Origin of the sequence: Paenibacillus amylolyticus (assembly GCF_050990605.1) — a bacterium.
In the GTDB taxonomy this organism is placed as follows: Bacteria; Bacillota; Bacilli; order Paenibacillales; family Paenibacillaceae; genus Paenibacillus; species Paenibacillus amylolyticus_H.
The window spans coordinates 4,897,831-5,013,173 of the sequence record NZ_CP158832.1 but is presented as its reverse complement, the minus strand read 5'-3'; the positions used below and the strand labels follow the sequence as shown (position 1 = coordinate 5,013,173).

94 protein-coding genes, 9 tRNA genes, 3 rRNA genes, 1 pseudogene and 2 riboswitches (2 of these 109 only partly in view) are annotated in these 115,343 nt (G+C 47.1%); of the genes and pseudogenes, 93 read left to right on the top strand and 14 right to left on the bottom strand.

The genetic code is table 11. The features are described 5' to 3' along the window. From ABTV53_RS22070 to yajC, 31 genes are all read left to right on the top strand, one after another. On the top strand, positions 1-43 hold the final stretch of the coding sequence (locus ABTV53_RS22070) for a ribosomal-processing cysteine protease Prp (protein ID WP_342570893.1). Its footprint begins 287 nt before the window's first position; the window shows 43 of its 330 coding nt (coding positions 288-330); the start codon falls outside the window, past its left edge; it ends in the stop codon at positions 41-43. Between the two features lie 23 nt (positions 44-66). Beyond that, positions 67-378 carry a 50S ribosomal protein L27 gene (rpmA, locus tag ABTV53_RS22065; protein WP_017692622.1) on the top strand — a complete coding sequence of 104 codons (312 nt, stop codon included), beginning with the start codon at positions 67-69 and terminating at the stop codon, positions 376-378. A 90-nt stretch (positions 379-468) separates the two neighbouring features. Beyond that, on the top strand, positions 469-1,266 hold the full coding sequence (locus ABTV53_RS22060; protein ID WP_433746486.1) for a Spo0B domain-containing protein: 798 nt from the start codon (positions 469-471) through the stop codon (positions 1,264-1,266). A gap of 17 nt (positions 1,267-1,283) precedes the next feature. Beyond that, positions 1,284-2,594, top strand: coding sequence for a GTPase ObgE (gene obgE / locus ABTV53_RS22055; protein ID WP_278298514.1), 1,311 nt, complete (start codon positions 1,284-1,286; stop codon positions 2,592-2,594). 228 nt (positions 2,595-2,822) lie between these two features. After that, positions 2,823-3,260, top strand: a complete 438-nt coding sequence (locus ABTV53_RS22050) for an ACT domain-containing protein (protein ID WP_017692625.1) — start codon at positions 2,823-2,825, stop codon at positions 3,258-3,260. A gap of 58 nt (positions 3,261-3,318) precedes the next feature. Continuing rightward, positions 3,319-4,605 (top strand): homoserine dehydrogenase, encoded by a 1,287-nt coding sequence (locus tag ABTV53_RS22045; RefSeq protein ID WP_133387123.1) that lies wholly within the window; start codon positions 3,319-3,321, stop codon positions 4,603-4,605. 116 nt (positions 4,606-4,721) lie between these two features. Beyond that, entirely contained in the window at positions 4,722-5,792 is a 1,071-nt protein-coding gene (gene thrC, locus ABTV53_RS22040; RefSeq protein ID WP_036673546.1) for a threonine synthase, read from the top strand. Next, positions 5,789-6,757: a homoserine kinase gene (thrB, locus tag ABTV53_RS22035; RefSeq protein ID WP_433746482.1), complete on the top strand. Its 969-nt coding sequence runs from the start codon at positions 5,789-5,791 to the stop codon at positions 6,755-6,757. Before thrC ends, thrB begins: the two co-directional genes overlap by 4 nt. Then, entirely contained in the window at positions 6,754-7,626 is an 873-nt protein-coding gene (gene pheA, locus ABTV53_RS22030) for a prephenate dehydratase (protein WP_433746479.1), read from the top strand. Before thrB ends, pheA begins: the two co-directional genes overlap by 4 nt. Positions 7,627-7,775: 149 nt before the next feature. Further along, positions 7,776-8,660 carry a branched-chain-amino-acid transaminase gene (gene ilvE / locus ABTV53_RS22025; RefSeq protein ID WP_433746476.1) on the top strand — a complete coding sequence of 295 codons (885 nt, stop codon included), beginning with the start codon at positions 7,776-7,778 and terminating at the stop codon, positions 8,658-8,660. Between the two features lie 195 nt (positions 8,661-8,855). Beyond that, the gene (locus tag ABTV53_RS22020; protein WP_433746473.1) at positions 8,856-10,484 is read left to right on the top strand and encodes a LysM peptidoglycan-binding domain-containing protein; all 1,629 of its coding nucleotides are present in this window, start codon (positions 8,856-8,858) and stop codon (positions 10,482-10,484) included. 550 nt (positions 10,485-11,034) lie between these two features. Next, positions 11,035-12,587, top strand: a 16S ribosomal RNA gene (locus ABTV53_RS22015). Positions 12,588-12,933: 346 nt separating this feature from the next. Next, a 23S ribosomal RNA gene (locus ABTV53_RS22010) occupies positions 12,934-15,983 on the top strand. A gap of 143 nt (positions 15,984-16,126) precedes the next feature. Continuing rightward, a 5S ribosomal RNA gene (rrf, locus tag ABTV53_RS22005) occupies positions 16,127-16,243 on the top strand. Together the 16S, 23S and 5S rRNA genes with 9 tRNA genes alongside form the textbook arrangement of a ribosomal RNA operon. Positions 16,244-16,327: 84 nt before the next feature. Continuing rightward, positions 16,328-16,403 (top strand) — tRNA-Asn (locus ABTV53_RS22000). Between the two features lie 4 nt (positions 16,404-16,407). Continuing rightward, a tRNA-Glu gene (locus ABTV53_RS21995) sits at positions 16,408-16,479 on the top strand. 121 nt (positions 16,480-16,600) lie between these two features. Next, positions 16,601-16,676: transfer RNA gene (locus ABTV53_RS21990), tRNA-Val, on the top strand. Positions 16,677-16,694: 18 nt separating this feature from the next. Further along, a tRNA-Met gene (locus tag ABTV53_RS21985) sits at positions 16,695-16,768 on the top strand. 25 nt (positions 16,769-16,793) lie between these two features. Further along, positions 16,794-16,871, top strand: a tRNA-Asp gene (locus ABTV53_RS21980). 20 nt (positions 16,872-16,891) lie between these two features. After that, positions 16,892-16,966 (top strand) — tRNA-Gly (locus tag ABTV53_RS21975). 6 nt (positions 16,967-16,972) lie between these two features. After that, a tRNA-Arg gene (locus ABTV53_RS21970) sits at positions 16,973-17,049 on the top strand. A 16-nt stretch (positions 17,050-17,065) separates the two neighbouring features. Next, positions 17,066-17,144: transfer RNA gene (locus tag ABTV53_RS21965), tRNA-Leu, on the top strand. Positions 17,145-17,151: 7 nt separating this feature from the next. After that, positions 17,152-17,225: transfer RNA gene (locus ABTV53_RS21960), tRNA-Pro, on the top strand. Positions 17,226-17,427: 202 nt separating this feature from the next. Next, complete coding sequence (locus ABTV53_RS21955; protein ID WP_433746470.1) at positions 17,428-18,120, top strand: BofC C-terminal domain-containing protein; 693 nt, start codon at positions 17,428-17,430, stop codon at positions 18,118-18,120. Positions 18,121-18,427: 307 nt separating this feature from the next. Continuing rightward, positions 18,428-18,931 (top strand): crossover junction endodeoxyribonuclease RuvC, encoded by a 504-nt coding sequence (gene ruvC, locus ABTV53_RS21950; RefSeq protein ID WP_017686765.1) that lies wholly within the window; start codon positions 18,428-18,430, stop codon positions 18,929-18,931. Beyond that, a complete protein-coding gene (ruvA, locus tag ABTV53_RS21945; protein ID WP_433746467.1) occupies positions 18,928-19,542 on the top strand; it encodes a Holliday junction branch migration protein RuvA in 615 nt (204 codons plus the stop codon). The genes ruvC and ruvA overlap by 4 nt, the downstream gene beginning before the upstream one ends. Before the next feature lie 55 nt (positions 19,543-19,597). Then, entirely contained in the window at positions 19,598-20,608 is a 1,011-nt protein-coding gene (gene ruvB / locus ABTV53_RS21940) for a Holliday junction branch migration DNA helicase RuvB (RefSeq protein ID WP_421891918.1), read from the top strand. A 103-nt stretch (positions 20,609-20,711) separates the two neighbouring features. Further along, complete coding sequence (locus tag ABTV53_RS21935) at positions 20,712-22,814, top strand: SpoIID/LytB domain-containing protein (protein ID WP_433746464.1); 2,103 nt, start codon at positions 20,712-20,714, stop codon at positions 22,812-22,814. Positions 22,815-22,821: 7 nt separating this feature from the next. Beyond that, positions 22,822-23,850 (top strand): tRNA preQ1(34) S-adenosylmethionine ribosyltransferase-isomerase QueA, encoded by a 1,029-nt coding sequence (queA, locus tag ABTV53_RS21930; protein WP_433746461.1) that lies wholly within the window; start codon positions 22,822-22,824, stop codon positions 23,848-23,850. A 43-nt stretch (positions 23,851-23,893) separates the two neighbouring features. After that, entirely contained in the window at positions 23,894-25,030 is a 1,137-nt protein-coding gene (gene tgt, locus ABTV53_RS21925) for a tRNA guanosine(34) transglycosylase Tgt (RefSeq protein WP_036616872.1), read from the top strand. 67 nt (positions 25,031-25,097) lie between these two features. Next, the gene (yajC, locus tag ABTV53_RS21920; RefSeq protein WP_433746458.1) at positions 25,098-25,412 is read left to right on the top strand and encodes a preprotein translocase subunit YajC; all 315 of its coding nucleotides are present in this window, start codon (positions 25,098-25,100) and stop codon (positions 25,410-25,412) included. A gap of 128 nt (positions 25,413-25,540) precedes the next feature. On the opposite strand, the gene ABTV53_RS21915 is transcribed toward yajC, so the two are convergent. Beyond that, positions 25,541-25,930, bottom strand: coding sequence for a TIGR04086 family membrane protein (locus tag ABTV53_RS21915; RefSeq protein WP_433746455.1), 390 nt, complete (start codon positions 25,928-25,930; stop codon positions 25,541-25,543). A gap of 226 nt (positions 25,931-26,156) precedes the next feature. On the opposite strand from ABTV53_RS21915, the gene ABTV53_RS21910 reads away from it, so the two are divergent. Beyond that, positions 26,157-26,870 carry a YetF domain-containing protein gene (locus ABTV53_RS21910; RefSeq protein ID WP_433754317.1) on the top strand — a complete coding sequence of 238 codons (714 nt, stop codon included), beginning with the start codon at positions 26,157-26,159 and terminating at the stop codon, positions 26,868-26,870. A gap of 3 nt (positions 26,871-26,873) precedes the next feature. Here the strand turns inward: ABTV53_RS21910 and spoVB are convergent, their stop codons facing one another. Further along, positions 26,874-28,508, bottom strand: coding sequence for a stage V sporulation protein B (gene spoVB, locus ABTV53_RS21905; RefSeq protein WP_433746452.1), 1,635 nt, complete (start codon positions 28,506-28,508; stop codon positions 26,874-26,876). Between the two features lie 227 nt (positions 28,509-28,735). On the opposite strand from spoVB, the gene ABTV53_RS21900 reads away from it, so the two are divergent. The 6 genes from ABTV53_RS21900 to ABTV53_RS21875 all read left to right on the top strand — a co-directional run bounded on the left by ABTV53_RS21900 (position 28,736) and on the right by ABTV53_RS21875 (position 35,246). Then, positions 28,736-28,975 carry a post-transcriptional regulator gene (locus tag ABTV53_RS21900; RefSeq protein WP_036617497.1) on the top strand — a complete coding sequence of 80 codons (240 nt, stop codon included), beginning with the start codon at positions 28,736-28,738 and terminating at the stop codon, positions 28,973-28,975. Between the two features lie 91 nt (positions 28,976-29,066). Further along, entirely contained in the window at positions 29,067-30,317 is a 1,251-nt protein-coding gene (gene secD / locus ABTV53_RS21895; RefSeq protein ID WP_051447453.1) for a protein translocase subunit SecD, read from the top strand. Continuing rightward, positions 30,307-31,215, top strand: coding sequence for a protein translocase subunit SecF (gene secF / locus ABTV53_RS21890; protein ID WP_433746450.1), 909 nt, complete (start codon positions 30,307-30,309; stop codon positions 31,213-31,215). Before secD ends, secF begins: the two co-directional genes overlap by 11 nt. A gap of 72 nt (positions 31,216-31,287) precedes the next feature. After that, the gene (locus ABTV53_RS21885) at positions 31,288-32,247 is read left to right on the top strand and encodes a cation diffusion facilitator family transporter (protein WP_433746447.1); all 960 of its coding nucleotides are present in this window, start codon (positions 31,288-31,290) and stop codon (positions 32,245-32,247) included. A 40-nt stretch (positions 32,248-32,287) separates the two neighbouring features. Then, positions 32,288-34,696, top strand: a complete 2,409-nt coding sequence (gene recJ / locus ABTV53_RS21880; protein WP_433746444.1) for a single-stranded-DNA-specific exonuclease RecJ — start codon at positions 32,288-32,290, stop codon at positions 34,694-34,696. Positions 34,697-34,733: 37 nt separating this feature from the next. After that, positions 34,734-35,246, top strand: a complete 513-nt coding sequence (locus tag ABTV53_RS21875; protein WP_215074543.1) for an adenine phosphoribosyltransferase — start codon at positions 34,734-34,736, stop codon at positions 35,244-35,246. Positions 35,247-35,400: 154 nt separating this feature from the next. Here ABTV53_RS21875 and uraA read toward each other — a convergent pair whose 3' ends face one another. Next, positions 35,401-36,717, bottom strand: a complete 1,317-nt coding sequence (uraA, locus tag ABTV53_RS21870) for a uracil permease (protein ID WP_433746441.1) — start codon at positions 36,715-36,717, stop codon at positions 35,401-35,403. Between the two features lie 373 nt (positions 36,718-37,090). Here uraA and ABTV53_RS21865 point away from each other — a divergent pair, with 373 nt between their 5' ends. The 15 genes from ABTV53_RS21865 to ABTV53_RS21795 all read left to right on the top strand — a co-directional run bounded on the left by ABTV53_RS21865 (position 37,091) and on the right by ABTV53_RS21795 (position 55,881). After that, entirely contained in the window at positions 37,091-39,268 is a 2,178-nt protein-coding gene (locus ABTV53_RS21865; protein ID WP_433746438.1) for a RelA/SpoT family protein, read from the top strand. 12 nt (positions 39,269-39,280) lie between these two features. Then, positions 39,281-39,742: a D-aminoacyl-tRNA deacylase gene (gene dtd, locus ABTV53_RS21860; RefSeq protein ID WP_127551050.1), complete on the top strand. Its 462-nt coding sequence runs from the start codon at positions 39,281-39,283 to the stop codon at positions 39,740-39,742. A 76-nt stretch (positions 39,743-39,818) separates the two neighbouring features. Further along, complete coding sequence (locus tag ABTV53_RS21855; protein ID WP_433746435.1) at positions 39,819-39,986, top strand: hypothetical protein; 168 nt, start codon at positions 39,819-39,821, stop codon at positions 39,984-39,986. Positions 39,987-40,251: 265 nt separating this feature from the next. After that, positions 40,252-40,758, top strand: coding sequence for a type 1 glutamine amidotransferase domain-containing protein (locus ABTV53_RS21850; RefSeq protein WP_433746432.1), 507 nt, complete (start codon positions 40,252-40,254; stop codon positions 40,756-40,758). 104 nt (positions 40,759-40,862) lie between these two features. Then, positions 40,863-41,309: a hypothetical protein gene (locus ABTV53_RS21845; protein WP_215074538.1), complete on the top strand. Its 447-nt coding sequence runs from the start codon at positions 40,863-40,865 to the stop codon at positions 41,307-41,309. 617 nt (positions 41,310-41,926) lie between these two features. After that, positions 41,927-43,195, top strand: coding sequence for an SEC-C metal-binding domain-containing protein (locus tag ABTV53_RS21840; protein ID WP_433746429.1), 1,269 nt, complete (start codon positions 41,927-41,929; stop codon positions 43,193-43,195). Positions 43,196-44,015: 820 nt separating this feature from the next. Next, the gene (gene hisS / locus ABTV53_RS21835) at positions 44,016-45,269 is read left to right on the top strand and encodes a histidine--tRNA ligase (protein ID WP_433746426.1); all 1,254 of its coding nucleotides are present in this window, start codon (positions 44,016-44,018) and stop codon (positions 45,267-45,269) included. Between the two features lie 210 nt (positions 45,270-45,479). Next, on the top strand, positions 45,480-47,258 hold the full coding sequence (aspS, locus tag ABTV53_RS21830; protein WP_433746423.1) for an aspartate--tRNA ligase: 1,779 nt from the start codon (positions 45,480-45,482) through the stop codon (positions 47,256-47,258). 18 nt (positions 47,259-47,276) lie between these two features. Then, positions 47,277-48,035, top strand: a complete 759-nt coding sequence (locus ABTV53_RS21825) for a tRNA threonylcarbamoyladenosine dehydratase (RefSeq protein ID WP_091020457.1) — start codon at positions 47,277-47,279, stop codon at positions 48,033-48,035. A 470-nt stretch (positions 48,036-48,505) separates the two neighbouring features. Continuing rightward, positions 48,506-49,804, top strand: coding sequence for an NCS2 family permease (locus ABTV53_RS21820; protein WP_433746419.1), 1,299 nt, complete (start codon positions 48,506-48,508; stop codon positions 49,802-49,804). Positions 49,805-49,888: 84 nt separating this feature from the next. Then, complete coding sequence (locus ABTV53_RS21815) at positions 49,889-51,703, top strand: ABC transporter ATP-binding protein (RefSeq protein ID WP_433746416.1); 1,815 nt, start codon at positions 49,889-49,891, stop codon at positions 51,701-51,703. Between the two features lie 155 nt (positions 51,704-51,858). Next, positions 51,859-52,524, top strand: a complete 666-nt coding sequence (locus ABTV53_RS21810) for a TetR/AcrR family transcriptional regulator (RefSeq protein WP_433746413.1) — start codon at positions 51,859-51,861, stop codon at positions 52,522-52,524. A 21-nt stretch (positions 52,525-52,545) separates the two neighbouring features. Next, positions 52,546-53,373: a DUF4097 family beta strand repeat-containing protein gene (locus ABTV53_RS21805; protein ID WP_433746411.1), complete on the top strand. Its 828-nt coding sequence runs from the start codon at positions 52,546-52,548 to the stop codon at positions 53,371-53,373. Between the two features lie 20 nt (positions 53,374-53,393). Continuing rightward, the gene (locus tag ABTV53_RS21800) at positions 53,394-53,564 is read left to right on the top strand and encodes a hypothetical protein (RefSeq protein ID WP_433746408.1); all 171 of its coding nucleotides are present in this window, start codon (positions 53,394-53,396) and stop codon (positions 53,562-53,564) included. Between the two features lie 136 nt (positions 53,565-53,700). Then, on the top strand, positions 53,701-55,881 hold the full coding sequence (locus tag ABTV53_RS21795) for a HelD family protein (RefSeq protein ID WP_433746405.1): 2,181 nt from the start codon (positions 53,701-53,703) through the stop codon (positions 55,879-55,881). 122 nt (positions 55,882-56,003) lie between these two features. Here the strand turns inward: ABTV53_RS21795 and ABTV53_RS21790 are convergent, their stop codons facing one another. Further along, complete coding sequence (locus ABTV53_RS21790; protein WP_433746403.1) at positions 56,004-56,921, bottom strand: DMT family transporter; 918 nt, start codon at positions 56,919-56,921, stop codon at positions 56,004-56,006. 134 nt (positions 56,922-57,055) lie between these two features. Between ABTV53_RS21790 and ABTV53_RS21785 the strand changes: the two genes are divergently transcribed. Both ABTV53_RS21785 and ABTV53_RS21780 read left to right on the top strand, forming a co-directional pair. After that, positions 57,056-57,943, top strand: a complete 888-nt coding sequence (locus ABTV53_RS21785) for a LysR family transcriptional regulator (RefSeq protein WP_433746400.1) — start codon at positions 57,056-57,058, stop codon at positions 57,941-57,943. A gap of 42 nt (positions 57,944-57,985) precedes the next feature. Continuing rightward, positions 57,986-59,293: a replication-associated recombination protein A gene (locus ABTV53_RS21780; RefSeq protein ID WP_076333637.1), complete on the top strand. Its 1,308-nt coding sequence runs from the start codon at positions 57,986-57,988 to the stop codon at positions 59,291-59,293. A 251-nt stretch (positions 59,294-59,544) separates the two neighbouring features. On the opposite strand, the gene mnmA is transcribed toward ABTV53_RS21780, so the two are convergent. Beyond that, the gene (gene mnmA, locus ABTV53_RS21775; protein WP_421891999.1) at positions 59,545-60,669 is read right to left on the bottom strand and encodes a tRNA 2-thiouridine(34) synthase MnmA; all 1,125 of its coding nucleotides are present in this window, start codon (positions 60,667-60,669) and stop codon (positions 59,545-59,547) included. Between the two features lie 321 nt (positions 60,670-60,990). Here mnmA and cymR point away from each other — a divergent pair, with 321 nt between their 5' ends. Further along, the gene (cymR, locus tag ABTV53_RS21770) at positions 60,991-61,410 is read left to right on the top strand and encodes a cysteine metabolism transcriptional regulator CymR (protein WP_076212458.1); all 420 of its coding nucleotides are present in this window, start codon (positions 60,991-60,993) and stop codon (positions 61,408-61,410) included. A 242-nt stretch (positions 61,411-61,652) separates the two neighbouring features. Here cymR and ABTV53_RS21765 read toward each other — a convergent pair whose 3' ends face one another. Then, positions 61,653-61,985 (bottom strand): hypothetical protein, encoded by a 333-nt coding sequence (locus tag ABTV53_RS21765; protein WP_433746396.1) that lies wholly within the window; start codon positions 61,983-61,985, stop codon positions 61,653-61,655. Positions 61,986-62,117: 132 nt separating this feature from the next. On the opposite strand from ABTV53_RS21765, the gene ABTV53_RS21760 reads away from it, so the two are divergent. From ABTV53_RS21760 to ABTV53_RS21695, 14 genes are all read left to right on the top strand, one after another. Beyond that, a complete protein-coding gene (locus ABTV53_RS21760; protein WP_433746393.1) occupies positions 62,118-63,269 on the top strand; it encodes a cysteine desulfurase family protein in 1,152 nt (383 codons plus the stop codon). Between the two features lie 164 nt (positions 63,270-63,433). Then, positions 63,434-63,955, top strand: coding sequence for a PRC-barrel domain-containing protein (locus tag ABTV53_RS21755; RefSeq protein ID WP_145323979.1), 522 nt, complete (start codon positions 63,434-63,436; stop codon positions 63,953-63,955). Between the two features lie 10 nt (positions 63,956-63,965). Next, positions 63,966-64,175, top strand: coding sequence for a hypothetical protein (locus ABTV53_RS21750; RefSeq protein WP_091027674.1), 210 nt, complete (start codon positions 63,966-63,968; stop codon positions 64,173-64,175). Between the two features lie 294 nt (positions 64,176-64,469). Further along, a complete protein-coding gene (locus ABTV53_RS21745; protein ID WP_433746388.1) occupies positions 64,470-65,537 on the top strand; it encodes an AI-2E family transporter in 1,068 nt (355 codons plus the stop codon). Between the two features lie 435 nt (positions 65,538-65,972). Then, entirely contained in the window at positions 65,973-68,594 is a 2,622-nt protein-coding gene (alaS, locus tag ABTV53_RS21740) for an alanine--tRNA ligase (RefSeq protein WP_433746385.1), read from the top strand. Between the two features lie 129 nt (positions 68,595-68,723). Continuing rightward, complete coding sequence (locus ABTV53_RS21735) at positions 68,724-68,984, top strand: IreB family regulatory phosphoprotein (protein WP_036616950.1); 261 nt, start codon at positions 68,724-68,726, stop codon at positions 68,982-68,984. 125 nt (positions 68,985-69,109) lie between these two features. Then, entirely contained in the window at positions 69,110-69,526 is a 417-nt protein-coding gene (ruvX, locus tag ABTV53_RS21730; protein ID WP_062835871.1) for a Holliday junction resolvase RuvX, read from the top strand. A gap of 12 nt (positions 69,527-69,538) precedes the next feature. After that, positions 69,539-69,838, top strand: coding sequence for a DUF1292 domain-containing protein (locus ABTV53_RS21725; RefSeq protein WP_433746382.1), 300 nt, complete (start codon positions 69,539-69,541; stop codon positions 69,836-69,838). Further along, the gene (locus ABTV53_RS21720) at positions 69,839-70,153 is read left to right on the top strand and encodes a DUF1292 domain-containing protein (RefSeq protein WP_047844066.1); all 315 of its coding nucleotides are present in this window, start codon (positions 69,839-69,841) and stop codon (positions 70,151-70,153) included. A gap of 75 nt (positions 70,154-70,228) precedes the next feature. Beyond that, positions 70,229-71,269: an endolytic transglycosylase MltG gene (mltG, locus tag ABTV53_RS21715; protein WP_433746379.1), complete on the top strand. Its 1,041-nt coding sequence runs from the start codon at positions 70,229-70,231 to the stop codon at positions 71,267-71,269. Between the two features lie 14 nt (positions 71,270-71,283). Continuing rightward, positions 71,284-72,213: a peptidase U32 family protein gene (locus tag ABTV53_RS21710; RefSeq protein ID WP_433746376.1), complete on the top strand. Its 930-nt coding sequence runs from the start codon at positions 71,284-71,286 to the stop codon at positions 72,211-72,213. A gap of 17 nt (positions 72,214-72,230) precedes the next feature. Next, positions 72,231-73,559 carry a peptidase U32 family protein gene (locus tag ABTV53_RS21705; protein ID WP_433746373.1) on the top strand — a complete coding sequence of 443 codons (1,329 nt, stop codon included), beginning with the start codon at positions 72,231-72,233 and terminating at the stop codon, positions 73,557-73,559. Between the two features lie 235 nt (positions 73,560-73,794). Beyond that, positions 73,795-76,083, top strand: a complete 2,289-nt coding sequence (locus ABTV53_RS21700; protein WP_433746370.1) for a methyl-accepting chemotaxis protein — start codon at positions 73,795-73,797, stop codon at positions 76,081-76,083. 148 nt (positions 76,084-76,231) lie between these two features. After that, on the top strand, positions 76,232-78,043 hold the full coding sequence (locus tag ABTV53_RS21695; protein ID WP_433746367.1) for a peptidoglycan D,D-transpeptidase FtsI family protein: 1,812 nt from the start codon (positions 76,232-76,234) through the stop codon (positions 78,041-78,043). Here ABTV53_RS21695 and ABTV53_RS21690 read toward each other — a convergent pair. Continuing rightward, complete coding sequence (locus tag ABTV53_RS21690; RefSeq protein WP_433746364.1) at positions 78,022-79,218, bottom strand: AI-2E family transporter; 1,197 nt, start codon at positions 79,216-79,218, stop codon at positions 78,022-78,024. The genes ABTV53_RS21695 and ABTV53_RS21690 overlap by 22 nt on opposite strands. Before the next feature lie 172 nt (positions 79,219-79,390). Here ABTV53_RS21690 and ABTV53_RS21685 point away from each other — a divergent pair, with 172 nt between their 5' ends. Then, on the top strand, positions 79,391-80,794 hold the full coding sequence (locus ABTV53_RS21685; RefSeq protein ID WP_433746361.1) for a polysaccharide deacetylase family protein: 1,404 nt from the start codon (positions 79,391-79,393) through the stop codon (positions 80,792-80,794). 85 nt (positions 80,795-80,879) lie between these two features. Here ABTV53_RS21685 and ilvD read toward each other — a convergent pair whose 3' ends face one another. The 3 genes and pseudogenes from ilvD to ABTV53_RS21670 form a co-directional block, all read right to left on the bottom strand. Next, positions 80,880-82,565, bottom strand: a complete 1,686-nt coding sequence (ilvD, locus tag ABTV53_RS21680) for a dihydroxy-acid dehydratase (RefSeq protein WP_074096200.1) — start codon at positions 82,563-82,565, stop codon at positions 80,880-80,882. 317 nt (positions 82,566-82,882) lie between these two features. Next, positions 82,883-83,125 (bottom strand): annotated as a pseudogene (locus tag ABTV53_RS21675) (KGG domain-containing protein); the annotation flags it as partial. A gap of 123 nt (positions 83,126-83,248) precedes the next feature. Beyond that, a complete protein-coding gene (locus tag ABTV53_RS21670) occupies positions 83,249-84,289 on the bottom strand; it encodes an acyltransferase family protein (RefSeq protein ID WP_433746358.1) in 1,041 nt (346 codons plus the stop codon). Positions 84,290-84,512: 223 nt separating this feature from the next. On the opposite strand from ABTV53_RS21670, the gene ABTV53_RS21665 reads away from it, so the two are divergent. From ABTV53_RS21665 to mgrA, 6 genes are all read left to right on the top strand, one after another. Beyond that, positions 84,513-85,478 (top strand): sugar kinase, encoded by a 966-nt coding sequence (locus ABTV53_RS21665; protein WP_433746355.1) that lies wholly within the window; start codon positions 84,513-84,515, stop codon positions 85,476-85,478. Between the two features lie 88 nt (positions 85,479-85,566). Continuing rightward, positions 85,567-86,232: a bifunctional 2-keto-4-hydroxyglutarate aldolase/2-keto-3-deoxy-6-phosphogluconate aldolase gene (locus ABTV53_RS21660; protein WP_105407210.1), complete on the top strand. Its 666-nt coding sequence runs from the start codon at positions 85,567-85,569 to the stop codon at positions 86,230-86,232. A gap of 93 nt (positions 86,233-86,325) precedes the next feature. Beyond that, positions 86,326-87,090 carry an alpha/beta fold hydrolase gene (locus ABTV53_RS21655; protein WP_433746352.1) on the top strand — a complete coding sequence of 255 codons (765 nt, stop codon included), beginning with the start codon at positions 86,326-86,328 and terminating at the stop codon, positions 87,088-87,090. A gap of 64 nt (positions 87,091-87,154) precedes the next feature. Beyond that, positions 87,155-87,922: an HAD family hydrolase gene (locus ABTV53_RS21650; RefSeq protein ID WP_433746349.1), complete on the top strand. Its 768-nt coding sequence runs from the start codon at positions 87,155-87,157 to the stop codon at positions 87,920-87,922. Between the two features lie 273 nt (positions 87,923-88,195). Next, on the top strand, positions 88,196-88,936 hold the full coding sequence (locus tag ABTV53_RS21645; RefSeq protein WP_433746346.1) for an NAD-dependent protein deacylase: 741 nt from the start codon (positions 88,196-88,198) through the stop codon (positions 88,934-88,936). A 78-nt stretch (positions 88,937-89,014) separates the two neighbouring features. After that, positions 89,015-90,022 (top strand): L-glyceraldehyde 3-phosphate reductase, encoded by a 1,008-nt coding sequence (gene mgrA, locus ABTV53_RS21640; RefSeq protein WP_433746343.1) that lies wholly within the window; start codon positions 89,015-89,017, stop codon positions 90,020-90,022. 83 nt (positions 90,023-90,105) lie between these two features. Here the strand turns inward: mgrA and ABTV53_RS21635 are convergent, their stop codons facing one another. After that, positions 90,106-91,080 carry an AraC family ligand binding domain-containing protein gene (locus tag ABTV53_RS21635; RefSeq protein ID WP_433746340.1) on the bottom strand — a complete coding sequence of 325 codons (975 nt, stop codon included), beginning with the start codon at positions 91,078-91,080 and terminating at the stop codon, positions 90,106-90,108. 153 nt (positions 91,081-91,233) lie between these two features. Here ABTV53_RS21635 and ABTV53_RS21630 point away from each other — a divergent pair, with 153 nt between their 5' ends. The 11 genes from ABTV53_RS21630 (at position 91,234) to ptsP (ending at position 104,875) form a co-directional block, all read left to right on the top strand. Beyond that, positions 91,234-92,415, top strand: coding sequence for a galactokinase (locus tag ABTV53_RS21630; RefSeq protein ID WP_433746337.1), 1,182 nt, complete (start codon positions 91,234-91,236; stop codon positions 92,413-92,415). Between the two features lies 1 nt (position 92,416). Continuing rightward, the gene (gene galE / locus ABTV53_RS21625; RefSeq protein ID WP_017686840.1) at positions 92,417-93,406 is read left to right on the top strand and encodes a UDP-glucose 4-epimerase GalE; all 990 of its coding nucleotides are present in this window, start codon (positions 92,417-92,419) and stop codon (positions 93,404-93,406) included. A gap of 14 nt (positions 93,407-93,420) precedes the next feature. Then, a complete protein-coding gene (locus ABTV53_RS21620) occupies positions 93,421-95,019 on the top strand; it encodes a UDP-glucose--hexose-1-phosphate uridylyltransferase (protein WP_433746334.1) in 1,599 nt (532 codons plus the stop codon). 162 nt (positions 95,020-95,181) lie between these two features. Beyond that, on the top strand, positions 95,182-95,769 hold the full coding sequence (locus ABTV53_RS21615) for an MSMEG_1061 family FMN-dependent PPOX-type flavoprotein (protein WP_433746331.1): 588 nt from the start codon (positions 95,182-95,184) through the stop codon (positions 95,767-95,769). 93 nt (positions 95,770-95,862) lie between these two features. After that, positions 95,863-97,026, top strand: a complete 1,164-nt coding sequence (locus ABTV53_RS21610; RefSeq protein WP_433746329.1) for an iron-containing alcohol dehydrogenase — start codon at positions 95,863-95,865, stop codon at positions 97,024-97,026. Positions 97,027-97,305: 279 nt separating this feature from the next. Continuing rightward, positions 97,306-97,842: a hypothetical protein gene (locus ABTV53_RS21605; RefSeq protein WP_017686844.1), complete on the top strand. Its 537-nt coding sequence runs from the start codon at positions 97,306-97,308 to the stop codon at positions 97,840-97,842. Between the two features lie 66 nt (positions 97,843-97,908). Then, entirely contained in the window at positions 97,909-99,456 is a 1,548-nt protein-coding gene (locus ABTV53_RS21600; protein ID WP_433746326.1) for a flotillin family protein, read from the top strand. Positions 99,457-99,622: 166 nt separating this feature from the next. Further along, complete coding sequence (glcT, locus tag ABTV53_RS21595; RefSeq protein WP_433746324.1) at positions 99,623-100,477, top strand: glucose PTS transporter transcription antiterminator GlcT; 855 nt, start codon at positions 99,623-99,625, stop codon at positions 100,475-100,477. A 288-nt stretch (positions 100,478-100,765) separates the two neighbouring features. After that, positions 100,766-102,817, top strand: a complete 2,052-nt coding sequence (ptsG, locus tag ABTV53_RS21590) for a glucose-specific PTS transporter subunit IIBC (protein WP_433746321.1) — start codon at positions 100,766-100,768, stop codon at positions 102,815-102,817. 77 nt (positions 102,818-102,894) lie between these two features. Beyond that, positions 102,895-103,170, top strand: a complete 276-nt coding sequence (locus ABTV53_RS21585) for an HPr family phosphocarrier protein (protein WP_036617010.1) — start codon at positions 102,895-102,897, stop codon at positions 103,168-103,170. Further along, positions 103,163-104,875, top strand: coding sequence for a phosphoenolpyruvate--protein phosphotransferase (gene ptsP, locus ABTV53_RS21580; protein WP_433746319.1), 1,713 nt, complete (start codon positions 103,163-103,165; stop codon positions 104,873-104,875). The genes ABTV53_RS21585 and ptsP overlap by 8 nt, the downstream gene beginning before the upstream one ends. 209 nt (positions 104,876-105,084) lie before the next feature. Here ptsP and gcvPB read toward each other — a convergent pair whose 3' ends face one another. The 3 genes from gcvPB to gcvT form a co-directional block, all read right to left on the bottom strand. Continuing rightward, on the bottom strand, positions 105,085-106,524 hold the full coding sequence (gene gcvPB / locus ABTV53_RS21575) for an aminomethyl-transferring glycine dehydrogenase subunit GcvPB (RefSeq protein ID WP_433754315.1): 1,440 nt from the start codon (positions 106,522-106,524) through the stop codon (positions 105,085-105,087). A 134-nt stretch (positions 106,525-106,658) separates the two neighbouring features. Beyond that, positions 106,659-108,014, bottom strand: coding sequence for an aminomethyl-transferring glycine dehydrogenase subunit GcvPA (gcvPA, locus tag ABTV53_RS21570; protein ID WP_433746316.1), 1,356 nt, complete (start codon positions 108,012-108,014; stop codon positions 106,659-106,661). Continuing rightward, positions 108,011-109,147, bottom strand: a complete 1,137-nt coding sequence (gcvT, locus tag ABTV53_RS21565; RefSeq protein WP_433746314.1) for a glycine cleavage system aminomethyltransferase GcvT — start codon at positions 109,145-109,147, stop codon at positions 108,011-108,013. The genes gcvPA and gcvT overlap by 4 nt, the downstream gene beginning before the upstream one ends. A gap of 217 nt (positions 109,148-109,364) precedes the next feature. Continuing rightward, positions 109,365-109,465: riboswitch (glycine riboswitch) on the bottom strand. A 3-nt stretch (positions 109,466-109,468) separates the two neighbouring features. Continuing rightward, positions 109,469-109,591: riboswitch (glycine riboswitch) on the bottom strand. A 344-nt stretch (positions 109,592-109,935) separates the two neighbouring features. Between gcvT and gcvH the strand changes: the two genes are divergently transcribed. From gcvH to ABTV53_RS21540, 5 genes are all read left to right on the top strand, one after another. Continuing rightward, the gene (gene gcvH, locus ABTV53_RS21560) at positions 109,936-110,328 is read left to right on the top strand and encodes a glycine cleavage system protein GcvH (protein ID WP_421892083.1); all 393 of its coding nucleotides are present in this window, start codon (positions 109,936-109,938) and stop codon (positions 110,326-110,328) included. 419 nt (positions 110,329-110,747) lie between these two features. Continuing rightward, positions 110,748-112,202: a PTS mannitol transporter subunit IICB gene (locus tag ABTV53_RS21555; RefSeq protein ID WP_433746311.1), complete on the top strand. Its 1,455-nt coding sequence runs from the start codon at positions 110,748-110,750 to the stop codon at positions 112,200-112,202. Between the two features lie 38 nt (positions 112,203-112,240). Continuing rightward, positions 112,241-114,334, top strand: a complete 2,094-nt coding sequence (locus ABTV53_RS21550; RefSeq protein WP_433746308.1) for a BglG family transcription antiterminator — start codon at positions 112,241-112,243, stop codon at positions 114,332-114,334. Between the two features lie 5 nt (positions 114,335-114,339). Further along, positions 114,340-114,774, top strand: coding sequence for a PTS sugar transporter subunit IIA (locus ABTV53_RS21545; protein WP_433746305.1), 435 nt, complete (start codon positions 114,340-114,342; stop codon positions 114,772-114,774). Further along, positions 114,771-115,343: the 5' end (the start) of a mannitol-1-phosphate 5-dehydrogenase gene (locus ABTV53_RS21540; protein WP_433746303.1), read on the top strand. It continues 573 nt past the right edge of the window; 573 of the gene's 1,146 nt are visible here — the first part of the coding sequence; it begins with the start codon at positions 114,771-114,773; the stop codon falls past the right edge of the window. The genes ABTV53_RS21545 and ABTV53_RS21540 overlap by 4 nt, the downstream gene beginning before the upstream one ends.

The following is a 115,343-nucleotide window of genomic DNA, read 5'->3' as shown; positions in this document are numbered from 1 at the left end:
AGAGTCATACGGGAAGTATATTAAAATACAGCAATTCAAATAAACAAAGAAGGAGGACAACCAATCATGTTGAAATTAAATCTTCAGTTATTCGCATCGAAAAAAGGTGTAGGTTCCACGAAGAACGGACGTGACAGTAATGCTCAACGTCTGGGTGTTAAACGTGCTGATGGTCAAACTGTAACTGGTGGTAGCATTCTCGTTCGCCAACGCGGAACGAAAATTCACCCAGGAACTAACGTTGGCATCGGTAAAGATGACACTTTGTTCGCGAAAATCGACGGCGTTGTGAAATTCGAACGTTGGGGACGCGATCGCAAAAAAGTAAGCATCTATCCTGTTAATGTTGCTCCTGTAGCAGCAGCAGTAGAAGCGTAATATCGGCATTCCGCCTAAGGAGCCTTCGGCATTTTTGCCGAAGGTTTTTTGTATTCAATGGTTATTCGATAATGAAGTGGCAGAAAAGACATGTTATACTTGGTTACGGTGGGTGTAGACCAACCGAGTTTTGTAGAACGGGGAGAAGCCATGAAATCTTGGAAAAGAGTGCCGTGGATTGCGGCATGTTCACTTCTGATTCCTTTGGTTTTCGTTATGTTGTATCCGGCGATGATCTCAAGCGTCGTATGCGCATTGTGGTCCGTCGCAGTATTGCTCATTTCTGTGAATGCGATGAAGAAACAGGCGGAGGCGGAACGCAGAACCATCATACAATCCATGGAAAAGACAGCAATTGCTTCATTAAATCATCATCGACACGACTGGATGAACGACCTTCAGGTGTTATATGGATATCTTCGGCTGGGCAAACTTGATAAATCTCTGCAATGTGTGGAAAGAATAAAAGAGCGGGTCACGGAAGAGAGCCGAATCTCCAGGTTGGGCATTCCCTCCCTCGTATTTTATCTTCAATCTTTTCGGGCCAGTGGAATAGCGCTGGAATTGCATGTGGAAATAGAAGATGAGCTGCAGCTTAGTGCTCTGGTCTCTCCCGAGGATGGCGAGTCACTTACCGGAGCGATTGCGGATGCAATCAGGGCCTATCAATATGGCGGCGGCCGGTCGTCTTGGGGAGAGGTTCGCAAACTGACCTTAAATTTCGGACAGGATCATGGAGATGTGGTTGTCCGACTGGATGGGGATCAAACACCCGATCCGGAAACACTGCGGCAGCTTACTGCTGTACTCAAAGGAAAAAAAGTCAGAACGGAGCAGCTTCCGTCTGAGGATACGTTTATACAATTCAGAATGCCGTGTGGAATATAGGAAGAAGGGGTTAACCAATGTTTGTAGATAAAGCGAAGATTTATGTAAAAGCCGGAGACGGAGGAGACGGAATTATTTCGTTCCGTCGTGAGAAGTATGTACCAAACGGCGGACCTGCCGGAGGCGATGGAGGCAGAGGAGCTGACATCATTTTCCGCGTGGATGAAGGTTTGCGTACATTGATGGATTTCCGTTACCAGCGTCACTTCAAGGCCCCGCGTGGTGAGAAGGGACGTAATAAAAGTCAGCATGGTGCAAACGCGGAGAACATGATTGTGCGCATACCACCAGGGACTGTCATTTTGGATGAAGACAGTGGAGAAGTACTGGCGGATATGACACGTCACGGTCAACAGGTTGTTATTGCTCGTGGTGGACGGGGTGGACGGGGGAACATCCGATTTGCCACACCGAACAATCCTGCACCTGAACTTGCTGAGAACGGTGAAGAAGGACAGGAGCGTTACATCGTACTCGAACTGAAAGTTATGGCAGATGTTGGTCTGGTTGGTTTCCCGAGTGTCGGGAAATCCACATTGCTTTCTGTCGTTTCGTCAGCCAAGCCAAAGATCGGTGCATACCATTTCACAACCATTACACCGAATCTGGGTGTAGTCGGTGTAGGAGAAGGCCGTAGCTTCGTTATGGCCGATTTGCCTGGATTGATTGAAGGTGCTCATGAAGGAATTGGACTAGGACATGAGTTTTTACGTCATGTCGAGCGTACCCGTATTATTATTCATGTGGTGGACATGTCGGGTTCAGAAGGACGTGATCCATTTGAAGACTGGCAGAAGATTAATGATGAACTGAAACTGTACAATCCGCTTCTGGCTGAGAGACCGCAGGTTGTGGCAGCCAATAAAATGGATATGCCGGATTCCGAAGCAAACTTGGAGCAATTCTTGCAGCAAGTTCGTGAGGTGCAACCGGATATTGAAGTGATGCCTATTTCATCTCTGACTCGTAAAGGGATACAAGAGCTCTTGTATCGTGCCGCTGATCTGTTGGATCAGATTCCGGACGAGCCAGTCGTTGAAGAGGTAGCAGACGTATCCGAACGTAAAGTGTACAGCTTGGACAAAAAAGAGGACGAAGGTTTCCGTATTGTGCGTGAGAATGAAATATTCGTTGTTGAAAGTGCCAAGATTGATCGCATGATGAAACGGATGCAATTGAACTCGCATGAAGCTATATTGAAACTCGCACGTACACTCCGTTATATGGGTGTGGATGATGAGTTGCGTAAGCGCGGAGCTGTAGAAGGCACCATCGTGCGTATTGGAGACTTTGAATTCGAATTTGTGGAAGGCAGCAGTTACTACTAAGTAGCTGTCTTTCATGAAGAGATATATCGCTATAGCAACGCAGAGAAGTGGGAAGTTAACCCGCACTCTGCGTTTTTTTTTGTTTTTTCCTGACATGGGAGAAGCATAAACTTGTATACTGTGAGGAACGTATTTCAAAAATAGGCATGTCCTGTATTGCCCTTTTGTCATATATCCTATATAATGTCCACTATATGAATACATGAGTCTTTGAGGAGAGGACGTTCTGTGAACGAACGCTATTACTTAGTACGGGAAGATATTTTACCAGAGGCCGTGGTGAAGACCATGCAGGTAAAAGAACTACTGGCTTCCGGTGATGTTAAAACAGTGCATGAGGCGGTTGAACAGGTCGGATTAAGCCGGAGTGCCTTTTACAAGTACAAGGATGGAATTCATCTAATCAACCAGCTTGAGCGCGAGAGAATTGTAACGATCTCCATTGATTTGGAGCATCAGTCAGGGATCTTGTCTCGTGTGCTTGGACATGTCGCTGGTTATGGAGCCAACGTACTCACGATTAATCAGAGTATCCCGCTTCAGGGAAGAGCCAATGTGGTCATTTCAGTTGAAACGACACATCTTCATGGCGAAATTGGTGAAATGCTGGATCGAATGCAAGATATGCCTGGAGTAAGACGCACGCGTATTGTAGGCCAAGGTTAATTGGGCTTTAGCATACAGGACTGACAGACAAGAATAGACATTAGGGGGTAGATCGTTAGTGAAACCAGTAAAAGTCGGATTGTTGGGTCTGGGAACTGTCGGAACGGGAGTCGTTCGCATTGTGGAAGGGAATCAGGAAGATCTGAGCAGTCAGGTTGGGTCACCGATTGTCATCGAGAAGATCGCAGTGAAAAATACAGAGAAAGAACGTGTTATTGCTGTAGACCGTGCCAAGCTCACTGAAGATCCTTGGGAAGTCATTCGTCATCCGGATATTGATGTCATCGTTGAAGTCATGGGCGGCATTGATCAGACGAAGGAGTATATTCTTGAAGCGTTGGAACGTGGGAAGCATATCGTAACAGCAAACAAAGATCTTATGGCACTGCATGGTACAGAGATTTTGGCGAAGGCACAGGAGAAACAATGTGACGTGTTCTATGAGGCGAGTGTTGCTGGAGGGATTCCGATCATTCGTACGCTGATTGAAGGTTTCTCTTCTGACCGGATTACCCGCATTATGGGGATTGTGAACGGAACAACGAACTTTATTCTGACCAAAATGAGTCAGGAAGGCGCATCCTATGAAGAAGTGCTGGCCGAGGCACAGGCGCTGGGATACGCCGAATCGGATCCAACTTCCGATGTGGAGGGACTTGACGCAGCTCGCAAAATGGCAATCTTGAGTACACTCGGTTTCCGCACCAATGTGGAGTTGAAGGATGTAACCGTTAAAGGAATATCCTCCGTAACTCGTGAAGACATTATGTATGCCAAAAGACTGGGATATGAGATGAAGTTACTTGGTATTGCGGACCGTATTGGCGATGAGATCACGATTAGCGTTCAGCCGACGATGGTTAGACAGAATCATCCGATTGCTTCAGTCAACGGTGTGTTCAACGCAGTATATGTACACGGGGAAGCTGTAGGGGAGACCATGTTCTACGGTGCAGGTGCGGGAGAACTGCCAACGGCAACTTCGGTTGTAGCTGACATTGTGGCGGTTACCAAAAACCTTAAACTTGGCGTGAACGGTCTCAAAGCCATTGTGCCTTATAAGACGAAGCGACTGCAAAGTGACGAGCAGATCGTGTCGAAAAACTTTATTTTACTACACGTAGACGACAAAGCCGGTGTATTGGCACAAATCACACAAATTTTCGCAGAATATGATGTCAGTCTGGCGTCGGTTGTTCAACAGCCGAATGAGCACAACCCGGATGCCGAGATCATTATTGTTACACATAATGCAAGTAAGGCAAGCATGGACAAAGTGTTAAAACATTTTGAATCACTCAGCGTCATTCGCCGCATTAAGAGTGTCTACCGGGTCGAAGGATAATTGTCCGTATCCCAATACAGCATCTCGATTATTTCAGTTATAACGTACAAGTTAATCATATCCGCTTCAACAGGTCATCATTTCAGATTATTAAAACATAAAGGAGTTTACCCACAATGAGATATCAAGGACTTTTGCAAACGTACAGAGAGCACCTTCCAGTTAATGAGAATACACCCCTGCTTACGCTTCAGGAAGGAAATACACCGTTGATTCATGCAGAGAATCTGTCTGAGGAACTCGGTTTGAATGTTTACTTCAAATACGAAGGTTTAAACCCTACGGGTTCTTTCAAAGACCGCGGCATGGTTATGGCTGTTGCCAAAGCGATGGAAGAGGGCAGTCGCACAATCATGTGTGCATCCACGGGTAATACGTCAGCAGCTGCAGCGGCCTATGCCGCACGTGGTGGTCTCAATTGTATCGTGCTGATCCCGAATAATAACATTGCACTGGGTAAACTGGCCCAAGCCATGATCTATGGTGCCAAAGTAATTGCGATCAATGGTAACTTTGACCGTGCACTGGAGATTGTGCGTGAGATCACAGCCAAACATCCGATCACGCTTGTAAACTCTGTGAATCCGTTCCGGATTGAAGGACAGAAGACAGCAGCGTTTGAAGTAATTGAACAACTTGGCGAAGCCCCTGACGTTCTGGCTATTCCAGTCGGTAATGCAGGTAATATCTCGGCTTATTGGAAAGGTTTCAAAGAATATAAAGAGGCAGGTAAATCCAGCACGTTGCCACGCATGGTTGGTTTCGAAGCTGAAGGTGCGATGGCCATTGTCAAAGGTGAGCCGATCCTTGAACCTGAAACAGTAGCAACAGCGATTCGAATCGGTAATCCGGCGAGCTGGAAAACGGCAGTAGCGGCAGCTGAGGAATCTGGCGGACAGATTAACTATGTGACGGATGAACAAATCCTGACAGCGTATCGTACACTTGCTTCTCGGGAAGGAATTTTTGCTGAGCCTGCTTCCGCGGCTTCCCTTGCCGGTGTATACAAACTGAAGAGTGAAGGGTACTTTAAAGGCGGAGAGACTGTAGTTTGTGTACTGACAGGTAATGGTCTGAAAGATCCTAATATTGCGATCAAAACAGTAGCGACTGAGCCGCTTGTTGTAGAAGATACGGAAGAAGCAGTAATGGCGGCCATTGCACAACTGGAGCAGCAATCTGTATGAGTTTGCGTGAAAAGGTAACCGTAAAAATACCTGCAAGCACAGCCAATCTTGGTCCGGGGTTTGATACCCTGGGTATGGCATTGTCTTTGTATGCCTGGTTGGAAATGAAACCTGCCGAGCAGACGACATTTCATCTTCACGGGGATCATTTGACAGGCCTGCCTACGGATAAATCGAATTTGATCTATGAGGTCGCACAGATGGTATTCGATGAAGCTGGGGTATCCGTACCTGAATTGGAGATTTCCATGTATTCCGATATTCCGCTTACGCGCGGGCTCGGGAGCAGTGCATCCGCCATCGTTGGGGCATTGGCAGCAGCTAATGCATTAATTGGTGCTCCTTTATCCGATGCGAAGCTTCTGGATATGGCCACATCCCTGGAGAAGCATCCTGATAATGTGGGAGCATCTCTATATGGCGGTATTATTACAGCTGCATGGAATGGTCAACAGGTAGATCATATTCGTATTGAACCACATCAGGATTTGCAGGCTTTGGTTATTGTACCTGAATTCCAGCTGTCTACTTCAAAAGCAAGGAATGTGATTCCTGATCGATTTGGCATGTCTGATGTAGTGCATAACATTAGCAGATCCTCACTGCTCGTTGCCGCTTTGGCGAGTGGACGACTGGATATGATTCAGAAGGGGATGTCAGATCGAATTCACCAACCATATCGGGCATCATTGGTGCCAGGCATGGCTGAGATATTGGAACATGCTGTCGATCATGGAGCGTTGGGAGCTGCTCTGAGCGGAGCTGGACCGACCGTATTGACTTTGGTAGATCGTCATGACACCCGAAAAGCGGAATTGGAACAATATTTGCTGGACACCATGGAGCGGGAGGGGATATCTGCTTCTGCACTGTGGCTCGATCCGGATTTGGACGGTGTAACCGTGCTGCCTGATCAAGACGAACGTCCTTTTCTGGACAGAATCAAAGGGGAAGTTAATGCATGAAACGAATTGCAGTATTACCAGAAGGCTCGGTCTCTCATGAGGCAATTGATTTCCTTTTCAACGGTGAACCGTTAGATTTGCTTCACTCCAAATTGATTTCGGATGTTTTTCGAGCAACGGATAGTGGGAAGGCACAATACAGTGTTATTCCGATTGAGAATACCATTGAGGGCTCCGTTAGTCTTCATATGGACTGGCTTGTGAATGAAGTGGACATTCCAATGCAAGCGGAGTGGGTGTACCCATCCATTCAGAATGTTATTGGACATGGCTCGGAATTTAAGACAGAGAGTGGCGAGTATGACTTTGGTAGAATCACCAAGATTATGTCTCACCCTGTGGCTATTCCGCAGTGTCAGAATTTTATTCGGCTGCATTCGCCTGGGGCAGACCTGGAAGGTGTGAATAGTACGGCTGAAGCTGTTGAAATTGTGAAAAAAAATCCGGGTAAAGGCTGGGCGGCGATCGGTACAAAGCTTGCTGCTCAAAAGCATGGCTTGGACATTATGGCTGAGCGGGTTACAGATCATGACAATAACTACACCCGTTTTGTGCTCATCGGCCATGAACCTGTGAACATTCCACGTGAACCGGATCATGTGAAAACCAGCTTGCTGGTGACACTGCCAGAAGATGCACCGGGTGCGTTGCATCAGGTATTGTCGGCTTTTGCATGGCGGAAGCTGAACTTGACCCGTCTCGAATCTCGTCCGACGAAGAAACGATTGGGCAGTTACTATTTCTACATTGATGTCGTGGAAACGGTCGATTCGGTATTGCTTACCGCAGCCATGGCAGAGATTGAAGCATTGAATTGTCAGGTGCGTGTTCTGGGTAGCTATCCATGTTATACATATCCTTCGAGATAATTGACCTGATGGTGGTTGTGATTGTTAGAAGGTTGTCATAATTCTGGGTACAGTGAACAAGTAAGGACTTGTCATGTTGGTGTACAATCGACGGGTTAATAACGTTTCGGAGTACAGTGAATGGATATTTTATGGAGGTGCAGTCAGCGGTGGCAGAACAATGGATTTATTTGGATGGTAAGTATGTGACCAAGGAGAACGCAACCGTTTCGGTATATGATCATGGATTTTTGTATGGAGACGGGATTTTCGAAGGTATACGGATATATAACGGAAATATTTTCAGATGTAAGGCCCACTTGGATCGTTTGTATGATTCGGCAAAATCCATTAGTTTGAACATTCCGCTGTCCATTGATGAGATGCTGGAAGTCATGGCTGAAACGGTGCGCCGCAATGATATGCGTAATGGTTATATTCGTCTTATTGTATCGCGTGGCCCTGGTAATCTGGGGTTGGACCCGTTACGTTGCCCTAAGGCATCCGTAATCATCATCGTGGAGCAGTTGGCGATCTATCCGGAGGAAGCGTATCTTACTGGATTGAAAGCCGTGTCCGTATCCCAACGCCGGAACATTCCGGACGCATTAAATCCGAAAATTAAATCATTGAACTATCTGAATAACATCCTCGTTAAAATCCAGTCTAACTATTCAGGTGCTGGTGAAGCGATTATGCTGAACTCCCAAGGTTACGTAACTGAGGGTTCAAGTGATAACATCTTTATCATCAAAAATGGTGTAGTGTACACGCCGCCTTGTTATCTCGGAGCACTTGAAGGGATTACACGTCAAGCGATTATCGATCTATGTGGCGAACTGGAGCTTGAATTAAAAGAAGTGCCATTCACCCTGCATGATGTGTATATCGCAGACGAAGTCTTTTTCACCGGAACAGCTGCAGAAGTTATCGCTGCATATGAAGTGGATGGAAGAACAATTGGCACGGGGGTAGCAGGTCCAGTAACGCTGAGACTGCTGGAAGCATTCCGTCAGATTGTTGACAAAGATGGTTATAAAGTGTGGGAATCTTAAGTTAGAATTGCATAGCATAGGGAACAGGAATCCTCCTTGTCCGATAAAATTCTGCATACCTGGTGTATGGGGATTTTAGAGACAGGAGGATTTTTTTTGTTTAGTTGATGTCATTAGCCCGGTTTCTGCATAGGATGTAGTAACGGTATGGGCGAATGTACTGCCCAAGTATGAAGTCTAGGAGGTTAGTTCCCTGTGAAAATACACATGGTGAAAAAAGGCGACACATTATATCTGCTGTCCCAAAAATACAATGTAGCGCTGGACAAATTGATCGCGGCTAATCCGCAAATCACAAATCCCGACAAGCTGGATATTGGCATGAAGGTCAAAATCCCTGCAGAGCCAGTAACACCAAAGCCGGAGGGTGTGCTCCACAGTCACAAGGTTCAGCAAGGAGATTCGTTATGGAAGTTGGCACAAGCCTGGGGAGTTCCTTTAAAAGATATGATCAATGCCAATCCACAGTTGAAAAATCCGAACGCTCTTCTGGTAGGGGAGACAGTTTATATTCCATCTATGCATGCACAAGGAAACAGCACATCTAATTCGGGTGCCAGCAACATTGCTGCTCATGAAAAGTTGTCACCTGAAGGTAAGGAATACACGGGAGTTAAAGAACCGGAACCACCGGCTCCAGTTACGCCAACTCCCCCTGCTCCGGTAGCAGAGGTTCCTGTTCCGGTCCCGGTGCCTGCTCCACCACCTGCCAATCCGGTAATGCCGAATGTAATGCCGGAACTGGAGGTACTGCCGCAGTTGCCGGAGCTTCCTGAAGTGAAACCCGAAAAGGAAACGCACAAAAAAGAAGAGGTTAAACCCGAAGTTCATGTAAAACCGGTAGCAGAATCCAAAAAATACACAATGCCTAATCTTTCGCCTGAAATTATGCCTTTGCCTGTAATGCCTAATCCCAAGTCTCCAACTGAGGTTGCACCAGCAACGAAAAAGCCTTGTGGTTGTGGTAATAAGTTGCATCATGCGCCTGCCGAGCACCCTTATGCTCAAATCCCGGTTCCTGTACAAGAGGTGTATGGTGCTCAGCAAGACATGTACACGGCAGGAGCAAGTAACAATGCGTTGTTTCCAGGGATTCCGGAAGTTAGTCCTTATAGTAGCAGTGATCTGCCTAACAGTCCGTGGACTGGCGCGGAGCAGAGTTATAACCACAATAACGTTATGCCGAATCTGTCGGCAGAAATGCAAAATAACCCATTTCCGATTGCGCCAGCTAGCGAAGTGAATAGTCCATTCCCAACGTATGCAGCCCCTAGTCATATGAATCATCAGCCACCTTTCATATCTCCATACTCAATGCTTCCGTACCCTCCATGCGGATGTGGATCACATACACATATGCCTCAGTACACTTATCCTTCTCATGGTTATCAGGATCCGGCTTGGAATATGTATGGTCCTTCGTACGGTATGCCGCCTGAAATGTCTACATCAACGATGCCAAATCAGCCTATTGAATATGCTTATCAGAATCCGTATCCAACTCAGAACATGGTTCCGCCGTCCCCGCTTGGAGCATTTGGTGAAATGTATCCTCATCAAGGGCAAAGCAAGGGTGGCAAAAAAGGAGGGCGTGAAGACGCTAACTTGAGTCAGGTGGCAATTGAAGAGGTAGGATCAGAGTCGGAAGGGAAGTCCAAGCAAGCAGGGAGTAAGCCGGCAGCTGCAAAACGCAGAACATCCAAGGCTCCTCTGAAGAATAAATCCAAGGTATCCGTTTCCGGGAAAACATCCAGAGAGGGTGTAGCAACGTCCAACCAACGGAAACCCAATAAAAAGCGTCGTAACCCATGGATACAAAACTAACCTAACGGATTGCAATTGATGAAAAAGTCAGGTGCTTGTTTTATTCAGTGGGAAGTCTGCTCTGTAATAGGGAGCGGGCTTCCCACTTTCCTTAGTAAACATTTTGAGTTTCACATAACGGAGATATGGTTGTTCAGGAAATAATACAAAGCATTTTATTGAGAAGTTGTTGTAAACCTTTTCATAAATGTGTTAAAATATTTGTACCCTACGAGCGTAACCTAATAAGATAGGACGAGATAGGGAACGGATATAATAGCTTTAGCTAATACAAAACTACTAAAGAAAAGAAATGAAAAAAACTATTGCATTACATTCAGCCATATGATATATTATTTAAGTCGCCGCTGAAACACAGTGTTGACACAGACAACAAAAGAGATAGTGAAACGAGTTTGATCTTTGAAAACTGAACAACGAGTGAGTAAACATTCTGCTTGCAGAATGAACGCGAAAGTTCGAAACAAGCCTTGGCTTGAATCGGCTGGAGCACAAATGAGATTTTTAATCTCGTCAGATTCAAAATGAGCTTATCGCTCTTTTCAATACTTTATTGGAGAGTTTGATCCTGGCTCAGGACGAACGCTGGCGGCATGCCTAATACATGCAAGTCGAGCGGAGTTGATAGAAAGCTTGCTTTCTTGATGCTTAGCGGCGGACGGGTGAGTAACACGTAGGCAACCTGCCCTCAAGTTTGGGACAACTACCGGAAACGGTAGCTAATACCGAATAGTTGTTTTCTTCGCCTGAAGAGAACTGGAAAGACGGAGCAATCTGTCACTTGGGGATGGGCCTGCGGCGCATTAGCTAGTTGGTGGGGTAACGGCTCACCAAGGCGACGATGCGTAGCCGACCTGAGAGGGTGATCGGCCACACTGGGACTGAGACACGGCCCAGACTCCTACGGGAGGCAGCAGTAGGGAATCTTCCGCAATGGGCGAAAGCCTGACGGAGCAATGCCGCGTGAGTGATGAAGGTTTTCGGATCGTAAAGCTCTGTTGCCAGGGAAGAACGCTTGGGAGAGTAACTGCTCTCAAGGTGACGGTACCTGAGAAGAAAGCCCCGGCTAACTACGTGCCAGCAGCCGCGGTAATACGTAGGGGGCAAGCGTTGTCCGGAATTATTGGGCGTAAAGCGCGCGCAGGCGGTCATTTAAGTCTGGTGTTTAATCCCGGGGCTCAACCCCGGATCGCACTGGAAACTGGGTGACTTGAGTGCAGAAGAGGAGAGTGGAATTCCACGTGTAGCGGTGAAATGCGTAGATATGTGGAGGAACACCAGTGGCGAAGGCGACTCTCTGGGCTGTAACTGACGCTGAGGCGCGAAAGCGTGGGGAGCAAACAGGATTAGATACCCTGGTAGTCCACGCCGTAAACGATGAGTGCTAGGTGTTAGGGGTTTCGATACCCTTGGTGCCGAAGTTAACACATTAAGCACTCCGCCTGGGGAGTACGGTCGCAAGACTGAAACTCAAAGGAATTGACGGGGACCCGCACAAGCAGTGGAGTATGTGGTTTAATTCGAAGCAACGCGAAGAACCTTACCAGGTCTTGACATCCCTCTGACCGGTACAGAGATGTACCTTTCCTTCGGGACAGAGGAGACAGGTGGTGCATGGTTGTCGTCAGCTCGTGTCGTGAGATGTTGGGTTAAGTCCCGCAACGAGCGCAACCCTTATATTTAGTTGCCAGCACTTCGGGTGGGCACTCTAGATAGACTGCCGGTGACAAACCGGAGGAAGGTGGGGATGACGTCAAATCATCATGCCCCTTATGACCTGGGCTACACACGTACTACAATGGCCGGTACAACGGGCTGCGAAATCGCGAGATGGAGCCAATCCCAACAAAGCCGGTCTCAGTTCGGATTGCAGGCTGCAACTCGCCTGCATGAAGTCGGAATTGCTAGTAATCGCGGATCAGCATGCCGCGGTGAATACGTTCCCGGGTCTTGTACACACCGCCCGTCACACCACGAGAGTTTATAACACCCGAAGTCGGTGGGGTAACCGCAAGGAGCCAGCCGCCGAAGGTGGGATAGATGATTGGGGTGAAGTCGTAACAAGGTAGCCGTATCGGAAGGTGCGGCTGGATCACCTCCTTTCTATGGAGAATCGTTTCCCGTAGCGGAAACATTCAAAAAGTCTTCAGGAAGCATGCTTCCGAAGCGAGCTTTACTTCGTAAAGCTTTCAACTCACTCGTTGCTCAGTTTTGAGAGCTCAAACTCTCAAACAGCTTGCTTTTGCATGGAGCTTGTTCTTTGAAAACTAGATATCGAAACGAAACAAATGCGAATTAGAACATTCCTTTTTAGCTGAACTTGTGTTAAAACAAGTTTCAATAAAAACGGTAGTTAAATTGCTGTTGCGATGGTATCGGGTGGGAGCGACTTTTGGCTTTGGACGCAGTCCAAAACAAGGGAAGCGAGCGGTCGAAACCGGAGCAATTTGGTTAAGCTACTAAGAGCACACGGAGGATGCCTAGGCGCTAGGAGCCGATGAAGGACGTGGCGAACAACGAAACTGCCTCGGGGAGCTGTAAGCAAGCTTTGATCCGGGGGTGTCCGAATGGGGAAACCCAGCTGGGGTAATTTCCAGTTACACCTAACTGAATACATAGGTTAGTGTGAGGCATACCAGGGGAACTGAAACATCTAAGTACCCTGAGGAAGAGAAAACAATAGTGATTCCGTCAGTAGCGGCGAGCGAACGCGGAGAAGCCCAAACCAGAGAGCTTGCTCTCTGGGGTTGTGGGACGTCTCACATGGAGTTACAAAGGAACCGGTTAAGCGAAGAGGTCTGGAAAGGCCCGCCAAAGAAGGTAAAAGCCCTGTAGTTGAAAGTCTGTTCCCTCCGAGACGGATCCCGAGTAGTGCGGGGCACGTGAAACCCCGTATGAATCCGGCAGGACCATCTGCCAAGGCTAAATACTTCCTAGCGACCGATAGTGAAGCAGTACCGTGAGGGAAAGGTGAAAAGCACCCCGGAAGGGGAGTGAAATAGAACCTGAAACCGTGTGCTTACAAAAAGTCAGAGCCCGTTTTAGGGGTGATGGCGTGCCTTTTGTAGAATGAACCGGCGAGTTACGTTCCCGTGCAAGGTTAAGGTGAAGAGCCGGAGCCGCAGCGAAAGCGAGTCTGAATAGGGCGAATGAGTACGTGGACGTAGACCCGAAACCGGGTGATCTACCCCTGTCCAGGGTGAAGGTGCGGTAACACGCACTGGAGGCCCGAACCCACGCACGTTGAAAAGTGCGGGGATGAGGTGGGGGTAGCGGAGAAATTCCAATCGAACTCGGAGATAGCTGGTTCTCCCCGAAATAGCTTTAGGGCTAGCCTCGGAAAACAGAGTCGTGGAGGTAGAGCACTGATTGGGTGCGGGGCCCGCAAGGGTTACCAAGCTCAGTCAAACTCCGAATGCCATAGACTTACTTCCGGGAGTCAGACAGTGAGTGCTAAGATCCATTGTCAAAAGGGAAACAGCCCAGACCATCAGCTAAGGTCCCCAAGTGTGTGTTAAGTGGGAAAGGATGTGGAGTTGCACAGACAACCAGGATGTTGGCTTAGAAGCAGCCACCATTGAAAGAGTGCGTAATAGCTCACTGGTCGAGTGACTCTGCGCCGAAAATGTAACGGGGCTAAACACACCACCGAAGCTATGGCTTGGATCGACTTCACTGCTTCTTTGAGGCGTGTTGTCCACAAGGACATTTTTGTCTGACAAGAGATTCTATTCTTGGATGACCAAATGCTTCCCAGGGGATAAACACAGGGCTTCGAAGCTGGAGTGAAGTCGATCCAGGGGTAGGGGAGCGTTGTATAAGGGTTGAAGGTGTACCGTAAGGAGCGCTGGACATTATACAAGTGAGAATGCCGGTATGAGTAACGAAAAGATCAGTGAGAATCTGATCCGCCGAAAGCCTAAGGGTTCCTGAGGAAGGCTCGTCCGCTCAGGGTAAGTCGGGACCTAAGGCGAGGCCGAAAGGCGTAGTCGAAGGACAACAGGTCGAAATTCCTGTACCACCGTAAGCCGTTATGAGCAATGGGGGGACGCAGTAGGGTAGTGACGCGGACTGATGGATGTCCGTCTAAGCAGTAAGGCTGATGTGTAGGCAAATCCGCACATCGTAAGGCTGAGCTGTGATGGGGAGCGAAAATTGTAGTAGCGAAGGTCATGATCTCACACTGCCAAGAAAAGCCTCTAGCCAGGTGAAGGTGCCCGTACCGCAAACCGACACAGGTAGGCGAGAAGAGTATTCTAAGGCGCGCGGAAGAACTCTCGTTAAGGAACTCGGCAAAATGACCCCGTAACTTCGGGAGAAGGGGTGCCCCGGTAGTGTGAATAGCACGAGGGGGCCGCAGTGAAAAGGCCCAAGCGACTGTTTAGCAAAAACACAGGTCTGTGCGAAGCCGTAAGGCGAAGTATACGGGCTGACGCCTGCCCGGTGCTGGAAGGTTAAGGGGAGTGGTTAGGGAGCAATCCCGAAGCTGTGAACCGAAGCCCCAGTAAACGGCGGCCGTAACTATAACGGTCCTAAGGTAGCGAAATTCCTTGTCAGGTAAATTCTGACCCGCACGAATGGCGTAACGACTTGGGCGCTGTCTCAACGAGAGATCCGGTGAAATTTTAATACCTGTGAAGATGCAGGTTACCCGCGACAAGACGGAAAGACCCCATGGAGCTTTACTGCAGCTTGATATTGAATTTGGGTACGATCTGTACAGGATAGGTGGGAGCCTTTGAAGCGTGAGCGCCAGCTTGCGTGGAGGCAACGTTGGGATACCACCCTGATCGTATCTAGGTTCTAACCTGGTACCGTAATCCGGTGCGGGGACAGTGTCAGGTGGGCAGTTTGACTGGGGCGGTCGCCTCCTAAAGAGTAACGGAGGCGCCCAAAGGTTCCCTCAGAATGGTTGGAAATCATTCGAAGAGTGCAAAGGCATAAGGGAGCTTGACTGCGAGACCTACAAGTCGAGCAGGGACGAAAGTCGGGCTTAGTGATCCGGTGGTACCGCATGGAAGGGCCATCGCTCAACGGATAAAAGCTACCCTGGGGATAACAGGCTTATCTCCCCCAAGAGTCCACATCGACGGGGAGGTTTGGCACCTCGATGTCGGCTCATCGCATCCTGGGGCTGAAGTAGGTCCCAAGGGTTGGGCTGTTCGCCCATTAAAGCGGTACGCGAGCTGGGTTCAGAACGTCGTGAGACAGTTCGGTCCCTATCTGTCGTGGGCGTAGGAAATTTGAGAGGAGCTGTCCTTAGTACGAGAGGACCGGGATGGACGTACCGCTGGTGTACCAGTTGTTCCGCCAGGAGCACCGCTGGGTAGCTATGTACGGACGGGATAAACGCTGAAAGCATCTAAGCGTGAAGCCCCCCTCAAGATGAGATTTCCCAGTATGTAAGACCCCTTGAAGACGACGAGGTAGATAGGCTGGGGGTGGAAGTGCAGCAATGCATGGAGCTGACCAGTACTAATCGGTCGAGGGCTTATCCAATAGCAAGTGATAATTCGCATGTTTCGTTTCGAATCTAGTTTTCAGAGAATGATCTCTGAGATGAAAATCGGTACATCACAGAACGTGTGTATGATTTTCAGTTCCATATCTGATTTCAAGAAGCGATGCTTCGACAAATCGCGTTTGGTGGCGATGGCGGAGGGGTTCCACACGTACCCATCCCGAACACGACCGTTAAGCCCTCTAGCGCCGATGGTACTTGGACCGCAGGGTCCTGGGAGAGTAGGACGCCGCCAAGCGAATTCTTTCATCATACATAGAAAACAGGCTCTGCATGTGGACGTTGTACGATGAATTGCATTTGCCCTGCAAATGCATATTATTCCCTGATAGCTCAGTTGGTAGAGCACTCGACTGTTAATCGAGTTGTCACAGGTTCGAGCCCTGTTCGGGGAGCCATTAAGGCCCGTTGGTCAAGGGGTTAAGACACCTCCCTTTCACGGAGGTAACAGGGGTTCGAATCCCCTACGGGTCATAGCAATACCTATTGCTTCAACAAGGGATGAAAATCCCAAAGGTTCGTCGGAGGATTACTTCGTTAGCAGCTGCTTCGCAGTCTCGAACGAAGTGAGAGTATCCCCTACGGGTCATAATATGGAGGCTTAGCTCAGCTGGGAGAGCATCTGCCTTACAAGCAGAGGGTCGGGGGTTCGATCCCCTCAGCCTCCACCATAAAACTTTTAATAACGACGCGGGGTGGAGCAGCCCGGTAGCTCGTCGGGCTCATAACCCGAAGGCCGCAGGTTCAAATCCTGCCCCCGCAATTAACTTTCCTTGAGAAAGTACTATGGAACCGTGGTGTAGTTGGCCTAACATGCCTGCCTGTCACGCAGGAGATCGCGGGTTCGAATCCCGTCGGTTCCGCCATTTTTATATTAATACCGTATGCGGAAGTGGCTCAGCGGTAGAGCATCGCCTTGCCAAGGCGAGGGTCGCGGGTTCGATTCCCGTCTTCCGCTCCAATATTTGCGCCCTTAGCTCAGCTGGATAGAGCGTTTGACTACGAATCAAAAGGCCGGGAGTTCGAATCTCTCAGGGCGCGCCATTATAACTTCAAATTTGCCGGCGTGGCGGAATGGCAGACGCGCTCGACTCAAAATCGAGTGGGAAACCGTGGAGGTTCGAGTCCTCTCGCCGGTATATATAACGGGATGTAGCTCAGCTTGGTAGAGCACCTGGTTTGGGACCAGGGGGTCGCATGTTCAAATCGTGTCATCCCGATCTCTAAAAACACTATCTAATTGTAGATAGTGTTTTTTTATATTTATCTATATAAGAATCTATAAATGCAGGTTAGGTATTAACCATGACAAGTTCTCTAACCTAACACATGTGGGTTCCTTCTTCAGACGACAAGTTAGTTGTGCATAAAGCCTCGTTCTTTAGGTCACAATAGGTTTAAAAAGTGATAGAAGGGGTTCATGTGAATACGTTTAACTTCAGTAAACAATTCAAGAGACGCTGGCGACGGTGGAAACGGACAGTATGGATGACGGCAGCTCTGCTTGCAGTTACGATATTGGCTTACAGCGGGTTGTCTATTTCATCAGCGATAGAGCGTTTGCTAACAACTAATTTTAGTGAGGCAACCAGTGTGTTGGGACCTGTTACGCAGGAAACAAGATCTGAACAAGAGATTCAGGCGTTAGTAGAGCAACTTGATTCTGATCCGGATCATTTAACAAGTGTGGTTTTGGAAACACAGTACATCTGCGGAGTGGAGACTGAGCAGTTAGGGAAGATGGCTAGACCGCAGTTGAAGATGCTGCTGGCTCAACATCCGGAATGGGATGCTACCGTTGGAACATCAGATGAGCTGCATCTGAAGCAACGTGTAGATGACCTTTCACCGCTCTGTAAACAGCAGGCGTATATCAGCATAGATGCTGTAGGGAACCTTAACTTGTACGAGGGTAAACCTGCAGAAGAGAAGGTTATACGTACTTTCTTTCAATTGGATGTTGGGACGTTGGAGAGCTCTTTGCCTGAAGGAGTACTGAAGCAATTGCAGCAGGGCATTCGTATTCAGGACAAGGATGAGTATGATAGCGTAATATCTACGTTCAGTGACTATGCCGTGGATGAAGATCACCATTTAATCCGCAATGGCGGGTAATCCAAACGTCCTCACCTACTGTATTAAGATTGTGGAGTACTGAAACGATGGTGGTAATAGAAATATCATTGGTGGTTAACGAAACCAAGCGATAGACCCAAAAATACGTGGAATGTGGTGAAGGACATCGAAGAGATGTCCTTTTTGTCGTTTATACTAAAATAGTTGAAAATACGAATAAACATGAAAAGAAGCACGAATAAAGACGAGTAATGGGTTAGACAAAGTTTTTCCTGCCGCAGGGTCTATCTTTTGTTATAATGAAATGAACGATACATATGTTCGCTTTTGTGAGGGAGAGATGGTTTTGCGTTTTTTGGGAATTGACCCGGGGATTGCGATTGTTGGTTTTGGTTTTGTGGATAAAATCGGCAGTAAGGTGGTACCCGTACAATATGGATGTATTCAGACGGAGGCTCATACCCCTGAAGAGGAACGGTTGCTTCACGTATATGAAGGTATGGTGCAATTGATTGATAAATACAAACCGGACGCAGTAGCGCTGGAGAAACTTTTTTTCAATCGAAACGTTACAACAGCGATGTCTGTCAGTCAGGCCAGAGGAGTTATGGTGCTCGCTGCCGCACAGAAGGGCTTGCCTATTGCAGAGTATACGCCAATGCAGATCAAGCAGGCCGTCGTGGGGTACGGTAAGGCGGAGAAGAAGCAAGTACAGGAGATGGTCAAAATGTTCTTGCGTCTTCAAGTTGTTCCTAAACCGGATGACGTAGCGGATGCATTGGCTGTAGCTGTGTGCCACGCACATTCTTATACATTAAATTCCAAGTTGAATGAGGTATTGCGAAAATGATTGATTTTCTAAGAGGACAGTTCATTCATGTAGAGAATGATTATATTGTGCTGGATGTACAGGGTGTTGGATATCGCGTATTCTGTCCGAATCCATTTGCGTTTGCCAAGCAAGAAGGCGAAATTATTGTGTACACTCACCATCATGTGCGTGAGGATGCAATGTTGCTGTTTGGATTTGTGACACGGGATGAGCAGCGTTTGTTCCGTAAACTGATTGAAGTATCGGGTATCGGTCCAAAAGTGGCACTGGGTATACTGGCTGGAGGTACACCAGAACATGTGGTTACGGCGATTTACCAGGAGAATCTTACGTTCTTGACCAAATTGCCAGGCATCGGCAAGAAGACTGCACAACGCATGATTCTGGATCTCAAGGATAAGCTGGATAGTTTTGGCGCGGCAACGTATGCCACAGGTTTGTTCGCTCCTCCATCGGAAGAGTCGGGAAGTGGTTCAGCCTGGGATGAGGCACGTGAAGGTCTCAAGGCACTTGGGTATACTGACAGTGAGCTTGATAAAGCATGGCTCAAATTGAAAAAGGATGTTACTACAGCGGATTCTGTTGATGTGTTGATGAAAAAGGCGCTGCAAATGCTGTTTACGGGATAATACAATTTGCATATTATAATATAGCTGTAGCCTGCAAAAAAAGGTAGGGATGAACATGGATGATCGGATTATATCCGCGAACCTGATGATGGAGGACCAGAATGTTGAGTTGAGTCTTCGTCCCCGGTATCTGAATGAATATATCGGACAGAATCAGGTGAAGGAAAATTTAAAAATATATATTGAAGCTGCCAAATTCCGTAATGAGGCATTGGATCACGTTTTGTTATATGGCCCACCTGGACTGGGTAAAACAACACTTGCCAATATTATTGCGAATGAATTGGGCGTTAATTTACGAACTACGTCAGGCCCGGCCATTGAACGCCCGGGTGATCTTGCAGCATTGTTAACCAATCTGCAGGAAGGCGATGTGTTGTTTATTGACGAGATTCATCGTTTGCATCGTACGGTTGAAGAAGTCATGTACCCCGCCATGGAAGATTCGGCATTGGATATAATGATTGGTAAAGGTCCAAGTGCTCGGTCCGTTCGGCTGGATCTGCCGCCATTCACTCTGATTGGGGCTACAACACGCGCTGGCTTGCTGTCTGCGCCACTTCGAGACCGGTTTGGTGTTATCAGTCGCTTGGAATTCTATACGGTTGATGAGCTGGCTTATATCGTCTCACGCTCTACCGAGATTTTGGGTGTGGAGATTGTGGGAGATGCTGCCGAAGAGATTGCATTGCGCTCGCGTGGGACACCGAGGATTGCGAACCGTTTGCTAAAACGAGTACGCGACTTTGCACAGGTGCGTGGTGACGGAATTATTACGCAGACATTGGCTGAAGAAGCATTGCAACGGCTCCAGATTGATCCGCGTGGCTTGGATGAGATTGATCATAAGATGCTCAAATCGATGATCAACAGCTTCCGGGGAGGCCCGGTAGGTTTGGATACCATTGCTGCTACAATCGGTGAAGAAAGCCAGACGATCGAGGATGTCTATGAACCGTATCTGCTTCAAATTGGTATGATTCAGCGTACACCAAGGGGGAGGATCGTAACAGATCTTGCCTATCATCATTTGGGTCTGCCTATTCCACCAAGGGACGGGAAATGATCGAGCCTAGTGAAAGTCCACATTTGAACGTTTACCAATTAAAGGTTCACCATAAACATTGAAATATTACGCATCTTAATCTGATATAAAGTGAAGGAAATGCATGGAGAGGAGACTGAATGTGGGAAAAGCAATACTAACGAAGAAGTGGAGTCGTCGATTGAAGGTACTGGCGGCAGCTTTTTTGACAGTGAGTTGTCTGCAAGTGCCTGCATATGCAGCAGGAAATGATGGACAGACGATCCGGGTAGCCATGTTTGCGAATCTGGGCAGTACGTATAAATCAACTACACCACTTATTACGCTTGAATCGACGGGACAATGGAGCATCCGATCGGAGAGTGGCGCAAATGTAAGCCTTCCTGCAGGGCAAGTCCGTTTCAGTGCAGATGGATTCAGAGTGAAAGTGTTGGAAACATCGGATTTCAAGGCAGCATCTGCAGCAGCAAAATCGTTGCAGGCAACCGCGGATAAGCCGTTGCTGTTTACTACCTCTTTGAATGGAAGTGCCATCTACCAGCTGTACACTGGCAACTATGCAACGGAGGCACTGGCTGGACAAGCTGTTACACGAGTACAGAAGGTAGCAGCAGCTCAATTGGCTGGTCAAAAGCCAGCTGTAACGGGAAGTAAACGCCTGTCTGTTGGAACATATGGTTCGATTCAGGAAGCAGAGGCAGCACAAGCCAGTCTTTTAGCAACGGGAGTTAGTGCTTATCCAGTCCTTCAATTAAATGGGGGAAGTCAAGCATATTCGGTATGGGTGGGTGAAGCTTCAACGGATGCGGAATTAACCGCATTGAAGAACAGTGTGGAAGCCAAAGCTCCGGGGGTAAGCCTTTCACCTGTCAACAATAGTGCTGGGCTCATCATCCGCCAGGACGCAGGATTAAGTACAGATGCACTCAAAACAGCTCCGCATTACACCATTGTAGGTACTGAATCCAAAGCATTGGTACAAGGGAATGGGAATGGTATCAAAGTAGTGGAGCGTTCCCAGCGAACGTATCGTGGAGATATGGAAATCAGCATCGTTAGCGGTGATCTGGCGTTGGTCAACGTTGTTCCACTGGAACAATACCTGTACTCTGTCGTAGGTGCAGAGGTGTATTCCTCCTGGCCTGCGGAAGCTCTGAAAGTTCAAGCTGTAGCTGCTCGGTCATACGCGCTTCAACAAGGCGATCGTTTCAAAATTGCAAATGTTGTGGATACAACGCTCAGCCAAGCCTATAACGGGATTGGTTCGGAGAATGATAAAGTAACCAGTGCAGTGGATGCAACTGCTGGAGAAGTGGTCAAAAGCGGTAGCAAAATCATCGAAGCTGTGTTCTCCTCCAATGCGGGCGGCCAAACAGCTCATCCTTCTGAGGTGTGGAACGGTGGAGCAGGTGTGTTCACCAATGTAGTTAGCTCGGGGGATACATCTGCCCAGGCAGGATTACATACGTGGTACCATGTGCTGCTCAGTTCAGGCGTTAGCGGGTACATTCGTGAGGATAACATCAAAGAATTAACGATCAAGACCAATGCGGGACTGGCCAAAGTGACGGTAACGGCTCAGAATACCAATGTACGTCCCATTCCGTTAATTCAATCCACCGTGGAACCTGTAGCCAAAATGAATCCAGGCAACGAAGCTGTTGTGTTGGCAAAAGTGGCTCAATCCAACGATTATGCTTGGGTGAGAGGACCTTTCACGTCTGCCCAGTTGGTTAAATCCCTTCAGGGTAAAACAACAGCGTCTGTTCCTGCTTCAATCTCAACCTTGGAAGTGACTAAGCGTGGACCTTCCGGAAGAGCACTTGAGGTCACTGCCAACGGACAGGCTATGACGGTGAAATATGCCGATACCTACCGCTCTGCGCTGGGTGGATTACCGAGCACTCTATTTGATATTGCAGGGACCGGAAGTTATACTGTATTAGGCGCTGACGGCAAAACAGCCAGTAAAACCGGCTCAAATGGTGCCTCTGTTTTGTCTTCTTCTGGCACAGGAACGTCATCCGGTAGTGCACTTGTAGTTATGAGTGGTGATGGTCAAGCGAGGGCAGTAACGCAGGGTCAGACTTACATGTTCATCGGTCAGGGCAATGGTCACGGATTGGGCTTGTCCCAATGGGGAGCCAAAGGCATGGCAGATGAAGGGTATGATTACCAGGCAATATTGAAACACTATTATCAAAATGCGACTATTGTTAAGGAATGAAACTAAAATGAATGTGAACTTATATGATTTTGAATTACCAGAGCAATTGATAGCACAGACGCCGTTGCTTGATCGCACGGCATCCCGGTTGCTCACCTTGAACAAAGATAGTGGTGAGATTAATCATCAAACGTTTCCTGATATTATCGATTTTCTGGAGTCTGGCGATACGTTGATTCTGAATGATACACGTGTTCTTCCAGCCCGTCTGTTCGGTACAAAAGAAGATACCGGAGCAAAAGCGGAAGTGTTATTGCTTAAAAATGTGGAAGGCGACAAGTGGGAAGCACTGGTTAAGCCGGGTAAAAAGCTGAAAGCCGGTTCGGTGATCGTATTTGGCAATGAACTGAAGGCAACCATTGAAGAAGAGGGCGAGATGGGGGCACGTACACTTACGTTTACGTATGATGGAATCTTCCAGGAGATTCTGGACCGTCTGGGTGAGATGCCGTTGCCACCTTATATTAAAGAGACATTGGATGACCGCGAACGGTATCAGACCGTGTATGCCAAGCATGAAGGATCGGCGGCTGCACCCACAGCGGGATTACATTTTACGGATGAATTGCTGGACCAGATCCGTGCCAAGGGTGTGAATGTCGCTTTCATCACGCTTCACGTAGGACTGGGGACGTTCAGACCGATGTCAGTAGACGTCGTAGAAGATCATGTCATGCATGAGGAGTATTACTCCTTGTCACAAGAAACGGCAGATCTGATCAACCAGACCAAAGAGAATGGACGCCGCGTTTTTGCAGTTGGGACAACGAGCTGCCGGACGTTGGAAACGGTGGGCAGCAAATTCGAGAATGGATTACTGCAAGCGAGCAGCGGATGGACCAGCATTTTCATCTATCCAGGTTATTCCTTCAAAGTGATTGATGGGATGCTTACGAATTTTCATCTCCCGAAATCGACGTTGGTTATGTTGGTTAGTGCACTTGCAGGCAGGGAACATATTATGCAGGCATATGAGGAAGCCATCCAAGAGCAATACCGGTTCTTCAGCTTCGGTGATGCCATGTTGATATATTGATATAACGGAATAACGATTAACTTTTAGAGGATGATTAAAACCAATGGCAGCAATTACGTATGAACATATCAAAACTTGTAAACAATCCGGTGCACGTCTGGGACGTGTACATACACCTCACGGTATTATTGAGACACCAACCTTTATGCCTGTAGGTACACAGGCGACTGTAAAAACAATGAGCCCTGAAGAGTTGAAAGAAATGGATGCTCAGATTATTTTGAGCAATACGTATCACCTGTTTCTGAGACCAGGACATGAAATCATTCGTGAAGCTGGCGGATTGCACAAGTTCATGAACTGGGATCGTCCAATTCTGACGGACAGCGGCGGATTCCAAGTCTTTTCTCTCAGCGAGATGCGCAAGATTACGGAAGAGGGCGTTAACTTCCGCTCCCACTTGAATGGAGACAAGAAGTTTCTTTCTCCTGAAGTGGCCATGGAAATCCAGAATGCACTTGGATCCGATATTATGATGGCGTTTGATGAATGCCCACCGTATCCAGCTGAATATGAATATGTCAAAAAGTCACTCGAAAGAACGAGCCGCTGGGCAGAACGTTGTCTCGAAAGTCACGCTCGTCCGCATGACCAAGGTCTGTTTGCCATTGTACAGGGAGGCATGCATGAAGATCTTCGCCGTCAGAGCGCCGCAGATTTGACTTCCATGGATTTCCCGGGGTATGCTATTGGTGGACTGAGTGTTGGAGAACCGAAACATTTGATGTATGGTGTATTGGATTATACGTTACCTTTGTTGCCGTCCAATAAACCACGTTATTTGATGGGGGTAGGTTCGCCCGATGCGTTGATTGAGGGATCTATTCGTGGAGTGGACATGTTTGATTGTGTTCTGCCTACCCGGATTGCCCGTAACGGAACAACGATGACCAGTCAAGGACGTCTGGTAGTTCGCAATGCCAAGTTTGCAACTGATTTTGGGCCATTAGATCCTGAATGTGATTGCTACACTTGTCGCAACTACTCCAGAGCTTATCTGCGTCATTTGATCAAAGCAGATGAAACATTTGGCCTGCGTTTGACAACGATCCATAATCTTCATTTCTTGCAGAATTTGATGCGTAATGTACGTAAAGCCATTATGGAAGATCGTTTGCTTGATTTCCGGGATGAATTTTTCGATCAATATGGTCTTCATGACAATGACAAAGGTTTCTGATTGAGGTTTTTGCGGAACTGATGTAACTAGCAGTAACTGTATGTATAGTCGATAAGGGGGAGTTTGAATGTTCCAAGGATTAACAGCAACAACTGCCAATGCAGGCGGGGGAATTGTATCTTTGATTGTACCTTTGGTACTCATGGTTGCGATCTTCTACTTCTTGATGATTCGTCCACAGAACAAAAAGCAAAAGCAACGGAATTCGATGCTGAGCCAATTGAAAAAGGGCGATAAAATTGTAACGATTGGTGGCCTTCACGGTACGATCGCTGAGATTACGGACGATGTGGTGGTATTGCGCGTAAACGATGTAACTAAGCTTACATTTGACCGTAATGCAATCAGCACGGCTGTAGCTCGTGATACGGCTATTGAATAGTTACTGTAACATAGAATAACGAGGGTGCGTTTGTGGCGTATTCCCTAGCAGAGAACCGGATCTCCCTGGAGACCCGGTTCTCTTTTTTGTTTTATGAGGGAAGGTCGACGTTCTTTACCAGTCAGCTATTAACGATGCGTATTAACACCGAACATGCCACCGAGAGCCGAAATGAAGAAAGCGCTAAGCAGTTGTAAACTATCCTTCCAATTAAATGAAGCATCCAGCGCGAGAAATCCAATCAACAGCACAAGGAGCCCATATACGATTCCGGTAATTCCTCCGTAGTACCATCCTTTTTCACCAGAGCGTTTGCCTGCGACAAAACCACCGACCAATAATGACAAGCCATGAACAACATAGGTATACAACGAGAGGTCCTGTTCCCGCATTCCGCTCATCCAGAGAAACAAGGAGAGAATTAATGCCCCGATAAACATCCATACAAAAGCCTGACAGAGGCCTGACAGAATCGGATTGGACACTCGAAACGAAACCAAGCGGCGGATCAATTGCATGAAGCAACCCCCTTGTACAAGTTATAAGTTAATACAGTGTATGGTCAAGCCTTCGGACTTATGAACTGTTTTCCATTAAATGAACGGATTATTTCTGCATGAGCATGGAGGCTTCAGGTCAAAATAGGGATTGCACTACAACTAACTGTTACAAACTCAGTTTCGAAGGAGGACCCCTGTTGTGAACTTCCCAGATGTCGGATCACATATCTTTCGAACCATTCTCATGTACTTTCTGGTGTACTGTGCAATAAGGGTTATGGGTAAACGTGAGATTGGTAAGCTATCCATGTTTGATCTTGTCGTGTCCATTATGCTCGCAGAGATGGCTGCCTTTGTCATTGCAGATATAGATAAACCCCTGTATCATGGCATTGTGCCCATGCTGACTCTCATCATAGTTCAGATTGGGATGGCCTATGTGGGTCTTAAAAGTCGCAGACTTCGCTTAATGATTGATGGCAAACCTACCGTATTGATTTCCAAAGGCATTCTTCATCGGGATGAGATGCGCAAGCAACGATATAATTTGGATGATCTATTACAACAACTCCGAGAACAAAATGTAGACAGTATTGGTGAGGTTGATTTCGCAATATTGGAGACCACAGGTAAGCTGACCGTTTTTCCAAAAGATCAGAATGCTTCTAATGGCAGCAGCTTTTCGGACTCTGACTCACAAGGGTCTTCCTCCAGTAAATCCAAAGCAGGGAAAAATCAAATCGACGGATTTCCAAATATCAAATATGAAGGTCTGCCATTGCCTCTGATTATGGACGGTAAAGTTCAGGATCAGAATCTGGAACTCATCCAGAAAACGAGATTTTGGCTGAAAAATCAGATTCAGCATAATGGAATTCTCGATTTCAAAGATGTATTTATATGCTCCATCGACCACAATGGCAAAGTGTATGTAAGTCCAAAAGATGATAAAAAATAATTATCATTTGCCTGACCTACGTTTGAACCATGAACCTATAAAAGGAGCACGGGACAGATCATGAAAGTCAATCATTTTGGTCCAGCCCATAACGATGAAATACACAATTAGTCCGACAAAAGGAGCGAGAAGCATTCGGACCCAAAAAGGCAATATCATGACCGTTTCTTCGTATACCAGCAGGGTTGCTGCTCCCATGATAAACATTCCTGCCCCCGTCTTGACCCAATCCATAATTTTGAAGCGGAACTGTAGCAGGCTACGTACGCTTTGGGCATGTAACAGGGTAACTACCGTAGAATTTACACAGATGGCGATAACTGCACCGAAGATGCCATATTCAGGCCGGGAAGCAAGCGTTAAAATCAACGTGATTTTGATAACAGCACCGATAAACGTATTTAGCAATGCTTTACCCGGACGGTCGAGGGCTTGCAAGGCAGCTTGAAGAGGAGCTTGAATATAAATGAACAAAGCAAAAGGAGCCATTAGCTTCAGCATGCTTCCGATCGATGCATCATTATACAGAACAAGACACATCGGTTCGGCAAGCACATACATAAACACAGAAAACGGAGCACCTGTCACAAGTGCCAAGCGTAATGCCTGATGCATTCTTTTGTGAATCAGTGCCCGATCTCCTTGAGCAGAAGCTTCAGACAGTGAAGGCACAAGTGATGTCGCGAGCGATGAGGTTAGTGCCCCCGGCAGCAACAGCAGAGGAATAATCATACCTTGTAATGCACCATATTGTGCTGTGGCGAGCCCTTTGGATATGCCTGCCAGAGCCAGACTCTGGGCAGTAACAATAGTTTCGGCCAGATAGGATAAGGAGCCAACCAATCGGCCTGCTGTAACAGGAATAGAGATTGCAAGCAAACGCCGGATTAATCCGGGCTGTGGAGTACCCGTCTCTTTCAGAACTGAAGGCATTGGATTTAAAGGCTTGGCTGCAGGTTTGGTTGTGAGATTGGACATGTTCTGTTGCTTAGCGAGCGGTAACTCTTTCTTCTGCCTGTTATACTTCCACAAGAGTACAAGCATACCGCCAAATTCCCCAACGAGTGCGCCCAGCATGGCACCAGCAGCAGCTTGGGCAATACCGTGGGGGAGGAGAAGCCAGGCAAACCAAATGACACAAACGATACGAATGATGGTTTCAACAATGGATGAAATGGCAGTAGGCATCATGTTTTGCTTACCTTGGAAATACCCTCTGTAGACAGCAGATACGGCGATAATGGCAATCATGGGGCTCATACTAACGAACGTATGGTACACCCGCTCATCTGTGAGCACGTACTTGGTAACCCAGGGTGCAAATAAGATGCACAAAAACATGAATACAACACCCAGGGTCAACGTAAAGCTTAAGCTTACTTGCAGAATTCGCTGGGGGGAATAACGATTGGCACCGGTATCAGCTTCGGCTACGAGCTTGGCTACGGCAAGCGGAATACCACCCGTAATTAATGTCACCAGTACGATAAAAAAGGGATAGCTCAATTGGTAGATGCCAACACCTTCTGCACCAATGACTCGTGGCAGCGCTATGCGCGGAATGAAACCAAGTATTCGATTAATTATGCCTGCCGCGAGCAGGATCATGGCCCCCTGGATAAATGTCTGTTTCTTCAAGACTACCCCTCTTTCCCGGTTGAAAGTACAGGCTATCAACATAAACGGGACAAAGCCGTTGTTCTTCATCCTATGCCAGTCCTTTATCTTCTCATGACAACTTGGACACGATTAACAAAAAGAACCATAATCAGCAAGAAGGAATATGATCGGGCGAAGTCGAATGATGTAATATTGATGCCGCATAAAGGCTTGGATGTACGAAGGGAGGCTCCCCGTTGGAAGAAATGAATGATGTGGAGTTGGAACAGTCAATAGAGATGCTCTGCCGTAGCAAGGCGGAGGAATTAAGGCTTGTCGGTTACGAATATGTCACCAGCAAAGATGTCTGGAATTGCGTCAGTCATAAATATGAAAAACAGGGCATTCCACCGCTTCACCAGCTGGTGAACGACATTTTGTCGCTGAAAGCAACAAGCTTTATGAACTTTATGACCGTGTCTGCATACCGGGGGTCCTCTTTCTAGACGAAAGGGATCTTTTTTGTTGAAAATTGACTGCTTTTTACGGCATCGCTATAATAGGAATATTGAGAACGAAAGGGGATCTAGGAACGGCATGAAAAGAATTATCAGTTTCATTCTGGTCGTGCTTGTCACCACAGGGGTAATGGTGGGAACAAGCCCGGAACTGCTCAAAAATATACGCTTGGGCCTTGATTTAAAGGGAGGCTACGAGATCTTATATGAAGCAGAGCCGCTCGAAGCAGGTCAACAAGTCACCAAAGCATCTTTGGTGCAAACGGCCAAAAGCCTTGAAAGCCGCGCCAATGCGCTCGGAACAAGCGAACCGGAGGTAACCACTGAAGGAAGCAACCGGATTCGATTGAAGTTGGCAGGGGTTACGGACGAGGCAGAAGTTAGAGCCAAAATGAAAGAACCGGCTGTTTTGACCTTCCGTAGTAAAGCTGAGAACGACAAGGAAGGCGAATACACCAAAATTGAGCTACGCGGAAATGAATTTGTCGAGAATGCAGCCAAAGTTGTGTTCACTCAATTGAATGAGCCTATGATTGACATTCAAGTGAAAGACAAAGCTAAATTTTCCGAGATTACCAAACGTTTGATCGGACAACCTCTTGCCATTTATTTGGACGATGAGCTACTCTCTGCTCCAACCGTTAGACAACAGTTGACAGATGGCTCGGCTCAGATTTCGGGTGCTTACACACGTGACGAAGCAAACCAGCTTCGTGACACCATTAACCTAGGTGCATTGCCACTGAAACTTACAGAGAAGTATTCACAAAGTGTTGGTGCAACACTTGGTAAGCTTTCTCTGGATCAGACCATTAAAGCGGGATTGATTGGTTCCGTTATTATTCTAGTGTTCATGATTGGGCTATATCGCATTCCTGGTATTATCGCGAGTTTTGCCTTGATTACACATACGTGGCTGGTACTTGCCATCTTCTATTTAGGGGAATTCGTGCTTACCCTTCCAGGTATTGCGGCGTTTATCCTGGGTATAGGGATGGCGGTGGATGCCAATATCATCACGTACGAACGGATTAAAGAAGAGATGCGCAGTGGTAAGTCGATCTTGTCTTCGGTTAAAGCAGGTGGTAAACATTCCTTCCGAACAATCATTGACTCCAACATCACAACCATTATTGCTGCGGCTGTTATGTTCTTCTTGGGAACAGGTGCGGTTAAAGGTTTTGCACTCGTGCTGATTTTTGATATTGTCACCAGTATTATCACGAATATTTTCTTCTCCCGCTTCCTGTTGACCCTGCTTGTACGGGGTAACGTGTTGAAGAAGCCTAAGTACTTCGGAGTGAAGGAGAGTGAAATTCGTGCGCTTTAATTGGAATTTTGATTATATTAAAGGAAGTAAAATTGCCTATACATTCTCGATCATTTTGACTGTAGTAGGGATCATCAGTTTGCTCTCACTTGGATTGAACTACGCCGTTGATTTCCGTTCAGGATCAAATGTGGATATCAGCGTATCGAAAGCCATCACAGCTGAACAAATCAATCCAATCGTGAATGAACTGGGTGTTGACACAAAGGAAGTTCAGATTACGACTGGATCTGATCGGGTTAATGTTCGATTCTCGAACGTACTGGATGAAAACCAAGAAAGCAAATTCAAGCAAGAATTTAGCAAACTGGATGAGACGGCTTCCTATGAAGTGAATACCGTTGATCCAGAGATGGCCAAAGAGCTTGAGCGTAATGCGATCTATGCGGTACTGGTTGCGAGTATCGGGATCATGATCTATGTTGCGATCCGGTTCGAATGGCGATTCGCTTTGGCAGCGGTTGTTTCCATATTCCATGATGCTTTCGTAGTTATAAGTGTATTTTCTATATTCCGTCTTGAAGTGAATCTGACCTTTATTACGGCGGTACTAACCATTGTTGGATTCTCGATCAACGATACCATCGTTATCTTTGACCGGATTCGGGAGAATCTGCGCTTCGCCAAAAAATCAACGAAAGCTGATCTGCGTGAAGTGGTCAACCGGAGTTTAGCCCAAACGATGACACGCTCGCTAAATACAACATTCACTGTATTTGTTGCTTCACTCTGTTTGTTTATTTTTGGCGGAGAGTCTATTCGTATGTTCTCTCTGGCGATGGTGATCGGAACATTCTTTGGTGCCTATTCTTCAATCTATATCGCAGCTCCATTATGGTTCACGCTCAAAAGTAAACAAGTTAACAAGCCAAAAACAGTAGCTAAAGAATCTAACTAAACATCTTAATGTGAGCCGCGTCTGCCAGGCGCGGTTTTGCAACTTTATGTACAGAATTAAGGGGGAATATTCATGACCAGAGAACATATCCCATCTGCTCAGGCTGCCATATGGAGCGGTATTGCTGGTAATATGGGACTTGCGGTGATCAAGGCGGGAGTCGGCTATATGGCAAACAGCAAATCATTGCTCGCTGACGGCTTGTATTCTGCTTCTGAAGCTGGTTCTGCCCTGGCTGGTCTCTTTCCCTCCAAGTCTGTACGCGATAAGAGCAAGGCTCGCAGGGAACGGTTTAAAGAACATTCACGTGTTGCTAGACCCGGAATCTCCGTACTATTATCTGTCCTAATCCTCATGGGTGGATTACAGCTTGCCATCTCCGCCTTGGGCAGTCTATCCGGAAGTGAACCGGAATCCCCCGGCAAGTCGGTGCTTTTGGTAGCTGTTGCAGCCCTGGCTGTGAAAGAAGCGATTTTTCAATTTCAGTATAGATATTTCCGTAAACGAAATCAGTCTCAGGCGCTATCCTATGCACAGCAACATCGCCGTGCACTCTATTGCTCGCTGACCGTGTTAATCGGAATTATAGGATCGATGGCTGGTGAAGAGACGGGCTTGAGCATGCTGCTCTACCTGGACCCCACGGCTGCATTCATTGCTTCCTGTTTTGTGCTTCATAAGGGTTACCGAATGATTGTGGACACAGTCTATGGTTCACTTGTTCAGGAACTGGAGCAGGAAGAAGCGTCAGATTTCAAAGAGACCGTACAGCGAGTACATGGCATCATTACCATTGAGCATTTGGTTGCACGTGAACAGGAACATGATGTTACGATTGAGCTGGTCATTAGTGTGAATCCCAGGATCTCGATACTGGAAGCACAGGAGATTGCAAATCGGGCCAAGACACTACTGCTAACCCGTTTTAGTCATGTGAAAGAAGTACAGATTCAAGCGATACCTTATGATCCAGGCTATCCCTATAAATCCAATCATGAACTGCCCGATCACGAAGCGACATTAATTCAGTAGTGAAGCGCGGGTCCAGTAGATCAGGAAAGGAGCGTTATCATTGCTTTATTCGCAATACCGGTGGAATACACCGAATATCGATTTGGAGGCGGCTGCGGGACTCTCGCAGGCGCTTTCCGTTTCACCTCTTGTTGGACGTTTGCTGGTGAGTCGAGGAGTGCACAATGAGAAGGAGGCTGAACGTTTTTTGCATCCTGACCTGAATCAGATGCATGATCCCTATCTGCTACTCGGCATGAATGAAGCTGTGCCACGAATCAAGCTGGCATTGGAGCGGGAAGAACATATTTTGATCTACGGGGATTATGACGCTGATGGCGTATCCAGCACATCACTCATGATCCATTTGATGCGTCATCTTGGGGCTTCATACGATATATATATCCCTCATCGCTCGAATGAAGGGTATGGATTGCACAACCATGCGTTGGATTGGGCGCATCAACAAGGCGTTTCATTAATTATTACTGTGGACACCGGAATCAGTGCTGTTGACCAGATCGCCTATGCGGCAACGCTGGGCATCGAAGTCATTGTGACAGATCATCACGAGCCGCCTGAAATTTTGCCCGAAGCCTTTACACTCATTAATCCGAAACTTCCGGGATGCCCGTATCCTTTTAAAGGTTTGGCCGGAGCGGGAGTAGCCTTGAAGCTCGCTCAGGCATTAATCGGGGAAGTGCCGGGTGAATGGATGGAGATTGCCGCCATCGGTACCGTTGCCGATCTGATGCCTTTGGAAGGGGAGAACCGGGTTATCGTCAGTTATGGAATAGAATCGATGCGTGGTTCACGTCTTCCCGGTGTAAGTGCATTGCTGGAAATCAGTGGTGTGGATCAGAGTCAGGTGACTTCGATTAATATTGCCTTTGCCATGGCTCCTCGTATTAATGCCAGTGGACGTTTGGATCATGCCGGGAGAGCGGTATCGCTTCTCACCACCGAGAATCTGGATGAAGCTCATACGCTTGCAGGCCAGCTTGATCTATTGAATCGGGAGCGGCAGCAAGTCGTAGAAGGTATATTACAAGAAGCAACGGCACAGTTGGAACAAAAGATACAGCTTCGTTCAGGATCCGTCCCAGATGTAATCGTATTGGCCGGGGAGGGCTGGAACGTCGGAGTGGTTGGTATTGTGGCTTCCAAATTGCTGGAGCGTTATTACCGACCTACACTTATCCTTGGGATCGATACAGAGAGCGGTGTTTGCAAGGGCTCTGCGCGTTCGATTGAGGGCTTGGATATCTATGAGGCGCTGACAGTCAATAAACACACCATGGATCATTACGGGGGACATCCTGCTGCAGCAGGTATGACCCTGCATCGGGATCAGCTGGAAGAACTTGAGGCTGGTTTGAATGAGTTTGCTGCATCTGTGTTGACCGAAGAGGACTTTGTACCTCAGCGTCTTGCGGATGATGAATGCAGAATCAGTGATGTTCCACTGAAAGTGATTCAGGAGATCGACAGATTGCAGCCTTTTGGGATGAGCAATCCTTCGCCACGGTTTGTATTGAGAAGTGTGACTGTGAAGGAAACCAGAACGATGGGACGAGAGAAACGCCATCTGAAACTGGTTCTGGAGCAAGATGGCCAGCAACTGGAAACCGTTGCTTTTGGCAAGGGAGCGTTAGCGGAGTTCCTTCTCCCGGGTTCCGTTATTGATGTGATGGGTGAGTTGTCCATCAATGAATGGAATGGGATGAGAAAGCCGCAACTTATGCTCCAGGACATTCATGTTCCTCAGGTCCAAGTGTTTGATATGCGCGGTCATGCCGAGCCATTGAATGCAATGAAGCATTTCTTGAGCTCCCTTGAGGTGCATCTAAGATATAAATCAGGTTCTGTTGGTGCTATAGTTCGGAAAGAAACAGATGTTCCCGAGGGAAATTCATTGTATGAACCTTGCCTTTGGGTATATGATAGAAAGGTCGGGTTATTTCCGTGTAATGCTGCTGCACAGCATTATGGACAGGAACAAGTCCGGACGTTATTTGTGTTTGATACGCCGGAAACCCCGGAACAACTTGATGCCATGCTGGCTTTGTTCAGTGGAGCTGAGAATATCATCCTTCTGCACGGATCAGGCAACCGCCGAGATCGCCTTCAGATGCCTTCCAGAGACCTCTTTAAGCGTATTTATATGCAGGTGTTGAAATGGAAAGCTGAACCCGTGGAGGAACAAGAGATTACTCCTGTACTTAGTCGTCAGTGTGGTTGTTCGCCGCGCATGATTACGATGATGTTGGATGTATTCGAAGAGTTATCCTTCATTACCCGTGATAACGGCAAAATTGCGTTTGTGGACAACCCGCCTAAGCGTGAACTAACCGCTTCACGTCATTACCAGGCGCTCGAAAATATGGCCGAGATAGAACAGGTGATGCTGGATGCAGCCACACCGCAACTGACACAATGGATGATATCCCGGATGAAGGGCGTATCTTAGATGGAAGTTTGTCTATTTATTTTAGGAGGAGATTATTTTGGATTTTAAAGATTATATTCGTGTCATTCCTGACTTTCCACAACCGGGAATCAGCTTTAAGGACATTACAACATTGTTGAAGGATGGAGAAATGTACCGCAAGGCGATCAATGAACTGAAAGTGATGGTTTCTGATCTCAAAATTGACGTCATTGCTGGACCTGAAGCACGTGGTTTCGTTGTGGGCGCCCCTCTGGCGTACGCTCTAGGAGTCGGTTTTGCTCCGATTCGTAAAAGTGGAAAACTGCCTGGAGAGACGATTGAGGTCGGTTATGATCTCGAATATGGCAAGGATACACTCGCTATGCACACAGATGCGATTGAGAAAGGACAAAATGTCCTGATCGCAGATGATCTGCTCGCAACGGGTGGAACGATTGCAACTTCCATCAACTTGATTGAACAATTGGGTGGAAAAGTTGTCGGTGCTGCATTCCTGATCGAGCTGTCTGATCTGAATGGTCGTGCTAAATTGCCTGAAATCGATGTATTTACATTGATGAACTATTAAGCTGAAATCTCCACATGTACCGCTGTGATGAAACATGAATTGCTTTTTCCGTTTCCCGGGAAATAATATACAGCATTAATGATTGTGAAAAAGCCTGTTCCTCCATCTTTTAAGGTTGGAGAGAACAGGCTTTTTTGTTGTATATACGATGGAATTAATCGGGCGTTTTTTCAGTGATAGGCTGTTTTTGCGAATCGTCATTTAACCAACCCAGTACTTCAAACAGTTTGAACAACAAGCTCATCAGGATTCCAACGATGGTTGCCAGTGCCATCCCTTTCAGATGAATACCGTAGAAGGTAACTTCTGTACCACTTAGCCCGATGACAAGTACAAGTGTAGTAAGCAGCAGATTGGTCGGTTTGGCAAAATCGACTTTCTGTTCAACCAGAATACGCAGACCGGATGCTGCGATAACACCGAACAGAAGCAAGGATACCCCACCCATAACAGGCACAGGAATGTTAGCTACAAGCGCGGAGAATGTTCCTGAGAAGGAGAGCACGATTGCAATAACCGCTGCACCACCAATGACATATGTGGAGTATACCCGAGTTAGTGCCATAACACCGATATTCTCACCATAGGTTGTATTGGGAGTAGATCCTACAAACCCGGAAAGAATGGTGGAGACCCCGTTACCAAGCAGAGAACGATGAAGCCCAGGGTCTTTCGAGAGATCTTTGCCTACAATGCTGCTCGTTACAAGCAAGTGTCCAATATGTTCTACAATAACCACGAGCGCTACAGGTAAAATGGTGAAGACAACAGACCAGTCAAATGTAGGAGTGGTTACGGTTGGCAGTGAGATGAAATCTGCGTTTCCAATAGCCTGTTTATCAACCAGACCCATAGAATAACCAAGAATATAACCGACTACGATACCGATTAGAATATGAATGATTTTGGGGAATCCTCGGAACGTTACGGCTCCAATGACAGTGATTCCGAGCGTGGCCATGGATAAAATAATGGGTTTGGCCTGAGGCACCCAGTTGGGGTTAGCAACAGGATCAGAATTAATCAATCCGGCCATTTGCGCTGCAACCGGTACAAGCTCAAGACCGATCAGAGCAACGATGGCGCCCATAACTGCTGGAGGGAAGACGACGTTAATCCATCCGGTACCCGCAAATTTAATAATGAGGGCCACGAGACAAAAAACAAGTCCTGTTATGATAAAAGCTCCAAGTGCCATGGAGTAGCCATTCTCTGGATGTTGTTTTAATACCATTGTGACAGGAGCAATAAAAGCAAAACTGGACCCAAGGTATGCGGGGATCTTTCCTTTACACATCAGTATGTACAACAATGTTCCAATTCCGTTCATCAGCAGGATCATACTTGGATCAACACCGAACAGGTTCGGTACAAGCACTGTACTACCAAACATGGCGAACAGATGCTGAAGGCTAAGCAGTGAACCTGAGCCAAGTGGCATCTTTTGATTAACCTGAATTTCGCGTTGCAATGAATTTCATCTCCTTTTCCGAAACACAAACTTTCAATAGATTACAGAGTTTCTCTTAATTAAGCAATAACATTTTTGACGTAGCAGAGTGATGGAATTTATATTTTCATGAATTTTCCTTCTATTTCAGCAAATAACGGCAATAATACATAAGAAATAAAAAATACATTCTATGCCTTGTGAGCCATAGGGAAACGGGTTGGAAGTAATACAGGTCACCAATATAAAAATTGGATAAGCGCTCTTATCCGTCAGCAGTTGACGGGAAACGGGCGAAGCGTCATAATTATAGGAAATTACTTTTACGGGGAACCTGTGTTGCAGCAATGTCACGGGTTCCATTTGGTATAGAAAGGACACGGAACAGATCAGAATGGGCATAGAGCAATTACTCGAGAAGGCCGGGGCATATATCAAAGAACCCGATCTGGTGCGCATACGAGAAGCTTACGAATTTGCTGATCAGGCCCACCATGGACAGACGCGAAAATCGGGAGAACCGTATATTCTGCATCCGCTTGCGGTTGCCGACATTGTTGTGAACATGCAGATGGACACCATCTCCATAATAGCAGCGCTTCTTCATGATGTAGTAGAGGATACTACAGTCTCACTTGAAGAGATCCGCAATCATTTCGGCAATACGTGTGCCATGCTTGTTGACGGCTTGACGAAGCTGGAACGTATTAAGTTCCGCTCCAAGGAAGAACAGCAGAACGAGAACTACCGCAAAATGTTCATCGCCATGGCGCAGGACATCCGTGTCATCGTGATTAAATTGGCTGACCGTCTGCATAATATGCGGACACTCAAGTTTCAGTCGGAAGAAAGCCAGCGCCGTATTTCATATGAGACGCTGGAAATTTTCTGTCCGATTGCGAACCGTTTGGGTATCTCTGCAATCAAATGGGAAATGGAGGACATCGCCCTCCGTTATTTGAATCCGCAGCAATATTACCGTATTGCGAACCTGATGCACAAAAAGCGTGCCGAACGTGAGCAATATATTGATACCGTTATGGATGGAATTACGAACAAGCTCGATGAGATGGGCATTCAGGCAGACCTTTCGGGCCGCCCGAAGCATATCTACAGCGTGTTCAAGAAAATGACGACCAAAAACAAACAGTTTAACGAAATTTACGATCTGCTTGCCATTCGTATTATTGTGGATAATATCAAGGATTGTTATGCTACCCTGGGAATTATACACACGTTATGGAAACCGATGCCTGGACGCTTTAAAGACTATATTGCGATGCCGAAGGCAAATATGTACCAATCGTTGCATACAACCGTAGTTGGTCCCAATGGCGAACCAACGGAGGTACAGATTCGGACATGGGATATGCACCGGACTGCTGAATTTGGTATCGCTGCTCACTGGGCATATAAGGAAGGCACAGCGGCAGGTCCGCAATTCGAAGACAAAATTACGTTCTTCCGCGAAATTCTTGAACTCCAGAATGAAGCACAGGATGCTTCAGAATTCGTTGAATCACTCAAAATGGATTTCTTCTCGGATCTGGTATTTGTATTTACACCAAAAGGAGAAGTCATCGAATTGCCGATTGGCTCTGTTCCTTTGGATTTTGCTTATCGAATCCATACGGAGGTTGGTAATCGGACCATTGGTGCCAAAGTGAACGGTCGAATTGTTCCGCTTGACTATCATCTGAAGACAGGTGATATCATTGAAATTTTGACGTCAAAACATTCTTACGGACCTAGCCAGGACTGGCTGAAAATTGCGAAATCTTCTCATGCACGAGCGAAGATCAAACAATGGTTCAAGAAGGAACGTCGTGAAGAAAACGTTGAAAAAGGTCGGGAGAGCTGCGAGCGTGAACTGAAACGCATGGGGCTTGATCCTTCTGCGTGGATGACGGATGACAAGTTGATGGAAGCTGCCAAAAAATATGCGTTTAACGATATTGATGACATGCTTGCGGCTGTTGGATTCGGTGGGATTACTGCTGCACAGATTGTAACCAAAGCAACCGAAAAACTGCGTAAAGAGCAGGAAGAGTCCAGTTTGCTGGAATTAAATTCCGAGATGCGCGAGCTGAAACCTGCACCTGAGCGTAGAAATCGACCAACCAACGGTATTCGTGTCAAAGGCATCGATAATCTGCTTGTTCGATTCGCACGATGCTGTAATCCTGTACCTGGGGATGACATTATCGGATACGTTACACGCGGACGCGGCGTTTCCGTACACCGTAGTGACTGTCCAAATATCCCGACAAGTGCAGACGGAGAAGAAGCAGCACGTGTGATTGAGGTCGAGTGGGAAGAGAATATCGAAGCGAGTTACAGTGTGGATATTGAGATTACAGGCCATGATCGGAATGGTTTGCTCAACGAGGTACTTCAGGCTGTATCCGAAAGTAAAACTAATATATCTGCCGTTACAGGACGGACAGATAAAAATAAATTAGCATTGGTGCACGTCACAATTCTGATTCGTAATACGGATCATCTGCAATCCGTTGTAGAACGGATCAAACGTGTGAAAGATGTCTATTCGGTGCATCGGATTATGCAGTAAGGAGCCTGTAAGATGAGGGTGCTTGTACAACGCTGTAAAGAGGCTCAGGTGACCGTGGGAGACGAGCTTACAGGTAAGATCGAATCCGGATTAATGCTGCTCGTGGGCATTACCCATGAGGACACCGAGAAGGATGCCCAGTATCTGGCTGACAAAGTAAGTGGGTTGCGGATATTCGAAGATGATCAGGAGAAGATGAATCTCAGCCTGCTTGATGTAGGCGGTGCTGTATTGTCTGTTTCCCAATTCACCCTGTACGGAGATTGTCGCAAAGGAAAGCGTCCGAGCTTTGCGGCTGCGGCCCGACCTGAAGCGGCAGAACTGTTATATGAAACGTTTAATCAACTACTACGGGATAAAGGTATTCAGGTTGAAACCGGTCGTTTCGGAGCGATGATGGATGTAACATTTACCAACTGGGGACCCGTGACTTTGATGCTTGAAAGTCCGGTTCGTCAGGAACCACGTGCATAATTTCATGGGGTTCAGGCCATAATGAGGGATAATTCGTTGATGACTATTTCATGATCAAAGGAGTATCCATCCAATTATGCGCCAATCTGCGAAAGAAACACGTGCACGTACAGAACCTTTGTTACTCCCTGGCAACCTGTATGAATCCTTGCATCTTGCCCGTGCGGCTGCTGAGTGTGTTGCAACGATCTGGGCACTTCAGGATTCGGACAAGGGGAAGCAGAGTCATCTTCCGCGATCTTGAATGTTTACACAGGGATATAAATGTCGATATTTGGATTGTACAGATTCTGAAAAAGTCCTGATTCCTTACCGAATCAGGACTTTTTGTCATGAGATGATTTTTTTAAGTATTCGTTCGACGACTTCGTTACAAAATGAAATTACATTGAATTGTTATAAATTGCTCTGGTGAGGGTAATAACAAAACGAGGCACAACGAAGTGCCAATGTACTGCAAGACCCGATTTTATAAAGAAAGTTCGAACACGGAAAGGAGAACATACGTTATGAGTAAAGTTGCTTTTTTATTGGCGAATGACTTTGAAGATTCGGAGATGCAGGTCCCGTATGACGAAGTAAAAAAAGCTGGACATGAAGTGGAGATTATCGGATTAAAAGCCGGTGAGACCCTTAAAGGTAAAGGAGGAAAGGCCTCCTATACCACAGATAAGGCGATCGCTGATGCATCCGCTTCAGATTATGATGCAGTCGTGATTCCTGGTGGATCATCCCCTGAGAATTTGCGAACTGATGCGCACATCCTTAAGTTTGTCACCGAGATCGATAGTGCGAAGAAACCAATCGCAGCGATCTGCCATGGTCCGCAGATTTTGGCTAGTGCCGGTCTGTTGAAAGGCCGCACGATTACATCCTATCCCCCACTTAAGGATGACATGGTAAACGCAGGAGCAGAGTTTAAGGATCATGAGGCCGTTGTGGATGGAAATTATATTACATCTCGAACGCCTGAAGATGAGCCAGCGTTTGTACGTGAACTGCTAAAGGTTATATAACTTCAGCCAGTACAACTGATATACATTGATGTATCTTAACTACGTTACATCGTGACGTTTACAAACTTCACGTTGCATTTCATTCCGAAAAAGGAGGGGTTGACATGACAAAACATATTCAGGCGTATTTTCGAACCGAAGACGAGGCAGAGGGAGCAAGAACTTCACTTCAGACGTTCCGTACAGAACATTTGGAAGTAGGTCAACTCGATAGTGCGATAGGTAGAGACACGCGTGTTATGGTACCACTGGTACCATATAATACTGCGGGTGGTGTAGGCACTAACGGAGCAATGGGTGTCGGTGCCGCTCCCGGTGTTCCAGCCAGCGAAAATGTGATCCCTGTGGTATCCAATGTAGATCGTGATGCAGAACGGGACTCTCGTGACAGAGTGAATGAGGATGGAGACATGCTGGATGCTGCGGACGTGTCTTCGGCTGATTATGATGATCTGCACTATGTTCTGTCTGCCAAAGTAAGGGATGAGGATTATGACGAGATTGTTCATAAGCTTCGTTCCAACCATGCCTATGTGGAAGAGCTGAATTAACGTGTAGATACATCTTGTCCCTTGCACTGCTTGACTACAGAGCCGAGCAATGTGCAAGGGTTTTTCAATTATAAATATATAAAAAAACAAAATATAAAGCGCTATCATTTTTGTAATATTACTGTAATATTAGTTACATAAGCCTTTAACATAGTGGGCTTATAATAACACACATGACCCCCTTTTTTTATATATCCTTTGAGCCTGCACACCGTGTGCAGGCTATTTTTTTGAGCTGGGAATGTATATGTTTTGGGCGAAGCTTACCCCTTTAATCAATTTTTGCTAGAATAGAGAAATGGGTTTGAATTTTCTAAAGCGAATTGTTCTCATAGTTGGGCTACATTGGATGGGGTATATCAAGCTTCCTGCGATTGGCTCAGGCAAACCAATCCTAAGACAGAGAGTATGATTAGTTCATTGCCAGAGTGATCGGTCATATTCCAGATGAACATATACTCGCTGAAACGGCCCCGCCCTTATATAAGGGCGGGGCAGCCGTTTCTGCTTGATCGCTGGAAATTGAAAGGTATATAGAATGCCTCGTTTGAGAAATGAAAGCTATAATGCTGTTCTCATGCGAATGGCTTAGAGACAGATTTAAGGGGGAATTAGTTTTGAGTAAGGTTGGAAGAAATGATCTATGCCCATGTGGAAGCGGGAAAAAATATAAGAAATGTTGTCTGGACAAGGAGTCCTCTACGGTAGAATCCGTACTGCGGCTGATATCAACGGAGCAGCCGGTCCGCGAAGCCTCGATTCAATCTGAGAGCAAGCTTACCTTGACCAATCTGAAAAAGATGGCGGCGAGCGAACTGAAGTGGGAGCATCCGACTCACGAACAGCTGGCCCTGCAGCTCATTGAGAACATGAGGAACGAATATGAGCGGGAGCTGATTTTGGAAGCTCTGATGTTATGGAACGGGTACTCCCGCCAGACTCGTCCTACTGTGAAGAAGACAGGCTCATTCTGTGCCGCAATTGAATATTTACTGTCCGAGGAATACGGCTTCCATGTCTCCAAGGCCGAGCTGGCAGATAAATATGAGGTGACGACAGGCACAATCTCCCGGAAGGTTAAGGAAATGTATAATTACATCGAAGAATACGGTATGGGCGGCGAAACAGACGAGCTGATGATCCTGAACAGCCCAGGTACATCAAAGGACAAAGCGCAGGCTCTGCTACATAAGACGCTGGAAGCCAGTTCTGCCAAACGCAGAATACAGCTGGCGAAAACCGCGCTGGAGATGTATCCTGACAGCTCTGATGCGTATCTTATTCTGGCTGAGGAATCGGACAATGAGCATGATGCGCGGGCTTACCTTAAGGCTGGAATCGCTGCTGGCAAACGCGAACTGGGTGAGCTGTTTTTTGAGAAGAACAAAGGGCACTTCTGGGGACTTCATGAGACTCGTCCATATATCCGGGTATGCAAAAGCTACGCCGAATCTTGCTGGTTTGGGGGAGATACCAAAGAAGCGGCGCAAATTCTGAAGCATATTCTAGAGCTTAATACGGAAGACAATACCGGGGCACGTTACCTGCTCGCTGCGGTGTATTTGTACAGTAACCAATTGGATCAGGCGGAGCAATTGCTGGAGGAGTATGGAAAAGGTGACGCCGCAGCTGCCTTTGCCTATGACAAGATCATTCTGGAGTATAAGAAAAACGGAATCACCTCCCAGCTCAAAATGCTGTACCGTGTGGCCCGGGGTGTGAACAAACATGTGCCTGATTACCTGTTGGGTTTGAAACGGCTGCCGCATAACCTCCCTGACTTTGTTGGAATGGGCGACTCCGACGAAGCGATTGCTTATGTCATTATGCATTCCCGTTTATGGGCGAGCGTTCCGGATCTGTTGAAGTGGATGCTAAAACAATAGAGGAATAAGAAACGAATAGAAGTTGGAATTCATATGATGAATCCAGCTTCTACTAGCCGTATTTTTTGTGGACTCCTCATCCTATGCTGCGTGTGAGCAAAAATTTTTTAGAGCTATCTTTTCGTGTTAACCCTTGACTTTAGCACTGCGGTTCATTACAATCAGAAAATAATACGTTGACTATAGTCAATACAAGTCGATATTTGAACTATATTACTGATTTGATGACGGGACCAAGTACTCCGTGCCCACATGACCAGAGAGGAATCCCCAGGCTGTAAGGATTCTCTTGATGAGCGGACGAATGACTTCCCCGAGAACAGACGGCGAACACAGCAGAGATGATCTGTTAACCAGTAGCCGGCCTGCGCAGGACGTGCGTTACACGTAGAGCGGAATATCTGCTTGATCAGAATGCCTTAGGCAAACCTGAATCACAGAGATCACCTGAACGGCTAAAGTGTCAGGTTTCCGGAATGTGGGTGGTACCACGGGTGAATGTATATTACACAATCTCTCGTCCCTTTGTTTGCTGTATACACAGCGACAGGGCGAGGGATTTTTTTGTTATATAAGTTGATTTAAGAGAAATACACGAAAACGGAGAGGGCAGAAAAAACCTGTAAAAGCGAAGCGTTCGCCTAAAAGCTTTCTGAAAGAAAGCTTCATCGGAAGCATATGCTATCACCGGATTTCCACATTATAAAATTAATTCAAAAAATCTGGGGATAACAGCGATTGTAAGGTTGTTCTGCCCGCGCAGTGATCACGTGTAGAATTTTTTAACTTTTAGAGAAAAATCAATGCTGGAGGGATCAAGATGGCTTTTCAAAAACCGACGGGAACGCAGGACTTACTGCCTGGAGTTGTCGAGAAATGGCAGTACGTAGAAGAAAAAGCACGAGATCTGTGTCGACGGTTTAATTACCGTGAGATTCGTACTCCGATCTTCGAACAGACTTCTTTATTTGTACGCGGTGTAGGAGAAACTACCGATATCGTTGAGAAAGAAATGTATACCTTTGATGACAAAGGCAATCGCAGCATGACTCTTCGTCCGGAGGGAACAGCGGGTGTTGTCCGTGCGTATGTAGAGAATAAAATCTACGGCGAACCGGATGTGAGCAAGCTCTATTACATCGGTCCGATGTTCCGGTACGAGCGTCCGCAGGCAGGCCGTCAGCGTCAGTTCCACCAGTTTGGTGTAGAAGCCATCGGTGCGCTGGACCCGGCTATTGATGCCGAAGTAATCGCACTGGGCTACCAATTGTGCGTGGAGCTCGGCTTGAAGGATGTTAAAGTGGAGATCAACTCCGTGGGTAACTCGACCAGTCGTGCAGAATACCGCGAGACGTTACTTGGGTTCCTCAGACCGATGAAAGACAGCTTGTGCAAGGATTGCCAGTCCCGGATGGAGCGTAATCCGCTGCGTGTACTCGACTGCAAAGTCGATCAGGACAAATTCGTTGGGGCACCGTCCATACTGGATAGCCTGGATGAAGAGTCTTTGAATCACTTTGCCAAGCTGCAAGCCTACCTGGATGATTTCGGAGTAGATTATGCTGTGAACAATCGTCTGGTACGCGGCTTGGATTATTACACGCTGACTGCTTTTGAATTAAAAGCCCAAGGGATTGGAGCAATTGATACGGTTGGCGGCGGTGGTCGATACAATGGTCTCGTTGGAGATATCGGCGGACCTGATCAGCCGGGTATTGGCTTTGGTATTGGTCTGGAGCGTATTCAACTGATTCTGGAGCACCAAAATATTGAGGTTACTACGCTGGCTCCACTGGATGTGTACTTTGTTGCTCTGGGAGAGGCTGCTGATCGTGAAGTGAACCGTCTGTTGTTCAAACTTCGTCAGTCTGGACTGTCTGGAGAGCGTGATTATCTGGGCCGGAAGATGAAAGCACAGATGAAATCAGCTGACCGTTTCAAATCCCGCTATACGGCCATCCTTGGGGATGACGAGCTGGAGCGTGGCGAGATTGCCCTCAAGGCGATGGATACAGGTGAGCAACAAACCGTGAAGCTTGATGATCTGGTAGCAGCAATTCGCGAAGGTAACTAAGACGAATTGTACATCAAGATTAAACATTCACGTAAAACAATTGATCCGGCAAAATTACTGAGGTTCACCGACGATTCCGACGAATCGAAAGTTGGTGAGCAAGAGGTAACAAGCCTTTTCGAATACATGATCTACACGTAACCGGACTGTTAAAGAGCAGGTACCAACTGCCCATACAGAACGGAAATTCACATAATGAGGAGTTTGGTTATGAAAAGAAGTCATCATTGCGGCGCATTAACACCCGCACACATCGGTGAAACAGTAACATTGAACGGTTGGGTTCAAACCCGTCGTGACTTGGGGGGCGTACTCTTCATCGACCTGCGTGATCGCAGCGGGATTGTACAAGTTGTCTTTAACCCGGCTTATTCCGGTGAAGCTCTGCAAATTGCAGATCGCGTACGTAGCGAGTATGTTATCGCTGTAACGGGTAAAGTCGTTAAACGTGATGCAGAAACAGTGAACAAAAACCTGCCTACCGGCGAAATTGAAGTTCAAATCACTGAAATCGAAGTGCTGAACGCAGCCAAAACACCTCCATTCTTCATTGAAGATGGTGTAGAAGTGGATGAATCCCTTCGTTTGAAATATCGTTACCTGGACCTGCGTCGTCCGGAAATGTTCGAAACACTGAAACTGCGTTCCAAAGCATCCAAAGTGTTCCGTGACTACCTGGATGGAGAAGAGTTCGTTGAAGTGGAAACACCAATCCTGACGAAGAGCTCCCCTGAAGGTGCGCGTGATTATCTCGTACCGAGCCGTGTGCATGAAGGTGAATTCTTCGCTTTGCCACAATCCCCACAAATCTACAAACAATTGCTGATGGTGGGTGGACTTGAGCGTTATTATCAGATCGCTCGTTGTTTCCGGGATGAGGATCTGCGTGCAGACCGTCAACCCGAATTCACGCAAGTCGACATAGAGACTTCCTTCCTGCAACAGGATGACCTGTTGCCAATGATGGAAGAACTGATGGCCAAATTGTTGCGCGAAACGAAAGGTGTCGAGCTGGAATTACCTTTCCAACGAATTACGTATGCAGATGCAATGGGTAAATACGGTTCAGACAAACCAGATCTGCGCTTCGGTATGGAACTGGTTGAAATGAACGATATCGTAGCAAACAGTGGTGTGAAAGTATTTGCTTCCGTCATCGAAAAAGGTGGAGAAGTGAAAGTGCTGAACGCTAAAGGCTGTGGCACATGGAGCCGTAAAGAGATCGATGATCTTGGACCATTTGCTGCACGTTACGGTGCGAAAGGTCTGGCTTGGATTCAAGTGAAAGACGGCGAGTTCAAAGGGCCAATCGTGAAGTTCTTCACGCCTGAAGAAATTGAAGCTGTCAAAGAACGTACAGGTGCTGAAGAGGGCGACTTGCTGCTCTTCTCTGCTGACACGAAAAAAGTGGTTGCTGACGTACTGGGCGCATTGCGTCTGAAAATCGGCCGTCAACTTGGACTGATCGATGACAGCAAATTTAAATTTGCTTGGGTTGTGGATTTCCCACTCCTCGGATATGATGAAGATGCCAAACGTTATGTGGCAGAACACCATCCGTTCACACGTCCAAAAGACGAAGATGTACATCTGTTCGACACTGATCCGGGTGCCATTCGTGCTCAAGCCTATGACCTTGTTCTCAATGGTTATGAAGTAGGTGGCGGTTCAATGCGTATCTACAAACGTGATGTTCAAGAGAAAATGTTTGCTGCCCTTGGCCTCTCACCAGAAGTAGCGAATGAGAAATTTGGTTATCTGCTGGAAGCCTTCGAATATGGAACTCCACCGCATGGTGGTATTGCCTTTGGTCTGGACCGTCTTGTGATGTTGCTGGCGGGCCGCACGAATCTGCGTGAAACGATTGCCTTCCCGAAAACGGCAAGTGCAACGGATCTGCTCATGAATGCACCTTCTGGAGTGGATGACTCTCAATTGGAACAACTTCACATCCGTGTAGCCCGTAAACCGGTAGCGGAAAAGAAATAAAGGAGGCATCGATTCTCAATGCTCCATCAATTTTCAAGAACAGAACTTGCGATCGGACCGGAAGGTCTGGACGCATTGAAGAATAGTACAGTCGCTGTGCTTGGTATTGGCGGCGTAGGTGGAATTGCTGTAGAAGCTCTTGCCCGTAGCGGCGTTGGTCGCATCATCCTGATTGATAAAGACGTAGTGGATATCACCAACATCAACCGCCAGATCCATGCGCTGACCACGACAGTGGGACAGAAGAAAGCGGATCTGATGGTGGAACGTGTGAAACTGATCAATCCGGAATGTGATGCAATTGCCCTAAATATGTTTTATACGGAAGAAACGTATGAGGAATTGTTCAAATATGAACTGGATTATGTGCTGGATGCATCCGACACAATTATCTACAAGATCCACCTCATTAAAGAGTGTCTGAAGCGTAAAATTCCGATGATTTCGAGCATGGGTGCGGCGAATAAAATGGATCCAACGAAATTCCAGGTTGCGGATATTTCGAAAACGACCATGGACCCGATTGCCCGTGTTGTGCGCACCACCCTTCGTAAAGACGGCATCAAAAAAGGTGTGAAAGTGGTCTTCTCGACTGAAAAGCCGATGAAACCGCGTGAGGACGTCACACAGAAAATCGTCCCCGAGAATGCTCCGGAAATTCGCAAGGCCAAACAGCCACCTGCGAGTAACTCATTTGTGCCTCCGGTAGCCGGACTGATTATGGTCAGTGTTGCGATTAAAGATTTGTTAGAAATTGCAGAGAACAAGCAGCAGTAACTTGCTGCCAACGGAAGAAGCGTGGATGCCAATTAGGCATCTGCGCTTTTTGGTATGATCTTACTTCGCAAGCGGAGCAGATGGGACGTCAAACGTCTATGATAGCCGAACTGCAAACCCGCAGAAATGTCAGAGTTACGTCATGTACTTCAAAGTCAAAACCGTGTATGATATTCACTGCTACGCGAAATGATGATACATACATAGACGAATTTGCGGCATATAGGTTCAACTTAACTTTTTACACGAGAACGGAGAGGACAGAAAAAGCTGGAGAAGCGAAGCGTTCGCCTAAAAGCTTTCTGAAAGAAAGCTACATCGTAAGCATATGCTATCACCGGATTTTCCCACTGGAGAAGGGAATACAAAAAAATCTGGGGATAACAGCGATCGGAAGATTATTCTGTCATCGGAGTGGCAAGTGTAAACATTCTTTAGTTGAATTTATATAGAGAGGGGAAAAGAACGAAATGAAACACGGATGGATGACCAGACGTCTTGGCATGGAGACAGGAGACCAGTGGAAAAAAGAAATTGTGGCGGGAGCCATTTCCTATTTTGCCGTGGTCTATATCGTTATGGTCAATGCTACAATTCTTTCCGATGCCGGAATGCCCTTGCAGGCAGCTATGGTTGGAACCCTGCTGACGTCCATTGCAGGCTGTTTGCTCATGGCATTTGGCGGGAAATCACCGATTATCGTTGTACCCGGAATGGGGATTAATGCATTTTTCACGTATACACTCGTACATTCCATGAAATTAACCTGGCAAGAAGCACTGGCCGTTGTAACTGTTACAGGTATACTGTTTGCCATTGTTGCGTTTACGTCACTATACAAAATGATCAGCGAAGCAATTCCGAAAAATCTGCAGCATGGCATTACGGTGGGGATTGGTTTGTTCCTCACATTTATTGGTTTGCAAAAAAGCGGAATTGTTATTGCACATCAGACTACGTTTGTCGCGATAGGGCATTTCAATGATCCAAATGTCATTACAGCCTGCGTTACGCTGGTACTTGCCTTGATTTTATTTATACGGAACGTACAAGGTGGACTTCTCATCAGTATTCTGGTCGGTACAGGTCTTGCCTATGTACTTGGAGCAGTGAACCCGGGTGAATCCGTATCAGCGATGGATGCGCTGCGTCAATACGGCGGCTTGTTTGGCGAATTATCTTTGATGAAACTGGCTGATGTCGCATTCTGGATCGCGGTATTCCTCCTACTGCTGATTGTGGTGTTCGAAAATATCGGATTAATTACCGCTCAGACACAGATGATTGGTCGTCCAGAGCGGTTCAAAGGTAGTCTGCGTGCTCTGTCCATTAGCACCGTGCTGGCAGGTGTATTCGGAAGTAGTCCTCCAGTTGCTGCAGCCGAGACTACAGCCGGAATTGCGGCAGGCGGTCGCACAGGTTTGACCCCGCTCGTTACAGCCGTGTTATTCGGGGCTACTTTCTTCTTCATCCCGCTGCTCGGTTACATTCCGGACAGTGCAATTGCACCCATTTTGATCATTATTGGTGGCCTGATGGTGCAAAGTGTGAAAGATATGGATTTTGGTGACTTTACAGAGGCGTTCCCGGCATTTTTGATCATGGTCATGATTCCATTTACATATAGCATTGTGGACGGTATGGCGTTTGGATTTATTGCCTATCCATTAGCGAAGCTGGCAGCAGGTCAAGGTAAACAGGTGCCTGTGGTCATGTATGGCATTTCCATCCTCTTTTTAGCCAATTTCGTGTTACATGGTATCTTGTAAAGCTGTGTTATACAACAAAAGGCAACGTCATGTAAGTTCATACGTATGATCTCTGGTGAGCAGATGGGAACGGGAGGAACGGGAATGGAAGAACAGCAGCAAGCAGAGCAGAAGGAACCGAAGGTAGGAAAAAAAGGATTTAAGGATTTCGTCAAGCTTATCGCTTCCACGAATCCGCCAAAACTGATCCTGATTCTGGCCCTCATTCTGACCTTGATTCAGACGACGGCCGGACTGATTGTGCCACTGATGACCAAAGGTCTGATTGATGGGCTTACCACTTCAGCACTAAACAAATCTGTTATTTTGTTATTACTTGGTGCATTTGTGATCCAGGCAATTGCCTCGGGCATTAGCATTTATATGTTAAATTACGCCGGACAACGCGTGGTCGCAACACTTCGCACCAAGCTGTGGAACAAGGTACTGTCGCTGCGAATGCCGTATTTCGATCGCAATCGGACAGGCGATACGATGAGCCGGATTACGAATGATACAAGCCAGATCATGACATTGATCGCAGATTATCTGGTTTCCTTTGTGTCGAACATCGTTGCAGTTGTAGGTGGTGTGGCGTTGCTTTTTTACTTGGATTGGGTGATGTCGCTCATTATTCTGAGTCTGGTGCCACTTACGCTGTTGATCCTGTTGCCGGTGGGTAGGAAGATGTATAAAATATCGAAAAAACAGCAGGATGAGATGGCAGGTCTTACGTCCGTACTTAGTCAGGTTATTGGCGAGATTCGCTTGGTGAAGGCCTACGGAACGGAGAAACAAGAATCAGAAGCAGGGGATTCCCGAATTCGTAAAATGTTTGCTTTTGGCTTACAGGAAGCACGTATTCTTGCTCTGATTGGTCCCTTGTTTACATTTGTCATGACGGCCGTGTTGGTCGTTATTCTGGGTGTGGGAGGAATGCGTGTAGCATCTGGCATGCTGTCACCGGGTGAACTGGTCGCCTTCATATTGCTGTTGTTCCAGGTCATTATGCCAATGGGGCAATTCACAACACTATACTCCCGTTTGCAAAAAGTCGTAGGTGCAACAGAGCGCATACAAGCTATTCTTGCTGATGAGGAAGAGCCACATCACAGCACCAAGGTAGCTCCAAAAGGAAATGAGACAATTGCATTCCATGATGTACACTTTTCCTATGTCACAGGGGAAGAAGTGCTGCACGGGATCAATCTGACGGTTCCTACACGTAAAGTAACAGCCATTGTCGGCCCAAGCGGCAGTGGTAAATCAACGCTGTTCTCCTTGATGGAGCAGTTCTATATGCCCGATTCAGGCCATATTTCATATGGGGGACAAGCAATAACGGATTATTCGCTATCCTCCTGGCGCAGCAAGATCGGGTATGTATCTCAGGAAAGTCCGCTTATGGCGGGTACGATCAAAGACAATATCACGTACGGATTGGATCGTGAGGTCACGATGGATGAGATCAGGCAAGCTGCTGAGATGGCCTATTCTGCCGACTTTATCGACAAGTTGCCACAGGGATATGACACGGAAGTGGGCGAGAGAGGAATCAAGTTGTCCGGGGGCCAACGTCAGCGGATTGCCATTGCACGAGCGCTGCTACGAAGTCCTGACATTCTGATGCTGGATGAAGCTACCTCCAGTTTGGACAGTACTTCAGAGTACGAAGTGCAGCAGGCCTTGTCCAATCTGATGGAGGGCCGAACCACGATTGTGATTGCCCACCGATTATCCACGGTGGTGGATTCCGATCAAATTGTCGTTTTGGAGCACGGACATGTTACGGGAACAGGAACTCATGCGGAGTTGGTCAGTACCCATCCGGTATACCGTGAACTGGCGCAAAAACAGTTTGTATCCCAGGATGAAGAAGGCATGGGAGCCAATAGCGGTAAAATACGAAGTGAAGAGTAACTCCTGGTTATATTGAAGAAGGATTTTCGTAATTACCTACTCAGGTAATTCAACGGAGATCCTTTTTCTTTTTCTTGAAATTCCTCATATTGACAGTAAGACCAACATACTCTATATTATAGATACCGACCGTTGGTATGTATAAGGAGGAAGTTATGGCTAGAAATAAATACCCTGAGCAGACACTGGACCTGATTCTGGCAGTCTCAACTCAAATGTTTACCGAAAAGGGATATGAAAAGACCAGTATTCAAGACATTATAGATGAATTAGGCATGTCCAAAGGTGCAATATATCATCATTTCAAGTCCAAGGAGGATATCCTTAGTGCAGTGATGGAGAAGGAGCTTGGGCGGGCAGAAGACATGTTTATGGACCTCATCCAGAACACGCATGCTCCGAATGCCAGACAGAAGCTCATCAGTATTTTGGAAAATATTATCGTTGATCCTGGCATTCAGTCTAACTCAATCGATCAGGTTCTAAGCACTCAGATCAAGAATCCACAGTTTGTGCTTGGCGGGATTAGAAAAGGCGTTCTAAAGGATGCACAAATTATTGCTGGTATCATGGAACAGGGCAAGAAAGATGGATCCATTTCAGTCGAATTTCCTTTGGAGTGTGCCGAAATATTCATGTTGCTCGTCAACATTTGGATTAACCCTCTTCTTTTTGGCAGAGATCAGGAACAGACATTGGAAAGGCTTAAGTTTTTGCAACACATGATGAAGCTATTGGGTGCGGATATCGTAAGCGAACAGCTCATTCAGCGGATTACGAATCGACATGCCAGCACGGGAGGCTATGCGGAGGCGGATTAAACATACACCTGATGGTTTGAAATGGAGAGGGAAAAGATGTTGAAAAGTAGTGAGCTTGCCATATGCAAGAGCATAGACATTGATCAATCCATTCATGATATACAGTTAAATTGGTTGTCAGGAGATATCAGAGTTCTTCCGAGTGTGGATGAACTGATTCACGTCATGCAATATGTGGATGCGTGCTTTTCCAAGCGAAGGCTGATGCAAGTTAACATACGAGGGGATAGCTTAAGCATTGTGGACGGGAGAAAAAGGAGAGGCCTCGTTGGAATAAATGTCGGTAGAACAGCATTGGAAATTCATCTACCAGCTCGGGTTTTTAATCGTATTTTGCTAAACTCCACAGGAGGACAACTCCGGTTGAATCGGCTTCTGGCCACTCGCTGTCAATGCAGGATCACCTCAGGTAGAGTAGATCTATCAGGAAGGATGGAGAAACTTGAACTGTGCGCAGTGGCATCCGTCGTGAAAGTACAACACCTTAGTGCAGATATGCTTAATCTTCAATCCAGTTCAGCCAAGATCGACATTTCGGGGGAGTTTCGGCACTTGCAAATTACCACAATCGGCAGAGGATTAAATATGGACTGTCTCAAGATGCCAGAGAGATTGCATTCCATATCCACAGGGGCAAAGGCAGTGATTTCCATTCCAGATAACGAAGGTTTCCGAATTTTACTTAAAGAAAGATCGGGAGCATTAAAAAGTGATTTTGATTTGACTCCCCTTCATGGGGACAGCAATAATCTAATACACAAAAGTGGAAAAAGTGAATTCCAAGTGGATATTCGAGGAGGAGCTTTTCATTTAAAATCCAGGAAAAGTGAGACTGACCTTATGTACTGAAAATAAAGGGGGCAGATATAATGGCTGGTTGGATCGTAGGAATTAGCTTTTCCACCATCGTACTGCTAATCGGGATATACGGCGCATTGAACAGCATGCGCAGACAGGCCAGAAACAAGTGGGCCTGGTGGTTTATTTTGTTCGGTTGTTGTGCGCTTGTCAGTGCCATCATTAATTATCAATTCAAATAAGCTTCATGCCTTACAAAGTATAACTCACAAAACGGATGTGGCTTTCAATTGCCCTATGTGATATAGTAAGTATCCTTTTGTATTGCCAGATCTAGGCGATGCAGAGCAAAACATATTCTTAGGAGGTAACTGAAACATGTCAGACAGCTTTCAAAGTGCCTATCAAGAAGAAGAGTACAGGTTAGAGCGAACGATGGAGGAAGTGGACAGTCAGTTGGAACGACTGCAAAATATTCCGGTGTATACCGGCCACGACTTCACAGAACAAGTGCTGGAAGCTGGACGCGAAGAGCGCCGCACCGCCTTGTCCAAGAGCGCGCAGCAACCCTATTTCGGACGCTTGGATTTCGAAGAACAGGGCAGTGGTGCACGGAAACCGCTGTATATTGGCAAAATCGGCGTAGACCGCGAAGAGGTGGGAGAGCATCCGCTTGTCATCGATTGGCGTGCTCCTGTCGCCAGCCTGTTTTACTCATTTACAGGAGGCGAAGCCTCCGCTACGTATGAAGCCCCGGAAGGGCTTATTGAAGGTCTGGTCTACCTGAAACGAAACGTTGTCATTCGGCAGCGGATATTGGAACGTGTGGCGGATACATATAACCGTGATAGCGACCAGCCAGCGGTATCTGATGAATTCCTCGTTTACCGTCTGGGGGAGAACAAGGACAACAAACTCCGTGACATCGTATCTACGATTCAGGCGGAGCAGGATCTGATTATTCGTGCGGCGAGAAACACTGCATTGATCATTCAGGGTGTAGCCGGATCCGGGAAAACAACGGTTGCCCTGCATCGGCTGGCCTTTTTGCTGTATCAGTACAAGGAGCAGGTATCTGCAGAGAAAATGGTTATTTTTGCACCCAACCACATGTTCCTGGATTACATCTCGGATGTGCTGCCGGAACTCGGAGTAGGGGACATCCAGCAGAGGACATTCCCGGATTGGGCGATGAACCTGCTGGGGCTGGAGATGCCTTTGGCGAATACATCGGATACATTGCACACCTGGTTCGAAACACCAGATGCGCGGCCTGAATTGAATGATGATGTACCTGGACGTTACAAAGGATCAATCCGCTTCATGGAGCTTATTCGAGAGTGGCTGTCGGGGATGGAAGCGGATTCTGTACCGGACATGGACTTCAGTCCATGGGATGGTAAGGTGCTCAGCAAGACGGAGATCGAGAACTGGTTCGGTGAGGAATACAAACATTATCCGCTGGCCAAACGCAAAGAACGGGTCATGGCGCGGGTTCACCGCTGGATTGAGATGGAACTTAAGAAACCGATGCCAGAGGCTGTCCGCAAAGAACGCAAGAAAAAAGCAGCCACCCGTGAGAAAGCCTATGCCAAAAAATGGCCTCAATACGAGCCGCTTACGTTATATAAACAGCTGTTCAAAGCGGCGAAGGGCGGCTCTGTGCCATCCTCGCTCAGCGGGCTTATTCCAAAACCAGTCATGAAACAAACGGCAGCAGAGCTGAAGGAGGATATCGTCCGTGAAGAGGATCTGCCCGCATTGGTATACATTCATACATTGGTCCATGATATCGAGGGTTCGGAGCGGTTCGATCATGTTGTGATTGATGAAGCGCAGGACTTTTCACCTTTTCATGTGGCGTTATTGGATCAGTTCGTCAAAGGGCATTCCTTTACCATACTGGGTGACTTGTCCCAAGGCATTCATGAGTATCGTGGTGTTCATGCATGGGAAGAGATGAGTTCTCTGTTTCCTGAGGAACAGAATGCATTCTTTGCATTGACCCGGAGTTATCGTTCAACGATGGAAATTATCGACTATGCCAATACGATTCTGGAACGTGGCGTCCAGAGTGGAATTACGGCGATTCCTGTTTTTCGTAGTGGTGATCCGGTGCGGACATTAGCTTATGGAGGCGAAGGGCGGACGGCGAGTCTTGAAGAGGCTTTGAAGGTGTTAACGGTCAAAGACTACCGAACCGTCTCCATCCTGACCCGTACACTGCATGAAGCAGAGGAACTTCATCGTGAACTACAGGCCGCAGGCTGGGAGCTGAACCTGATTGATGGAGGCAAAAAGCAGTACACGGGTGGACACTCCGTTTTACCTGTCTACTTGTCCAAAGGCCTGGAGTTTGATGCTGTTATTGTGGCAGATGTAGACCAGAAGCATTATCTGCCAAATGCGGGTGATGCGAAGCTGTTGTACGTTGGTTGTACACGGGCCTTGCACGAATTGTGGCTCTTCCATGATGGTGATTTGCCAGAGTACGCGGCCGCAACACATAATCCCGACGGCGAGCCTGTAACCATTCAGGGTTGGCCTGAGCTTGGGTGAATAAAGTCTGTTAAACATTTAAAGGCATGACGTTCATGGGGAAGTCCCATAAGCGCATGCCTTTTTCTGCTTTTGTGCGAGAAATGCTTAATCTTCCGCCGAAGAACGACGGGGAGTTCAAGTTATGTTACTCCACTTCTCAATCTAGATGAGCGACGGTTAACCAGGAATATACCGACACCAATGAGTAAACCTCCTGCCAATGCAAACCACTGAACGTGTTCTCCCAGCAAAATCCAACTCGATAATACACCAAAGAACGGTGCCAGAAACAGATACGAACTGGTTTGGGCTGGGTCACTATTCTGAAGCAGATAAAACCAGAGTGAGAACTGAATGATGGAGCAAAAAAGCGTTAACCAGAGCAGCGCTATAACGGAGGTGGTATTCATTAAAAAGTGGGGCTGTTCAGTCCATACGCTCAGTAGAAGAAGCGCAGCACCTCCGGCGAGCATCTGATAGGCTGTTAAGATAAAAGTATCGTAACCATCGCCCCAGCGTTTGATGAGCAATGTGGACACGGCAAAGGAGATCGCACCACCAAATCCGATCCAGGTTCCAGGACTAAAGCTCATCTGCCATCCAAAAGTTAACATAATCCCGATGAAACCGAGTATAACACCGATCCACTGACTGAAACGGTAGGTCACTCTATATAAGAGAGCACTGAGAATAATGACCAGTAGCGGATTGGTAAACGTAATAATAGCGGATTCACCGGATGTAATCCAGTTCATGCTGTAGTAGGCGCAGCCCATCACTCCTGCGGATTGGAACAGACCAATGAGGATTATTTTCAACCATGACTGCCACTCGGTAGGTAAAGGACGTTTACGCAGGAAACAGGCCATCAATCCACCAGCCAGTACATAACGTATGCCCATGAGCAGGAAAGGGGGGGCATACAACATGCCGATCTTGCCGACTGGAAAAGAAGTACCCATGATTAGCGTTGTCAAAATGATTAAGATAGTATACTTCAAAGGTTTTATGGTGCGGGTATCTGTGATCAAAGCAACTCTATTTTTCCAGTATGTCATGCTGAACACTCCTTATCATCATCCAGTCAGAGGACTGGTCAGGGATCTACATGAATTGTAGTCCGGTTTGCACATGAAGTATAATGATTGGTAATGAAGTGGATATCACTTTGAATGATGTCAGAGGAGGAACCATGGAGAGCGGGGATCTTAGAATATTTCAGTGTGTTGCACAGGAAGGGAATCTGACCAAAGCTGCTGCTAAACTGGGTTATGTTCAATCCAACGTAACGGCACGCATCAGGCATCTGGAAGCAGAAGTGGGTACAACGCTATTCATTCGTCATAACCGAGGCATGACGTTATCTCCAGCCGGAAAGATGCTGCTGACCTATGCGGATAAAATTATTGGTTTGCTGAATGATGCTTCCAAGGCACTACGGGCGACAAGTACGCCATCGGGTCCGTTGCGAATAGGGTCTACTCAGACGGCAGCAGCAGTTCGTTTACCTGAGCTTTTTGCAAAATATTATCAACAGTATCCCGAAGTGTCCTTGTCACTGGCTACGGGCAATTCGCAGATGCTTATTGATCAAGTCATTGGGTATGAATTGGAAGGGGCTTTCATTGGTTGTTCCTGTGATCATCCCGATATCGAGTCCATCGATGTATTTGATGAAGAGTTATTTGTGGTCTCGTCGGGTGTGGGACCCGAAGAAGAGTTTACCCGTAAGCCGATCCTTGTTTACAGCATGGGATGCTCCTACCGACAGATTTTAGAGGAGTGGTTGAACTCAAGTGGGGTAAATCGTCCAGTGATTATGGAGTTTGGAACGCTAGAGGCGATTATTAGTGGAGTGACGTCCGGAATGGGGATTTCTCTGTTACCAGAGATTGTGATTCGGCAGCATATAGCAAGTGGAAATCTTCGCAAACATTCGCTCCCTTCTGGCATAAGTAGAATGATGACTCGTTTTATTACTCGCAAGGATGCCTTTGTCAGCAGTGCACTTCATGCATTTATGACTATGTTACCGCGAGAGTATGATATGATAGAGAGTGGAGAACCATCAGAGGTGTAATTGTAATTAAGGCAAGGCAATCCGTTAAGGAAGTGATGAGCAATGGATTTATTCTCGTTTCAACAGGACTCAAAACCACAAGCCAGATTGCTCGCCGACCGCATGCGGCCAGAGCATCTGGATGAATATATTGGACAGGAACATATTATTGGACCTGGGAAATTGCTAAGGCGCGCCATCGAGGCTGATCAGATTTCGTCCATTTTGTTATACGGTCCTCCGGGATGCGGCAAGACAACCTTGGCACATATTATTTCGCAGCAAACGCAAGGACAGTTCGTACGTCTGAATGCAGTGGAAGCTTCCGTCAAGGATGTGCGTGAAGTCATCGAGCAGGCGCAAACGAATAAACAGCTGTATGGGACGAAAACCATTTTGTTTCTCGACGAGGTACATCGGTTTAACAGTTCACGTCAGGATGCGCTATTGCCAGCGGTAGAGAAGGGCACCATTATTTTTATCGGAGCGACAACAGAGAATCCGTTTCACTATGTCAATGGAGCCTTGATGAGTCGATCCACCCTGTTCCAGCTGGAATCACTGAACAAGGAGCATTCGCTTATTGCAATGCGCAGAGCATTGAGTGATGCGGACAAAGGTCTGGGATTCATGGAACTACAGGCGGACGATGAGGCGCTTGAGCATATTGCCACGATGGCCAACGGAGATATTCGGCGTGCGCTTAACGCGCTTGAACTGGCTGCGTTGACCACGCCACCGGAAAAGGATGGGTCCATTCATATTACGCTTGGTGTGGCAGAAGAGTCTATTCGGCGCCCCATTGTGAAGGCGGATGAATCCACCCAGTATGATGTGCTGTCTGCATTTCACAAGAGTATTCGGGGTTCTAGTGATGCGGCGTTGTTCTGGTTTCTATACGCAGTGGAGAAGCTCGGTATGGACCCGATGACCTTCATTCGGCGCTTGATTGCAGCAAGCAGTGAAGACATTGGACTTGCGAATCCGCAAGCCATGACCCAGGCCATTGGAGCACTTGATGCATATCGAAATAACGGCTGGCCTGAAGCCAAGCTGAACATTGCACAAGCGATTCTGTTCGCGGTCGAAAGTCCAAAATCCAATGCGGTGTACACCGCCATTTCCAAAGCCATGAACGCCATTGATGAGGTGAAATCGGCAGAGGTTCCGCTGCACTTGCGAGATACCCATTATTCGGGTGCTGTGAAGCTTGGGCATGAGGGCTATCAATACCCGCACAATTACCCTGGGCATTATGTGAAGCAAGAATATTTGCCAAAGCAGCTTTCACGAAGAGTATTCTATGAGGCCACGGAGCAGGGGAACGAGTCGAAGATTAGACTGAATCAACAACGTCGCAGGGATTTGTAAGATCAGACTGATCACTGAAAGAGCTTTTGTATATTGGGGCACTTATAGCTCAAGCGCGGCGTTCTATGTCGTCAGTTCAATTGTGGGGCTCCCTTGGCAGGAGTCTGGTTGACTGCATAACGAACTATTTTTAATTTTTTTGCAAAAATAAGCAGGAAAAAAGCCATCCTTCATGGTATACATGAAAGACGGCTTTTTTAATAGGGATACACGGAATTGTGTATAATCCGCATTTTAATGGACAAGCTCTATTATTGCATGGCGGGTACAGGTACTTTTTGCACCTGATCGATTGTACCCCCACCCAGACAGACCTCTCCATCGTAGAAAACAACGGCTTGTCCTGGCGTAATGGCTTTTTGCTGCTGGTCAAATTGTACATCCACACTTCCATCTTCCTGCCAGGTCAATGTAACACCTTGATCCGGCTGACGATAGCGGAATTTGGCTGTACAACGGAATGGCACATTAGGCATGTGCTCTGCACCGGCAATCCAGTTCACACCCGTTGCGGTTAGACCTGTGGAGTACAGACTTGCGTGAGCATCACCCTGAACAACTAGCAGTTGGTTCTTCTCCAGATTCTTGTCTGCAACGAACCAGGGCTCGCCATTGCCGGAACCACCAATGCCAAGACCTTGACGCTGTCCAAGTGTGTAGTACATCAGACCGTCATGACGGCCTTTGACTTCACCGGTTGCGATATCGACCATGTCTCCACCTTTGGCAGGCAGATAGTTACTCAGGAACTCTTTGAAGTTGCGTTCGCCAATGAAGCAGACACCTGTACTGTCTTTTTTCTTGGCGGTATACAAACCAGCCGCTTCTGCGATTTTGCGTACTTCCGGTTTGGGCAGATGACCAATCGGGAACATGGCTTTGGATAGCTGGTTCTGATTGAGTGCATTAAGGAAATAGGTCTGATCCTTATTGTTGTCCACACCACGCAGCAGCTTGAATGTGCCATCTTCTTCAATCAGACGAGCATAGTGCCCTGTAGCTACATAATCTGCGCCGAGATCCAGAGCTTTGTTCAGGAATTCACCAAATTTGATCTCACGATTACACATGACATCTGGATTTGGCGTACGACCCGACTTATATTCATCAAGGAAATAGGTAAATACTTTATCAAAATATTCTTTCTCGAAGTTGACAGTGTAGTAAGGAATGCCGATCTGTTCACATACGCGGCGTACATCCTCTGAATCTTCTTCAGCGGTACAGTGGCCGAACTCGTCGGTGTCATCCCAGTTTTTCATGAAAATGCCGATGACATCGTACCCTTGCTCTTTCAGCAACAAAGCGGTAACGGAAGAATCGACACCTCCGGACATGCCAACGACGACCCGTGTATTTTCAATTGTTTTGGACATCGTTATCACCATTTCTATATATAAATGTGTTTCGTTTCTTATTCTAGCATAACCGGACTCAAGATACGATACACCCGGCCAATTTTGGATAGTGTCCACCACAGACGCACATTTTGGAATATCGTCAATCTTTCTTTTCCATAAAGCATGCAGATATGTTAACATTAGCTGAGGGTTATGATCGGAATACGGAGAATTAGAAGGTTAAAGATTAGTTCTATGAATCTCTGCTGTGGACAGATCGTGAAACAAACGGTCGTAAATCACAGAGTAAAATATAAAGTTTCCAATCGTTTCTGAAAATTGAAAGAGGTGACTCCTTTGAAAATATCGACAAAAGGCCGTTACGGCCTCACAATCATGATGGAGCTTGCTGCCAGAACAGGCGAAGGCCCTACATCACTTAAAAGCATTGCCGAGCGCAACCAGCTCTCAGAGCATTACCTGGAGCAACTGATCGCTCCACTGCGTAATGCAGGACTGGTGAAGAGTATTAGAGGTGCTTACGGCGGTTATATCCTTGCAGGTGATCCTGCAACCGTAACTGCAGGCGATGTAATTCGTGTACTGGAAGGGCCAATCTCTCCAGTAGACTTCACAGAGGAAGATGATCCGGCGAAGCGTGATCTATGGTTGCGTATCCGGGACGGCATTGCGGAAGTATTGGATTCCACAACACTGAAAGACCTGATTACCTTCCAGGATCAGGACAAAAAAGACAGCTACATGTTTTACATTTGAGGTCATTCATTCGCATCACAGAAGACACACTAAAGCCCCCAACTTGGGGGCTTTAGACATGCCGATAGAGGTAGTTCAACAAGTCTGATCTTCTCGGTATTGAAAACCAGACTCTTTGAACACGCACCAATGGGTACTTTGTTCTTCAATTTCTACAGATCGCTTCAGGGAAGTAAGGACTATGTAATCAGCCGCGGATTTACAAGTTGGTCAAGTGTGAGCTTAACTGGATATCTTGTGAATCAGCGACTTTTTAAAGTTTCTATATCAGCTTCCATGCGTAACTGACGGCGATTCAAAATATCAATGCTGTGCTGATGGGTATTCAATTCGGTAGTTACTTTGCGTTCAGAGGCGGAGTGGGAAGCGTCAAGTCGTTTCGTAACGGTCAATGTTTCCAGAACAGCTTGTTGAAGAAGTGGGATGTTCTTGGTTTGTTCTTCTATGGTGTCTAATCTACTTTCCATGGTATTTAGTCTGTCTTCCATCTTTTCAAGACGTACGTCGATGCTGTCGAATCGGTTGTCCATTTGTTGAAGCTGATTCAGAATCTGCCCGAGAATGGGATCACTCATGTCGCTCTCTCCTTTTTGAAATGGATATAGAACATTATACACGAAGATGCAACAATAAAGCATTCGTTTAGATTTCCAATTTTAATAGTATGCCATGAGATAGAAATTCAACATATAACGGGGTGAAGATAAATGAAACGAATTTATTTGGATCACGCCGCATCGACACCTATGCATCCACAAGTCGCAGAAGCGATGATGAACGTCATGACAGGGCAATATGGCAACGCATCAAGTATCCATGCCTTTGGGCGTGATGCCAAACGGACTGTCAGCGGAGCAAGGGATGTCATTGCGGCGTCTTTGGACTGTTTCCCGGACGAATTGGTATTTACCGGAGGTGGCACGGAGAGCGATAATCTGGCAATATTTGGGGCAGTCTCAACAAGACAGGACAAAGGGAAACACGTCATTACGACCGCAATTGAGCACCATGCTGTTTTGCACACGTGTCAGGAATTGGAGCGGCAAGGTTATGAAGTAACCTATCTATCTGTTGATCGTCATGGACGAATAGATCTGGATGAATTGCAAGAGGCCATCCGGCCGGATACGGTGCTGATTACCATGATGTATGCCAACAATGAAGTGGGCACCATTCAGCCGATCCGTGAGGTCGGTGAGCTTGCCCGTCAGCATGATATTCTGTTCCATACCGACGCGGTTCAGGCTCTGGGCAGTCAGAATATTTCCTGTAAAGAACTGCCTGTGGATCTGATCAGTTTCTCTGCTCATAAAATCAATGGACCTCAGGGCGTGGGTGCACTGTATGTACGGCGTGGGATTGTGCTGGAAGCTAGAGCTCATGGTGGGCTGCAAGAGCGTCAGCGGCGCGCGGGTACAGAGAATATAGCTGGCATTGTCGGATTTGCCGAGGCTCTCAAAATTGCTTCGGCACATACGGAAGCGCATCGTCAGCATGATCTGGAATTACGGAAACTTCTGTTGGAACAACTCGAAATTCATGTGGGGACGGAGCACTTTCATGTGAATGGGCACCCGGAGCACACGCTGCCTAACATCCTGAATATCAGCTTTCCGGAAGTGTCCACAGAGACGATGTTAATGAATCTGGATATGGAAGGGATCGCTGTTGCAAGCGGCTCGGCCTGCACTTCCGGTTCGCTTGAGGTATCTCATGTACTCAAAGCGATGGATCTGCCTGAGACTTTTTTACACTCTGCGATTCGATTCAGCTGGGGATTGGGTAATACTACGGAAGAAATCATGATAACCGCCGAAAAAATTGGAACCATTCTTGGACGACTGCGTAATAGACCCTAAGGGGAACTTTACACATGGAACAGAAGGAGGGAAGAAGTTCCATTTCATCGGTTGGATAGAAGCGGTTTTGATGATCGGCGTCTGATTGCCACTCATCAACTTTGGGCATACCTAGCAATAGCGCCGCGCCTATTTAATGATAAGAAGATGAGGGGGACCCAGCGATGAAGCTTCAGGAAATGATCGGACTTGCCGTTTTTGATGTTGAGGACGGGAAGCAGGTCGGTAAAATCCAGGATTTCATTGTGAATGATGATTGGCAGATTGAAGGCATTGAACTTGAGAACAAAGGCCTGTTTACCAATCATGTCAAAATCGTGCAGTGGCAAGACATCGTTGCCTACGGCGAGGATGCCGTCATGATCCGTAATCAACAGGCTGTCCGCAAGACGGGAGCCGACGACATAAAATACACGTACCTCCTCGGTCGGTCTAAATTGAAGGAGATGTCCGTGCTCACCGAAGAAGGTTTGCTGCTTGGGCGTGTCTCTGATGTTTATTTTGACCAAGAGTTGGGAAATACAATAATAGGGATTGAAATTACGGACGGTTTTGTGTCCGATCTGATCGAGGGCCGCAAATGGCTGCCATGTACAAGCGATATGTCCATCGGGGAAAGTGCCATTATGGTGCCGCCGCTGAGCGAACAACGCTTGGAAAATGCCATTCATTCTGTTAATGGATAGGTGAATGAATATGAAATGTCCAAACTGTAGTTCCAAAGATATTGGGAAAATTGGTTCCCACCAGTTTTATTGCTGGGGATGCTTTATTGAATTAACGGTGAACGGTGAGAAAATGTCTGTATATCAGGTGGAAGAAGACGGTACGCTTAGCTCCCTGGATGATCTCTTTTTCGGGGACGAGCTGCCGCAAGACTTCCCTCATATTCACGCTTCTTCTTAATAAGCAGGATAACTTCCTCTATATGCGGTTTCTTGACAATGTCTGTCATGGAATGCTGTCATCCATTGTTGGCAGATGTATATAGATGCGGTTACATAATGGTTCGGGAGAGACATGGTAGATTATATGCTAATCCGGACGGCAAGATGCGCTTCCTTCTCTGATGAAGGAGGCGTTTTTTTGGTTCATGAGAAAATGTGAGGGTTGCTGCTTTCCGCTTCTGCGTTGTGTTAATAAATATTACCTTTCCTACATATACTGACTCACAGAGCCAGTCCAAAAGGAGGGATGCACGTGGAGCAATTAACTAAACACAAGCTGTTCCGTTACGCGATCTGGCTGCTGCTCGGGTTGATTATTCTGTATTTTATATGGCTGCTGCGGCCTTTACTGCTTCACATATATGCTTTCCTGAAAACAGTGCTGGCCCCATTTATCATAGCCCTTATCATATCCTATGTTCTTAATCCGATTGTCAGCATGTTGGGAGGGCGCAAGGTACCGCGTACCATTGCGGTACTACTCATATATGCCTTTTTCCTGACCTGCCTCGGTGTCATTCTGATGAATGTGATTCCGGTATTGATTGAACAGCTGGGGGAACTCAACGAGCATATGCCGGAGCTGTCCATGCGTGCACAGAGCCTGATGAACAATATGGATCACAAATTAATGCCGCCAAGTGTGCGAACAGGCATGAACAGCTGGTTTTTTCAGATGGAGGATCGACTAACTCAGGGAATTACCGTGCTCATGGACAATATCGGGGCAACCATTAATGTGTTATTCAATGTGTTTATCGTGCCATTTCTGATCTTTTATATGTTAAAAGATTTTGAGGTATTTGAGCGCACCATTGTGGCGTATCTGCCGCGTTCACGTCGTAAAGCGATTGTCTCGGTGATGAAAGAGATTGATACCGCACTGGGGAACTACATTCGGGGCCAGTTTATTGTCTGTGTCATTGTTGGCATCTTTGCCTATATTGGCTACATCGTCATTGATATGCCGTATGCCCTGCTGCTTGCAAGCATTGTAGCTGTGTTTAACATTGTGCCCTACTTGGGGCCGTTCCTTGGGGCTGCTCCTGCTGTGGTTATGGCATCAACCGTATCGTTTAAAATGGTGCTGCTCGTTGTCATTGTGAATACACTGTGCCAAGTGCTGGAGAGCAACGTTATTTCTCCTCAGGTGGTGGGGCGTACGTTGCATCTGCACCCACTGTCCATTATATTTGCACTGCTCGTCGGAGGCGAACTGGCAGGCATTGTAGGTCTGATTCTGGCGGTGCCCGTTTTTGCCGTCCTGAAGGTGATTGTGCAACATTTTTTCGCCTATTACATCAAACGAAGGACCGACTAAATAGTAGACCTAGAACATCAACTGGTCCGCGTTGACACCCGCTTGTGCTACCGATATAATGAGTGTGTATGTTTAGAACATGAAATCGATGATGAAATAAAGTACGCCGAGGGTTCCTTTCCTCAGAGAATAGACTTCTTCGGATCAGGGTGAGCCTGAACTGTTGGCTGGAAGAGTCTTGAAAGATGAAGCGGCGGAAAGCTAATTTCGGAGTGCAGGACAACCCTGCCGGGAGCGACCGTTATTTCGCATGAACGAGGAGATTGTTTGTTTGTCCGGGCAGCAAGGGATGAACAGCAATAACCAGGGTGGTACCGCGATAACATCGTCCCTGATTATTCAGGGGCGTTTTTTGTGTTTCTTTTTACAAAAACAATGTTGACCAACCGGAGCGAATACGCAACGGACTATTATAATTTAATGGGGGCATCCAGTATGAAAGCCAGTGAAATCCGGTCCAAATGGATAGAGTTTTTTGCAAGTAAAGGTCACAAAATCGAGCCGAGCGCATCGCTCGTACCTCACAACGATCCTTCTCTTTTGTGGATCAATGCAGGGATGGCACCGCTCAAACCATATTTTGATGGACGTGAGAAACCGGAGAATCCGCGTCTTGCGAACTCCCAAAAATGTATCCGTACCAATGATATTGAAAATGTTGGTAAAACGCGTCGTCACCATACGTTCTTCGAAATGCTCGGCAACTTCTCCATTGGAGACTACTTCAAGGAAGAGACCGTAACATGGGCGTGGGAGTTCCTGACCAGCAAAGAGTGGATCGGATTCGATCCGGAACGCCTGTCAGTAACGGTATATCCGGAAGATGAAGAAGCTTTCAAACTGTGGAACGAAAAAGTGGGACTGCCTGCTGAGCGTATCATTAAATTGGATGAAAACTTCTGGGATATCGGCGAAGGCCCATGTGGACCTTGTACCGAGATCTTCTATGACCGCGGCGAAGCTTATGGAAACGACATGAGTGATCCTGAAATGTATCCAGGTGGGGAAAACGAACGTTACCTGGAAGTATGGAATCTGGTATTCTCCCAGTTCAACCATAACAAGGATGGCAGTTACACGCCGCTTCCTAACAAAAATATTGATACAGGTGCAGGTTTGGAGCGTTTTGCTTCCATTCTGCAAAATGTGGATTCCAACTTCGACACAGACCTGTTCCAACCGATGATTCAAAGAACAGCCGCTCTTGCGGGTGTGAAATATAACGACAGCGTAGAGATTGATGTTGCACTGAAAGTCATTGCCGATCATATCCGTACAGTTGCTTTTGCAGTAGGTGATGGCGTTCTGCCAAGTAATGAAGGACGTGGATATGTCATCCGTCGCTTGCTTCGCCGTGCAGTTCGTTATGGAAAAGTGCTTGGACTTGACCGTCCATTCCTGTATGAACTGACAACAACCGTTGGTGAAGTGATGGGCATGTACTACCCTGAGGTAGTAGAAAAGCAAGAGTTCATTGCCAAAGTAATCAAAACCGAGGAAGAGCGTTTCCACGAAACACTCACAGATGGTCTGGCTATTCTGGCTGATATCAGCGGCAATGCCAAATCCGAAGGACGCACGGTTATTAGCGGACCTGAAGCTTTCAAGCTGTATGATACGTATGGTTTCCCGTTTGACCTGACAGAAGATTATGCCGCAGAGCATGGTCTGACTGTGGACCGTGAAGGTTTTGATGCTTCCATGCAGAAACAACGTGAACTTGGACGTGCTGGGCGTCAAGAGAATGAAAGCATGAAAGTCCAAGGTGGACCACTTGCTGACCTTGAGGTTAAAAGCGAGTTTGTTGGTTATACTGACCTGTTGACGGAAGCAAAAGTGGTAGCCATCGTAGCTGGTGACGCCCTTGTTGAATCTGTATGCGAAGGACAGACGTGTCAGGTTGTTCTGGACAAGACTCCGTTCTACGCGGAAAGTGGCGGTCAAGTGAGTGATCAGGGCTTGCTGCGAGGTGCTGGTGTAACAGCGAAAGTACAAGGTTTGTTCAAAGCTCCACTTGGACAACATGTACATCTGGTGACTGTGGAGTCTGGTGAACTGCGTGTAGGTGATGTGATTAACGCCGAAGTGGATTCAGCGAAACGTGGCGACATTATCAAAAACCATACAGCAACTCACTTGCTGCACAAGGCACTCAAAGATGTGCTCGGCACACACGTAAACCAGGCAGGATCGCTCGTAGATCCACAGCGTCTGCGGTTTGACTTCTCTCACTTCGGTAGTATCACACCGGAAGAGTTGACAGAGATTGAACGTCAGGTGAATGAGCAGATCTGGAATCGTCTGAACGTAAACATCGAGCTGAAAGCTATTGATGAAGCCAAAGAAATGGGTGCAATGGCCCTGTTTGGCGAAAAATACGGAGATATTGTACGTGTTGTTCAAATCGGAGACTACAGTTTGGAACTTTGTGGCGGCTGTCACGTAAATAATACTTCAGAGATTGGAATCTTCAAACTGGTGAGCGAGAGCGGAATCGGCTCCGGCGTTCGTCGGATCGAAGCTGTAACTGGCCGCGGCGCATATCTGTATGTGGAAAGCCAGTTGGAACTGCTCAAGCAATCAGCAGCGCTGCTCAAAGCAAATGTGGCTGATGTACCTAAACGGATTGAAGGTCTGAACCTGCAACTGAAAGAAGCAGCCAGAGAGACTGAATCCCTGCAAAGCAAGCTGAGTGCCATGGAAGCTGGTCAATTGACCGATCAAGTGGTACAAGCAGGAAATACACAATTGCTGGCAGCACGCGTAGATGCTCCGAACATGGATGCGTTGCGTACAGTGGCAGATGAGCTGAAAGTAAAATTGCCTAACGCGGTACTCGTATTGGGTGCTCCAGCGGATGGCAAAGTCAATTTTGTTGTAGCTGTACCTGCTGAACAAGTAAAACAAGGATTGCATGCAGGTAAAATCGTCAAAGAAGTCGCAGCAGTATGCGGTGGTGGCGGTGGTGGACGTCCAGATATGGCGCAAGCCGGAGGCAAGGATGCGACCAAGCTGGATGAAGCGCTGCAACTGGCGGTTTCGCTGGTTAGCCAGTAAAGGACAAGCAAAAAACACAATTGCCTTATCCTTTGTTTACTTGTGGCAGTCAGAATATGTTATTATATAAACAGAAATCAATTCGGCAGGACATGGTCCCCATGTTCATGCAGGAGCGAGGTGTCATCAATGGACTCCATGGATAAGACGGTTAAATTTAATGTGAAAGGTGACGAACAGGAAGCATCATCCAAAGAGATTCTTCTCACAGTATATGATGCATTGGTCGATAAGGAGTATAATCCGATCAACCAGATTGTTGGGTATCTGATTTCCGGAGACCCGGCATACATTCCTCGTCACAACAACGCACGTAGTCTGGTCCGTAAAAAGGAGCGCGATGAGCTGATTGAAGAGCTTGTACGTTCCTATCTGGCCAATCACCGGTAATGTACGCCGATTCCGCTGTATTGCAGCCATGCAGGCAGCGGGAAATGAACCGACAGAAGACAGCCTGAAGCTTGAGAAGGCGATGTTGAATCGACCTGAGCAGGCCCCAGGATGGGAGAGCATGGATGAAAATATTAGGTTTGGATTATGGGGACCGAAGAATCGGAGTTGCCGCGAGTGACGCCTTCGGTTGGACTGCCCAGGGATTGGAAGTGCTAGAACGCCGCCGTGATGAAGGCGAGTTCGCTCGGATTGCCGAACTTGTGCGTGAGCATGAGATTAGTGAGATCGTAGTCGGACTTCCCAAAAACATGAACGGCACCGTAGGTCCGCGCGGTGAGATATGCATTGCTTTTGCCGAACGCCTGCGGGATGAACTGAATTTACCTGTTCACCTTTGGGATGAACGGCTGACAACCATGGCAGCAGAACGTACGCTGATCGAAGCGGATGTCAGTCGAAAAAAACGCAAGCAGGTTGTGGACAAAATGGCCGCAAGCTTGATTTTGCAAAATTATTTGGATGCCAATAGTAGAAGGTGAGGGGGATCAACAATGGCTGAAGATCAACTGGGTATGGAAGAAGAAGCGGAAATTATTTACATTGCGGATGACGAGGGTAATGAAGAGGAATTCGAAGTCATCATGAAGTTTGAAGTAGACGGTTCGGAGGCCAAGTATATGATGGTTGCTCCGGTTGAACCTGAAGATGGCGAAACGGATGTATATGCATTCCGTTATGAAGAAGAGGGCGAAGATATCAAACTTTTCGTCATCCAAGATGATGCCGAGTGGGATATCGTCGAGGAGACGTTTAATACATTTCTTGCTGAAGATGAAGAGGAAGCGAACTAAATGACGGAATATAGCCGCAAAGACCTGAAATGGACAGATTCACTGCGTCTGGCATTCGGTGCTCATGTTGAGCTCGAGGAAGAGAACGGTAAATCACAACCGTATGACTTGCTGGCTGAGTTCGAAGTGAACGGTCAGCAGTACGCGGTGCTCCGCAGTTCGTTGCGACCTTATGACGAGGTTGAACTTCTGCGAGTATCACCTGGAAGTGAAGACCAGATCATGCCAGAGTTAGTTACGATCGACGATGATGATGAGTGGGAGAACATCTCGGAGCTTTATGATGAATGTACTCTCCCCATTGACGAAGATTAATCAGCTTCAAATTGAAGAAACCGGGAGGGCGGAGAAGTCCGCTCTTTTTGGTTGTGTAAAGGAGTTGTTTCTTTTTTGAAAGGGAAAGCAATAGTAGTCATACTGCTTATCATTGTAGTTCTTGGTGGAGGCGCAGGCGGTTATGTATGGAGTATGATGCGTCCCATGGAAGCTTCTGCAGAACCGGTCGTATTTGAGATTAAGAGTGGATCGGGAACATCAAAAATCGCGGATCAGCTTCAGGAAGAAGGCCTTATTCGAAGCGGGTTAACCTTTAAAGGATATTTAAAGTGGAAGAAACTAGGTTCCAATTTCATGGCGGGTACATATTCTATGAATCCTGGCGTGACGTATGATGAGATTGTAAGCAAGCTGAGTAGTGGTGAAGTTGTACCGGAGGAAATGGTGAAATTTACGATTCCGGAGGGTTATACTGTCCTGCAAATGGCGGGCAAGCTTTCTTATGAGCATGTTTTAGATCGGGATGAATTCATCAAGCTGGCCAATGATCCTTCGGCCTTCGATGTAGCTATCATCAAAGATATTCCAGTGGATGAAGAACTTCGCTACGTATTGGAAGGATATCTGTTCCCGGAGACGTATGAACTGAAAAAGGGAAGTTCAACGCATGATGTGATGCAGCGGATGCTGGAAGAATTCCAGACCAGGATTAATTCAATTCCTGATTTGGAAGCCAAGTTGCAGGAAAAGAACCTTTCCCTGCATGAACTGCTGACGATTGCGTCTCTGGTGGAGAAAGAAGTTGTGGTGGACGAGGAACGTGCTCTGGTTGCAGGTGTAATCTACAATCGGATCAATCAGGATATGAAGCTGGAGATTGATGCTACCGTGCAATATTTGCTCGACAAGCCGAAGGAGCGATTGTTTTACAAGGATCTAAAGGTGCAAAGTCCGTATAATACGTATCTGAATAAAGGTCTGCCACCAGGTCCAATTGCCAGTCCAAGTATTCCATCGATTGAAGCTGCGCTAAATCCGGAAGCTTCGGAGTATCTGTTCTACGTGACGAAAAAGGATGGCTCATCTGGACATTTGTTTGCCAAAACGTATAAGGAACATCAGCAAAATATAGCCAAAAGTAAGGCTGCGCAATAAGCGGAGGGGATTATATGAGTAAGAAACATGAACTGCTCGTTACAGCAGCGAATGTGAAAGAGGCAGAAGTGCTGTTCCAGGCTGGAGCAGATGCTCTGGTTATTGGAGACGATCGATTCGGCATGCGTCTTCCAGGTAGCTTCAGTGTGGAGGAGACAGCAGAGGTGGTTGCCATTGCGGCCAAACATCAGGCGCATGTGTATGTATCCATGACGAATCTGATGTCCAACGAGCTGTTAAAAGAATTACCTGAATATGTTCAAGCGCTTGGCAGAATCGGTATTGACGGTGTGGAATTTAATGATCCATCCGTACTGGCTACCATGAAGGAATATGCGCCACATGTGAAGCTGCACTGGAATGCGGAGATGACTTCAACGAACTATGCAACGGCCAACTATTGGGGAACCAAAGGAGCGAGTCGCGTTGTGCTTGCCCGTGAGTTGAATATGGACGAGTTGACGGAGATGGTTCCTTTTCTCAAGGTGGAAGCTCAGGTTCAGGTACATGGCATGACGAATATATATCATTCCAAGCGCAGCCTGGTGCAAAGTTATATGGCTCATCAAGGACGACCGGTTGAGGGACACCTGGGTAAAGAACGTGGATTGTTTCTGATCGAGGCTGAACGCCGGGATGAGAAGTTCCCGATCTATGAGGACATCAATGGCACACATATTATGAGTTCTGAGGATATATGTATCCTTGAAGATCTTCATCTGTTGATGGAGGCGGGTGTGCATAGTTTCAAAATTGAAGGCATGTTAAAATCACTTACCTACAATGAAGCGGTTGTACGTGCATATCGGACAGCGATTGACAGTTATGTAGCCGATGCTGATGCATATGCGTTCTCCGAAGAGTGGTTGGATGAAGTACGGAAATTACAGGACCCTGAACGTGAATTGTCGTTTGGATTTTTCTATAAAGAACAAGTGTATTAATAGACGAGGTGAACAGAATGGAAACAGTGGCGGTACAGCGGAAGTTCTCGGGTAAACGTAACCGTCTGGACAAACCGGAGCTGTTAGCTCCGGCGGGTAATCTGGAAAAACTGAAATTTGCGATCCATTATGGTGCAGATGCCGTATATATCGGTGGACAGGCCTATGGACTGCGTTCCAACGCGGATAACTTCAGCTTTGAAGAGATGCGTGAAGGTGTGGAGTTTGCCAAAAAGTATGGAGCCAAAGTGTTTGTAGCGACGAACATCTATGCACATAATGAGGATGTTGAGGGGATCGAAACATACCTGCAAAACCTCTATAATGCGGGGATCTCTGCGATCATCGTAGCTGATCCGGCTATTATTGAAGTAGCCCTTCGTGCTGTGCCAGGCCTTGAGGTACATCTGAGTACCCAACAATCCACACTCAACTGGCAAGCCGTGAAGTTCTGGAAAGATGAAGGACTCCCGCGAGTTGTTCTCGGACGTGAGACCAGCTTTAAAGAGATTGAAGAGATCAAGGCCAATGTGGATATCGAAATTGAAGCCTTTATTCATGGGGCGATGTGTTCCTCGTATTCCGGACGTTGCGTGCTCTCCAATCACTTTACGGATCGGGACTCCAACCGGGGTGGCTGTTGCCAGTCTTGCCGCTGGAAGTATGATTTGTTCGAGGATGCGAGAGAAGATACGGTGTGGGTCAGCGAAGAGGACATGCAGTTGAAGGCACCTGCGCCATTCAAACTAGGTGAGAACCAGCTTCCTCTGTTCCAGGAACAGGATAATTCCTTCTCCATGGGATCTAAGGATCTGTGCATGATTGGCCATATTCCCGAGTTGATTGATGTGGGTGTGGACAGTTTCAAGATCGAAGGACGTATGAAATCGATCCACTACGTGGCAACTGTGGTTAACGTATACCGTCAAGCCATTGACACCTATATGGCAGACCCGGAGAATTATGTTCTGAAACCTGAATGGGTTGAAGAAATGAACAAAGCGGCGAATCGCCCGCTAAATACCGGATTTTTCTATGACACACCAGACCATGAAGATCATATCTATGAACCGGAAGAAAAGGCTGTACCTTTTGACTTCGCTGGATTGGTTATGGGATATGATGCCGAAACAGGAATGGCAACCATTCAACAGCGCAATCACTTCAAACCAGGGCAAGAAATCGAATTTTTCGGTCCGGGAGGTCACTTTTTCAAACAGGTGGTCGGCGAAATACAGGATGAAGAAGGCAATGTTCTAGATGCGGCCCGTCACCCGTTGCAACTGGTTAAAATGAAGGTGGATCAGCCGGTTTCGTATTTCGATATGATGAGAAAAAAGAAGTAGGCTCAAATACCTACATTGTGCCAATATTGTATTATGATTTAACAAAATAGTGTTATGGAATTTACATTTGGGACCTCCGTTTATCGGCAGATGGGGGTCTTTTTTTTATAGAAAAATAGGAATAAAGTTGTAAAATATTTCTGGAAAGTGAAAGGGGAACGAAGAAATCTGTCGAATACTACATATTTATAGGGGAGAGAAAGAAAAATCCAACAAGTAAATTACTGGCAGGTGAATGGGATTGGTTCAAAAGAAGCAGAAAGACAGTGGGGAGCAAGTGACAAAAACTGAGCAGGTTAACCCTGAGCAGGTTCAGAAAGTGAAGAAAGAAAAAGCAGTCAAAAGCAAAACGACAGGTAATGGCAAGAGTAGGTTCAAGATTGATCGTAGCAAGCTCAAGTTGGGCTGGATCAAGACGGATTGGGTGAAGAAACAATTCAAAAACAGGGATTGGAAAAACTTTGGAGGTTCTTCTTTTCAACAGATTAAGAAGGCAAATCCGGTTAAATCCGTAGGGGTTAAACTGTTCTTGATCTTTTTTGCGGGAATTATGATTTTTGTAGTGAGTTTAGGTCTATTATCCTATTCAAAAGCCAAGGGTACGATAGAGAAGAATGCGTCTCGTGCCAATCAGGAGACGATTGATCAGACCAAACAAAAAATGGACATTATTTTGGAGAGATTTGTGGACACATCCACACAGATTTTCTTTGATCCGGAAATGCAGTCCTTGCTGCAAAAGATGTCAGATCAAAATCTGACTGCGTATGATACATTTGTGAACTCAAGTTCAATCAACAAGCAACTGTCCAATGTTGCATTTACAAATAAATCTATGGAAGCGATTTATTTGGTGCCTACGGACGATACAAAGTCCATTATGGGTACGGGCAACAACAGTTCATCCATGGGCAGCATTCGTCAGGAAGCATGGTACAGTGAGTTGATTGAGGCGGGCGGTTATCGCTGGCTTCCAACAGAGATCGAGGAAGATGGCTCAACCCCAACGTTCAAAATTGCACGTTCCATGAAAAATCTGCAAGGGACTACTCAGTCGTATGTTCTGGTAATTGAACTAAAACTGGAAGTCTTGGAGGAGCAATTGAAATCGCTTGATCTGGGGCCAGGAGCTGTTCTTCAATTGATTGCTCCGGATAATAAAGTGGTTGCATCCTCGATCTCGGATCGTACGGGACAAGATACAGACCTTGCATTTGTCAAAGAGTTGACCGAACCAGCTGGTAGTACGAATACGAAGTATCAGGTAGATGGCAAATCCACGGAAATGCTGGCTGTATACAGTACGATGGATACATCCAATTGGAAACTGGTTGGGATGATACCTACCTCTGTTTTGGTTCAGGATGCAAAAGGTATTCTGACCCTGACCTTGTGGATGGCGCTGATTGATGCGGGCATTGCAGTATTGATCGGGGTCTGGATGGTGCGTATGATCGCTCGTCCACTCGGCAAATTGAAAGACCTGATGCAGGAAGGTTCTAAAGGTAATCTTAAAGTTCGTACACCATACAGCTCCCAAGATGAAATCGGTCAGCTCTCGACCGCATTCAATCTGATGATGGAGCAGATCACAAAGCTGGTTGAACAAACGAATCGTTCTGCACAGGAAGTATTAGATACAGCCTCTGAGCTGAGCAGTGCATCCAAGAAAACGGCTGTATCTGCTTCGGAGATTGCCGTAGCCACAGAAGAGATCGCAGGCGGTGCAGGCAGTTTGGCAACGGAAGCAGAACGTGGTAATGAATTAACTGACAATATCTCTCGTCAGATGCAGAGTGTAATTGCTGCTAATGAACAGATGGGTGATTCTGCTCGTCATGTAGAGAAATCCAGTCAGACAGGAACACAACATCTGAATCAGTTGATGACCAAAACCCAGAAGACAGAAGAAATGATTGGGGCCCTGGTGAATAAGGTGGATTCGCTGAAAGAGAGTACGTCCTCTGTTCTAAAAGTGCTTGAAGTGCTGCAAAACATAACGAAACAGACGAATATTCTTTCCTTGAATGCGACGATTGAAGCAGCACGTGCTGGTGCAGCCGGACGCGGATTCATGGTGGTGGCTGATGAGGTTCGTCAGCTTGCGGCTCAATCCAGACAATCCATTGAGATGGTTGGGGAGATTACAGACAAAATCATGGCTGAAATGAATGAGACCGTGGAGGCATTATCTGCAGCCTATCCGTTATTCAAGGAACAGATGGATGCGGTTAAGGACACCAACGTCATTTTCGCTTCCGTACAGGAACAGATGGGTGCCTTTGTGGAACGGTTGGGGATGGTGACAGGTTCTATTGGAGATTTGAACAAATCTCAAGGTACGTTGTCTGAAGCGATGAGCAATGTCAGCGCTGTAGCTGAAGAATCTTCTGCAACGTCTCAAGAAGTAGCTTCCTTGAGCAGTGAACAGCAAAATATCAGTAACCAGCTGGTCAATCTGTCTGGCAAGCTGGAGAATGTGTCCACTGAACTGAAAGACACTTTGTCACGCTTTACGGTGTAACAAAAAAATAAAAGCATGTCCGTGGAATTGCGGATTCATATTGCCGAGAAGCCTGTCCCCTACATGGGACAGGTTTTCTTGTTGTTTACCGGATAATTCTAAGCCGTATCAGCAATAATATGTCAAAACGATAAAAGGTGAGATTGGGATGCATCTTCTTGCGAAACGGCGAATCTATTTCATTTGTATTTTTCTAACTCTTATCTTTGGATTGCTTATATTACGATTGGGATGGGTCCAGATCGTTCAGGTAAATCGGACTATGCCTGGATTCCACCGAACGTTACGTGAAATGTCTGTATTGCAGCGTGAACGCGGGGTGATGCTTGACCCAGGACGGGGACAATTTACGGATTACAAGGGTGAGGCTTTGACGGGTAAGCTGCAATGGGGCATGGTCCTTTATCCGCAGGCAGGACCATTAGAAAAATTACGCAAGCTAAGAGCAGTAGAAGGCTCGGAGATGAAACAGTTGGCAGCTATATTACATACCGATCTGGAACAATTGAAGAAGGAATGGAATCAGGAAAGTGTACCTCATTTCTGGACAGCAGGTGCACATCAGCCTGTTCATTTGACCGCTGCTCAGGTGGAGCGCCTACGTAGTTTGCACCTGCAAGAAGCTGGCATCTATCCGATGATGACAAGGTATCTTCCGGGGCATACAGGAATGCAGTGGATGGGTTATCTGGCTGAACAGCCTGAGTCCTCCAAAGTTCTAACTGGGCATCAGGATGAAGTAAGACATCCATTTGCCATGAAATCAGGAGCAGCTGGATTAGAGAGGACACTTGAACCCCTTTTAAGGGGAATAGGCCCTACGCTCGTATCACGCATGGTCTCGGGTGGTGGAGAGATTATCCCTGATATTCAGCCGCACGTCATTGCACCGGCCAATAGCCATTATCCTTTACGTGTAGAAACCACTGTGGATGCCCGGTTGCAGCGTGGGCTGGAGCAGTTGACGGAAGAATCCGGATTACAAGAAGGGGCCGTGGTTGTGTTAGATGCCACTAACGCAGATGTTCGCACCATGATCTCCCGCCCTTTCTATCAGCCGCAACATGTGGACCCCAAGCAATCGGCCTGGGGGAATCGTGCAGTACAGGGAGCCGTGCCGGGTTCCATTTTCAAAATTGTCACTGCCGCTGCCGCTTTGGAGTATCACGCAGTTTCTAACAGAGAAAAATTCCATTGTGGTGGTGAGTACGGAAGATATGGGCTGTCTTGCTGGAAGGAGCATGGACATGGAGACCTGAATCTGGAGCAAGGATTCGCTGAGTCTTGCAACACCGTATTCGCGGAAACGGCGCGCAGGCTTAGTATGGAGCAACTGGAGAACACAGCTGATCGTCTGGGACTCACGCGTCCGATTGGCTGGGAGGGGAAGCAGGTGGCAGGAATGCCCGTGTTACGACACTTTGATCATGAGGATCACGGGCGTGTGAGAACAGAGGCTGTTTCTTCTGGTGATGAAGGTGCGAAAATACAGACAGCTATCGGTCAGCGAGATGTCTTGGTTACACCGCTGCAAGCCGCCAATTTGATCGTGACACTTTTGCATGACGGAAAGGTTAGTGCCCCACGTCTCGTAGAGCGCATCCGGTATGCGGATGGTGGCGTCATGCTGGAGATGCCCTTGCACGATGCCCCTTCAGCAGCAGGACAGATTGCTCCCGCAACAGCGCATAAATTGTTATCCTGGATGAATAAGGTAGTTCGTGAGGGAACAGGAAAATCCCTGCAGCGTGCGCAGTGGCATGTTGCAGGGAAATCAGGCACAGCTCAGGTACAGAAACATGGGGAGAAGCGTAACAATCAATGGTTCATTGGTTATGGACCGATAGAACAACCCAAGTACGCCGTAGCTGTTCTTGTCCAAAATGTCTCACCCGACAGCCATCACCAGGCGACGGCTCTCTTTAGGAAGGTGATGGACTATTTGGCTGGGTCTTCGTGATCCTTCGCAGGAACAGGTGTATGAATTACAGACTCGGCAGAACTTGCTGAGGCCGTGTTAATCGGTGGGTCCATGACCAACGGAGAGGATTCAAATTCATCTTTTGGCAGGTGAATCCACTTTTGCAGGTACCCTTGTTGTAACAGTTCTTTCAGAAGGATCAGAAGCACTGGAGATAACACTACACCTGCCAGGCCAAAGATCGAAAGGGAGATCAGCATAAACGAAAGCATCAAGTACGCCGAAGATACACCAATCGAGTTACCCGATATTTTTGGTTCCAGCAATTGTCGTGTCAGCATTGTCACTGCAAGAATCACAATCAGGCCGATGGCCAGGCTACTATTGCCTACAATGAACAAGTAGACGACCCATGGAATGAATATAACAGGAACGCCAAGCAATGGTACCAGATCAAAAACCGCACAGATCGCTGCAATTGTAAAGGCGTTAGAGGTTCCCAAAATCAACAAACCTGCATAAATCAATACAAAGGTAATGAGCATCATGATCATCTGTGCCTTCAGATACGAGCGGATCGTCTTGAACACGTGATTACGCATGAATTCAATAGCTAACTTTAATGTTTTTGGCGTTTTCGCACGGGCGAACTTGCGCCAGGATTCGATCTCGATACTGAGGAAAAATGCCAGAATAATCGCAATTCCGAAGTTCGTAATAAATGAAGAGAATGAACTGAGGAAACCTACAACGAATTGCGCTCCGCTCGTTACCCATTTGGACAGGAAGCCGGTCAGTGTTGCAAAATAATCATTCGCTTTATCCATAATCCCATCAGGGAGAGCGTCTGACTTGTCCTGAATGAATAACACCAGATTGGTAAACTCACGCTGTATCATTTCAATGTAACCCGGGAAATTATCTTGAAGATTGGAAATTTGTGAAATGATAATCAAGCCTACCCCAAAAAAGGCAGCGACAATCAAAGCAAGAAACAACAAGACGGAGATGGCGGCTCCAAGTGTCTTGGGCAATCCTTTACGATGTAAAAATTTGGCCAGCGGTTCTATCATCCAATACACAATGAATGATAGAAAGACCGGTGCAGCCACTTGGTATAATTGACTGAAACCGTACATGATCACATACACGGTTAATACGAGCAACGCGATGTCAAAGACAGTTCGTCCGTATTTTTTATAAAGCGGTAGCATGGACATGGCTCCTTTGATGACAATAATTAGATTGTATTTATTGTACACGATAGCTATCTTTTTGGGAAAACAGGATTTAAGAAAAGTATGAACTATGATAAAATTAAAGGCGGTTTATTTTAGATAGTGCCATAGTGCACCGTAATTCAGCATGAAGTGGGGAGCTTGCATCATGACAACGATACTTCATAGTATTTTACTGTGGTTATTGTATCTTTCATCTTTTTACGCCTTTATTCCAAGTTTGATTAGCAGGCTTTTCGGTTTTCGTGTATTCAGAAGGGGAAAAAGTGATACACAATTTGCATTAACGTTTGACGATGGGCCAGATCCACATTATACGCCGAGACTGCTCGATCTGCTTCGTCAGCATCAAGCCAAAGCAACATTTTTTGTTGTTGGAGAACATGCTGCGAGTCATCCTGAACTCATTCAGCGCATACATGACGAAGGTCATCTAATTGGCATTCATAATTATATTCACAAGACGAACTGGCTCATGCGGCCACGTACTGTTCGTGACCAGATTCAGCGAACAGGTCAGATTATCCATGAAGTAACCGGCCTGAAGACTTGTTATTATCGTCCACCGTGGGGGATTATGAATCTGTTTGATTTTTTCAGCAAGAAAGAACGAAAGATTGTTCTGTGGTCCTCCATGTTTGAAGACTGGAGAAGCCGAGTAGGTGCCCAGAGATTGACCGAACGGATGCTGAAGGAACTGAGAGGTGGAGAGGTCATGCTGCTGCATGATCGAGGAACGACCCTTGGTGCTGATGCACACGCGCCGGAGCAGATGCTTCAGGCGCTGGAAGTCGTATTACAGGAAGCTGAACGGTTAGGCCTGCAAAGCGTACGCGTTGATACGTTGATGGGAGGTGTTACAGTGAGCGAATCTCGGAAGAAGAATCAACCACATCATACGTTGAAGTTATGGAAGCGAATCGTTGTTGCCTTATGGCTGGGCTGGGAGAAGTTGTTTCACTGGGTATATCATCTGCGGACGGCTTCGCCAGAAGATCCCATGTTACACTTTCGATCTCGTGTATACCACGGAGCACGAATGGAGATGAGCGATGGCCATGTCATCCAAAACGGAGATCCGGTCATTGAACTGCATTTTGACAATCAGAAGTTGTTCGAACTTGGGGTGACTTCGCGTTCCAGTATGCATTTGGCTATTCGCATGATTCGGACGATGGAACAGCAATTGCCGGATTTGGCACGCATGGTGGCACTCGAACCTGAGTTACGCTCCGCCAAAGCCATATACGGTGTGAGTATGATTAACAGAGGTCCGGAAAAATTCGGATTTACCATACAAGAATTGCCCCCTGGACCGTTCAGTGCTGCATCCAAAGTATACCTGAAACTGCTCTTAAGTGTGATTCATCCCGCTGGAACCAAACGTCTGAAACAGCGTGCAGAACAATTGGTACCCAAGATGATTGCCATGCCGCTGGATCTACTGTTGGAACGTTACGGTCAAAATAAAACGCAGGTCGCAGCAACGGTAGAGGAATCCAGAGATGAGTCGTTGTTAATCGACCAAGAGATACTGCCAGAGCGGAACTAAACGGTCTAATCACATCATATAGCAAACGAAAAGGGTTGCCCTTCGCCGGATTTGGCAGAAGAGCAACCCTTAATTTATTAGTGACTTAGATACTCAGTACGCCACCGTTGCTTGCATTGGTAACCAGTTTGGAATAGCGAGCCAGGTAACCGGTTTTTACTTTCGGTTCAAAGCCTTTCCAACCTGCGCGACGACGTTCAAACTCTTCGTCACTGATGTGCAATTCGATGATACGGTTGTTCAGATCCAGCTCGATGATGTCTCCTTCTTCAACAAAGGCGATTGGACCACCTTCAGCTGCTTCCGGAGAGATATGTCCGATACTGATTCCGCGGGATGCGCCAGAGAAGCGTCCATCGGTGATCAGACCAACTTTGGCACCGAGCCCCATACCTACGATCTGGGAAGTAGGAGCCAGCATCTCAGGCATACCTGGTCCGCCTTTTGGTCCTTCATAACGGATAACAACAACATGTCCTTCTTTTACTTTGCCGTTAGCAATGCCTTCGAGCGCTTGCTCTTGGGAGTCAAAGCAGATGGCAGGACCTTTGTGGTATCCACCAACCGAAGCATCAACTGCACCAACTTTGATGATAGCGCCTTGTGGTGCAAGGTTACCAAACAATACAGCCAGGCCACCTTTTTCGGAATGTGGGTTATCCAGATGGTGAATGACATTTGTATCCTGAATTTCTTTTCCTTCAACATTCTCACGGATGGTTTTACCAGTAACCGTAATGCAGTCACCATGAATCGCGCCTGGTTTCTTGAGCAATTCGTTCAGCACTGCGCTTACGCCGCCTGCATTGTGGACGTCTTCGATGTGAAGATCGGAAGCAGGTGCAAGTTTCGCCAGATGCGGAACGCGGTTAGCTACTTCATTGATACGCTCAATTGGATACTCGATGCCTGCTTCATGAGCCAGTGCCAGCGTGTGCAGTACTGTATTCGTAGAGCCACCCATCGCCATATCCAGTGCAAACGCGTTATCGATCGCTTCTACAGTAACGATATCACGTGGCTTCAGGTCCATTTTAATAAGTTCCATCAGTTGTTTAGCGGATTGTTTAACAAACTCGCGACGCTCAGGAGCAACAGCCAGGATGGTTCCGTTACCTGGCATAGCCAGTCCCATCGCTTCAGCCAGACAGTTCATGGAGTTTGCAGTAAACATACCGGAACATGATCCACAGGTTGGACAGCCAAACTGTTCAAGCTCAAGCAAACTCTTATCGTCGATTTTACCTGCTTGATAAGCGCCTACGCCTTCAAATACAGAGGTCAAGGACAGAGCTTTACCATTGCTGTCACGACCGGCTTTCATCGGTCCACCGCTGACAAACACGGTAGGGATATTACAGCGGAGTGCACCCATCATCATGCCGGGTGTAATTTTATCGCAGTTCGGGATACATACCATGCCGTCGAACCAGTGAGCAGATACAACGGTTTCCACGGAATCCGCGATAATGTCACGGCTTGGCAGCGAGTAACGCATACCAATGTGTCCCATGGCAATACCATCATCTACTCCGATGGTGTTGAATTCGAATGGAACGCCACCGGCTTCACGAATAGCATCCTTTACAATTTTACCGAATTCCTGAAGGTGGACGTGGCCGGGCACGATATCGATGTATGAGTTACATACGGCAATAAACGGCTTGCCGAAATCCTCTTCTTTAACGCCCGCTGCGCGGAGCAAACTCCGGTGTGGTGCACGGTCAAAACCTTTTTTGATCATATCGGAACGCATCTTCTTGGCTGACATGGTGTATTCCCCCCAAATATATAATATTGAGCAACATGAATGGAAAAGTAAATGGCAGTGCATCTGTCGTTTAATTTCATCCGTACTCTAAAAAAAAGGACCGGCATGCCGGTGTCGAGCTCCCCGTAGTTTGTGAAATTCTTTGCTGCTTTAAACCCGTGAACACCCGGTTTTTCTATTGAGTCTATCACAACCGTCGTCATATTTCTACAATCAATAGAAAGAAGCCTCAAACCATTTTCATGGAATTAGACTTCTTGATTTGCGGGAAAGCTATGATCATGTTTCGATGTGGCGAGCGGAATTCATTAGTTGCTTCCGCCTTTGCGTCCAATCTCACGATAGAATTCCTTATTATGAGTTTCGGAGGTTGCTTCGCCGCCCTTGCGACCAATCTGCTTGTAAAAGTCAGTGTCATGGGCATCTGAGGTCGCTTCTCCACCTTTTTTTCCAATCATCTGGTAGAAGCTTCGATCATGGTTCTTGGAAGTGGCTTTGCCACCTAATCTGCCAGCTTCCTCACGGCTCATCTTGCGTTCTGACGTCGGTTGACGTGCCATTACAAATCACTCCTTACAACGATAAGTTGTTTTTTGTAGCGCGTATCCCTAATTTACCACCTTATTTCCAGCCTGAAACAACACACCAGGATAGAATCGATGGTCAAGAGCTCCGTCAGAGCATTAGGCCGACCGTTTAAACACATCATGCCAATGGAAAGAAAAGCGGGATATATCCGGTTCAATTAAGGGTTTGAACGTGTGACGTACAGCCGGCAGAGCCAGTGTGACTGCAAAGAGTACGGCGATGACAAGTATGACTGGAATATAAGCCGAGCTTCCTATATAACTGTAGACTCCGGACCAGATCGCGAGACGAACGAGAAAACCATGCAGCAGGAAAACATAGAGTGTGCGCCGTCCAAGGTCCGTCAGTCTGGAAGTCAAGGAAGGTACCCAAGCCAAGAACAGGGCTGCCGATGCGATTTCCAGCAAGTAGACGCCAAGTCGGAAGATGCCGGCATACCATTCGTGGTGGCCCAGTTCGGCGTATGTCATGCTGCCAAGTAACCACCCCGATGAAATATTCAAACCGCCATACCCGATCCATACCAACAGTGCAGCGGAGAGGATGGCTGCCGTTCTTCGCCCCCAACCGGATAATAAACGAGAGCGAATGGATGCTCCGTAGTCATAACCGATAACAAAGAACGGCAAGAACACAAACGTACGGCTGAAGCTGAGCCAGAACCCGTCGATGGACAAATACCCGGCTATTACACCGAGCGCTATCGATCCAATCAGCCGATATATCGGTTTCCAGGAAATCGTCAGACGAAGCAACAGTCGCCAACAGAAATGACTCGCGAGAAACCATAACAGCAAGTAAGGTGCAAAGAAGGATAATCGCATATCGGGTGTATGGAAGACGGTAAAGTCCATTAATGCGTATAAGGACTGAAACAGTACATATTGTAAGGCAATCTGCTTCAGGACATTTCGCCCAGAGGCACCTTGAAGTGAGTGTGTCGCAAAATACCCGGTTACCCATACGAAGAGTGGCATGTGAAACGTATATATCCACAGGAACAGAGCTTCCGCGCCTGCAAAGCGTGTGATGAGTGGTTCCAGTGCATTACCTGCAAGAACACAGACGATGAGCATAAATCGCAGATTGTAAAAGAAAGATTCCTGATCATCCCGGATCAGTGTCTGTTTTTTCATGGTGTAGCCCCCTTATAGACCCTTATTCCAAAGGTCATTTGCATCTGTAATAAGGGTAATATGGATGTACATTCTCTATTGTGATTTAATTCACAATAGTAAGCGTTATCTTTTATCAAAGCTGTGACAACAAAATGAACGCCACGGGATTGACAACGGTTGCATAGAGGATGACAATAGTAACAGAAGATGAGGGAATGTAAATATAAGGAGGGAAGAAATCATGTCAATGAGTCCCAATCCAAGCCCGGAAATTATTACGTTTGGGGAGAGTATGGGTTTGCTGACTGCCAAGGATACAAGAGGGCTGGAATATGCAGCCACACTGGACAAGTCGTTTGGGGGTGCCGAGAGCAATTTGGCTATTGGTGTATCCCGGCTCGGGCATACGAGTGGCTGGTTTGGACGTTTGGGCAATGATCCGATCGGCAACATGATTCTGAAAGCCATTCGCGGTGAAGGCGTAGATGTATCCCGGGTAAGGTTGAGTGATCACGAGCCCACTGGTTTGATGATTCGTGAGAACGCTTCCGGGAAAGCCTCGGTGCATTATTATAGGAAGCTATCTGCTGCAAGTGCGATCACACCTGATGATCTCGATCCCGACTATATTGCCGGGGCGAAGATATTGCACGTTACGGGTATAACGGCAGCGATAAGTCCGTCCGGACTTGCAACGGTAGAGGCTGCCATACATATTGCCAAACAGGCAGGGGTGAAAGTAAGCTTTGATCCAAATCTGCGTCTCAAACTATGGTCAGCGGATGAAGCACGCCCCGTATTACTACGTTTAGCTGAACTGGCGGACTACTTTTTACCGGGTCTGGACGAGATGAAACTTCTATACAACGAAGAAAATGATCAAAAAGTACTTGAGCGTTTATCTTCCATGAATGCTGTGTGCATCGTGAAGGGTGGTCCTGATTTGACCTACGTATTGGCGAATGGTACCCTAACGGAAGTTCCGTACTTTAAGGCGGATTATGTTCTGGATACGGTAGGAGCAGGAGATGGTTTCTGCGCGGGATTTTTATCGGGTTTGTTAAAAGGGTACTCCCCACAGGAAGCAACCCGTCTCGGAAATTTGACCGGTTCCATGGTTATACAGGCTGTTGGCGATTGGGAGGCGCTCCCGACGTGGGGGCAGGTCGAGGCCAAGCTGAACAACGTTGCCCATGTTGAGCGCTAGTCGCTGCTGACATCATATATGGCTCATCTTCGTTCTTAAATGTAAGGCTTGTATACACAACCACCACATTGACAAGGGAGAGAATGAAATGAAGAAGCTTCAGCTGTTGCAAAAGATTACGGACAATGGGGTTGTTGCAGTCCTGCGTGCAGATTCTGCCGATCAAGTCATTGCCATGGCCGAGCAAGCGATTGCGGGTGGCATTAAAGTTATCGAGATTACGATGACGGTACCCAGCGCCCTCAAAGCCATTGAAAAATTAAGCCGTGTATACCATTGGAACACACAAGATCCAGAGAAATTTGCGATTATTGGTGCGGGAACAGTGCTTGAACCGCAGACGGCGAGAGCAGCGATCATGTCGGGTGCCGAGTTTGTAGTCGGACCTTCCCTGAACCCGGATACGGTTCAGATCTGCAACCTGTATCGAATTCCGATTCTGCCTGGTGTGATGACGATTGCTGACGTTCAGCGTGCATTGGAACTTGGTGTGGACATTGTGAAGTTGTTCCCAGGAAACCTGTATGATCCTTCGATTATCAAAACGATGAAGGGCCCTATGCCGCAGGCGAATTTTATGCCAACTGGCGGGGTATCCTTGTCTAATCTGGGGGATTGGATTAAGGGTGGGGCAGTCGCTGTAGGCATCGGCTCTGACTTGACATCGGAAGCTGTGAAGACGGGTGACCTGAGTCATGTCCGTCGCAGAGCGGAACAATATATGGATGCTTACCGCAAGGCCAAGGCTGAATAATATTTTTTAATTCGTAGAAGGGGAGCCTGATGGACAAAGGCTCCCAATTCTGTGAGCCGCGGCACCTGCGGAAGTGAAGAAAGGTGATTAACGTTGAGAAATCGGTATAATACAGGGCGCAAGAAGAGGGGCATCGGGAAATTCCTGCTCGTACTTCTGGCGCTCATTGTCATTGGATGTGGATTTGTTGCATGGAAATTATTCACACCCTACGGTCCCCAGGAAACAGCTCAAACGGCCATGGAAACAGCCGATCAGGTGACCGTGAGCGAACAAGAGAACTGGATTGATTTTGTGCCAGACAAACCGACTGGGGAAAGTGTACTCTTCTACCCTGGTGGACTGGTAAAACCGGAAAGTTATGCACCACTTGCGCATGAGTTGGCCGCTGCAGGTCATCACACGATTATTGCCAAAATGCCAGTCAACCTCGCAGTGCTCAAGCCGAACTTGGCAGATGAGATTCTTGCCGCCTATCCAGACGAACAATTTGTTATGGGTGGACACTCTCTCGGCGGGTCGATGGCTGCACGTTATGCAGCCGCACATCCTGATGCACTTCAGGGTATCTTCTTTCTGGCATCCTACCCGGATGAAAAAGGAAGCGTAATGACACTGGGGATACCTGCCTTATCCATTCTGGGTACTAAAGATGAGGTTGTGAATATGACCAAATATCAGAGTGGACGTATGTATCTTCCAGAAGACACGGTATATTATACCATTGAAGGTGGAAATCACGCCCAGTTTGGTGATTATGGTCATCAAAAAGGAGATGGCGAGCCGGAAGTGAGTGGGGAAGAACAGCTGAATCAGACCGTCAAGACAGTTCTGGCCTGGTTAAGTACCATCAAGTAGATTTGGATTATTCTGCATTAAGGGCTGTATGCATTTATAACATAACTTGATGGAGGTGATACGGATGACGATGCTTCAAGTGCATGGAGCACAGATCCCGTGTAAAGGTATCCTGTTTGATAAAGATGGTACACTGCTCGAATTTCTCCAGCTATGGGGGCCGTGGGCAGAGACATTGCTTGATCAGTTGCAATCACGTATGAATGAACTTGGAGCTTCATTTACGGTAGAACTGGAGCATGTCCTGGGCACCATTCATAATGCAGAAGGTCACATTGTCGGCTATGATCCGCAAGGTCCGCTGGCCATTGCGACTGTGGATGAGTGCACGGGATTGCTTGCCGGTCAGCTATATGCAGCAGGCATGCCATGGAATGAAGCGATCACAACGATACGCCAATTTTCAAGTGTAGCCATGCGAGAGGTTAGGCAGAGGAAACTGGCTGAACCGATGCCAGGATTGCTGGCCTTCTTGCAGAGTTGCAGGTCGGCGGACATACCACTGGCAGTTGTCACTTCAGACAGTACAGCGGCAGCAGAAACACATCTGGATTGGATGGGGGTTCGTTCCTTTTTCACCTCCATTGTGGGTTGTGATCGGGTGACCCAGGGCAAACCGGATGCAGAAGCAGCACTCTTGGCTTGCCGTGAATTACATATCGATCCAGCGGAAGCCGTTGTCATTGGAGATAGTAATGGGGATATGCAGATGGGGCGGCACGCAGAGGTATCCTATACGCTCGGTTACTGTCAACAATCAGATCAAGGATCCCACCTGGTTGATGCCCATGCCATTATTCGTCATTATAATGAGATAAGCGTGATTGTATAAGTCACCATTTAATTAGCTGAACGATATGAATTGATTTAAACATTTACACGAAGCGGAGAGGACAGAAATAACCTGAAGAAGTGGAACGTTCGTCTAAAAGCTTTCTAAAAGAAAGCTACATCGGAAGCATTTGCTATCCCCGGATTTACCCTTTATAAAAGGGATCAAAAAAATCTGGGGATAACAGCGATTGGAAGGTTGTTCTGTCATCGGAGTGGTCAGTGTAAATAGTCTTTAGTTCAATTTATATAGTAAATAAAAGGAGGAGAGAGGATGAACGCAACTGAACAACTGGCTGCCTGGATTCAGGAAAGCTGCCGTATTGTTTTTTTCGGGGGAGCCGGGACTTCAACGGAAAGCGGGATTCCCGACTTCCGCTCGGCTGCGGGTCTGTATCAAACGGAGCAGCATTCGCCTTATCCACCGGAAGAATTGTTAAGCCGGCATTTTTTTGATCAACATGCCGATATTTTTTATGATTTTTATCGAGGTAAAATGCTTCATCCAGATGCTGAACCGAATGGATGTCATCGACTATTGGCCCGTCTGGAGCAGGAAGGAAAACTTCAGGCAGTGATCACGCAAAATATCGACGGACTGCATCAGAAGGCAGGCAGCAGCAATGTTTTTGAACTTCACGGCTCAATTCATCGTAATGCCTGCATGGATTGCAAGCAGTTTTATGCGCTGAATGATATTATACAATCCCAAGATACCGTACCTCGCTGTACCACATGCGGTGGTGTAATCAAGCCGGATGTAGTGCTGTACGAGGAGGAACTGGATCAGACAACATTGTATCGTTCCATTGATGCACTGTCTTCTGCAGATCTGTTACTCGTGGGAGGTACGTCACTGACGGTATATCCAGCAGCCCAGTTAATTACGTATTTTCAGGGAAAACATACGGTTCTTCTTAACGCCACACCTACTGCCTATGACCGTAGAGCGGATTTACTGATTACACAGCCGATTGGCGAGGTAATGAATCATGTGGACCAGCTTCTTGGTTGAACGTATGTACTGAATAACCGCCTTCTCCGGTATAGACCGGATACAAGAGGCGGAACCTGGGGAAAGAAGGGATTCATAATGGTCTACGTAGCAAGCGATACTCGCTATGAAACGATGAAATATAACCGCGTTGGACGTTCAGGTTTGAAACTGCCAGCGATTTCACTGGGACTGTGGCATAATTTTGGCGGTATCAATAACGCTGAGAATGGCCGTAATATGATTACCCGATCATTTGATCTGGGCATTACACATTTTGATCTTGCCAACAATTATGGCCCACCGGCAGGTTCGGCAGAGCAGTTATTTGGACAGGTACTGGCCCAGGATCTGAAACCTTATCGGGATGAACTGGTGATCTCCACCAAAGCGGGATATTATATGTGGCCCGGGCCGTATGGCGAGTGGGGTTCACGCAAAAATCTGGTATCCAGTCTGAATCAGAGCTTGAAGCGTATGGGCCTGGAATATGTGGATATTTTCTATTCACATCGTTATGATCCGGAAACGCCTTTGGAAGAAACGATGATGGCACTGGATCATATTGTTCGCTCGGGCAAAGCCCTGTATGTAGGGATCTCCAACTATCCCGCAGAGCAGACGAGACAGGCTGCCGAAATTCTGAAAGGTCTGGGTACGCCCCTGTTAATCCATCAACCGAAATACTCGCTGCTGGACCGCTGGATTGAAGATGGTTTGCAGGACGTGCTGGATGAGTATGGAACAGGCAGTATTGCATTCTGTCCATTGGCACAAGGTGTGCTCACGAACAAATACTTGAATGGTATCCCGGAAGACTCACGTGCCAAAGGACCATCGGTATTCCTGAATGAGAACAACATCTCTCCAGAGACGCTCCGCAAAGTGCGTGCGCTGAACCAGATTGCAGCAGCCCGCGGTCAGAGTTTGGCCCAATTTTCACTCTCATGGGTACTGCGTAATGGCAGGGTAACTTCTGCGCTGATTGGGGCAAGTCGTCCTTCCCAGATTGAAGAGAATGTGGCTGCGCTCAGTCAGCTGGATTTCTCTACAGAGGAATTGGAACGGATTGAATCCATTCTGTCTCCGGAGCCTGATGACAAATAAATAAAGTGCAAAAGGTGCATCTTAGCCATAATGGCGGAATGCACCTTTTTTTGTCGTATATGATTCTTTGTCCGTTAAGTTGCTCACCGTTTGTTTTGTTGTGCATTCTTCTGTAAACCCTGGTGTAGTGGGCGGGACAGTATTTTCTCTCGATACAAGCTGGGTGCTTCACCGTGAAATCGTTTGAACTGTTTGGAGAAATACAGCGCGTCTGGCAGTCCCACTGATGCAGATACCTGTTCGATGGACAGATCCGGTCGTTCTCTCAGGAGTTGGCGCGACTTGTCGATCCGCAGTTTTAGCAGATACGTGACTGGCGAAAGTCCGGTTTCCTGTTTGAAAATACGGGATAGATAGGCCCGGTTGTATCCAAGACTCGCAGACATTTGCTCAATGGAGACAGGATAGGCATATTGGGTAGACATATATTGAATCATCTGTTTCACCGTACGTCGGATGGAGGATTCACCGGGAATTAAGGTTTGCCCCTGCGAAAGGTGATTCTGTGCTTCGGCTAGAATCATATATAACGTACCCAATGATATGAAATGGGAGCTTTCTTTGCGCTCGGCAAAAGCATCCTGCATCACGGATAGCCAATTGGATATTCCACAAGAGGTTCCGGCATGAAAAACGGACTTCTCCGGGCGGAATCCCGCCTCATCGGCATGCTGGGCAGCCTGGCTGCCTGTGAAGGCGATCCAGCGGTATTGCCATGGGTTGCGTGCATGTGACTGGTAGCTCACCAGTTGCCCGGGATGAATGAGGAAACAATCACCTGCGGATAACTCGTAGGTGTGCAGTTCGGTACGGAACGTACCCGCCCCTTTTTCTACATAATGGAGCAGATAATAATCAAACAATTTAGGTCCGAGGGCGTGACCCGGAAGGGTCTGGCTTGCCCCGGCAAACAGGACATGCAGTGTGCCTTGTTCATAATAGACAGGATTGGAGGCAACCGAATAACTGAGTGCTCCGCTTTTACCGGAAGGTGATTCCTGTATTTTTTCGTTAGAAGATGCAAGGGATTCTTTCTTGGCGTTGAATTGATCTGACATGGTCGTTTCCTTCTTTCCGGGATGCTCTGATCATTATACGCCTTAAGGTCACATTTATCCATATGAAACACACATGGTTGCATTACAAGAGGCACCGCTTTCTTATATAATAACATTAAGAAAACCACAACAACGAGGCGAGGTGCACCAGCAGTGAACGTAACTGAATTGAAACAAAAGTTTATTGAGAAGTACGGAGAGAGTGGAGCGGACATCCGTGTATTTCATGCCCCTGGGCGTGTGAATCTGATTGGTGAGCACATTGACTATAACGGTGGATACGTGCTTCCGGCAGCACTTGAATTTGGAACAACATTGATCATTCGTGAGCGTCAGGACAACAAGTTGCAACTGGCATCCACGAACATGTCTTATGAAGGGGTACTAGACACTTCGTCCATCGGTAAGGAGAAGACCGGAGAATGGACCGACTATCCTGTTGGTGTCATGGTTGAACTGCAAGGCAAAGGCTTGAAGGTAACGAAAGGGTACGACTTTCTGTACCATGGGGAGATTCCGAACGGGGCAGGACTTTCATCATCTGCATCTCTGGAGGTACTTACCGGATTCGCGATGCAGTCTCTGGAGGGCGTGTCGGATATTGATACGGTACAACTGGCGCTTCTGTCCCAGAAAGCGGAAAATGAGTTCGTAGGTGTCAACTGTGGAATCATGGATCAGTTTGCTGTCGCAAACGGTGCCCAGGATCACGCGATCCTGCTGATGTGTGACACACTGGAGTACGAAAAGGTTCCTTTCCGTACAGGTTCCTACAAATTGGTCATCGGTAACACAAACAAACGCCGGGGGCTGGTGGATTCGGCTTACAATGAACGTCGCTCCCAATGCGAGCAGGCACTTGCCATCTTGAAGGAACAGCTGCCTGCACTGAATTACCTGGCTCAATTGACGCCAGAGCAGTTCGTAACACTACAGGATCAGATCAAGGATGAGAAAGTAAGACAGCGTGCACAACATGTTGTGGAAGAGAACGCTCGTGTGCTCGCATCGGTGGAAGCATTGCAGGGTAACGATCTGGAGACCTTCGGCAAGCTGATGAACGCTTCTCATGAATCGCTTCGTGACTTGTACGAAGTAAGCTGTGATGAGCTGGATGTTATGGTTGAAGAAGCTCTGCGGATTCCAGGCACGCTTGGTGCTCGGATGACTGGCGCAGGATTTGGCGGTTGTACCGTATCACTTGTGCATGAAGATGATGTCGAGCGTTTTGTAAGTGAAGTTGGCGCTGCATATGAAGCGCGTACCAGTCTCAAAGGTGATTTTTATGTGTGCGGCGTAGGTGACGGTGTTAAAGAATTGAAGGAGGCGAAGTAAAATGGCAATTTTGGTAACAGGTGGAGCAGGGTATATTGGATCTCATACGGTAGCAGCATTGTTGGAACGCGGGGAAGAGGTTGTTGTACTGGATAACTTGCAGACAGGGCATCGTGAGGCGTTGCTCGGTGGTAAGTTGTATGAAGGGGATCTGCGTGACAAAGAAATTCTGGCGAAGCTGTTCGCTGAAAATTCAATCGATGCAGTCATTCACTTTGCGGCCAACTCACTCGTAGGTGAGAGTATGAAAGACCCGGTTAAATATTATGACAACAACGTATTTGGTACACTCTGTCTGCTGGAAGCGATGAATGCAGCGAACGTACGCCGCATCGTCTTCTCCTCTACAGCAGCTACCTATGGTGAGCCTGAGAAAGTGCCAATCGAAGAGAGTGATCGTACAGAGCCAACCAACGTATACGGCGAAACAAAGCTGATGATGGAACGCATGATGTCATGGTTCGATAAAGTTCAAGATATCAAATACGTTTCCCTGCGTTACTTCAATGCAGCCGGTGCTCATGACAGCGGTAAAATTGGTGAAGATCACCAGCCAGAGAGTCATTTGATTCCACTTGTACTGCAAACAGCATTGAAACAACGCCCGCACATCGCTGTGTTTGGTGACGACTATGCAACAGAAGATGGAACATGTATCCGTGACTATATCCACGTGAGCGACTTGGCTGATGCGCATCTGCGTGCAGTAGATTATCTTCGCAAAGGTGAGAACAGTAATGTGTTCAACCTGGGTAACGGCACAGGATTCTCGGTAAAACAAGTGATCGAAACAGCGAAAAAAGTGACTGGTCTGGATATTCCGGTTGTACAGGAACCACGTCGTGCAGGTGACCCGGCTGTTCTGGTAGCTTCATCTGCAAAAGCGAGATCCGTTCTGGGCTGGAATCCGAAATGGACCAATCTGGAAGATGTCATTCAAAGCGCTTGGAGCTGGCACCAATCACGTCCTGACGGCTACGGAAAAAACTAGGAGGCGAACACCTTATGTCACAGACTCATATTGCAGCAGGTGCCACAGAGCGGACACCGGAGCAGCAGGAAGCACTGCATGCCATTGAACGTCTGGTTGCATTTGCCTTGCAGAAAAAATTAATTGAGGAAGCGGATTGGGATTACAGCCGTAACCTCCTGCTGGAACAATTCGGATTCTCAGAGCCTTATGCCGGCGAGTTGGACATGACTGTGCCCGATGGTCCACAGGCTATGCTGGATACGTTGATCGATTATGGATTTTCCATTGGACTCATTCCTGAAAATAGCGATACGTTCCGTGATTTGCTGGATGCCAAAATCATGGGTCATCTCATGGCGCGCCCATCCGAAGTGGTACGCGCATTCCGGCACACGGAGCAGACGGAAGGCATTGAAGCGGCCACATCCCAATTCTATGACTTGTCTATTAACTCCAACTACATTCGGATGGACCGGATCTCGAAGAACGTATACTGGACACAGGATACGGCCTATGGAGACATGGAGATTACGATCAACCTGTCGAAACCGGAGAAAAGTCCCAAGGAAATTGCCATGGCGAAATTGCTTCCGCCGCCGGTATATCCGAAATGCCAGCTGTGTCGTGAAAATGTAGGTTATGCTGGTCGGGTGAATCACCCGGCTCGCCAGAATCTGAGAGTCATTCCGCTGGAGCTTAACAACGAGCCTTGGTTGTTCCAATACTCGCCGTATGTGTACTACAACGAGCACTGCATCATTTTCCATCATGATCATGTACCGATGAAGCTGACAAAGGATACACTACGCAGGCTGCTTGCCTTTGTCGGGGAGTACCCACATTACTTTATCGGATCTAACGCGGATCTGCCGATCGTGGGCGGTTCTATTCTGACACATGACCATTTCCAAGGTGGTCGTCATACATTCGCTATTCAAAATGCACAGCCAGAGGCGGTCTTCCGCCATGCAGATGCACCTGGGCTTACATTGAGTCTTGTAAAATGGCCAATGTCTGTGATGCGTCTGGCTTCACACGATCCTGCAGAGCTGCTTGAAGCCGGTAACGCTGTATATGAAGCGTGGAAGGTTTACAGTGATTCGGCTGTGGATATCGAAGCATTCAGTGAAGTAGACGGCGAACAAGTACCTCACAATACAGTAACACCAATTGTTCGTCGTAGTGCAGACGGTGGTTATGAGATGGATCTTGTTCTGCGGAACAACCGTACAAATGATGTGCATCCTGAGGGAATTTTCCATCCGCACCGTGAAATGCACCATCTGAAGAAAGAAAACATTGGTCTGATCGAAGTGATGGGCCTTGCAATCTTGCCAGGTCGTTTGAAAGAAGAGCTGGACAGTATCGCGAATATCCTCGCTGGAGATGCCAAGCTTGCTGAAGCTGCCAAAGCCTCTGATCATGTGTTGAACAAACATCTGGGCTGGGCGGAAGAATTGATTGAACGGTTTGGTTCTAACCTGGACAAAGAACAAGCCGTTGCCATTGTACAACAGGAAGTCGGCTTGAAATTTGCCGAGATTCTGGAGCATGCAGGTGTCTACAAACATGATGAAGCAGGACGCCAGGCTTTCCGTCGTTTTGTGAGCAGCATGGGATACACGGAATAGGAATCAACGTGATTAACCAAACCCAAGAACACCCGCTCAATCAGGAGCGGGTGTTTTTGGTCGTTCTTCACATTTGTACGCATTGGAATGAACTTCCGAGCCAGTTATAATGGAGAGAAGTCCTAGAGTACCACAATGAATTGAGGAAATGGGGTTAATAACTTGGAAAAGCAACCATTGGATATTCCGTTGATTACAGATGCTGAGGAACTGCAAGGCATGGTGGGTGAACCACATGAACATGTGCGTAACAAGGCAATCTCATTTGTGGATTCACATGTTCAGAACTTTTTATCCATGTCACCGTTATTTTTCCTCTCCACCTCCGATCATGATGGAAAAAGTGATGTGTCACCTCGGGGGGATGGAGCGGGATTCGTAAAAGTGTATGATACATACCGACTCGTCTATCCCGAACGCCCAGGCAATCGGCGAATAGACTCCTTGTTGAACATTTTGTCTAACCCTGGCATTGGTATGCTCTTTTTGATTCCGGGTATGAACGAAGTGCTGCGTATTAATGGCACAGCATCCATTACCAAAGATGAGGAATTCATCGCCAGTATGGGCTGGAGTGGTAAAACCATAGGTGCGGCTGTCATTGTAGATGTGGAAGAGTGTTTTATCCATTGTCCGCGGGCATTCAAACAGGCTGGATTATGGGCCTCGGAAACATGGGTGGATGCTGAGGATTTGCCTTCAACGAGTGAGATGTTTCGAGCCCATTTGGAGATTAACGGGTTGTTATAAAGTGAGCGACTATCGATTTGTTTTTCTATAAACAGGGTACTATAATTGGAGTTGCACTAAAAATTCTAAACTCCATTGGAGGCGACAATAGATATGAGATCTTTCCTATTCTATAATCCAACCCGGCTGATTTTCGGCAAAGGACAACTGGAATCATTGAAAACAGAAGTGCCGAAATACGGTAAACGGGTTCTGCTTGTATATGGTGGCGGCAGTATCAAACGCAGTGGGCTGTATGATCAAGTGATCGGTTTGCTTAAGGAAGCTGGAGCGGAAGTGACTGAACTGGCTGGTGTGGAACCTAACCCGCGTCTTTCTACGGTGCATAAAGGGGTAGACCTCTGTAAAAAAAATAACATCGACCTGATCCTCGCTGTAGGTGGCGGTAGTGTACTGGACTGCTCCAAAGCCATTGCTGTAGGTGCCAAGTATGATGGCGATATGTGGGATTTTGCTCAGCGCAAAGCTGTTGCACAGGACGCTCTTCCACTCGGTACCGTATTGACGATGGCAGCAACCGGTTCGGAGATGAACTCCGGTTCGGTTATTACAAATCAGGATACACAAGAAAAGTTGGGCTGGGGTAGCGCATATTCATTCCCTGCTTTCTCCATCCTGGATCCGGTGAATACATATACTGTTCCACTGGACCAAACGGTGTATGGTATGGTGGATATGATGTCCCACGTATTGGAGCATTACTTCCATCTGGATGCCAACACACCGGTTCAACTCGGTTTCTGTGAGACGATTCTGCGTACCGTCATGGAAGCAGCACCACGTCTGGTTGAAGATCTGGAGAACTATGAACTGCGTGAAACGATTCTGTATTGCGGAACAATGGCACTGAATGGTGTGCTGAATATGGGTCTCGCAGGAGACTGGGCAACACATAATATCGAACACGCGGTATCCGCAGTGTATGATATTCCACATGGTGGCGGACTGGCAATCTTGTTCCCACACTGGATGAAGCATAACCTGGATGTCAATGTGGACCGATTCAAACGTCTGGCAATTAACGTATTCGAAGTGAATCCTGAAGGCAAGTCGGACAGACAAATTGCCGAAGAAGGTATCGATGCGCTCAGCAAATTCTGGACATCCATTGGTGCCCCTAACCGTTTGGCTGATTACGATATCGATGATAGCCAGATCGACGTAATGGCAGACAAAGCGATGCTGTTTGGTCCATTCGGTAATTTCAAGAAACTGCAACGGGAAGATGTTGTATCCATCTACAAGGCTTCTCTGTAATTCTATAATCACTGACAAGTGAACGAACACATCTGTTGTCTAATAGCCGCAAGTCTCCTTCATGGGGGCTTGCGGCTTTTTCATGTATTCGGGCTGTACACGTGAATAATGGAGGAACATGAAGCAAGGAGAGCGGAATGTCGTGATAATACCCATTATCGGCTCCAGAATACATTTGAGGAAAGATTTTGAAACATTTTGATGTTAGCTACGTATTTATTTACATGTGAAATGCTCAGTTAGGATGAATTTGCGGCAGAGGAGAGGAGGAACAGGGGGATGGAGACAATTTATTGGGGGTGTCTGATCGGAGGAGCAATATTTGCGGTTGTCAGCCTTGTGCTGGGTGACTTGATTGACGGCTTGCTGGACGGAGCCTTCGAAATGCCAGGTCTTGATTTTTTCAAACCCGTTGTGCTAGCTGGTTCCATTACAACCTTCGGTGGGGCAGGCATTATGCTGACACGTTATAGTTCATTAAGTGCGATGTCGGGTCTAATATTATCCCTGCTTATAGGTATTGCTGCGGCCATGCTGGTATTCTTCGCATATATCAAACCGATGCGTAACAGCGATGTTTCGATTGCATTTTCAATGAAAGAGTTATCTGGGAAAATTGGGGAGATCACCATTCCGGTGCCGGAAAAAGGTTTTGGCGAAGTGATGATTCGTTTTGCTTCCGGTAGTACGATTCAGACAGCATCCAGTTTTGAACACCTCCCCATTGCGGCGGGAGCCCGTGTAGTTGTAGTGGATGTTGTAGATGGCGTACTGCGTGTGTCGGAATGGGATGAAAATGTACTTAAAGATTTATAACGTATTTTATCACTTAAGTAGCTTAAGCACTCATCATGAATGAATGAATAAAGGGAGAGACGTGGAATGAATTTAGATTGGGATGTGTTGTTGATACCTGCCATTGTTGTTGGTGTGATTCTGATTTTAGGTCTGGCTTTCTGGGCGAGATACAAAACGGTTGGACCGGATGAAGCGATGATCGTTACGGGATCATTCCTGGGTAGTAAAAATATCTCCGATGATGATTCTGGCCGGAAAATTAAAATTGTTCGTGGTGGCGGTGCATTTATCCTGCCGGTATTTCAGCAATCCGAGTTTATCTCCTTGTTATCCCATAAGCTGGATGTTTCCACACCTGAAGTGTATACGGAGCAGGGTGTTCCGGTTATTGCTGACGGTGTCGCGATTATCAAGGTTGGAGGCGCTGTAGAGGACGTTGCTACGGCAGCTGAGCAATTCATAGGTAAACCTGTAGAAGCGCTGAGAAGCGAAGCACAGGAGGTACTGGAGGGGCATTTGCGGGCTATCCTCGGTACAATGACGGTGGAAGAAGTATATCGGAACCGGGATCGATTTGCGCAAGAGGTTCAAGGCGTAGCAGCTAGAGATCTGAAGAAGATGGGACTGCAAATTGTCTCATTTACCATCAAGGATGTTCGTGACAAACAGGGCTATCTGGATGCTCTCGGTAAACCGAGAATTGCTGCTGTGAAGCGGGATGCCGAGATAGCTGAAGCGGAAGCGATGCGTGATGCACGCATTCAGAAGGCCAATGCGGAAGAACAGGGTCAAAAAGCAGAGTTGCTGCGGGATACCAATATCGCCGAGGCAGCCAAAGAGAAGGAACTGAAAGTAGCCACGTTTAAGCGGGATCAGGATACAGCCAAAGCTGAAGCCGATCAGGCGTACCATATCCATGAAGCACGTGCCAGACAGACCGTTGTGGAAGAAGAAATGAAGGTTGAACTCGTTCGTAAGGAACGTGAGATCGATCTCCAGGAAAAAGAAATCGTCGTTCGTGAGAAGCAATATGATGCCGAAGTGAAGAAAAAGGCGGAAGCGGATCGTTATGCGGTGGAGCAGGCTGCAGAAGCGGATAAAGCGAAAAGAATGCGTGAAGCTGATGCTGTTCAGTACTCCATCGAAACTCATGCCAAAGCAACAGCTGAACAGAAGCGACTTGAAGGTCAGGCCATGGCGGATGCGGAACTTGCCAAAGGTACAGCGGATGCAGAAGTTATTCGTTTGCGTGGTCTTGCAGAAGCAGAAGCGAAGGAAAAACTGGCTGAGGCATTCCAGAAGTTTGGCGAAGCAGCTGTACTCGATATCATTGTCAAAATGCTGCCTGAACTGGCTGGTAAAATTGCAGAGCCAATTGCATCCATTGATAAACTGACGGTGGTAGATACAGGTAAAGGTGAAGGGGCGGCGCGAGTGAGTAACTATGTTACCGAACTTATGGCGACGGCTCCAGAGATGCTCAAAAGTGTATCCGGCATCGATGTAGAGCAGCTGATTAAAGGACTTACCAAGTCGAAAACACCTGCGCCAGTTGCCATTCAACAGAGCGAGGCTGTTACAACTCCTTCTATAATCGACAAGATTGTGGAAAGAGCTGGAGTTGATGAATAAGAAGCACTTCGAATCTTGCATGGTTGCTCTATTGACCTTAAGACGAATTTTTGTTACTTTTTAAGCGAGACGTCCGGCGCGGTTTGCCCGCTCCGGGTGTCTTTTCGTTCGTAACAGGGTGTGATTTAATCGCATCTAAGATGGTGTGAAAAAAGAGGTGCAAACAATGAGCAGCCTGCATGTAGATAAAGCGCTAAATAACAATGTAATCATTGCACAGCATCCTGAACACGGGGAAGTCGTTGTTATTGGTAAAGGCATTGGCTTTAACCGAAAGCCGAGTGATCACATTCCATTGATGGCTGTGGAGAAAATGTTCATTTTGAAAAACCAGCAGGAGCAAGAGCAGTACAAACAGCTTCTTCCACAGGTGGATGAAGCACTGATCGAGATTATTAACGAAGTTATTACGTATATTGCAGAGCGTACGGACGTTCCTCTGAATGAACATATCCATATTGCCTTAACCGATCATATTTCTTTCGCGTTAAAACGCAAGGAGCAGGGCATTGTCATACAAAATCCATTTTTATATGAAACCCGCGAGATTTATCCTGAAGAATATCGAATGGCGGATTACGCTGTTCGTTTGATCAAAGAGAGAATGGGCGTAGATCTGGGGATGGACGAGATTGGTTTTGTTGCGCTCCATATCTATAGTGCAATGACCAATCAAAATATATCCCAGGTACGTGAACACTCACAATTGATCACTGATCTGGTGAACCTGGTGTCCGACCAACTCGATTATTCGTTTGAAACGGAATCGCTGGATTACTCTCGTTTGCTGACTCATCTTCGTTTCGCCCTTGAGCGTGTTCGCCGGGGGGACAAAGTTGAAGAACTTCATAAATTGGATTCGCTGCTCAAGTTAGAGTATCCCGAAATGTACTCGCTTGCATGGAAACTGACCAAAGTGATGGAGAAAAGACTAAATCTGCCTGTTTATCCTGCGGAGGTAGGTTATCTGACCATTCATCTGCAGAGGCTGCATCAACGGACAGAAGAAGAGAACAAGTGAAATCATTCCACTGATGGGATGGGAAATTTATTTTTTTGGTGTAAAGGCTTGCAAAGGATTAGAACTGGTGCTACAATGGTTTCCGTAATCAAGCAACTGAATAAACATAAGCGACGTGTTACTGACTCGATCAGGCATGAGTTATTTAGAGTGTGATTGTTCTTACCTTATTAAGGGTATGCTATACCCCAAGGTTGGCACAGTTTACTTTATTAATTCATGCCTTTTTTGTGTTCCCTTGCTTGCATAACAACATACAACTTTAAACGGAAGGGTGAAAACGAAGCGATGTTTAAAAAGCTTTTTGGTGTATTGCAGAGAGTAGGTAAGGCACTTATGTTGCCTGTAGCCATCCTGCCAGCTGCAGGTTTGCTGCTTGGTATCGGTAACATGCTGGTCAATCCGGATTTCTTGCAATATGTTACGGCACTCGATACCCCTTGGGTGAACTCGATCGCAACAATCATGATGAACGCAGGTCAGATCGTATTTGATAATCTGGCATTGCTGTTTGCCGTCGGTGTAGCCGTCGGTTTGGCTGGTGGCGAAGGGGTTGCGGGACTTGCAGCCATCATCGGTTATCTGGTCATGAACGTTACTCTGGGTACCGCGGTAGGTGTTACTCCGGCAATGATCGGTGAAGTACCGGGTTATGCCAGCATCCTGGGTATCCCAACATTAAGTACAGGCGTGTTCGGAGGTATCATCATAGGTATTGCCGCCGCGCTGTGTTACAATCGATTTTTCAAAATCGAACTGCCGTCTTACCTCGGTTTCTTTGCAGGTAAACGTTTTGTTCCGATTGTCACTTCGGTTGTTTCCCTCTTGCTGGGGTTAATTCTGGTGATTATCTGGCCACCGATTCAAAATGGATTGAATGCTGTGTCTCACTTCATGGTAGATACAAGCCCGACGTTGTCGGCATTTATCTTCGGTGTCGTGGAACGGTCATTAATTCCGTTTGGTCTTCACCACATTTTCTACTCTCCATTCTGGTTTGAATTCGGTGAGTATGTGAACAAAGCTGGAGATGTCATTCGTGGTGACCAGCAAATCTTCTTCAATCAATTGCGTGATGGTGTTAACCTCACAGCGGGAACATTCCAAGTCGGTAAATTCCCGTTCATGATGTTTGGTTTGCCAGCGGCCGCTCTTGCGATGTACCATGAAGCAAGACCGGAACACAAAAAGTATGTTGCAGGTATCATGGGTTCAGCTGCGCTGACCTCGTTCCTGACAGGGATCACAGAACCACTTGAATTCTCGTTCCTGTTTGTAGCGCCAGTCCTGTTTGCAGTGCACTGTATCTTTGCAGGTTTGTCTTTCATGACTATGCAAATTCTTGGTGTCAAGATCGGTATGACCTTCTCCGGTGGGTTCATTGACTTCCTGATCTTCGGGATTATTCCGAACCGTACACCATGGTGGGACGTTATTATTGTCGGATTGATTCTAGCGGTAATCTATTACTTCGGTTTCCGGTTTATCATTCGCAAATTCAATCTCAAAACACCAGGACGTGAAGAGGCAACACCTGAGACTGAATCTGGCGGAGGCTCCGGCTCAACGGATGAGCTGCCGCATAACATTCTCGAAGCGTTTGGTGGTAAGGAAAATATCAAACATCTGGACGCTTGTATTACTCGTTTGCGGATTGAAGTCAATGAGAAATCCAATGTGAAAAAAGATCGTTTGAAACAATTGGGTGCATCTGGTGTGCTTGAAGTGGGTAATAATGTTCAAGCCATCTTTGGAACACGCTCCGACACAATCAAATCTCAAATGCAGGATATTATTGCAGGACGAACACCAGCACCAACGCCAGCAGCTGCCAAACCAACTCCCGAAGAGGAGAAGGCAGAAGGTGAGCAAGGCGAACGCATCGTTGCTGAGGATATCGTCATGCCAGTCAATGGTGAATTGCTGGACATTACAAACGTACCTGATCCAGTCTTTGCTGAGAAAATGACAGGTGATGGATTCGCAATTTTGCCACATGATGGTACAATAACTTCTCCTGTGTATGGTAAAGTGTTTAATGTATTTCCAAGCAAACATGCCGTGGGCATCATGTCCGACGGTGGCAAGGAAGTGCTTGTTCATATAGGTGTTAATACGGTGAAGTTGAAAGGTCAAGGCTTTAACGTACTGGTACAGGAAGGTGATCTGGTATCGGCAGGTCAGCCGATTATGGAAGTGGATCTGGAGTATGTCAAAGCAAACGCTCCTTCAATCATTTCACCAGTTATTTTCACCAACCTGCCAGAAGGCTCCACGGTAACTCTGAAGAAGAGTGGAGTGCTGAAAGTTGGCGAACAGCCAATCATTGAGATAAAATAAGAAGTGTTACGACGATGGCAAGCAAGTGTAAAAATATGCAATGCCTAAACCAAACTACTGAAAGTGAGATGATTGTAATGCAACAAACATTCAGAATTACAGACGAAGATGGTATCCACGCACGTCCGGCGACAGCCTTGGTTAATACAGCAAACAAATTCAAAGGTGCAGAATCCTTTGCAGAAGCTAACGGTAAAAAAGTAACTTTGAAATCCATCCTGGGTGTTCTTTCCCTCGGATTGGAACAAGGCGACACCATCAGCATCATCGTTGAAGGTGAAGGCGAAGCTGAAGCTCTTCAAGCTTTGACTGACGTTATGGTTAACGAAGGGTTGGGCGAAATTAATGCTTAATGTCTCCGGGATCGCGGCTTCGGCGGGTATTGCTATCGCCAAGGCGTTTATCTTGGAGCATCCTGACTACTCTGTAGAAAAACGCCAAATTAACGACGTTGACGCAGAGATCGCAAAACTCGACTCAGCTCTGGGTAAATCCCAGGCTGAGCTTGAGGCGATCAAAGAGCGTACTTTACAAGAGCTTGGCGAGAAAAAAGCTGAGATTTTTGCTTCGCATTTGCTCATTCTGAATGACCCGGAACTGATTGATCCGGTTAAAGCTAGAATTGCAGATGACATGATCAATGCAGAATTTGCTTTGAACGAAACGGCATCGCAATTTATCTCCATGTTTGAGAACATGAAGAGTGCATACCTGCAGGAACGCGCAGCAGATATGCGTGACGTTACCAAACGTGTGCTAAATCACTTGCTTGGTATCGACTTCATGAGTCCGGCTGAGATCAATGAAGAAGTGATCGTGCTTGCGGAGGATCTGACGCCTTCCGACACGGCTCAATTGAATCGCCAGTTTGTTAAAGGTTTTGCAACTAACATTGGTGGACGTACTTCTCACTCGGCGATTATGGCTCGCTCTCTTGAAATTCCGGCTGTTGTTGGAACCAAGGACATCTTGGCTCAAGCGAAACAAGGCGATATGATTATTGTTGACGGTCTGGATGGTCACGTACTGGTTAACCCTACGGATGAAGTTATTGCTGAATACCGTGCCAAACAGGAACAGTATGATGCACAACGTGCAGAGTGGAGAAAACTTCGTGATGAGCCAACGGTAACGGTGGACAACGTTCATGTTGAACTTGCAGCCAACATCGGTACACCTAATGATGTAACGGGTGTTCTGGAAAACGGCGGCGAGGCTGTAGGCCTGTACCGTACAGAGTTCTTGTACATGGGCAGAGACAAGCTTCCTTCCGAAGACATTCAGTATAATGCTTACAAAGCGGTACTGGAAAAAATGGAAGGCAAACCTGTCGTTGTTCGTACACTCGACATCGGTGGAGACAAAGAGCTTCCATATCTGGATCTGCCAAAAGAAATGAATCCATTCCTCGGCTTCCGTGCAGTTCGTCTGTGTCTGGACCGTCTGGATATCTTCCGTACACAATTGCGTGCTTTGCTGCGTGCAAGCGTACATGGAAACCTGCGTGTCATGTTCCCAATGATCGCTACACTCGGTGAATTCCGTGAAGCAAAAGCTGTCTTGCTCGAAGAGAAAGAAAAGCTGGTTGCTGAAGGTATTGCTGTTTCTGACAGCATTCAACTCGGAATCATGGTCGAAATTCCTTCGACTGCAGTTCTGGCGGATCAATTTGCCAAAGAAGTGGATTTCTTCAGTATCGGAACGAACGATCTGATTCAATACACAATGGCTGCTGACCGTATGAACGAACGTGTATCGTATCTGTACCAACCTTACAACCCGGCCATTTTGCGTTTGGTTAAAATGGTTATCGATGCAGCGCATCGTGAAGGCAAATGGGTTGGCATGTGTGGTGAGATGGCAGGAGACGAAACAGCAATTCCATTGCTGCTCGGTCTTGGATTGGATGAGTTCAGCATGAGCGCAACCTCTATTCTGCCAGCTCGTAGTCAGATCACCAAGCTGTCCCGTGCGGATATGCAGGAACTCGCTGCTAAAGCTCTGGATATGCAGACGGCTGAACAAGTTGTTGAATTGGTTCAAAGCATTCAAGCGTAATTTTGCCGGGGTTTCCTCCGGATTTGAGGTTTTTCTTTTTCCGATAATGAGCTGCATTGATGCAGCGATTTTGCCGGTATCCGCGATTCATTGTGGGTATCGGCTTTTTTTGTTATGAACAGGACATTATGATTCAGAGGAAAGGGAACAACAAAAAGCTCTTGCTGATTGAAATATCAGCAAGAGCTTTTGTGATAACAATGAATTAATTAACTGCAAGCGCAGTTCAGTACAGGTTTGCGGGCGGCGGTTGTCTCATCAAGACGAGTGACAGGTGTTCCGTAAGGTGCGTTGAGCACCAATTCCGGTGTCTCTTGTGCCTCTTTGGCAATCCGTATCATTGTATCAATAAACCCATCCAGCGTTTCTTTGCTTTCGGTTTCCGTCGGCTCGATCATGATACATTCCTCCACGTTGAGCGGGAAGTACACTGTAGGTGGGTGATATCCAAAATCAAGTAATCGTTTGGCAACATCCAGTGTACGCACACCATACTGCTTCAATCCCCGACCAGACATGACGAATTCGTGTTTGCATACACCTGGATACGGAATCTCGTAGTGAGGTGCGAGACGGGCCATCATATAGTTGGCATTTAATACCGCACACTCAGACACACGGCGCAAGCCTTCTGGTCCATAGGTGCGAATGTAGGCATAGGCACGTACCAGAATACCGAAGTTGCCGTAGTACGCTTTGACCCGGCCAATGGATTGGTCTCCTTCACGGTCCAGTGAATACACACCATCCTCATTCTTGATTACCATCGGTTTAGGCAGGAATGGAATCAGACGGCTCTTCACACCAACGGGGCCGGCACCTGGTCCGCCACCGCCATGAGGTGTACTCATCGTTTTGTGCAAGTTCAGATGCACCACGTCAAAGCCCATATCACCCGGACGGGTAATGCCCATAATGGCATTGGAGTTCGCTCCATCGTAATAGAGCAAGCCACCCGCCTGATGTACGATGGATGCAATCTTCTGAATGTCTTTCTCGAACAAACCCAGTGTATTCGGGTTCGTTAACATCAATGCGGCTGTATCTGTACCAACGGCTGCACGGAGTGCGTCCAGATCAACCAGTCCATCTGCGCGGGATGGAATCGTCACCGTTTCAAATCCTGCAACGGTTGCACTTGCCGGATTGGTACCGTGAGAAGAATCGGGTACGATAACTTTGGTCCGTTGTTCACCACGACCTTCGTGGTAGGCACGAATCATCATGAGTCCAGTCCATTCACCATGAGCACCAGCGGCCGGTTGCAGGGTCACAGCGTCCATGCCTGTCAGCCCTGCAAGGTCTTTTTGCAACGTATATAACAGTTCAAGTGCACCTTGAATGCTGGATTCATGTTGGTACGGATGGATTTTGGCGAAGCCATTATAACGTGCAACATCCTCATTAATCTTTGGATTGTATTTCATTGTACAAGAGCCTAGTGGGTAGAATCCGTTATCTACGCCGAAGTTGCGGCGGGACAGCGCGGTATAGTGCCTGATAACATCTACCTCGAATACTTCCGGCAGAGCTGCTGCTTCCGAACGGAGCATTTCCCGGGGAATCAACGTATCGGCAGCCTGACGAGGAACGTCACATTCTGGCAGGGAATAAGCGATACGTCCAGGGCTGCTGAGTTCAAAAATCAATGATTGTTCCGGAGCAGGAGATAGGGTCTGTGCACTGAATGTTGTATCCGTCTCAGGTTGAACCGAAGTGGAGACAGAGGTACCTGTTTCCGATTGTCCTAATACCGATGTTGTCGTTGTCGTTGTTTCCTGAGTCACAGCGATCCCTCCAATGCTCGTGCGAATTCGTCAATCTCTTCCTTACTGCGTCGTTCGGTAACAGCAATCAGCATATGTCCGGCAAGCTCCGGATAATCACGTCCGAGTTCATAACCTCCAATAAAGCCTGCATCCAGCAGTTTCACCTGGAGTGCATCCATGTCAGTTCCTTCAGGAAGCTTGATCACAAATTCATTAAATGTTGGTGCATTAAACGTCAGGCTAACACCAGAAATCGCAGTTAATGTATTCAACGTGTAATGGCTCTTTTGCAGATTCAGATCCGCGACATCCATCATGCCTTGTTTACCCATGATGGACATATACACAGATGCGCTGAGTGCAAGCAAAGCCTGATTGGAACAGATATTGGATGTCGCCTTTTCGCGGCGTATGTGCTGTTCACGTGCTTGCAGTGTCAGTACAAAACCGCGCTTGCCGTTGCGATCGGTGGTCTGGCCTACAATTCGGCCAGGAATTCGGCGCATATGAGGCTGGGATACGGCAAAATATCCGCATGTCGGGCCGCCGAGTGAAGCGGCGATGCCGAGGGGCTGCGCATCACCTACTACGATGTCGGCACCCAGCTTGCCTGGAGCTTCCAGCAGACCCAGCGATAGCGGATTAGCACTTACGACGAGCAGGCCTTTGTGCGCATGCACGAGGTCAGCGGCTTGCTTTACATTTTCCACAGCACCGAAGAAGTTCGGGCTCTGGATCATGACAGCAGCAGTATCGTCCGATATGGCGGCTTGCAGGGCATCCCAGTCAGTGACGCCATCCTTATAATCAATCTCGACAATCTCCAGACGGAGTCCGTGCGCATACGCCTGCAATACCTGACGGGCTTCCGGGTGAACGGTACGGGATACGATGAGCTGTTTGCGACGAGTTGCTGCTGCGGCCAGATTACCTGCTTCTGCAAAGGCAGTTGCGCCGTCATACATACTGGCATTGGCTACAGCCATACCGGTTAATTCACAGATGTAGGATTGAAATTCGAAAATGGCCTGTAGTTCACCTTGGCTGATCTCAGGCTGATAAGGTGTGTAGGCAGTGTAGAACTCGGAACGGGAAATGACATGATTGATGACGGAAGGAACATGATGATCGTATATGCCTGCGCCGAGGAAGCTGGCGTGTGTTTCGAAATTGGCGTTGGCGCCAGCTTGTTTGGACATATGACGTGTCAGCGCATATTCATCAAGTTTGGAGGATACGGGCAGCTCGCCCTGATAACGAATCTCCTGCGGAATGTCCTGAAACAGATCCTCCAGTGTATCCACACCGATGGTTGCGAGCATGGCGCTCTGATCTTGCTCAGTCATGGGAATGTAACGGTGCTTGCTCATGCTTGATCAGCTCCTTGAGTGGGTGTCTTTGCCGTACGTGTCCGTTTATGAAAAGGGGTCTTCACGACCTCGGCTTTTAATTTCTTGCCGCGGATCTCAATCTCAAGAGGTGTTCCCAGCGCAGCATATTTGCTGTCGATGAGGGCAAGCCCCAGATTACGCTTCAATGTAGGTGATTGTGTTCCTGTAGTCACTTCACCAATCTTTACGCCTTCGGCGTAAATCGGATAGTGGGGGCGGGGGATACCTCGCTCCAGCACTTCGATGCCGACCAATTTGCGGGCGGGCCCGTCAGTTTTTTGCTGTAATAAGGCTTCGTGTCCGATAAAAGGTCCGGCATTCAGCTTCACAAACATGCCAACGCCAGCTTCAAGCGGAGAGATGGTTGCCGACAATTCCTGTCCATACAAGGGGAGCCTTGCTTCAAAGCGCAGTGTATCCCTGGCACCAAGTCCGGTTGGCACCAGTCCGTGACTTTCACCGGCTTGCATTAATCCATTCCATACGGCAGCGGCCTGATCTGCTGGTACATATAGTTCAAAGCCATCTTCACCGGTATAACCGGTACGGGACAATAGCAATTTCACTCCACATACTTCGGCATTCTGCACAAAACGAAACGGTTCAATAGCCGATACATCCGTATCTGTAACTTTTTCGATAATATCTGCAGCCAGTGGGCCTTGCAGGGCGAGCAGCGCCGTCTGCTCCGAATCGTTGGTCATGTTCACGTCAGGGATCAAGTGCTCTTGCAGCCATGCCCAATCCTTATCGATGTTGGAGGCGTTAACGACGAGCATATACTGCTGATCTTCCAGCTTATACACAAGCAAATCATCCACTACACCCCCATCGGGGTAACACATCAGAGTATACTGGGCTTGACCCGGAACGAGCGTGGTCACATCATTAGTCATCATTTGTTGCAAAAAAACTTCAGCCTGCTCACCCTGTACTGTGAATTCGCCCATATGGGATACATCAAACAGTCCAGCACGCTCACGTACCGCTTCATGTTCTTTCTGGATTCCGCTGAATTGCACCGGAAGCTCCCAGCCTCCAAAATCAATGCACCGTACGCCTTCGTATTGCTGATACAGTGGGAAGAGTGGTGTTCTAAGCAAATCGGACATCAAATCACCTCGTCATGGGCCGTCAACCGGCCGGATATACAATCGTGGATCAAATGAACCAAAGTATTTTTAAATTTTTCAGCAGAGATTTTTCGTAGATAAGTATGGTAAGGCAGCTATGACAGCGCCGATCTGAATCCTGTTTTTCGTTTTTTGGGAAAAAGGAAAAGGACAGGCCAAAGAATCGGCATGCCAAGTAGCACGCTGTATTCTAAGGCTCTGTCCCTTGTACCTGAGAGTTACCCCGCCGCCTTGTGCAGCAGGTTTCCCCTTGGGTGATCATATCGCCCGCACAGGGCGATATGATGCTCTCCAGAGTTGCGTCCCGTAAAAGTCCTTTTGCCTGAGAGATTCACCCCCGCTTATCGGTGGTTTACTCCTTCGGCGTTACCTCATGTACAGCCCGAATCGGGTGTCACGGGTAATCTCTCCCTTTACATTCATCCGCGAGTATAACATAGTCCAATAAACACATTTACTCCTCTCATTAAAACGTGAATCCACTTCCGATGTCAAGAACGATGTCATAGATTATTATTGAAAACCGAATATTTAGTTTGGTTTCGATTTTATTGTTCGTGTATTTAAAAAGACTGCGCTTACTATTCTAATATCCACCAGTATATGTAGAAAGAGTGTATTCAGGTTACGGTTTGAGAAGGCGATTAGCAAATAAATTGTGAGGTATCTTGACATTTGATTCAAAAATATCATACGCTATGTTCTGGGAAAAAGGTTAAGGTCAAAGAACGCATGCACTCATTTAATGAAAAGCGAGGCGGATATCGATGAGCGAATTGAGAAGTGATTTCCTGTACAGTGAAGAGCACGAATGGGTGCAAACCGTAGGGGAGGATACTGTACGTATTGGCATTACCGAGTTCGCGCAGCATCAGCTGGGTGACATTGTGTTTGTGGAATTGCCTGACCTTGAGACCAATGTAAAAGCAGAAGATAGCATTGGAACGATCGAATCGGTCAAAACGGTTTCGGACTTGTTCTCACCCGTCACAGGTTCAATTATTGCAGTCAATGATTCGTTGCAGGACTCCCCTGAACTTGTGAACAGCTCTCCTTACGAGGAAGGCTGGATGATTGAGATTCGTGTTGAGGGAGATCTGGCAGCAGCATTGTCTACTTTGATGAACGCAGACGCGTATCGTAAACATACGGAGGAATAGGATCAACGAACTTGTACTTAATAACATACATTTTATAATAAATTGAAATGAACTTTATATTGTTTCGACCTGTGTGAGCCTTGTGCTTGCACAGGTTTTTTGTGTTTTCCAAGAATGATTTTCAATGTGGATTTCAGCAGATTGAGGATGTAAATCCCCTGAATGGACCAAGCTATAGGTTGGAAAATGATTCTGGAAATGATAAAAGTCATAGGCAAGAAAAGCCTTGTGTACCAACGGGTTCAGCCATTATGCATCAATTAAAACGATTACATAACCTAATGTTGTCATCATTGTTCATGACGAAAGTACGCTTTCATTTCATTGAACAGGAGAGCAAACTCGCTTAGGATTACAGCAGGGGAGAAATGATACCCCTTTCATAAATCATAATCACTTGATCCAAGGAGGATAATAAAATGAGTAATTTGGACCAATCGTCCAATTCCAAAGGTGGGCTACGGGTAGGTGTGCAGCGTTTTGGCCGATTCCTGAGCGGTATGGTCATGCCGAATATGGGTGCATTCATCGCCTGGGGATTAATTACGGCGATGTTCATTCCAACAGGCTGGTTCCCTAACGAGACACTAGCACAGTTAGTTGATCCGATGATCAAATATTTGCTGCCACTGTTAATTGGTTACACCGGGGGTACGATGGTGCATGGTCAGCGTGGTGGTGTCGTGGGTGCCATTATGACCATCGGGGTCATCGTGGGTAGTGATATTCCGATGTTCCTCGGTGCCATGATTGCCGGACCACTGGCAGCATGGATCATCAAAAAGTTCGATAAATCGATCGAAGGTAAAGTTAAAGCCGGATTCGAAATGCTGGTTAATAACTTTTCAGCCGGTATTATTGGCGGGATCTTGGGGATCTTTGCTCTACTGGGCATCGGGCCTGCTGTAGAAGCGATTAGCAAAGTTTTGTCTGCCGGGGTACAAGGCTTAATGAATCTGGGATTGTTACCACTGGTCAACCTAATCATTGAACCAGGTAAAGTATTGTTCCTGAACAATGCAATCAACCACGGGATTCTTACACCAATTGCAACAGATCAAGCGAGAGAATTAGGGCAATCCGTATTATACATGCTTGAATCCAACCCGGGTCCGGGACTTGGTATCTTGCTTGCTTACTGTTTCTTCGGACGCGGAATGGCCAAATCTTCTGCACCGGGTGCTGTTATCATTCATTTCTTCGGGGGAATTCATGAGATCTACTTCCCTTACATTCTGATGAGACCGATTCTGATCCTTGCCGCAATCGCGGGTGGCGTCGCAGGTACATTAACATTCATGCTCACGGGAGCAGGACTTGTTTCGGCACCATCACCGGGTAGTATTATCGCGTATTTCCTCTTAACACCAAAAGGTGGATACCTGCCAATGCTTGCAGGGGTGCTTGTAGCAGCCGTCGTTTCTTTCCTGGTTGCAGCAGTGTTGCTGAAAACGGGTAAACATAAGGACGAAGATCTGGAGTCTGCATCCAGTCGGATGAAAGACATGAAGAGTCAAGGAACCGTGCCAAACGCAGGCATTACGGCCAATCAACGTGAAGCAGACGGAGCTTCATATATGGCTTCTTCTACAGTGAAAACAGATGTGAAGAAGATTGTCTTCTCCTGTGATGCAGGAATGGGGTCGAGTGCGATGGGCGCTTCCATTCTTCGCAAGAAGATGAAGGCAGAGGGGATTGACGTTACGGTGACCAATACGGCCATCAGTGATATCCCGCCGGATGCAGATGTTGTCATCACACAACAAATATTAACGGATCGTGCCCGCTCCGTTGCGCCGAACGCAGAACATATATCCATCGACAACTTCCTAAAAAGCCCGGAATACGATGCGCTCGTTGAACGTCTAAAGTAATTGCACGCATTCGTTTTCCCTGAGCCGGAGGCTGAGATATGAGTATTACCAAAAGACAACGTGAGATCGTGGAGTTTCTGCTGGAGCATCCACATGAAGTCACTGCCGGCGAAATCGCCGTTGAAGTAAAGGTCAGTACCCGAACGGTTCACCGGGAGCTGCAAATGATTGAACAATGGCTTGAACCTTTGGGCATGAAGCTGGAAAAAAAATCAGGAACCGGTATCCGAATCGATGCCGGTTCCGATGATCTGGCTGTACTGCGCCAGCAACTAGAGGGTAAAGAATATGTAGAGTTTACGCCAGAAGAGCGTAAGCTCTTCATGCTTTGCATCCTGCTGGATGAACCGGAGCCTGTAAAGTTGCTCGCCCTGGCTTCGGATCTGAAAGTGACCGTATCCACCGTAACCACGGATCTGGACGATCTGGAGTCACGAATTCGTCAGGCGGGACTAAAGCTGGTTCGCAGACGCGGATATGGCGTCAAGATTAACGGAAGTGAGACGATTTATCGCACAGCCATAGCTGCACTTGCTCTCGAATTTCTGGATGAGTCGGACCTGTTCGGAAGACAGCCTGAACAAGGGGGCTCCATCGTAAACCAAAAATTGCTGGATATGATTGGACACGGTGATGTGCTTACGGTCGAAAATGCGTTATGGCAACCAGATATCGAATGGCTGGAGAACATCCCTGAACGCCAATACATGAAGCTGCTGATTCAATTATCCGTAGCAGTTGTACGTATTCGTAAAGGCTTTGGCATTGGCCGTATGTCTCCACGAGAGAACACGGGAGATGAAGTTGCAGAGCGGGATGAGATGAAGGTTCCATCTTATATGGCTTCCCGCTTGTGTGGTGTGTTATCCACCCAGCTGGGACTGACATTCTCCCAAGATGAGCAAGTTTATTTTCACAGACTTTTAGTTGAGACAGAACAGCGGATTCACTCTTCACGGCTGTTGCCAATCGACGACTTGATTTTACTGGACAGGGTACATTCACTGATTGATCAGATGCAGGCGAGGACGCATTACGCCTTTCATGAGGATCGTTTGCTTCGTGAAGGTCTGCTTGGTCATATGCAACCTGTAATGGAGCGAATTGAAGGACAACAGGTGATACGTAATCCGCTTTTGCAGCAGATTCGCAAGGATTATGATTCACTTTTTGAAGATGTCAAAAAATCTGTGGGGCAAGCTTGGCCAGGCACAGACGTTCCGGATGAGGAGATTGGTTTCCTGGTCATGCATTTTGGGGCTTCCATCGAGAGGTTACGTGCATTGAAACGGGAGATCAGGGCCATCATCGTGTGCACAAGCGGAATTGGATCATCACGTATGCTTTCCAGCCGATTATCCAAGGAGATTCCCGAGATTCGAATCATGGATAGTGTGTCCTGGTATGAAGCTGCCCGGATTCCTACCGATCAATATGATCTGGTGTTATCCACTGTCGATCTGCCGATGGATGAGCATCAGTATTACAAAGTGAGCCCCCTGCTTACGGCAGAAGAGAGCGAACATCTGCGTCATTTTATCCGAACAACAACGTTACAACGACAGCATAATAAACCCCGTGAAGCAGAGGTTCAGACCACTAGTCGTTACTCGGACCCTGATGGAATGGAAGCGATTTTAGTTGAAATCGTCCGCATTATTGGCAAGTTTCAGGTGTATCCGCTGGATAACCAGGACATCGGGTTCTATAAAACGGTGTATGCGATGTGCAACGTACTCCATGGAACTGGTGTGCTGAAGGAACCGGGGGAGATCGCAAAACGGTTGGAGGCACGTGAAGCAGTGGGGAGTCAGAAGATTCCGGGTACAGGACTTGCGCTGTTTCATACACGCAGTGAGGGAATTTACAGGCCGTCCATTAGCTTGTTTCAACTCACTGAGCCACTCCTTCGTACGCCGGATGATCCGGCAGGAGTTACCCATATCCTCTTGATGCTTGGTCCCAGAGAACTATCCAAGGAAAGCCTGGAGGTTCTCAGTGAGATCAGCGCCCTGTTATTACAGGAAGAAATGATTACATTGCTGGAAAAGGGAATCAGGGATGAACTCATTCATTACCTGTCCCAGGAACTCGTTGGATTTTATCGCAGTAAAACCGAAATTGGAGGTTAACCATTATGAGTATGTTAACAACAGATAAAGTCATCATGAATGCGACGGCTCAGGACAAATACGAAGCGATTCGCATGGCAGGACAGATTCTGAAGGATGCGGGACATATTACCGCGGATTACATTGAAAAGATGATTGAGCGTGAAGAGATTGTCTCGACCTATGTAGGGAACGGCCTCGCTATTCCGCACGGTACGAAGGAATCCAAAGCTTTCATTTTATCCACAGGTATCTCTGTCATTCAGTATCCAGAGGGTGTTGATTTTGGCGAAGAAAAGGCTTATATGGTCATTGGTATCGCGGCTCAAGGCGGGGAGCATATGGAGATCTTGACTAGCATCGCGGTGATCTGTGCTGAAGATGAGAATATGGAGGCCCTGCGTCTGGCCAAAACAGCCGAAGAAGTAATCGCTATTCTGGAAAGTGAAATGGAGCTATGAAGGCCCTACACTTTGGCGCAGGTAACATTGGACGCGGTTTTATTGGATTGATCCTCTCCCGTGCGGGTTATGAGGTGGTTTTCTCCGACGTTAATCAGGAATTGGTAACCGCTCTTCAGCAACGGGGGCAGTATACGGTGGAACTGGCTAACGAGAGCAAGGATCAGGAGACCGTGACAGGCGTAAATGCAATTGATGGAACCCAACTGGAGACGGTTGCCCAAACCGTTGTGGAAGCGGATCTGATTACAACTGCGGTGGGCGTGGGCGTGCTGAAACATATTGCACCAGGTATTGCGAAGGGACTTGAGAAAAGACTGAATTCCGGTCCTGCACAAAACCCTCTTCACATCATCGCTTGCGAGAACGCCATTGGAGCCAGTACACAATTGAAAGAGCATGTATATGCTCTGCTTGATGAAAAGGTACGTTCCCTTGCGGATCAATACGTTTATTTTCCAGATTCAGCCGTAGACCGGATAGTGCCTATTCAGCATCATGAAGATCCGTTGCACGTACAGGTGGAGCCTTTTTACGAGTGGGTAGTGGATCGTTCCCAGATGGCTCCT

Excerpts from the sequence above, each read along its gene's own strand:
- rpmA (WP_017692622.1), top strand. The coding sequence starts at position 67 with ATGTTGAAATTAAATCTTCAGTTATTCGCATCGAAAAAAGGTGTAGGT.
- ABTV53_RS22060 (WP_433746486.1), top strand. The coding sequence starts at position 469 with ATGTTATACTTGGTTACGGTGGGTGTAGACCAACCGAGTTTTGTAGAA.
- obgE (WP_278298514.1), top strand. The coding sequence starts at position 1,284 with ATGTTTGTAGATAAAGCGAAGATTTATGTAAAAGCCGGAGACGGAGGA.
- thrC (WP_036673546.1), top strand. The coding sequence starts at position 4,722 with ATGAGATATCAAGGACTTTTGCAAACGTACAGAGAGCACCTTCCAGTT.
- thrB (WP_433746482.1), top strand. The coding sequence starts at position 5,789 with ATGAGTTTGCGTGAAAAGGTAACCGTAAAAATACCTGCAAGCACAGCC.
- pheA (WP_433746479.1), top strand. The coding sequence starts at position 6,754 with ATGAAACGAATTGCAGTATTACCAGAAGGCTCGGTCTCTCATGAGGCA.
- ruvA (WP_433746467.1), top strand. The coding sequence starts at position 18,928 with ATGATTGATTTTCTAAGAGGACAGTTCATTCATGTAGAGAATGATTAT.
- ruvB (WP_421891918.1), top strand. The coding sequence starts at position 19,598 with ATGGATGATCGGATTATATCCGCGAACCTGATGATGGAGGACCAGAAT.
- ABTV53_RS21935 (WP_433746464.1), top strand. The coding sequence starts at position 20,712 with ATGGAGAGGAGACTGAATGTGGGAAAAGCAATACTAACGAAGAAGTGG.
- queA (WP_433746461.1), top strand. The coding sequence starts at position 22,822 with ATGAATGTGAACTTATATGATTTTGAATTACCAGAGCAATTGATAGCA.
- tgt (WP_036616872.1), top strand. The coding sequence starts at position 23,894 with ATGGCAGCAATTACGTATGAACATATCAAAACTTGTAAACAATCCGGT.
- yajC (WP_433746458.1), top strand. The coding sequence starts at position 25,098 with ATGTTCCAAGGATTAACAGCAACAACTGCCAATGCAGGCGGGGGAATT.
- ABTV53_RS21915 (WP_433746455.1), bottom strand. The coding sequence starts at position 25,930 with ATGCAATTGATCCGCCGCTTGGTTTCGTTTCGAGTGTCCAATCCGATT.
- ABTV53_RS21910 (WP_433754317.1), top strand. The coding sequence starts at position 26,157 with ATGTACTTTCTGGTGTACTGTGCAATAAGGGTTATGGGTAAACGTGAG.
- ABTV53_RS21900 (WP_036617497.1), top strand. The coding sequence starts at position 28,736 with ATGAATGATGTGGAGTTGGAACAGTCAATAGAGATGCTCTGCCGTAGC.
- secD (WP_051447453.1), top strand. The coding sequence starts at position 29,067 with ATGAAAAGAATTATCAGTTTCATTCTGGTCGTGCTTGTCACCACAGGG.
- ABTV53_RS21885 (WP_433746447.1), top strand. The coding sequence starts at position 31,288 with ATGACCAGAGAACATATCCCATCTGCTCAGGCTGCCATATGGAGCGGT.
- ABTV53_RS21865 (WP_433746438.1), top strand. The coding sequence starts at position 37,091 with ATGGGCATAGAGCAATTACTCGAGAAGGCCGGGGCATATATCAAAGAA.
- dtd (WP_127551050.1), top strand. The coding sequence starts at position 39,281 with ATGAGGGTGCTTGTACAACGCTGTAAAGAGGCTCAGGTGACCGTGGGA.
- ABTV53_RS21855 (WP_433746435.1), top strand. The coding sequence starts at position 39,819 with ATGCGCCAATCTGCGAAAGAAACACGTGCACGTACAGAACCTTTGTTA.
- ABTV53_RS21850 (WP_433746432.1), top strand. The coding sequence starts at position 40,252 with ATGAGTAAAGTTGCTTTTTTATTGGCGAATGACTTTGAAGATTCGGAG.
- ABTV53_RS21845 (WP_215074538.1), top strand. The coding sequence starts at position 40,863 with ATGACAAAACATATTCAGGCGTATTTTCGAACCGAAGACGAGGCAGAG.
- hisS (WP_433746426.1), top strand. The coding sequence starts at position 44,016 with ATGGCTTTTCAAAAACCGACGGGAACGCAGGACTTACTGCCTGGAGTT.
- aspS (WP_433746423.1), top strand. The coding sequence starts at position 45,480 with ATGAAAAGAAGTCATCATTGCGGCGCATTAACACCCGCACACATCGGT.
- ABTV53_RS21825 (WP_091020457.1), top strand. The coding sequence starts at position 47,277 with ATGCTCCATCAATTTTCAAGAACAGAACTTGCGATCGGACCGGAAGGT.
- ABTV53_RS21820 (WP_433746419.1), top strand. The coding sequence starts at position 48,506 with ATGAAACACGGATGGATGACCAGACGTCTTGGCATGGAGACAGGAGAC.
- ABTV53_RS21815 (WP_433746416.1), top strand. The coding sequence starts at position 49,889 with ATGGAAGAACAGCAGCAAGCAGAGCAGAAGGAACCGAAGGTAGGAAAA.
- ABTV53_RS21810 (WP_433746413.1), top strand. The coding sequence starts at position 51,859 with ATGGCTAGAAATAAATACCCTGAGCAGACACTGGACCTGATTCTGGCA.
- ABTV53_RS21805 (WP_433746411.1), top strand. The coding sequence starts at position 52,546 with ATGGAGAGGGAAAAGATGTTGAAAAGTAGTGAGCTTGCCATATGCAAG.
- ABTV53_RS21800 (WP_433746408.1), top strand. The coding sequence starts at position 53,394 with ATGGCTGGTTGGATCGTAGGAATTAGCTTTTCCACCATCGTACTGCTA.
- ABTV53_RS21795 (WP_433746405.1), top strand. The coding sequence starts at position 53,701 with ATGTCAGACAGCTTTCAAAGTGCCTATCAAGAAGAAGAGTACAGGTTA.
- ABTV53_RS21790 (WP_433746403.1), bottom strand. The coding sequence starts at position 56,921 with ATGACATACTGGAAAAATAGAGTTGCTTTGATCACAGATACCCGCACC.
- ABTV53_RS21785 (WP_433746400.1), top strand. The coding sequence starts at position 57,056 with ATGGAGAGCGGGGATCTTAGAATATTTCAGTGTGTTGCACAGGAAGGG.
- ABTV53_RS21780 (WP_076333637.1), top strand. The coding sequence starts at position 57,986 with ATGGATTTATTCTCGTTTCAACAGGACTCAAAACCACAAGCCAGATTG.
- mnmA (WP_421891999.1), bottom strand. The coding sequence starts at position 60,669 with ATGTCCAAAACAATTGAAAATACACGGGTCGTCGTTGGCATGTCCGGA.
- ABTV53_RS21765 (WP_433746396.1), bottom strand. The coding sequence starts at position 61,985 with ATGAGTGATCCCATTCTCGGGCAGATTCTGAATCAGCTTCAACAAATG.
- ABTV53_RS21760 (WP_433746393.1), top strand. The coding sequence starts at position 62,118 with ATGAAACGAATTTATTTGGATCACGCCGCATCGACACCTATGCATCCA.
- ABTV53_RS21755 (WP_145323979.1), top strand. The coding sequence starts at position 63,434 with ATGAAGCTTCAGGAAATGATCGGACTTGCCGTTTTTGATGTTGAGGAC.
- ABTV53_RS21750 (WP_091027674.1), top strand. The coding sequence starts at position 63,966 with ATGAAATGTCCAAACTGTAGTTCCAAAGATATTGGGAAAATTGGTTCC.
- alaS (WP_433746385.1), top strand. The coding sequence starts at position 65,973 with ATGAAAGCCAGTGAAATCCGGTCCAAATGGATAGAGTTTTTTGCAAGT.
- ABTV53_RS21735 (WP_036616950.1), top strand. The coding sequence starts at position 68,724 with ATGGACTCCATGGATAAGACGGTTAAATTTAATGTGAAAGGTGACGAA.
- ruvX (WP_062835871.1), top strand. The coding sequence starts at position 69,110 with ATGAAAATATTAGGTTTGGATTATGGGGACCGAAGAATCGGAGTTGCC.
- ABTV53_RS21725 (WP_433746382.1), top strand. The coding sequence starts at position 69,539 with ATGGCTGAAGATCAACTGGGTATGGAAGAAGAAGCGGAAATTATTTAC.
- ABTV53_RS21720 (WP_047844066.1), top strand. The coding sequence starts at position 69,839 with ATGACGGAATATAGCCGCAAAGACCTGAAATGGACAGATTCACTGCGT.
- ABTV53_RS21710 (WP_433746376.1), top strand. The coding sequence starts at position 71,284 with ATGAGTAAGAAACATGAACTGCTCGTTACAGCAGCGAATGTGAAAGAG.
- ABTV53_RS21705 (WP_433746373.1), top strand. The coding sequence starts at position 72,231 with ATGGAAACAGTGGCGGTACAGCGGAAGTTCTCGGGTAAACGTAACCGT.
- ABTV53_RS21700 (WP_433746370.1), top strand. The coding sequence starts at position 73,795 with ATGGGATTGGTTCAAAAGAAGCAGAAAGACAGTGGGGAGCAAGTGACA.
- ABTV53_RS21695 (WP_433746367.1), top strand. The coding sequence starts at position 76,232 with ATGCATCTTCTTGCGAAACGGCGAATCTATTTCATTTGTATTTTTCTA.
- ABTV53_RS21690 (WP_433746364.1), bottom strand. The coding sequence starts at position 79,218 with ATGCTACCGCTTTATAAAAAATACGGACGAACTGTCTTTGACATCGCG.
- ABTV53_RS21685 (WP_433746361.1), top strand. The coding sequence starts at position 79,391 with ATGACAACGATACTTCATAGTATTTTACTGTGGTTATTGTATCTTTCA.
- ilvD (WP_074096200.1), bottom strand. The coding sequence starts at position 82,565 with ATGTCAGCCAAGAAGATGCGTTCCGATATGATCAAAAAAGGTTTTGAC.
- ABTV53_RS21670 (WP_433746358.1), bottom strand. The coding sequence starts at position 84,289 with ATGAAAAAACAGACACTGATCCGGGATGATCAGGAATCTTTCTTTTAC.
- ABTV53_RS21665 (WP_433746355.1), top strand. The coding sequence starts at position 84,513 with ATGTCAATGAGTCCCAATCCAAGCCCGGAAATTATTACGTTTGGGGAG.
- ABTV53_RS21660 (WP_105407210.1), top strand. The coding sequence starts at position 85,567 with ATGAAGAAGCTTCAGCTGTTGCAAAAGATTACGGACAATGGGGTTGTT.
- ABTV53_RS21650 (WP_433746349.1), top strand. The coding sequence starts at position 87,155 with ATGACGATGCTTCAAGTGCATGGAGCACAGATCCCGTGTAAAGGTATC.
- ABTV53_RS21645 (WP_433746346.1), top strand. The coding sequence starts at position 88,196 with ATGAACGCAACTGAACAACTGGCTGCCTGGATTCAGGAAAGCTGCCGT.
- mgrA (WP_433746343.1), top strand. The coding sequence starts at position 89,015 with ATGGTCTACGTAGCAAGCGATACTCGCTATGAAACGATGAAATATAAC.
- ABTV53_RS21635 (WP_433746340.1), bottom strand. The coding sequence starts at position 91,080 with ATGTCAGATCAATTCAACGCCAAGAAAGAATCCCTTGCATCTTCTAAC.
- galE (WP_017686840.1), top strand. The coding sequence starts at position 92,417 with ATGGCAATTTTGGTAACAGGTGGAGCAGGGTATATTGGATCTCATACG.
- ABTV53_RS21620 (WP_433746334.1), top strand. The coding sequence starts at position 93,421 with ATGTCACAGACTCATATTGCAGCAGGTGCCACAGAGCGGACACCGGAG.
- ABTV53_RS21610 (WP_433746329.1), top strand. The coding sequence starts at position 95,863 with ATGAGATCTTTCCTATTCTATAATCCAACCCGGCTGATTTTCGGCAAA.
- ABTV53_RS21605 (WP_017686844.1), top strand. The coding sequence starts at position 97,306 with ATGGAGACAATTTATTGGGGGTGTCTGATCGGAGGAGCAATATTTGCG.
- ABTV53_RS21600 (WP_433746326.1), top strand. The coding sequence starts at position 97,909 with ATGAATTTAGATTGGGATGTGTTGTTGATACCTGCCATTGTTGTTGGT.
- glcT (WP_433746324.1), top strand. The coding sequence starts at position 99,623 with ATGAGCAGCCTGCATGTAGATAAAGCGCTAAATAACAATGTAATCATT.
- ptsG (WP_433746321.1), top strand. The coding sequence starts at position 100,766 with ATGTTTAAAAAGCTTTTTGGTGTATTGCAGAGAGTAGGTAAGGCACTT.
- ABTV53_RS21585 (WP_036617010.1), top strand. The coding sequence starts at position 102,895 with ATGCAACAAACATTCAGAATTACAGACGAAGATGGTATCCACGCACGT.
- ptsP (WP_433746319.1), top strand. The coding sequence starts at position 103,163 with ATGCTTAATGTCTCCGGGATCGCGGCTTCGGCGGGTATTGCTATCGCC.
- gcvPA (WP_433746316.1), bottom strand. The coding sequence starts at position 108,014 with ATGAGCAAGCACCGTTACATTCCCATGACTGAGCAAGATCAGAGCGCC.
- gcvT (WP_433746314.1), bottom strand. The coding sequence starts at position 109,147 with ATGTCCGATTTGCTTAGAACACCACTCTTCCCACTGTATCAGCAATAC.
- gcvH (WP_421892083.1), top strand. The coding sequence starts at position 109,936 with ATGAGCGAATTGAGAAGTGATTTCCTGTACAGTGAAGAGCACGAATGG.
- ABTV53_RS21555 (WP_433746311.1), top strand. The coding sequence starts at position 110,748 with ATGAGTAATTTGGACCAATCGTCCAATTCCAAAGGTGGGCTACGGGTA.
- ABTV53_RS21550 (WP_433746308.1), top strand. The coding sequence starts at position 112,241 with ATGAGTATTACCAAAAGACAACGTGAGATCGTGGAGTTTCTGCTGGAG.
- ABTV53_RS21545 (WP_433746305.1), top strand. The coding sequence starts at position 114,340 with ATGAGTATGTTAACAACAGATAAAGTCATCATGAATGCGACGGCTCAG.